Source organism: Actinomadura sp. DC4 (assembly GCF_030406325.1).
Taxonomy (GTDB): domain Bacteria; phylum Actinomycetota; class Actinomycetes; order Streptosporangiales; family Streptosporangiaceae; genus Actinoallomurus.
Genome location: NZ_JAUEQY010000033.1, coordinates 1 through 114939 on the forward strand (window position 1 = coordinate 1; position 114939 = coordinate 114939).

The window sequence follows — 114939 nt, forward strand, 5'->3', positions numbered from 1 at the left end:
TGAGGGCGGCGCGGTGTTGGTGGTGGGCGCGTGCGGTGGCGAGTGTGTAGGCGACGTCGGCGGGTTCGGCGTCGTGCCGGGCGAGGTGGTCGCGGAGCCGCCGCGCCTGGTCCCGCAGCGCCTGCGGTGTGTGGCCCGACAGGAGGAACGGCAACGCCGGGCCGGCGGCGGACACCTCGGCCGGCTGGGGCTCCGGGGCCTCGATGACGGCGTGGGCGTTGGTGCCGGAGATGCCGAAGGAGGAGACGGCGGCGCGCCGTGGGCGGCCGTTCCCGGGCCAGGGGACCTCTTCGGTGAGCAGGGAGACGGCGCCCGAGGCCCAGTCGACGTGCGGCGAGGGCTCGTCGGCGTGCAGGGTGCGTGGCAGTGTCTGGTGTCGCATGGCCTGGACGATTTTGATGATCCCGGCGATGCCGGCGGCGGCTTGGGTGTGGCCGATGTTGGATTTGATCGAGCCGAGGCGTAGGGGCCGGTCGGTGGGTCGGTCCTGCCCGTACGTGGCGAGTAGTGCCTGGGCTTCGATGGGGTCGCCGAGGGTGGTTCCGGTGCCGTGGGCCTCGACGGCGTCGATGTCGGCGGTGGTCAGTCCGGCGTTGGCGAGGGCCTGGCGGATGACGCGCTGCTGGGAGGGTCCGTTGGGCGCGGTCAGGCCGTTCGAGGCGCCGTCCTGGTTGATCGCCGACCCGCGGATCAGCGCCAGGACCGGGTGCCCGTTCCGGCGGGCGTCGGACAGCCGCTCGACGAGGACCAGCCCGGCGCCCTCGCTCCAGCCGGTGCCGTCGGCCGCCGCGGCGAAGGGTTTGCAGCGGCCGTCGGCGGCCAGGCCACGCTGCCGGCTGAACTCCACGAACATGCCGGGCCCGGCCATGACCGTCACGCCGCCGGCGAGCGCGAGGTCGCACTCGCCGGCGCGCAGGGCCTGGCAGGCCTGGTGCAGCGCCACGAGGGAGGATGAGCAGGCGGTGTCGACCGTGACCGCCGGGCCCTCCAACCCGAACGTGTAGGCGATGCGGCCGGAGGCGACGCTTCCGGTCGTCCCGGTCAGCAGGTGACCTTGGTGCCGGTCGCCCTGATGGAGCCGGGGCCCGTACTCCTGCGCCACCGCCCCGACGAACACGCCGGTGGGGGTGCCGCGCAGGGTGGTCGGGTCGATGCCGGCGTGTTCGAGGGTCTCCCAGGCGATTTCCAGCAGGAGCCGTTGCTGGGGGTCGGTGGCGAGGGCTTCGCGCGGGCTCATGCCGAAGAACTGCGGGTCGAACTCGGCGGCGTCGTGCAGGAAGCCGCCCTGGCGCGTGTAGCTGGTCCCGGTACGCGAGGGGTCGGGGTCGTAGAGCGTGTCCAGGTCCCAGCCGCGGTCGGCCGGGAAGCCGGAGATCGCGTCCGTACCGGACTCCACCAGCCGCCACAGGTCCTCCGGGGTCCGTACGCCTCCCGGGTAGCGGCAGCCCATCGCCACGATCGCGATCGGCTCACCGTCCGCCGCGCGCCGGGCGGGCATGACGGGCCGGCCGAGCGCGCGGCCCGTCAGCCGGTCGCACAGATGCGCGGCCAGCGACTCGACCGTCGGATGGTCGTACAGCGTCACCGGCGACAGCGGGAGGCCCGTCGTCTCGGCCAGCCGGGCGCACAGGTCCACGGCGGCCAGCGACTCCAACCCCAGGTCCCGGAACGGCCGTGCCGTGTCGACGGAGTCCGGCACGGCGTGTCCCAGGATCGCCGCCGCGTGCGCGCGGACCAGCTCGACCAGCGACCGGCTTCGTTCGGCCTCCGGGAGGCCGGCCCACTCCTGGGCCGCCGTCGGCTCCGCGACGGTCTCCTCCGCCGCGGTGTGCGCGTCGTCCAGCCAGTGACGCTCCCGCTGGAAGGCGTACGTCGGCAGGGGGACGCGGCGCCCGCCGGAGGCGATGAACAGCGCCGGCCGGTCGTCTCCGGCGCCGCCGGCGTACACCTGGGCGAACGCCGCCATGACCGCGGTGGACTCCGGCCGGTCGGTGCGCAGCGCCGGCACGACCGTCGCGGGCCCGTCCCGGCCGGTGAGTTCGCCCAGGCACTCCTGCGCCGCCGCGGCCAGCGTCCCGCCCGGCCCCAGCTCGACGAAGTCGGTTATGCCGTTCTCCCGCAGGCGGTGCACGCCGTCACGGAACCGTACGGTGCCGCGTAACTGCCCGGCCCAGTGGTCCGGTGAGCGCAGCCGCTCTGCGTCGGCCAGTTCTCCGGTCAGGGTGGAGACGATCGGGATCCGCGGAGAGCCGTACGACAGTTGTGCCGCGACCTCGCGGAAGTCCTGGAGGATGTCGTCCAGGTGCGGGGAGTGGAAGGCGTGGCTGACCCGCAGCCGCTTGGTCCTGCGCCCCCGGTCCCGCCAGTCGGCCGCGATCTGCATGACCGGGTCCTCATCGCCGGAGATCACGGTGCTCCGGGGCCCGTTCACCGCGGCGACCGCGACCTGGCCTTCCCGGCCCGCCAGCGTCGGCCGTACCTCGTCCTCGGTGGCCTCCAGCGCCACCATCGCGCCGGCGGCGGTCACCGACTGCATGAGTCGGCCGCGCGCCGCCACCAGCACCGACGCGTCGTCCAGGGAGAGCACGCCCGACACGTGGGCGGCCGTCAGCTCGCCGATGGAGTGGCCGGCCAGCAGGTCCGGCCGAAACCCCCAGTGTTCGGCCAGCCGGAACAGCGCCACTTCGACGGCGAAGAGCGCCGCCTGCGTGTAGACGGTCTGGTCCAGTAACGCCGCCTGGCGCGAGCCGGGATCGGAGAAGACCAGGTCGCGCATCGGCCGGTCGAGGTAGGGGTCGAGGCAGGCGCAGACGGCGTCCATCGCGTCGGCGAACACCGAGAACCGTCCGTACAGCTCCCGTCCCATCCCGGGACGCTGCGCGCCCTGGCCGGAGAACAGGTACGCGAGCCGGCGCCCGTCGCGGGCCGATCCGCGTACGATGTTCGGCGCGGATCGGCCGTCGGCGAGCGCGGCGAGGCCGGAGAGGAAGCCGTCCCGGTCGTCGGCGATCACCACCGCCCGCTCGCCGAGCGCCTCACGGGTCGTCGTCAGCGAGAACCCGATGTCGGCCGGGTCGAGCTCGTCATGTTCGGCGACGTACGCGGCCAGCCGGGCGGCCTGTGCCCGCAGCGCCTTGGGCCCATGGCCCGAGACCGGCCACGCCACGAGCGCGAGAGGCCGTGCCGGGGTCGCCGGGACCTCCGGCGGCGGCGGCGGGTCCGCCTCCGCGAGCACGACGTGGCAGTTGGTCCCGCCCATGCCGAACGAGCTCACGCCGGCCGTCAGGGCGTGGTCCGGCCGGGGCCAGGGGCCGTGGGCCGTACGAACGGTCAGGTTCAGTTCGCCGAGCGGGATGTCCGGGCCGGGCGTGGCGAAGTTGAGGCTCGCCGGGATCTCCCGGTGCCGGATGCACAGGGCGGTCTTCAGCAGCCCGACGATGCCGGCCCCGCCCTCCAGGTGGCCGACGTTCGTCTTGGCCGAACCCACCACCAGTGGATCGTTCCGATCCGCGGCCGTGCCGAGCGCGGCCCCCAGAGCGGCAGCCTCGACCGGGTCGCCGCGCCGCGTGCCGGTGCCGTGCAGCTCGACGTACTGGACGTCGGTGGCGCTCACGCCGGCGTCGGCGCAGGCGGCGCGGATCACCGCCTCCTGAGCACGCGGGTTGGGCACGGTCAGGCCCTCGCCGTCGCCGTCATTGTTGACGGCGCTGCCGCGGATCACGCAGTAGATCGAGTCGCCGTCGGCGAGGGCCGCCGGCAGCGGCTTCAGCACCGCGACGGCGCCGCCCTCACCGCGCACGTAGCCGTTGGCCCGCGCGTCGAAGGTGAAGCACCGGCCGTCCGGGGACAGGCCGCCGAACCGGGCCGCCGTGACCGTGCTGTCCGGGGCGACCATCAGGTTGACGCCCGCGACCAGCGCCGCCGTCGACTCCCCGCGGCGCAGGCTCTCGCAGGCCAGATGCACGGCGACCAGAGACGAGGACTGGCCCGTGTCGACGGTCAGGCTCGGCCCGTGCAGGCCGAGGCGGTACGAGACGCGGTTCGCCAGGATGCTCCGGTGCAGGCCCGTGGAGGTGTGCCGGGTCACGTCGTCGCCGCCCCGGCGGTGCAGCAGCGTGGCGTAGTCGTCCCCGATGGCGCCCACGAACACGCCCGTACGGCTGCCGCGCAGCGTGGCGGGCACGATCGCCGCGTCCTCCAACGCCGTCCAGCTCAGCTCCAGCACCAGCCGCTGCTGCGGGTCCATCATCGCGGCCTCGCGCGGCGAGATGCCGAAGAAGCCGGCGTCGAACTCGTCGACCCGGTCGAGGAAGCCGCCGCGGCGGAACCCCTCTTCGGGCGGGCCGGGTGAGTCCCAGCGGCCGGGCGGGACCGGCCCGATCGCGTCCTCGCCTGCGGCGAGCAGCCGCCAGAAGGCGCCGGGGCCGTCGGCGCGGGGCAGCCGGCAGGACAGGCCGACGACGGCGATCGGCACATCGCCGAGGGCCTGGCCGGTTCCGCTGGTCATCGCGGGGTGCGTCGCCCCCGCCGGGACGGCGGAACCCGCTCCCCGACGGTCACCCGCGGCCTCGACGCTCATTCGCGTTATTCCCCGGATCTTTATCTGCCGCAGAGAACGAATTTTTCGTCGACGGGGACCTGGGGATCGGTGATGCTGATGAGCCGCCAGGTCCAGGTGCCGGACAGCCCGGCGTATCGGCCGCTGGTGCCTTTCACCGGTTCGCTGACCCATTTCTGGGCGATGACATCCTGGCGGCTCATGGAGCCGGAACCGGCGATGGACCCGTCGGACAGATGGATCTGCTCGTCGACATTCTGGATCGTGGCGCCGTCGGAGGCCCGGGTGTACATCAGGTCGTTCGTGCCCGCGGAGTGCCCGAGCAGTGCGTTGCTGTCGGCGTCGTACATGTCGCCGAAGTAGATCGCCATGAACCCGGGAGGTGCCTGGCCGGGAGGCACCTGCTCATTGCCGTACCACGAGGTGGTGTGCTCGATGAGGTGCAGCCGGACGCAGCGCCGATGCTCCTGCGCCTGCGCTGACGGTGTGACCGCGAGCGCGCCGCCGGCGCCGATCGTGGCGAGGGCGACGGCGATGGTGGACGTGCGGCGTCCCTTCCCGAGGCGCATGGCCTGCTCCTTCCGTCGGACGATCTGCTCGCAGGTGGGGCGGAATGCCCTACTTCGATCTCCGGTCCGACGGGAGCAGACTGGTCCGCCGTTCTAAAGCGTGGCTTTTCCGGCGCTTCTCTCCTTTTCCACGGAGGCCGCCGGGTCCTTGGCGGAACGGGGCAGGAAAAGTGCGGGAACAATGGCAACGAGAGTGAATCCGAGCACCCAGTGGAAGGTGTGCCCGAATGCCGAGGACAGCCGTGCCGGATCGGGACGCCCGGCCGTCTGGTCGAGCACCTGACGCTGCAGGACCACGGTGAGCACCGCGCTGCCGAACGCCCCGCCGAGTTGCTGGAAGATCCGTACCGCACTGGTCGCCCGCGGGATCTCCGTTTCGGTCAGCCCCCGGTAGGCGCTGGCCATCACCGGGACGATCGCCGCGCCCAGGCCCATCCCGCTGACGAACAGCGAGCCGGCGAGCAGGAGCTGGTCCGTGTGCGCGCCCAGACGGGTGTAGACGATCGTGCTGGCCGTCCCGAGGAGCAGGCCGGTCAGCGCGATCGACCGCGCGCCGACCCGGTCCGTGAGCCGCCCGGCGGCGACGAGCGCGACGGCCATGCCCAGGCCGAGCGGGGAGAGCAGCAGGCCGGCGTGCAGCGTGCTCGCCCCTCGTACCTGCTGGTAGTACAGGGGAAAGAGGATGATCGCGCCGAAGAGCGTGCAGCCGGACAGGAACATCATGATCGAGGCGGTGCTGAAGGCGCGGCTGCGGAACAGCCGCAGATCGATGATCGGCTCGGCGCCCGTGAGCAGCCCGCGGATGACGAAGCACACGAGGAGCGCGGCGCCGGCGACCAGCGTGATCACCACGCGCCGATCGCCGAAACCACCCCGGCTGCCGGCCGTCGCCAGCCCGTACACGATCAGCGCGCACGCGGGCGGCAGCAGCAGGAGGCCGATCAGGTCCAGCCGCCGCGAGCGGTCGCGTTCGGACGAGCTCATCACGCGCTGGGCGGCGACGAAGGCGAACAGGCAGATCGGTGCGTTGACGAAGAAGATCCAGCGCCAGCCGAGGTCATCGACGATCAGCCCGCCGAGCACGGGCCCGAGCACCGGTCCCAGCATGGCCGGGACACCGACGGCGGCCATCGCGCGGCCGATCCGGTCCGGGCCGGCGGCCCGCGCGAGGATCATCTGCGCGAGCGCGGGCAGCATGCCGCCGCCGACGCCCTGCAGGACGCGGAAAAAGATCAGGCTGTTGATGGACCACGCCGAGCCGCACAGCAGCGAGCCGGCGAAGAACAGCACCAGGCTGAGGAGCCACATCGGCTTGGCGCCGTACCGGTCGACGAGCCAGCCGGTCAGCGGGATCACCATGGAGACCGACAGCAGGTAGGCGGTGCTGATCCACTGGACCGTCGACAGCGGCGCGTCGAACTCGCGCAGCAGGGTCTGGAACGCGACGTTGGTCATCGTGGCGTCCAGCAGCACGACGAACGCGCCGAGAACGACCACGCCGATGAGCTTGAGCAGGTCCGGCGTGACCTTCTCCGGGGGCGCCGACGACGTCTCTGCCATGTGTCCTCCTGGGGGCTGTCGGTGATCGGGGTTTTCGGCCGTGGCCGCCACGACGCGGTGCGGCGGAGACCCCGCCGCCCGATAAGGAGCCCGCGCGGTGCGTCGTGAGGGTCATCCGGAGGACTCCTCGGCGACGATGGTCAGGACCTGTCTCATGAGGTCGCCCATTGACGGCCGGGCGTCCTCCTCGGCCCAGCGCACCAGGGCGGCGCTCACCGCGCTGAGGCAGACGCCGGCGCTGACCCACACGCGGAACCGGTGCTCGGGGTCGTCGGAGGCGCCGCACAGCGCTTCGGTGATGGCCTGCTGCGTCGTGTACTGGGAGTCCCACAGACGCGCTCGCAGCGCGGGGGTGCTCAGGCACAGCCGCACGCGTCGCAGCAGCACCTCCTGTTCCTGGGCGGTGAGCTGCTCGTACGCCGTGATGAGGCCGTTGCCGAGGCGGAGCAGCAGTGGCTCGTCGGAGGGCCGCTCGGTGATCCGCTCCAGGATCAGGGGGTCGTACTCGTCGGCGAGGACGAGGTCCTCTTTGGTGGGGAAATAGCGGAAGACCGTCATCGAGGACACCTCGGCGGCCTCGGCCACCTCGCTGACCGTGGTGGCGTCGTACCCACGTTCGAGGAAGAGCCGCATCGCGTGCTCCCGGATCGTCTGGAGAGTACGTGCCCGCCGGCGCTCGCGGAGTCCGGGAGCTCGATCCACCATGTGTTAGAGACTAACAATTGTTAGCGACCAACGCGAGGGTGACTCGGGCCGGGCCCGCCGAGCGGCGGGCCCGGGAGTTCGTCAGCCGGTTTTACGGAGGACCACGTCGACCGTGGTGGTCCTCCCGACGTTGCCGGCGGAGTCGATGGCGCGGTACTCGATCGTGTGGCGGCCGTAGCCGGGAGGCACGTTCTCCCAGGCGACGGCCCGCGCCGGCTTGCCGAGTTTGCCGTAGAACAGGTCGTCGATGTTCGTGCCCAGCGGGGTGAACAGGAACGGTGCGGTGGAGTCGGTCGGCCAGCCGAAGTAGCGGTACCAGCCGTCCCCGTCGACCTGGAACTCCGCCAGCGTGGCCCCGGAGGAGTCGTCGGTGGGACTCAGCTTCATGGTGAAGTGATCGTCGAAGACCTTGGTCCGGCCGTTCGTGGCGGCCGGCCGGGAGAACACCGCGGAGACCGCCGGGCGCTGCGCGTCGACGGTCCAGGTGAGCGGCGGTGACGCGGCGCCGGTGGCGGGGTTCACCGCTCGTGCGGTGACCTTGTGCGTTCCGGCGGTGAGGTGGAAGCGCCCCAGGGCGAGGTCACGGTCGTTGTCCGTGGAGCTCACCCGCCGGCCGTCGAGGGTCCACCGGACGGCCGGGACCGAGGTCGCGGGGTGCGTCGTCTCGGCGTAGACGACGTCGTCCGCGCCCACGGCGTTGCCGGTCGGGGTGGAGTCGGTGAAGCCCGGCGCGGCGGCCGCCGAGGGTGTCTTGACGCGGGTGTCCACCGTCCAGGTAAGGGTCTGGGTGAGAGCCGCCGAGGCGCGGATCGCCGGGTCGCGTACGAAGCCGGTGGGGTCCTGGACCGTCACGGTCAGAGTGTGCGTACCCGGCCTGAGGTGCTGCCGGGCCAGGTCGACGTTGTGCCGGTCGGTACTGCCGGGGACCGTCCTGCCGTCGAGGGTCCAGGTGGCGCGCAGCGTGTGGCTCACCGGGTGCAGGGTCTCGATCCAGGCGACGCGGTCGGCGCCGATGGGCGCCCCGGTCGGCGTGCCGTCCTGGATGAGGTGGAGCTTGCCGGAGATGGCCTGCGTCATCCGTTCGCGTTCGACCTGGTCGTAGGCGTACCCGAGGGACTTCATCATCGAGTGCGCGCTGGGCCGCCAGACGCCGGTGGTGTCGTACATCCCGCCCTCGTAGCGGCCGATGACGCCGCCCGCGGTGCTCTTGTCGCCGAGCCAGCGCCACCACTTGGCGTGCTGCTGCCGCATCTGCTCCTCGGTGAGGAGGGTGTGGTGGATCGAGTCGGGCTCGCCGCCGGTGTAGGCGCCGCCGGGCACGCCCCGCTGGTAGTAGTTGTACTCGTCCTGCAGACCGCCGAGTGAGTGACCGATCTCGTGCGGCATGATCAGCGAGGACAGCGCGTTGCCGCCGGACGCCGTCGCGTACGTTCCGCCCGCGCCGCCGTACGTCGTGCTGTTGGCCAGCGCGACGATCTGCCGGTTGGCGGCGGTGGTGCCGGTGACCATGTTCGCGTACCCGTTGGCCGCGTCATTGTCCATGACCAGCAGCCGCTGGATGCCGTCGGCCCGGCATCCGCTCCAGAACCGCATGCTCAGCGGCGTGGTGCGCTCGGGCGAGGTCAGGGAGGGGTCGCAGCTCACGCCCGACTCACCCGAGGTGATCTCGACCCGGTAGACGTTGATGTAGCTGCGGTAGGACTTCCACGGCTCGAAGGCGAAGAGCGTACTGATCTCCTTGTCGACGTTCTCGCGGAACTTCGGCATGTCGGTCTCGGCGTAGCCGTCCCCGAGGATCACTACGTTGAATCGCTTCGCCGGATCGCCGGTGACCTGCACCGGCACGACCGTGGCGCCGCCGGCGACATCCGCGTGTGCGACGGCGGCGGGCGCCACGAGGACCGGCGACGCGCCGATCGCCATCGTCGCGACCACCGCGGCAACCATGCGTCTCAGCATGAAAAGCCTCCTACTAAATACCCATTTGTCGCTGTTGATCATCGTCTGTCCGGGCCATGGAACGGGATGGAACGCCTCCATTGATGAGGCGATCGATGGATCCGGGGACGCCACGCGAGCCGGTACCCGCGACGCGTACTGCCGATGGAGGGGGATGCTGTGCTGGAACCGCGGAAAGACGGCCGCCCGGTCACCGAGACCGGCGGCGAGGTCCGGCGATGAGCTCCCGGGCGACGGGGACCGTTTCCCTCGAAGTGGACGACCCCGAACTGGCGTTCTTCGTGGAGGTCCGGAACATCTCGGCGCTGACCACCCGGACTCTGGACACGAAGCCGGTGAGCAAGATCCTTCCCCAGATCAATCTCCGCTACGACGAAGACATCTTCGTGGACGCGGTGGGCGGAGCCCGGCGCACTCTCGAGTTCCGTGTGCTCGACAAGGTCGGCCGCGTGGTGAAGAAGATCGTCATGCGGGACGTCGACGGCACGGTACTCGACCTCGGCACCATCCAAATCCCGAAGGCGGACGCCTCGGGCTGGCTGGTGACGAAAGGGACGGGCGCGGCTTCACCACCGGTGACCAGGAACAACGCGGTCAAGCTGCTGATCGACAACGTCGAGGCGTGGGGAAAGATCATCGATCTGGTCGAACACGCGGAGTCCTCGATCGACCTGATGCAGCTCCGCTACGAGATCGCCGACGAGTTCAGCGAGGACCCGAACGCGGAGAGCCCGAACCTCGTCCTGCAGTTCGGCACACCTCTCTCGGCCACGCAGCTGCGCAAGGTGAACGACAAGGACCTCCGCGCGGAACGGCTGCTGGCGGGCGCGGCGACCAAGAACCCCGACATGCCGGTCCGGGTGCTCATCTGGGATCCGAAGCTCGACATCCACGTGATCGGCGCGTCGCTGATCCTGCCGGGCCTGGGGCTGATCGCGGCCCTCATCGCCATCAAGTACGCGGCCACGCTCGACGACGTACAGCACTACTTCGGGGAAGTGGACGCGGCGAACATCCACGTGCTGGGCGCGGCGTCCTCGTTCTTCGGCCCCGTGCACGCGAAACAACTGATCGTCGACGGCAGGACCGTGGTGAACATGGCCTCGCCGTTCGAGAGCGCCTACTTCGGCGACAACCAGCACCTCATCGACGACCCGCGCCGGGGCAACACCGACCATTTGGCCGTCCACGACGTGAGCATCGCCGTGACCGGTCCCGCGGTCGCCGACGCGCACGACACCTTCCGCCGGCACTGGAACGCGGGGGCGAAGCCCGCCGACCAGGTCCAGCCGATCGAGCGGCCGCCGGAGCAGACGGACCCGGGCGGCCTCGACGGGCTCTCCTCCCTGCAGGTCGTACGGACGATCAACTCGGGCATGTTCTCCGACCTTCCGGACGGGGAGCAGGGCGTCCTCGAGGCCTACCTCCGGGCGATCGGAAACGCCCAGAAGTTCATCTACCTGGAGAACCAGTACCTGACCAACGAGGCCATCGGCAACGCTCTGGCGCACGCGCTGACCGACCTCACGCGGCCGAACCTCAACGTCATCCTCCTGCTGAACATCGAACCGGACCTTCCGCTCTACCCGCGATGGCAGCGGAAGCTGGTCGCGCGCATCAGGGACGCGATGAAGAAGCTCGGCCAGGACCCGGACCGGCGGTTCGGCGTCTTCACCCGCTGGACCCATGAACCCGCGGCCCCACCGGGCCAGGTCAACCCGCGCATCGCGCCGAACTACCTGCACACGAAGGTCGGCATCGTCGATGACACGTGGGCGGCCGTGGGTTCGGCCAACCTCGACGGCGCGTCGCTGGACTTCTTCCAGATCCTGCACGGCCTGCAGTTCGGCGACGTTCGCGAGACCGAGATGGACTTCGTGCTGCTGGGCGACGTCGAAGGACAGCCGCACTCACCGGTGATCAGCCTGTTGCGGCGCCGCCTGTTCGCGGAACACCTGGGCATCGAGGTGGGCGACGTACCCAGTACCAACGATCCCAACAAGGGATGGACGGACATCTGGAACGACCAATGGATCAAGGAACGTAACGACCTCACTCACGATCCGATCGGCACGCAGAGCTCTCACGTTCTGCGGTGGCCGGACGCCGACCGGACGCTGAACAAACCCCGCGAGCACCTGGCCGAGGTCCTCAAGAAAGACCAGGCCGACCTGCGCCTCGACCCGGTCAAGGCCAGCCGGCGATTCAAGTTCAAGGAGGGCACCTGGCGGGACGACGGTCCCGAGCTGGACCCGGCGATCGTTGAGGAGTTCCCCAATGCCTAACAGTGTCGATCGGGCGGTCGCGCAGGTCGCCACCATCCTCGCGGAGGCGGACCGGCATCTCGGGGCCCCGCGGCAGCTACTGCGGTTCCTGGGCTGGGAGACCCCGCCGGGCGTCTCCGACCTCGGCCTGGCCGCGATCGATCTCTCCGGCCTGCACGGCAAGATCGACGCGCTGACGAAGGCGCGGGACTCGGGCACCACGGCCGAGGTCGCGGCCGCTTACGCGGACCTGGCGATCGGGGTCGCGGACGCGCTCGACCAGCTTCGCCGGGTCGCCGGGGGCTTCAGCGCCACCCCCGACTACCTGGCCAGGACGCACATCGCCGCCGAGTTCTTCCGCCGGCTGCTCGACTTCGTCGTGATGCAGGCCATCGCCCGGTTCGCGCCCCCGATCTTCGCCCTCGGCCAGCTCGCCGGCATCTTCCTCGGCGAGCCGCACCCCGCCGACCCCGTGAACTTCCAGGCCGCCCATCTGCGGCACGTCGTACGGTGGGACCGGCTCGGCACGCTGCTGCAGGATCCGGCGGCGCTGTTCCGGGACGTCTACGGATGGGGCACGCCGGCCTTCGAGCCCACCGCATTGATCGCCAACATCGGCGGCGTGCTCCAGCACGCCAGCGTCAGCACGGGAATGCGGCGCCTGCCGGCCCGCGCCGAGAGCCAGGTCACCGGCCTGCCGGTGCCCGACGACGCCCAGCCCGCGCTGCAGCTGCTCATCAGCCTCGTCAAGGGGCTGGGCTTCGACGAGCTGGACGTGGGCGTCTCGCTGTTCGGCCTGCGGCCCACCGCACCCGGCGCCGCGGACGGCGGGATCGGCATCACGCCCTACGCGCAGGGAACCTCCGACGTCCGCTTCCCGCTGGCCGACCGGGTCGCGTTCGTCGTCGACTCGACCATCGACATCGAGGGCGGTGTCGCGCTGGTCCTGCGCCCTGGAGAGTCGCCCGACTTCAGGACCGGCCTGGACACCGTGGCCCCGTCCGGCACGGCGCCCGGGAGCATCGTCCTCGCCGTGCGCGCCGAGGCGGCGCCGGACGAGTTCATCACATTGCTCGACCTGCCGAACGCGGCCCGCGTCGAGGCCGAGGCACTGTCGATCGGCGGCGGCGTCAAGAACGGGCACCCGACCGTACGCCTCACGCTGGAGGGCGGGCACATCGTCCTCGACGCCTCGGGCGGCGACGGCTTCCTGACCAGTGTGCTCGGTTCGGCGCGCGTCGAGTCCTCCTTCGACCTTGAAGCGTCGTACTCACCCGGGACCGGGCTGCAGCTGGGCGGCAGTGGCGGCCTGGAGCTGCAGATCCCGGTCCACGTGGAGCTCGGGCCGGTCGAGATCGAGACCCTGTACGCCGCGATCGGCCTGAACGACGGCGTGCAGCTCGAACTGTCCGCCGGCTTCTCGGCGAGCCTGGGCCCGATCCAGGCGGTCGTGGACCGCATGGGCGTACGCGCCGAGCTGACCTTCCCCGACGGCGGCGGCGACCTCGGCCCGGCGGACCTGTCGTTCGGCTTCAAACCGCCCACCGGGGTCGGCCTCACCCTGAACGCCGGCATCGTGGCGGGCGGCGGGTTCCTGTACGCGGACCCGGACCGCGGCGAGTACGCGGGCGCGCTGGAGCTGGAGTTCGCCGGCTTCGTCGCCGTGAAGGCGATCGGGCTGATCAGCACCCGCAACCCGGACTTCGGCGGATACTCGCTGCTGGTCGTGATGACCGCCGAGTTCGGCGGGACCGGCATCCAGCTCGGGTACGGCTTCACGCTGCTCGCCGTCGGCGGCCTGCTGGGGCTGAACCGTGGCATGAACCTCAAGGCCCTGGTCGAGGGCGTGCGCAGCGGCGCGGTCGAGTCGGTGATGTTCCCCAAGGACGTGGTCGCCAACGCGCCGCGGATCCTGTCGGACCTGCGCGCGTTCTTCCCGCCCGAGGAGGGGACGTTCCTGGTCGGCCCGATGGCCAAGATCGGCTGGGGCACGCCGACGCTCATCAGCATCGAGCTCGGCGTCATCGTGGAGATCCCGGGCGACCTGGCGGTCCTCGGCGTGCTGCGGGCGCTCCTGCCCAACCCGGACCTGGCGCTCCTGGCGCTGCAGGTCGACTTCGTCGGCGCGATGGAGTTCGACAAGGACCGGGTGTGGTTCTTCGCCCGGCTGTTCGACTCGCGGATCCTGAGCGTGCCGCTCTCCGGTGAGATGGGCCTGCTGTTCGCCTGGGGCGACAACCCCGACCTGGTGATCACCGTCGGCGGGTTCCACCCGTCGTACAAGCCGCCGCCGCTGCCGTTCCCGGTACCGAAGCGGCTGTCGGTGGACCTGCTCAACCGGCCGAACCAGCTCATCCGGGTGTCCGGCTACTTCGCGATCACCAGCAACACCGTGCAGTTCGGCGCGCTGGCGGAGCTGCGGCTGGGGTTCTCCCACTTCGGCGTCGAGGGGCATCTCGGCTTCGACGCGCTGTTCCAGTTCTCGCCGTTCCAGTTCGCGATCAGCATCTCCGCGGGCGTGTCGCTGAAGGCGTTCGGCGTCGGCCTGTTCGGCATCCACCTGCGGTTCCAGCTGGAGGGACCGGCTCCGTGGCGGGCGCACGGCCGCGGCTCGATCGGGTTCCTGTTCTTCGAGATCTCCGCGAACTTCGACATCACCTGGGGCGAGGCCCACGACACCACGCTGCCGCCGGTCGACGTGCTCCCGCTGCTCGCGGCCGAGATCGCCAAGGTCGAGGGCTGGCAGACCCGGCTGCCGGCCGGCCGCGCCACGCTGGTCAACCTGCGCACCCTGCCCGCGGGCGGCGGCCTCGTGCTGCACCCGCTCGGCACGCTCTTCGTCCGCCAGCGCGCGCTCCCGCTGGACGTGCGCCTGGACCGGATCGGCGGCCGCCCGGCCCGCGACGGCCGGCGGTTCGGCGTCGCGCCGGTGCCGGACAGCGGCCTGGACACGGTGTCGGTGACCGCGGACAAGTTCGCGATGGCCCAGTACCAGGACATGGACGACGCGGAGAAGCTGTCCCGCCCCGCGTACGAGAACCAGGACGCGGGGCTGGAGCTGGCCGGCGCCGGCGGGCTGCTGGCCTCGGCCCGCGTGGTCCGCCGCAGCGCCCGGTACGAGCAGGTCGTCATCGACAGCCGCGCCCGCGCGGACGCCGCCGGCGGCCTGGCCGTCCGGGCGGCGGCGAACGGAACGGCGACGGCGACCGCGCCGCGCAGGCTGACCAGCGTCAGCCCGGCCGTGTTCGGCAGGCTCCTGGCCGGCAGCAGCACCAGCCGGTCCGTCCTCTCACAGAAGGACGCCGACCGGCGGCGGCCGTTCACGGGCGCCGACACCGTACGCCTGCCCGGGCAGCGGTTCGTGGTCGCGTACGTGCGCAACAACGTCCAGGCGTTCCCGCCCAGCGCCGACCTGGCGACCGGGGTCGCGGCCTCGTTCCGCAGCCAGGCGGCGGCCGCCGACGCCCTCGCCGACTGGGTGCGGGCGGTGCCGAGCCTGGCCGGCACGCTGCACGTCATCCCGGCCGCGGACGCGTCGGCCCCGCTCGCGGTGCCCGGCACATGGACGGCCGGCGGCGCCATGCCCGCCGCCACGTTCTGGGCCACGCCCGCGGACCCGGCGGTACGGCTGGCGAGCGGGCGGCTCCTCGTCGCCGGCGGCACGGACGGCGACGGCCACCCGGTCGCCTCGGCCGCGCTGTTCGACCCGGTCACGAACGCCTGGTCGGCCGGACCGCCGCTGGCCACCGGACGGCAGCGGCACACGACCACCCTGCTCGCGGACGGCCGCGTCCTCGTCGCCGGCGGTGCGGCCGATGCCGCGCTGGCGTCGGCGGAGATCTACGACCCGCTGACCGGCACCTGGTCGGCGGCGGCCGCGATGGGCACGGCACGGTCCGGGCACACCGCGACACTGCTCGACGACGAGACGGTGCTGGTCGCGGGCGGCCAGGGGACGGACGGCCGGGCGCTGACGTCCGCCGAGCGGTTCGACCCGGGCACGGGCACCTGGACGGCTCTCGCGCCGATGACCGACGCGCGCTCGGCCCACCAGGCCGTACTCCTGGACGGGGGCCGGCTCCTCGTCGTCGGCGGCGTACTGGCGACCGGCGGCGGGACGGCGGCGATGGCGTACTGCGAGCTGTACGACCCGGCGACCAGGGTCTGGGCGCCGACGGGGGAGCTGAGCACCCCGCGGGCCGGCCACCAGGCGACCCTGCTGCCCGGCGGCGCCGTCCTGGTGACCGGCGGGGACACCGCCGGAGTCCAGGACGACGGCACGTACCGGCCGGACAGCCTCGACACCGCCGAGCGGTACCACCCGGACACCGGCGTCTGGACGCCGGCCGCGCGGATGCCCGGCCGGCGGACCCGGCACCGGAGCGTCCTGCTGCGGACCGGCCGGGTGCTCGTCGCCGGCGGCACCGGCGGGCCGGCGTTCGCCGCCGGCTTCCGGAACGCGGACCTCTACGACCCCAAGTCCGACACCTGGACCACCACCGGCGCTCTGGCCCTGGGCCGCTGGGCGCAGCTGACCGCCGAGCTGACGGACGGCCGGATCGTGGCCGCCGGCGGCATCGCCCGCGCGGGCGCCGCGGCCCCCGGCACCGGGCCCGCCCTCAGCGCCGCCACCGAGATCTTCACCCCTTGAGCAGGAGGCTCTTGACAATGACGAGCACACTTTCGACCGCGATCGGCAGCTGGACGACCACTGATGACCAGGAGACCGCGGTCGCCTGGGACGGGCAGCACGACGGAGCCGTGCTGCTCACCGACGGCACGGTCCTCGTGGCCGGCGGGGCCGACGCGTCCTCCGCCGCCGTCGCCCGTACGGCACGCTTCGACCCTGCCGCCGGTGACCACGGGGAGTGGACCGAGGGGCCGGCGACCATGCACACCGCACGGCGCCTGCACAGCGCCACCCGGCTCGCGGACGGGAAGGTGCTGGTGGCCGGCGGTACCGGGGTCGGGAACCAGTTCCCGGCGCCGGGACTGGCCGCCGCCGAGATCTACGACCCGGTCGCCAGGACCTGGGCCACGACCGGTGCGCTGCACACGGCCCGGTGGGGGCACAGCGCCGCGCTGCTGGCCGACGGGTCGGTGCTGGTCGCCGGCGGCACGGCCGTACGGTCCGGGCAGTCGGTGACCGCGCTGCGCTCGGCGGAGCGCTGGGACCCCAAGAACGGCACGTGGACCGAGGTCGCGCCGATGACCGACGCCCGTACGGGCCACCCGGCGATCGTCCTGGCCAACGGCCGGGTGCTGGTCGCCGGTGGCAGTGTCCCGGTGGGCCGCGACGACGAGGCCGCGCTCGCGTACTGCGAGGTGTACGACCCCAAGGGCAACGCGTGGACGCCGACCGGGAACCTGCTCGTGCCGCGCACCCGCCACCAGGCGGTGGCGGTCTCGGACACGACCATCCTGGTCACCGGCGGCAGCCCGCCCGGCCCCGCCGGGGACGGCACGTTCGACCCCTTCAGCCGGTCGACCGCGGAGCTGTTCACCGTCTCCACCGGCGTCTGGGCCTCCGCCAAGCCCATGCCCGCCGGGCGCGGCCACCACCGGGCCGTCGCGCTCGGCTCGGGGAAGGTGCTCGTGATGGGCGGCACCGACCGGGTGCGCGACGACGCCGGCTACTCCAGCACGCTCGTCTACGACGCGGCCTCCGGCGAGTGGACCGCGGCGCCCGGCCTCGCCGTCGGCCGCTGGGCCTTCGCCGCCACCGCGCTGGCCGACCACCGCGTGCTCGTCACCGGCGGCATCGTCCGCACCGGACTGGCCGCCGCGAGCGCCACGGCGGACGAGCTGACCCCGAGCACCGAGATCTTCGCCCTGACGGACGACCTGTCATGACCGCCAACGCGTACTCCTTTCTGCCCTGGCTGCGTACGGGGCTGGCGACCGAGATCGACGGTAGGACCGCGGCGGCGAACCGGGCGACGATCCCGGTGCAGCTCCGGCTCACCGCAGAGGCGTCCGACGGCACGGTGACCACCAAGGACGTCGTGAAGGACGTGCAGCTCTACGGGCCGGGCGACGTCGTCGGCGTGGACCCGCGGGCGATCTCGCGGACCGAGCCGCGCGCGTGGGTCACCAACGCCGAGGCCGGCTTCCTGGCCCACATCGAGTTCTACGACGAGGACTTCCCCTGGAGGTACAGCCCGGCGGGCCCGGACGCCGCCACCGCCCGGCTCGCGCCATGGCTGGCGCTGGTCGTGCTCGCCGGGGGCCGGGACCCCGGCGACGAGGCGGAGTTCGTGGAGGGCACCGGCACGGACCGGCCGCTGCCGTTCGTCACCGTCGCCGACCCGGCCGCCACGCTGCCGCCACCGGACCAGCTCGGCGCGTGGGCGCACGTCCACGTCAACGGCGGCCTGGCCGACCAGATCACCTCCAACGACATGTCCGTCGCCCTGCCCGCGCTGGAGGCGGTGCTCGCGGGCGACGCCGACGACGCGTGCGCGCGGCTGCTGTGCCCGCGCCACCTGGCCCCCGACACCGCCTATCACGCGTTCCTGGTGCCGGCGTTCGAGACCGGGCGGCTGGCCGGCCTCGGGCTCGACCCGGCCGGCGCGCCGTCGGCGCTGCACCCGAGCTGGAGCGTGCCGTACGCGAACCAGCCCGTGCCGGGCACCCTGCCGTACTACCACCGCTGGTTCTTCTCCACCGGATCGGCGGGTGACTTCGAGTCGCTCGTACGCCTGCTGGAGCCGCGCCTGCCCGACGCCAGGGTGGGCCGGCGCGACGTCGACGTGCACCGCTCGCCCGGCCTCGGCCTGCCGGGCATCACGACGCCCGCCGGGATCGACGGGGTACTACGGCTCGGCGGCGCGCTACGGGTGCCCGACCGGCCGGAGGACGTGTTCGACGACTGGGACGACCAGCCGGACCGCCCGTACCCGCACCCGTTCCAGGAGGCGCTGGCCGGGCTGATCAACCTGGCCGACGAGTACCTGGTCAACGCCCCGGCCGCCGCCAACGCCGCCCTCGCCGGGGCGCGGGCCGGCGGCGTGCCCGTGACCGACGTGGGGCAGGCCGACCCGGTGATCACACCGCCGCTGTACGGACGCTGGCACGCCCTCACCTCCCGGCTGCTGCACGAGCGGGACGGCACGCCGGTCGACGCGGACCGCAACTGGGTGCACAAGCTGAACCTCGACCCGCGGTTCCGCGTCGCGGCGAGCTTCGGCACCCGCATCGTCCAGGACCGGCAGGAGGAGTTCATGGCCGCGGCCTGGGCGCAGGTCGGCGACGTGCTGGCGGCCAACGCCCGGATCCGCGCCGCGCAGCTGGCCCGCGAGGTCGGCCACGTGCTCCAGGCACGGCACCTGGACCCGTCCACGCCCGCCGGCCTGGCCGGCGCGCCCCCGTCCGGCCGGGCGCTCAGGCTGACCGCGCCGGCCCACCCGCGGCTGACCGCGACCTTCGCCGACGAGTCGGTGGCCGTGGCGGACGCGGAGACCGTCGCGGTCGGGTTCCGGGTGGCCGAGAGCCGGGTCGGGACCGCACCGGTCTCGCCCGCCATGCGGCGGATCATCCGGCCGGGCTCACGGCTGATGCGCGCGCTGCCGTTCGGCGACGGGCAGCCGGTGCCGGACGACCTGCTGCCGCGGATGGACGCCGAGGCCGTGACCGCCGCCGCTCCCAAGGCGACCCCCGGCGCCGTCGTCACCGCGGAGCGGCTCGACGCGGCGCTGCACCCGGGCGGCCACGCGCCGGGCGACCCGGTCGACCAGCTCCCCACCAGCGCCGGCTTCGTGCTGACCCTGCCCGGCGACCCGCGCGTCCCGGCGCCCGGCGGCCCGGACAGCGCCGACGCCCGACGGTTCAAGGACGCCCTGCGCGACCTCTTCCGCGCCCGCGCCGACGCCGAGCTCGGCGGGCAGGTCGACGCGCGGAAGGCCCTGGACGTGACGGGCGCGACCGGCGCGGTGCTGGACGGCCTGCGCGCCGACCAGACCGTGCCGAAGACCCTGCTGGACTCGGTCAGCCTGCCCGAACGGCTGCAGCCGTTCGCCGAGAGGTTCATCGAGGCGATGGCCTACCCGGTCATCGACCTGCCGATGTACCAGTCGCTGCTGGACCTGTCGGTGGAGGTCTTCACGCCCAACCTGCCCCTGCTGCCGCCCAACACGATCACCCTGCTGGAGACCGACCGGCAGTTCATGGAGTCCTTCCTGGTCGGGCTGAACCACGAGATGGCCCGCGAGCTGCTGTGGCGGGAGTACCCGACCGACCAGCGCGGCACGCCGTTCCGGCAGTTCTGGGACCCGCGTACGGTGCTGCCGCACCCGGGGGAGACGCCCGCGCAGCTGCGGGAGCGGCTGTACGACATCCGCCCGATCCACGACTGGCCCACCACCGGGAACCTCGGAGACAACGACAACGACGCCGAGGCCGACCTGGTGCTCGTCATCCGCGGCGAGCTGCTGAAGAAGTACCCCACCGCGGCGATCTACGCGCACCGCGCCCGCTGGCAGCCCGACAACGCCCATCCGGACCCGCACCAGGAGCGCGTCCCGGTCGACCTCCTCGACGAGGAGCACCCGTCGGCCGAGGAGATCCGCATGCCGGTGTTCGAGGCGAAGGTCGATCCGGACATCTACCTGCTCGGCTTCGCCCTGACCGCCGAGAAGGCGAAGGGCACCCCCGGCGGCGACCCCGGCTGGTTCTTCGTCATCAAGGAACGGCCCGGCGACCCCCGGTTCGGCGCCGACGAGGGTCCGGGCACCGCGGTCGAGGTGTGGAACGACCTGTCCTGGCCGGACGTCGACCCGCTCGGCCACGGCTTCATCCGGCTCGACGGGGCGACCGCGACCGTGCCGCTGCAGGAGTTCGACGACCCGGCGGAGGACGAGGAGAAGAACGACCAGCACCTGGAGGATCTGTCGCTGCCGCTGTGGCACGCCGGGCTCAGCTCGGCCGACATCGCCTACATCCTCTTCCAGGCGCCCGTCCTGATGGCCGTGCACGCACAGGAGATGCTCTCATGATCAGCGACGATTTCCCGGTCCTGCTCGGCCCGGTCCGCCTCGAGACCCGCTTCACCGCCACCGAGCTCCTGGTGCGGATCTTCCCCGACGACTGGTCCGTGGACGCGTTCGAGTCCAAGCCGGCGAGCGCCGAGATCAGCGCGCTGGACGCGTACTGGACCGCGCTCTGGCGGGCCGGCGGCGAGAACGCGGCCGAGCAGGCCGCCTGGCAGGAGCTCGCCCGCCGGGTGCCCGCCGGGCGGGCGACCTGGCTGCTGCAGACCCGCAAGCCGTCGAACCCGGCCGACCGGCCGGCCGGCGTTCCGGCCACCACGACCGTGCTGGTCGTGGTCACCGCGCAGGCCGTCGCCACGAACGACCGGACGCCCACGACCACGTACTGGACGGCCGTCTGGCGCGCGCACGGCGACGCGGCCAAGACCCGCGCCGCGGACGTCGCGCTGAACACCGCCGTCGGCACGACCCGCGCCGCCACGATCCGGTCGCGGCGTCCCGCGGGCATTGACGCCGCCACGGTCGAGCGCGGCGACGCGGTCCAGGTCGCCTTCCTGGTGCTGCCCGCCCCGACCGGCCTCGCCGCCCAGTCGTGGACCGTGGGGGCACGGGCCCGGCTGCTGCCGGACGCGTTCACCGTCCTCGGCTACGTCGGCGAGGAGCAGGTGATCTCGGTGACCGGGGCCGCCGTGCCGGACACCCTCGCGGTCAGTCCCGACCCGAGCGCCGCCGACCAGCCGTCGATCGACGAGACGACGGGGGCGCTGCACGTCCCCGACGACCTGCGCTGGCTGACCGACTTCACCCGGGCCGTGCAGGTGGGCATGGGCGTACGGATCCCGCTGAACGACACGATCCGGAACGGCGTGGACCGGCTGGTGGTGTACGGGCTGCGGCAGAAGTCCGCCCCGGCCCAGGCCGGCACCGACCTGGCCGACCTCGTCAGCCGGCAGCTGCGCAGCCAGGCCGGGTTCGCGCTGCTGCCGCAGGGCACGCCGACCAACAACAGCGACCAGGCGCCGGCCGGCCAGGACGCGACGCAGCAGGCCGCGGCGGCGCTGCGCACCGCGGCCGGCCTGACGGCCGCGGCCCCGGCCGACTGGACCACCAAGACCGACGGCCAGTGGCTCGCCGAACTCCTCGGCATCGACCCCGCGGTCCTGACCGGCGCGCCGAACGCGGACGGCACGGACCAGCGGGACGCGCGCGCGGCCAACACCGCGCTGTGGCCGGCGACCTGGGGTTCGTACCTGCGGACCACGATGAACCCGCTGTTCGGCGCGGACACGGTCGAGCGCACCCGGCAGTTCTTCACGCGGTACGTCTCGGGCCGCGGCCCGGTGCCCGCGGTGCGGATCGGGCGGCAGCCGTACGGGATCCTGCCCGTCACCGCGTTCTCCCGCCTGACCTGGCCGGACACCGGACCGATTCCGGCCGCCCACCGGCGCGGGCTGCAGCAGGTCGTCCGCGCCGCGCTCACCGACTGGCGTACGGCCGCAGGGCAGGTCACCCGGCTCGGCACCGACGGCGACCCGCACCAGATGCTGCTGGACATCCTCGCGCTGCACCCGACCTCGGCCGAGTTCTACCAGCGGTACGCGCTGAGCGTGGAGGACGCCTACAACCGGGAGAACCTCGGCGGGCACGGCCCGGACGTGCTCCCGGCGCTGGACCGGCTGGACATGCCGCGGCCCATCCGTGAGCTGCTCGCGCGGCTCGGCCACACCGGACCGCCCGACCCCGACTTGGTCCGGCGGCTGTTCGCCGGCACGCAGTACCCGATGCTCGGCCCGCTCGTCGACGACCGGCCGCTGTCGGAGACCGACCCGATCCGGGAGTACACCACCGACCACCGCGGCTACCTGCGCTGGCTCGCCGACAACGCCGGCGCGAACCTGGAGAAGATCCGGCTGGAACGGGACTTCGCCGGCGACCGGCCGCCCGCGGCGCTGCTGTACCTGCTGCTGCGGCACGCGGTCCTGCTCGGCTGGGAGGACGCCGCCCGGCGGCTGGCGGTGGCCGCCGGCAGCCCGCAGGTGCCGGGCCCGGCCGACCCGCTGTTCGTGCACGTCGGCGACCCGGCGACGCCCAGCGAGAGCCGGTACCGGCAGCTCTACTCGCCCGACCCCACGGTCACCGGGAACGCGGACACGCTGCTGGTCGACTTCATCCCCACCGTCCTGAACGGCCGGGAGGCCACCGCGCCGCTGGCCGCGCAGGCGCAGGCTCTCTCGCTGCTCGCCGACCTGCCGACCGCCCGGCTGGAGCGGGTGCTCGCCGAGCACCTGGACTGCGCGACGTACCGGCTGGACGCCTGGCAGCTCGGGCTGGCCAACGAGCGGCTGGCCGAGCTGCGGTTCGGCGCCGACGGCTCCCTCCCGGCCAAGCGCGGCGTCCACCTCGGCGCGTACGGGTGGCTGGAGGACGTGCATCCGCACACCGGCGACCTGACACCGGTCACGCTGAGCGGGGACCTCGCGAAGATCTTCACGCCGCCGGGCTCCTCGCCGCTGCTGCACGACCCGAAGAACGGCGGCTACGTGCACGCGCCGTCGCCGGGCCAGGCGACCACGGCCGCGGTGCTGCGGGCCGGCTACCTGGCCAACTCCACCCCGGAGGACCCCGGCACGTTCGCGGTCAATCTGTCATCGGGCCGCGTACGGGTGGCGCTCACGATCCTCGACGGGCTGCGCCAGGGCCGGTCGCTGGGCGCGCTGCTCGGGTACCGGTTCGAGCGCGGCCTGCACGACCGGTTCGCCGAGGCCGAGCTGGACTCGCTGATCATCGCGCTGCGCGGGGCGTTCCCGCTGCGGGCCGGCCGGATCCCCGGCACCGAGGCCGCCGCCGGCACGTCCGCCGAGCTGGTCGAGGCGCGCAACGTGATCGACGGGCTGGAGCTGGTCCGGCGGGTGACCCGCGTCCCGGGCGCCGACACCTACCCCTTCGGGGCGGAGGGGCTGCCCGAGGCCGATCCCGCCCAGCTCGAGGCCATCGGCGCGGAGGTCCAGCGCCTCCTGGAGATCCACGACGCGGTCGCCGACCTGGCCGTCGCCGAGGGCGCCCACCAGGCGCTGGCCGGCAACGCCGAGCGGGCGTCGGCCACCCTCGACGCGTACTCCAAGGAGGGCTTCGTTCCCGAGCCCGCCGTGATCGCCACCCCGCGCAGCGGCGTGACGCTCACCCACCGGCTCGGCCTGCAGTTCACGCCGGGGCTGAACCCGCCGGTGCTGCAGGCCACCCCGCGCTCCCAGGCCGAGCCTGCGGTCAACGCCTGGCTGCCGGGCGTGCTGCCGGACCGCGCCGACGTGGCCGCCACGGTCACCTGGACCGACCCGGTCAACGGCCAGGCGCACTCACACGTGGTCACCCAGCAGGACGCCGGCCTGCAGCCGATCGACCTGCTGTGGGCGGTACGCCCGGCGAGCGAGGAGTCGATGACCGACCTCGACGACCGCATCCTCGGCGTCGTCATCGACCGCGACAAGCCCCGCCCCGACGCCGTCCTGACCATCCGCCACACCCAGCACATCAACGGCAAGACGACGTTCTTCGAGCTGTCCTCGCTGGTCGCCGCGCTGCGTACGCTGCTGACCACGTCACGCACCCTGCGCCCCAGCGACCTCGTGCCGGCCGCGGGCGCGGCCGACGTGGACCGGACCGCCGACGACGCCGTCTCGATCGCCCCCAAGCGGACCGCCGCCGTCCGCGACGCCATCGACGATCTCGGCGACGACGTGGCCGACTTCGTCCACGACCTGTCGGTGGCGCTGCCCACGGCCCAGCTCGTCGCGAACATCGACACGTTCCTGGGGCGGTACGCCGATCTCGCCGGCACCGCGAGCGGCTTCGGCATGGTCCGCAGCGGCTGGGGCGAGGTGCTCGCCTGGCGGCGCGGCGTCTTCGCCGACGTCCTGGCCGCGGTCGCGGAGACGGCGACGCGGATGAGCGGCTCGCTGACCGCCGCCGACGTGCTCCTCGCCCAGTACGACGCGCTGCCGGGATCCACGGCGAACGACGACCGGTTCCGCCTGCTGGAGCGGGCCGAACGGCTGCTCACCACCAAACCGGTCGCGCGGCCGGCCAAGCCCATGGACCTGCGGTCGACCATCCGGAACACGATACGAAAGAAGTTCAACGACCGTCTGCAGGCGCTGCAGCAGGAGGCCAAGACCGGCCGGAACACCCTGAGCGGCCTGTTCGCCGAGGTGGGAGCGCTGCTTCCCCTGACGGACTTCGACCGGACCGGCCTCGACCTGACCCCGTTCCGCGACCGGGTCACCGCCTTCGCCCGCGACCTGCTGAGCCGGGCGCAGGCGCTGCAGGCCGAGATCGCCCGGCGGCTGACCGCCGCCGTCCAGGCGCTGACCGAGCGGGACCAGGCGGTGACCGGCCCGGACAAGGTCGAGGCCGCCCTCCGCGCGTTCCGTACGCTGCTCGGCGAGGACGCCCTGGTGGTGCCGGAGTTCACCGCCGCCGACCAGCTCGCCGCCGACCTGCGCCAGGCCCGCAACGCCAGCGGCGATCTGCTCAAGCACCTGGTCAGCGCGGGCCGGGACTTCCCGGTCGACGACTGGCTGCACGGCGTCGCCCGGGTACGGGAGATGCCGCGGCTGTGGGAGCGGGTCGTGCTGCTCAGCGACGCCCTCACCGACGACGAGCCGGAACTCGTGCCCGCCCAGCTGCCGTTCGTGAAGAACGACCACTGGCTCGGCATGGAGTTCGCCGCCGGTGCCGTGATCGACCAGGACCGGCTGCTCTACACCGCGCACTACGCCGACAATCCGCCGCCGACCCAGAACCAGCGGTGCGGCCTGCTGCTCGACGAGTGGACCGAGGTCGTCCCGGCCGAGCGCGAGACCACCGCGCTCGCGGCCGACCTCCACCGCCCGGACTCCGAGCCTCCGCAGGCCATGCTGCTGGCCGTCCCGCCGAAACGTACCGGCGCCTGGAACACCGACGACCTCGTCGCCGCCATCACCGAGACCTTCGAGCTGGCCCGGCTGCGGGCGGTTGAACCCCACCATCTCGACGACACCGCGTACGCCCAGCTGCTGCCGGCGACCGTTATCTCCGCGACCCGGCAGCCCATCACCATCAGCACCGACCTCGCGGTCGCCAACCTGCGCTGGAAGTCCCGATGACCGAAGCACCGCGTATCGAAAACCTCCCACAGGCGCTCGCGACCCGCGCCTTCCCCACCGTCGGCGTGTGGAACCGGCTGGAGGGCCGCCCGCGTACGACCGACTTCGACCGCGCGCTGCGCGCCGAGGTGCGGGACCCGCTCTGGATGCTGACCCGGCAGTGGCAGCTCGGCGAGTTCCGCGGCCAGGACGCCGGCTCCCCGGCGACCGTCACGTACTCGGTGCGGACGTCGGCGCCGAGCCGCTTCCGGCCCACCGGGGGCGCCGCCGAGGACCTGCCCGCCGACCGGCCGGTGGAGACCGTCGCCGAGCGCCGCGCCGTGCCCTTCATGTTCGGCGCCGACCCGATCTCCTACGACCTGCGGCTGGTGATCGGCCGGCACTGGCTCAAACTGATCAACGCCGCGCCGCTGCTCCGGCCGCTGCGGCAGGCGTACGTGAACCGGTATCCGATCGCGGCGCCCGACCCCGCCGCGGACCGCGACACCCCCCTGGCCTCGCACGCCGAGGTGTGGTCGCAGCTGCGGGCGGTGGCGGGCCGGCGGATGGACGGCTACCTGCTGTACCGGCACATCGCCGACGGGGGGAAGGCCTCTGACGGCATCACCACGCTGTTCAAGGCCCAGCTGGACCAGCTCGGCAAGCGGCTGGTCGCGTGGTTCGACGGCCTGATCGACCAGCCGTCCTCGGACGCCACCTGGGACCCGCGCCGGTTGGAGCACCGGTTCTCCGTCGCCGCGGCCGAGCCGGGCGGCGGCGAGACGGTCCTCACCGCGCCGGAGTACCCGGGCGGGGAGCTCGACTGGCACGCCTTCTCCATCGATCCGGGCGGCCCGGTCGGCGGCACCCACCCCGGCCCCGCGACCGTGAACCGGACGGTGTTCCCGGTTCCGGTCCGCTTCTCCGGGATGCCGCTGCCGCGCTGGTGGGCGGTCGAGGACGGGGGGACGAACTTCGCCGCGGTCCGCCCCGACAGCACCGACCTGACCCGCCTGATCTTCCTCGAGTTCGCCCTGGTGTTCAGCAACTCCTGGTTCCAGGTGCCGTGCGACCTGCCGGCCGGCGCGGTCGCGACGGCGCAGGGGCTGGCGGTGACGGACGTGTTCGGGCAGCGCCAGTGGATCACGCCCGCCGGGGATCGGAACTGGTCGATGTTCGCCGTCGACTCGCTCGGCGCCCCGCCCGGCGACGCCCGGATGTTCGTGCCCGCGACGGTCCCGCACGTCGCCGTCGGGCCCGCCCTGGAGGAGGTGTCGCTGGTCCGGGACGAGAACGCGAACCTCGTCTGGGGCATCGAGCGCACCGTACGCCTGCCCACCGGCGAGGGCCGGCGCGGCAGCGAGGTCGCCGCCGAGATCCTCGCCCATCGGCGGCAGCTGTTCCCCGAACCGCCCGCGGACGCCCCGCACGCGGCCGTGGCGTACGAGGCGATGAACACGATCCCGGAGAACTGGATCCCGTTCATCCCGGTCCACGTCCCCGACGACACCCGCCAGGTCCAGCTCCAGCGCGCCGCCCTGCCCAGCGCGGTCGACGGCACGCCGGTCCGCCCGCGCACCGCCCTGCTGCGCGAGGGCATCGACGCGTCGGATCCCTATTTCGTCAACGAGGAGGAGGTGCCGCAGACGGGCACCACGCTGAGCGTCGCGTACAACCGCGCGCGATGGCGCGACGGCCGCGTCGCGCTCTGGCTGAGCACCAGCCGGGGCACGGGCCGCGGCGAGGGCTCCAGCGGCCTGGCCTTCGACCAGCTCGTGGCCACGGACGGCGCGTAGCCGCACGCGCGCTCGCCGGCCGCCGGCCCTCGTGGCAGGCGGCCGGCGAGCGCTCAGTCCCGGGCGACCGCGCCCGGATTGCGGACCATCGGGCAGACCGAGCAGACGCCCCGCCCCACCTGGGCGAACCAGCGGCAGTTCGCGCGGATCGAGCAGAGCGGCAGCGGCCGGTCCGCCTCCGCCTCCGCCGGGTTCGCCTCCAGGAACCGGCCGATCAGCCCGTTGCCCGGTCCTTTCGCTCAGCTCGCCGAGCCGGTGGAGGAGCAGGTCGTCGCCGGCTCTACCCGCTCGCCGAGCACGGCGTGGAGCCAGGGCAGCACGTCGACCGGCGCGGGCTCGCCCGATGCCGGCCGGACGTCCTGGACGAGCGACTCCCACGCGTCGACGGTGCGGCCGTAGTCCTCCAGGGCGGCCGAGACCCGGTGGCCGGCCGCGCCGATCTCCGCCGCGCGCTCCGGGCGTTCGACCACCGACCGCAGCGCCGTCGCCAGCGAGGCATGGTCCTTCGGGTCCTCCACGATCACGACGTCGCGGCCGTCCTCCAGCCGATCCCGGTAGACCTGCTTGTCGTAGATCTCGCGGGAGAGCACCAGGCAGGTGCCGTACGCCAGCACCTCACGAGGGATCACCGGCCCGTGGATCGCGATGGGGAAGTCGCGCTCCAGGAAACAGACGGCGGTGCACGCGCGGATGAATCGTGGCACCTTCCAGTGGGGGACGAACGGAAGCACCCAGGTGCGTTCCTCGATCCCGGCCTCGGCGACGGCATTTCTTATTTTCGCGCGGGCAGTCGCGGATCGAACACTCTCGGCGGTTCCCGTATTTCCAGCGGGGCGGCGGAGAAATTGAACAACGAGGACGGAACGGCGAATGGGGCGCCGGTACGTAATGCCTCTCCCCGTACGCCCATGCCCTCGAACCACCGGTACAGGGCCGGCCGGGTGATCACACGGTCCGCCGCGCGCAGGACCTCCTTGTACGTCGCGGCCGGCTCCGGTATCCGCATGAGGCGGTCCAGGTCGCTGCCGGCGTGCTGGACGAGCAACGGGACGCCGGTCCAGCTCCCGGCGAGATGGCCGGCGACGGCGTACGGCTCGAAGTAGTAGGCGACCAGGACCTGGCAGCCGAACTCGCGTACGACCTGGCTCGCAATGCCGGCGAGCTTGCTCACGAAGGGGTTCGCCCACGGGATGTGACTCATCCGCGGACCGGACCGCTCCGGGCGGAAGACTCTGACGAACCCGCCACTCTCCGGGAGGGCGGGCTCGTAGAAGCCTCGTGGATTAGCAAGAGAGGCCGGATGGCACGATCCGACCACCGGAGGATCCAGATCTGCGGGGCAGGGGATTCGCTGGGAAGACCGCGTTTTCGGTGCCGAGAACCGCGCCATCCGGTGTTTCGCCTATGGGCTACCAGCCCAGTTCTCCGTCGTCCTCCTGGAATGTGCCGGTGGGACCGTCGGGGCCGATGGTCGCCATGCGGACGATGTTCCCGGCGCTGATCTCGACCGGGCGGCCGAGGGGGTTCTCCTGGCCGCCGAACTCCGTCGCGGTGTAGCCCGGCTCGACGGCGTTGAACCTGACCTCGGGCACCGCCCTGGCGTACTGGACCGTGAGCATGGAGACGGCCGCCTTGCTCGCGCCGTAGACGATCGCGGAGACCTGCGACGCGGGGCGGGAGGGGTCGTGGTTGGCCGCGAAGGAGCCGAGCGCGCTGGAGACGTTGACGACGACCGGGTTCGCGGACTTCCTCAGCAGCGGCAGCGCCGCCTCCGTGACGCGGACGACCGAGACGGCGTTCGTGTCGAACACCTTCAGGGCGTCGGGACCGTTGAGGGCGAGCAGGCCGATGCCGGCGTTGTTGACGAGAACGTCGAACCCGCCGTCCGTCTCGACCTGGGCGAACGCCGCGGCGACGGAGGCGTCGTCGGTGACGTCGAGCCGTACGAAACGAGCGCCGAGCTCGTCGGCGACCGCACGGCCGGAGTCCTCGTCGCGGGCGCCGACGTACACGGTGTGCCCGGCGGCGGTGAGCTGGCGGGCGGTCTCCTTGCCGAGGCCGCGGTTCGCCCCGGTGATCAGTGTGGTGGTCATGGTCCGAGCCTGGGAGGATCCTCGCTGGTGGAGGCAGCCGTCCCGTTTTCCTAGGAGTGCCGGGACCAGGACAGACGCGACGCCTTGCCGCAGACTGGGGGCGTGGAGTCGTGGGACTTCGGTCCGATGGTGCGCCGGTGGCGTGACCGTGTCGCGCCCGAGACCGTCGGCGTGCCCGTGGGCGGGCGCCGCCGGGCCAGCGGGCTCCGCCGCGAGGAGCTCGCCGGGCTCGCCGGGATCTCGGCCGACTATCTGACCCGGCTCGAACAGGGACGCGCGACCACGCCCTCGGCCCAGGTCGTGGAGTCGCTCGCGCGGGCCCTGCGCCTGCCCGACGCGGAACGCGACCTGCTCTACCGGCTGGCCGGCCACGCCGCCCCGGGGGCCGACGTCGTCCCGTCACGCGTCACATCGAGCGTGCAGCGTCTGCTCGACCGGCTGACCGGCACCCCGGTCGTGGTCTACGACGCCACCTGGACGCTCGTCCTCGCCAACGCGCCGTACGACGCGCTCATGGGCGAGACGTCCGCCTGGCGCGGGATCGAACGCAACGCCGTCTGGCGCAACCTCCTCGGCCCCGGAACGCGTACGGTCCACACCGCGGAGGAACACGCCGACCACGAGGCGCGGCTGGTCGCGGACCTGCGCCTCACCGCCGGCCGGTACCCCGCCGACCGTACGCTGAGGCGGCTCGTGGCCGAACTCACCGCCGAGAGCCCGAGGTTCGCCGAACTCTGGGAGGCCGACGCCCCCGAGCCGCTCCCGGACCCGTCCCGGCACAAGGTCATCGACCATCCCGCGGTCGGCCACATCACCCTCGACTGCGACACGCTCATCGTCGCCGCGGACGACCTGCGCATCACGGTCTACACGGCCGAGCCCGGCACCGATGACGCCGACCGCCTCGAGCTCGCCATCGTCCTCGGCACCCAGACCATCGTCGAGTAGGGCCCGTCTCGGTGCTCTCGCCGCGGGAGCGTCAGGTCGTCCGCGTGCCGGTGAGGGTTCCGGAGGCCAGGACGTGTCCCGCAAGGGCCGGCGGCAGGTGTTCGGCGTCGGCGACCTTCGTGAAGTCGACGTCGGTGTCGAGGGCGTAGAGGTGAAAGCGGTAGCGATGCGCGCCGTGGCCGGGAAGTGGCCTCGGTCCGACGTACTTGGCGCGGCCGCGGTGGTTCGGGAGAAACCGGAAGCCCGGGTTGTCCGGTGTCAGGGCGCCCTCCGGCAGGCCGCCTTCGGCCGGCGCGAAGGCGGCGATCGTGTGGATGCCGGGTACGGCGCCCGGGTTGTCGAGGTCCTCGATCACCAGGACCAGGTCCGTCGTTCCCGCGGGAAGGGAGTCCCACGCGAGGGCGGGCGAGATCTCGGCGCCGATGAACGGCCCGCAGTGCTTCGCGGGGATGACCTGCCCGTCGCCGAAGCTGGGGGAGGTCAGCGCGATGCGGTTCCCGGTCGCGAGCTCAGGAGCGTTGGCGATGCTCGCGGCCTCGTCGGGGCGCCGGTTGCGCAGTGCCCGGCCGACGGGAAGGAGGAGGACTTCTACGGGGTGCATGGTGCTCCTTGTTCAAGAGTCGGCGATGCGGAGGAGGAGCGCGGCGACCCGGGCGACGTCGTCGCGTTCGGCGGCGGTCAGTTCGGCGAGGCGGCCGTTCAGCCAGTCCCGGCGGTGGCGGCGCGATGCCGTGACCGCCGCCCTGCCCTCGTCGGTCAGGGTGAACAGGACCTTGCGCCGGTCCTCCGTCCCGCGGGACTTCGACACGTAGGCGAGTTGCTCCAGCCGCCGGACCGTCTGACTCATCGAACCGAGCGTGACCTTCGCGGCCTCGGCGAGGTCGCTCAGGCTCATCCGGTCCTGCTTGTCGAGAACGATGAGCACGAGCAGCGCCGCGTCCGGGACCTCTCCCTCCACGCGCTCGGAACGGAACCGGCTGTAGAGGCGCGAGGGCGACGGTCACCCCGGTCTCCGCACTGCCGGGGATCGGGCCGGTCAGCGCCAGCCGAGGCCCGGGGCCACGTGGGTGAGGATGCTCTGCAGCACGTGGGCGTTGTAGTCGACGCCGAGCTGGCTCGGGATGGTCAGCAGCAGGGTGTCGGCGGCCTGGACGGCCTCGTCCTCGGCGAGCTGCTTGATCAGCACGTCCGGTTCGGCGGCGTACGACCGGCCGAAGATCGCTCGTGTCGTCTCGTCGATCATGCCGATCTGGTCCTTGGAGTCACGGTCGTGCCCGAAGTAGGCGCGGTCCAGGTCGGTCGTGAGGGCGAAGATGCTGCGGCTGACCGACACCCGTGGCTCCCGCTCGTGGCCGGCCTCCTTCCACGCCTCGTGGTACGCCTCGATCTGCTTGCGCTGCTGGACGTGCAGCGGCTCGCCGGTCTCGTCGTCCTTGAGGGTGGAGCTCTGGAGGTTCATGCCGAGCTTGGCGGCCCACGCGCCGGTCGCGTTCGAGCTGGAGCCCCACCAGATGCGGTCGCGCAGGCCCTCGGAGTGCGGTTCGAGCCGCAGCAGCCCCGGCGGGTTGGGGAACATCGGCCGTGGGTTCGGCCGCGCGAAGCCCTCGCCCTCGATCACCGCGAGGAACGCCTCCGCGTGCCGGCGGGCCATGTCGGCGTCGGTCTCCTCCTCGGCGGGGGCGTAGCCGAAGTAGCGCCATCCCTCGATCACCTGCTCGGGCGAGCCGCGGCTGATGCCGAGCTGGAGCCTGCCGTCGGAGATGAGGTCGGCCGCGCCGGCGTCCTCTGCCATGTACATCGGGTTCTCGTACCGCATGTCGATCACGCCGGTACCGATCTCGATCTTCGAGGTACGCGCGCCGATCGCGGCGAGGAGCGGGAACGGGCTGGCGGCCTGGCGGGCGAAGTGGTGGACGCGGAAGTACGCGCCGTCCACGCCGAGTTCTTCGGCCGCGACCGCCAGGTCGATGGACTGGTGCAGGAAGTCACGGGCGGTCCGGGTCCGCGACTGCGGGCTCGGCGTCCAGTGCCCGAAGGACAGAAAGCCAATCTTCTTCACTGCAGCTCCCAGCGCGCCACCGGCATGTTTGATTCCCGCCCATCGGACCGGCCCCGGCGCGGGGAATCGCGACGCGGGGATGGAAACAGCGTACGGGTCAGGGGTGCCGGCCGAGTGCCGGGCCGAGCCTGGTCGCGATATCGGTGAGGATCTGGACGTAGTCCTCGTGGTCGAAGGTGAAGGGCAGCGCGAACGCGACCTCGTCGACCTCACGGAACGCGGCGTGGGAGTAGAGCCGTTCGGCGATCTCCGCGGAGGTGCCGACGAGGTCGGGTGCGAACAGCAGGCGCGCCGGTCCCTGCGGGGTGGCGGTACGCGGCGTCCGCTTCCGCGCGAACTCCTCGTACTTGGCGCGCTGTTCCGGCGAGGCGCCGTCGGTGGGGATGACGACGAGCCCCTGGGAGACACGGGCGCGGTCGCCGTCGGGATGGTGGGCGCGGAAAGTACGGATGTGGGAGAGCTGGATCTCGGCGAAGTCCTCTGACTCCTCCGCCTTCACGACGCTGCTGGTCAGGAAGTTCATGCCGTGCTCGCCGGCCCACTGCGCCGACCGCAGGCTCGCGCCGCCGTACCAGAGGCGGCCGCCCAGGCCCGGGGAGTGGGGCTGGACGCGGTCGGAGAACACCTCGAAGCCCTCGGTACCGCTGAAGTCGCTGGCCGGTTCGCCGCGTACGAGGTCGAGCAGGCGTCGTACGCGGCCGTAGCCGAAGTCCTCGGCGTCGGCGGTGCCGGGGTACAGCGCGTCCTTGATCCGGTCGTAGTGCATCGGCGGGCCGACGCTGACACCGGGGTTGAGGCGCCCGCCGGACAGGATGTCGACCGTCGCGAGGTCCTCGGCCAGTCGCAGCGGGTTCTCCCAGCCCAGCGGGATGACCGCCGTGCCCAGCTCGATGCGGCTCGTGCGCTGGGAGGCCGCCGCCAGGACGGCGACCGGCGAGGAGATGCCGTACTGCAGATGACGATGCCGTACCCAGGCGCTGTCGAACCCCAGCCGCTCGCCCAGCTCGATGATCTCAAGCGTCGACTCGTGGCCGAGGAGCGGATCGGCAGCGTCGAACAGCCCGATGGTCAGAAAGCCCAGCTTCCGCAACGGCTCAGAGTTCAGCGGCACAGGGGTCCTCCATCGTCCGCCACGTTGTGGCAGGTGAGCGTCGTGAGGCTTGACAAGCGGCATTACATCGTATTTCTACGAGTTAGCTCGGAAACCCCAGGAGGGCCTCAGATGCGGAGAACACGGCTTCTCGCCGTCACGGCCGGCGCTGCCGGTGTCCTGCTGTCCGCCACCGCGGCCGGTGCCGCCCCCGCGCCGGGCGCGCCCGGCATCGGCGACCCCTACTATCCGGACTACGGGAACGGCGGGTACGACGTCTCGCACTACGACCTCACCCTGAAGTACCAGCCCGCGACCGACACACTGCAGGGCACCACCAGGATCACGGCGCGCGCCACCCAGGACCTCACCCGCTTCGACCTGGACTTCCTGCTGGACACCCGGGCGGTCACGGTCAACGGCCGCAGGGCCTCGTTCACCACGTCCGGAGCGCACGAGCTGGTCATCACCCCCGCCCGTACCCTGCGGAAGGGCGCGCCGATCGACGTCACCGTGACCTACTCCGGCGTGCCGTCGACGAAGAAGTACAACGGCTACGTCGGCTGGGCCAGGACCCCCGACGGCGCGGTCGCCGCGCAGGAGCCCGAGAGCGCCTGGTGGTGGTATCCCAGCAACGACCATCCGCTCGACAAGGCCACCTACGACATCACGGTCACCGTGCCCGAGGGTCTACAGACGATCAGCAACGGCGTGTCCCGCGGCACCCGTACGACGGGCGGCTGGACCACGGACGAGTGGCACGAGGCCAAGCCGCAGGCGACCTACCTGACCACTCTCGCGATGGGCCGGTTCGAGGTCCACCAGGGCCGTACGAAGAGCGGTCTGCCCGTGATCACCGCGTACAGCCCCGACGTCGCCCCGGCCCTGCTCACGGCGGCCAAGGCCAGCGTCGAGACCACCCCCGAGGTCATCGACTGGGAGAGCAAGGTCTTCGGCCCGTACCCCTTCACCTCGATCGGCGGCTACGTCCCGAACGTCACGTCGCACTTCTCGCTGGAGGAGCAGACCCGGGTCTTCTACAGCCCCGCCGCCTTCTCCACCGGCGTCCGGCCGTACCTCATCGTCCACGAGAACGCCCACCAGTGGTTCGGCGACAGCGTCTCGCTCAGCACCTGGCGCGACATCTGGCTGAACGAGGGCTTCGCCACGTACGCGGAGTGGCTGTGGTCGGAGAAGACCGGCCAGGGCACCGCCGCCGAGGTCGCGGCCGCCACCTATGACGGCTATCCGGCCGGTGACCCGTTCTGGCAGGTCAAGGCCGGCGACCCGGGTCCCGGCGCGAACCAGTTCGACGACGCCGTCTACGACCGCGGCGCGCTGACCCTCCAGGCCCTGCGCGCGACGGTCGGCGACGCGAAGTTCTTCGCCACCCTCCGCGCCTGGGCGGCCCTCCACCGCTACGGCAACGCCACCACCGCCCGGTTCGAGGCCCTGGCCGAGAAGATCTCCGGCAGGAACCTGGGGAGCCTCTTCCAGACCTGGCTCTACACCGCCGGCCGCCCGGCCGCCCCGCCCCAGCCGGTCGCGGCCACCTCCACGCCCAAGAGCTGGAAGGAGATCCGCCAGACGCGCACCCTGGAGGCCCGCTGACCCGTCAGCGCGGCGGCGTCACCAGGCCGAGCTCGTACGCGATGATCACCAGGCGTACACGGTCGCGGGCGCCGAGCTTGCTGAACAGCCGGGCCACGTGGGCCTTGGCGGTCGCCACGCTGATGAACAGCTCGGCGGCGATCTCGCCGTTGGACCTGCCGCGCCCGACGAGGGTCAGCACCTCGCGCTCCCGCTCGGTGATGCCGCCGACGTCGCGCGGCGGCGGCTCCGGCGGGGACTGCCCGGCGAAGCGCGCGATGAGGCGGCGGGTCACGCTCGGCGCGATCAGGGCGTCGCCGGCGGCGACGACGCGGATCGCGGCGAGGATGTCCTCCAGCGCCATGTCCTTGACGAGGAACCCGCTCGCGCCGGCGCGCAGCGCGCCGTACACATAGTCGTCATCGTCGAAGGTGGTGAGCACGAGCACGTGCGGCGGCTCCGGGCCGGCCGTGACCAGGCGGGTCGCCTCGATCCCGTCCGTGCCGGGCATCCGGATGTCCATCACCACCACGTCCGGCCGTACGGCGGCGGCGAGCTCGACCGCCTCGGCGCCGGTCCCGGCCTCCCCGACCACGACGATGTCGGGGGCGTCCGCGATGAGGACGCGCAGCCCGCTGCGGATCAGCGGCTGGTCGTCGGCCAGGACGACGCGGACCGTCATCGGACGCCCGCGGGCACCGGGATGCGGGCGGTCACCCGGAATCCGCCCTCGGACCACGGGCCCGCGGCGAAGTCGCCGTGCAGCAGGCTGACGCGCTCGCGCATGCCGGGAATGCCGTACCCCTCACCCGGGACACCGCCCCGCCCGCCGTCGGTGACCTCGATGGACAGCTCGCCGTCCCGGTGGTCCAGGACCACCCGGCACTCCTTCGCGCCCGAATGACGGATCACGTTGGTGACGGCCTCCTGGACGATGCGGTACGCGGACAGGTCGATGTCGGCGGGCAGCGTGAGCTCGGGCCCGGACCGGTGTACGTCGACGCGGACCCCCGCGCCCAGCGACCGCTCGGCCAGCCGGTTCAGGTCGGCCAGGCCCGGGGCGACGTCGGTCGGCGCCGCCGAGGGTTCGGCCCGGCGCAACGTGCCGAGCATCCGCCGCAGCCCGGCCAGCGTCTCGCGGCTCGTGTCCTCGATGACGGTCAGCGCGTTGCGCGCCTCGACGGGCTGCGTCTCGATGACCCGGCTGCCCACCCCGGCCTGGATGGCGATGACGCCGATGCTGTGGGCGATCATGTCGTGCAGCTCGCGGGCGATACGGAGGCGTTCGGCCTGGACCGCCTGGACCGCGGCCTGCGCGCGCCGGGCCTCCGCGTACTCGCGCCGCTGCCGGATCGCGTTGCCGACCTGCCAGACGACGGCGAGCGCCAGGGTCAAGAACGCGGTGGCCGTGGCGATCGGCGTGCCGTGGCTGTACGGGCGCCCCCAGGACTCCCAGAACGTGGCGCAGCCGAGCTGGACGAACAGGGCCATGCCGGCGGCGATGAGCGACGTACGGCGTGCGTGGTTCGCCGCGACGTAGGCCACGGCGAGGTCGACCGCCAGGACCTGGACGTTCCGGATGATGTAGAGGGTTCCGGTGTCGTACAGCGGGCGGAAGGCGACCGCGACGACGAGCATCGGGAGGAGCATCATCGCCAGCGCGGTCAGCGGCCGGCGCCGCAGCAGCCCGGCGGGCAGGACCATCACGAGGACGTGGACGAGGTAGGGCGCGAACGGACCGGGACCGGGGGCGGGGCCGTACAGGAACATCGCGCACAGGGCGAGAGGGAAGAGGCCGACGCCCCACCACCTCAGCCTCGTCCGCGTTCGCGCCGGCACGCGGCCGAGCAGCGGGGGACGCGGAGCGGTGGACATGCGGCGATCGTAACCAGCGGCCCGCGGCCGGATCATCGGCCCGCGGATGTACGCCTGCGGTCTACCCCGGCCGCGGCGAATACGGTCCACGAGCCGATGCCTCACCCGATGGACGCGCGACACCGTTGTCCGGCCGCGTGATCGAAGACGGCACCTCGGGTTCGCGGTCACGGCCTTCGCGACGACGACGGTGCCGGCCGCCCCCGCGCGCGCTGTTCCACGGCTTCGCGACCTGAAGGACGTCCATGAGCGCCACTCTTGTCATCACCAACGACTTCCCGCCCCGGCAGGGCGGTATCGAGACCTTCGTGCACGCCATGGCCACGCGCCTGTCGGGCGGGGTCGTCGTCTACACCTCGCGGGAGGAGGGCGACGCCGCCTTCGACGCGACCCTCCCGTTCCCCGTCATCCGCGACCGGGCCCACATGCTGCTGCCCACCCGCCGGGTCGCCCGGCGAGCGGCCGGGATCGCCGAGGCCCACGGCTGTGACCGGGTGTGGTTCGGCGCGGCGGCCCCGCTCGCGCTGATGGCACCGGCTCTGCGCCGCGGCGGCGTACGGCGGATCGTGGCGACCACCCACGGCCACGAGATCTGGTGGGCCGCCGTCCCCGGGCCGCGGCAGGCCCTGCGCCGGATCGGCGACCAGGTGGACACGGTCACCTACCTGACCGGCCACACCCGTTCCCGGATCGCCCGCGCGCTCGGCCCTCACGCCCGTACGACCCGGCTCGTCCCCGGCGTGGACGCCTCGGTGTTCCGCCCGGACGCCGGCGGCGCCGCGATCCGCGAACGCTACGGCCTGGGCGACCGGCCGGTGATCCTCAGCGTGTCCCGGCTCGTCCCCCGGAAGGGGCAGGACCGGCTCATCCGCGCCCTGCCCGAGGTACGCCGCGCGGTCCCCGGAGCGACACTGCTGATCGTCGGCGCGGGCGGTCACGAGAAGAGGCTGCGCCGCCTCGCGGGTGAGGGGGTGGTGTTCGCCGGCGGGCATCCGCACGACGAACTGCCGCCGTTCTACGCCGCCGCCGACGTCTTCGCGATGCCCTGCCGGACCCGCCTGCTGGGCCTGGAGGCCGAGGGGCTCGGCATCGTGTTCCTGGAGGCCGCGGCCGCGGGGCTGCCCGTGCTCGCCGGCGACTCCGGCGGCGCCCCGGAGGCCGTACGCGACGGCGAGACCGGCCACGTCGTGAACGGCCGGTCGGTACCCGCCATCGCCGGCCGCCTGACCGACCTCCTCACCGCCCCGGGCACGATGGGCGAGAAGGGCCGCGCGTGGGCCGGGGCCGAGTGGACCTGGGACCGCTCCGCAGAACGCCTGGCCGAACTGCTCGGCCGGTAGGAGCCGGTCGGCTGGATAAAGTGGCAATCATGTCCAGTACCAGCGGGGTGGCGGCGTGGGCCGCGCTCCTGCGCCTGCACGCTGAGATCGTCCCGATCCTCGACCGTGAGCTCCAGGCCACCTGCGACATGCCGCTCACCTGGTACGACCTTCTCCTGAAGCTCTACCGGGCACCGGAGCATCGCCTGAGCATGAACCAGCTCGGTGACGCTTCGGTGCTCAGCCGGTCGAGGGTGAGCCGCCTCGTCGACGAACTCACCGCCGCCGGCATGGTGACCCGTGAACCCAACCCCGACGACCGGCGCTCGGCGTTCGCGACCCTCACGGACAAAGGACGCGAGCGCTTTCGCGCCGCGGCACCGGTCCACCTCGACAGCATCGAGCGGCATTTCTCCACCCACCTGAGCGAGCATGACGCCGATGTCCTGGCTTCGGCCCTGGGAAGAGTGCTGGAAGCCGAGACGGGCACGAGCCTGACACAGGCATGAGCCCGCGCGATGGCGCCGTCAGACGAACGCGGCGCCGGCGGCGCGGGCTCGGTCGTGGGCCAGACGGCGGGCCTCGGCGGCGTCGGCCCGGACCAGGTCCGGGCGCAGGCTGATCTCGGTGATGTCGTCGATGCCGATCCAGCGCAGCCAGTCCTCCAGGTAGGGAGCCTGAAAGTCGGCGCCGAAGGCCGGACCCCGTTCGGGCCCGTACACGCCGCTGGTGTAGATCACTACGGCGCGCTTGCCGGTGAGGAGCCCGCGGTAGCCGGTGACGGGGTCGAACGCGAAGACCATCCCCGGCTGGCTGACGACGTCGATGAACTGCTTGAGGATGTACGGAATGCCGGCGTTCCACATGGGCACGCTGAACACCAGCAGGTCCGCGGTGTCGAACCACGCGAAGGTGTCGTGCACCCGCCGCCAGGCCAGACCCTCCGGGCCGTCCGGCTCGGCGCCGGAGAAGACCGCCATCTTGGCGGCTGCGGCGTCCGGTCCGAACGAGGGCAGTGTGCCGTCCCACAAGTCGTAGTGGTCCACCTCGACCGACGGGTCGGCGACGCCGACCGCGTCCAGGAACGTGCGCGCCAGCGCGAGAGACTCGGACCGCTCGCCGCGCGGTGACGCTGATATGTGCAAGAGCTTCATCGAAGCTGCCTTCCTTCGCCGCCATGAACTATGACGTCGTCATCTTATGTGCATGCGCACGCATCTACAAATGACGGAACGGAGGCTCGCGTAGGTGTCGGTGCACGTCACGAGCGGCCGGTACTTCTCCGGCGCAGGGGGGCCGTCCGCGCGGGGTTGGGGGAGGTCGCTTCCCAGCTCAGCAGCAACCGCAGCTTCTCGTCGGAGGGCGAGCCGGCGTCCGCGGTGTAGGTGGACAGGAACTGGCCGTCCGAGCCCGGGACGCTCAGTGTCTCGTAGTTCAGCGTCATCAGCCCGACGGCCTCGTGGAACATCTGCTTCGTACCGTGCTCGTGCTGGAACAGACGGTAGTCGGCCCAGTAGCGGGCGAACTCCGCCGACGCCGCCGACAATTCCTCCACCAGGCGTTCGAGGGCCTCGTCAGGGGCGCGGGGATCGCGGTTGGCGCGCAACGCGGCGACCGTGGGCGCGGCGACCTGCTCCCACTGCGGATAGCGCGTACGCGTCTGGGGGTCGAGGAACAGCCAGCGCGCGATGTTGCGGTCCGCGATCGGCCGCGCGTCGAAGTCGGTCAGCAGGATCCGGGCCGCCCGGTTGCTGGCCAACACGTCCAGACGTGGTCCCTGAAGGATGACGGGGATCGGATCCATCCGGTCGATCAGCGCGCGGAGCGCGGCTCGCACCGGCGTTTTCGCGGGCCGGCCGCGGCGGGTCCGGGAGGTGCACGGGTCGACCAGGGCCCGCAGGTGCTCACGTTCGAGGTCGTCGAGCCGGAGGGCGTTCTCGACGGCGTTGAGGACCTGGTCGGACACGTTGCCGATCCGGCCCTGTTCGAGGCGTGCGTAGTAGGCCACGCTCACCCCGGCGAGCGCGGCGACCTCCTCGCGGCGAAGACCACGTCCGCGGCGCTGGGTCGGCGACGGAGGCAGGCCGACCGAGGTCGGATCGATCGCCGCGCGGCGTGACATCAGAAACTCACGTAGCTCGGGGTCTGAGGTCATAGGCCCAGTATCTGCCTGATCGCGTGCTCGCCCTGCTCACCCCCGGTGAAACGGCGTTAACGCGTACTGGGAGTACCACCTGGGCCCGTGCCTGCTAACTCCTTCCGCCCTGCCGGCGCGCGTGTTGCGCTGGATGAGGACGGTTCCGTGACGAGAGGAACGATGCATGACTGCGGAAAGCCTGAAGGACACGGTCGCGCTGGTCAGCGGTGCCTCCAGTGGCATCGGCAGGGCGGCCGCCCGGCGTCTGGCCGCCGAGGGCGCCACGGTCGCGCTGGTCGCACGCCGTACCGACCGGCTCGAAGAGGTCGCGGACGGGATCCGCGAGGGCGGCGGCACGGCCTTGGTACTGCGGACCGACCTGACCGTTGCGCAGGCCGCCGCGGCCGCCGTCGAAGCGGCCGTCGCCGAGTTCGGGCGCCTGGACACCCTGGTCAACGCCGCCGGGGTGATGCTCAACGGGCCTTCGGACCAATCCCCGCTGCGGGACTGGGATCGGATGGTCGACATCAACCTGCGCGGCCTCATGTACGTGACCAAGGCGGCCCTGCCGCACCTGCTCACCGCCGTCCGCACCGGCCGGCGTACGGTCGCCGACGTCGTCAACGTCTCCTCTGTCGCCGGACGGTTCGCCGCCCCCACCGTCGCCCTCTACAACGCCACCAAGTTCGCCGTCACCGGCGCCACGGAGGCATGGCGGCAGGAGTACACGGCCCGTGACCTGCGTTTCTCGGTCATCGAACCAGGACGTACGCAGAGCGAGCTGTTCGACCAGAAGGACAACTCCGCCGGCGACTTCGCCGCGGCGTTCGGCGAGGTCGAACCGTTGCACGCCGAGGACGTCGCCGATGCGATCGCCTACATCGTCACCAGCCCCCGCCGCGTCGCCGTCAACGAGATCGTGATCCGGCCCACCGACCAGCCATGAGCATCGGAGAACGGCGGGCTCTGCGGCATCTCGCCCACATGGTCGCGAGTGGATCTTCACCGTCGGTGATCTTCGAAGCGGTCGCGGGCACGCTCGGCCGCCTGATCGAGGCGGATCACGTGACGATCAATCGCTGTGAGATCGACCAGACGATGTCGATCGTCACGGTCTGGAGCGCGCCGGGGGTTCCCGGCATCGGTCTCCCGTTCGGCGGACGCTGGATCGCCGGAACGGACACCCCCTCGGCGGCCGTGCTGCGGACTCACCGTCCGGCCCGGCAGACGACCGAGACGATGGAAGTCGAGGTTCGCGGCTGGCACGAGGAGCACCGGATCGGTCATGCCGTCGCCTGCCCCGTCGTCGTCAACGACCGTCCGTGGGGGACGATGGGCGCCTTGTACCGCGACCCCGAGCCGCCGCCGGATGACGTCGAGGACCGCATGGGGGAGTTCGCGGATTTCCTGAACTGCGTCATGACCCAGGCCGAGACCCATGCGGAGCTCATCGCCCTGCGCTCCCGGCTCATCACCACCGCGGACGCCACGCGGCGCCGTTTCGAGCGCGATCTTCACGATGGCGTACAGCAGCATCTGGTCACTCTCGCGCTCCAACTGGGCGATGCCGAGGCGCGCGTGCCTCCGGAACACCAGGAACTCAAGCGGCGGCTGTCCGGCACCGTCCAGGGCCTCTCGGACGTCCTCATCGAGCTCCAGGAGATCTCGAGAGGACTGCGGCCACCCATCTTGGCGCGACGCGGCCTGGAGGCCGCCCTCGCGGAACTCGTGTCCCGTTCGCCCGTACGCGTCGAGCTGGACATGGCCGTGGACCGGCGTCTTTCCGAAGAACTCGAGGTGACCCTTTACCGCGTCGCCTCAGAGGCGCTGACGAACGTGCTCAAACACGCACACGCCTCACTGACGCGGGTCCGTCTTCATCGGGACGGGTCAAGGATCCACCTGGCGATATGCGACGACGGCGTCGGGGGAGCCGACACCACCCGTGGCTCCGGCCTCACCGGTCTGAAGGATCGCGTGAACGCGCTCGGCGGCACCGTCCAGATCACCAGCCCCGCCGGAAACGGCACATCCGTGCTCATGACGATCCCGTGTATGTGAATGCCCGGCGCAGGACACTGAGGCCTGGCTCGAAATGGTCCCTTGTACGAGGAGTCCTTCGTGAGCGTTGACACGGCCGCCGGTGTGGGCCTGGCCGCGCTGTTGCTCGTGTGCGCCGTCGTGGTCGTGCACGTCCGGGTCCGGCGGGGTGTGCCGCTGGGGCTCGGCGTGGGCGGGGGAGCCGTACGCGAGCTCGGCGCCGGCCTGGCGATCGGCTCGGCCGCGATGACCGCGCTGGCCGCGACGCTGCTGGTCACCGGTTTGGCGGACGGCGGCCGGGTGGGCTTCGACCCGGGGCGGCTGGGGCTCGGCCTGGTGGTTCTGGGCGGGGCCGCCGTCGTGGAGGAGGTGGTCTACCGGTCGGTGCTGCTGACCGGCCTGAGCGTGCTCACCCGCCGGCCCGTTCTGGCGCTGGTCGCCTCGGCGGCGGTGTTCGGCGCGGTCCATCTGGCCGGCAGCCCGGACGCGACCCTCGTCTCGGGGCTGAGCAACGCCATGGGCGGCCTGATGTACGGCGTGGCGTTCCTGCGTACGGGCCGGATCTGGATGCCGGTCGGCATCCACTTCACGTGGAACTTCGTCCAGGGCACGATCTTCGGTTTCACGGTGAGCGGGGAGACCGCCTACTCAGGCGCCTTCCTGCATCCCACCGTGAGCGGCGCCGGCTGGCTCACCGGCGGCGCGTACGGGCCCGAGGGCAGTGTCCTGTCCCTGGTCGCCCGCGCCGCGATCATCATCATGGTCCTCCTCGCCACCCGTCGAGGTCGGCGGCTCGGAAAAGGACGCGAAGGCCCCCGGCCGGCGATGACGCCGGCCAGGGGCCCTCTTCGCGCGATCGTCAGTCGTCGGCCCCCGTCGGCGGGATGAAGCCGCCCGGCACCTGGTCCGGCGTGTAGACCTTGGTCTCACCCGGGTAGGGCGTGGACCACCCTTCCGTCTGATACCACGTGTAGTGGTTCATCTGCGCGGGGTTGGCGTAGTCGGCCGTGGCGTTCGGCCCGGTCAGCCGCTGGTGGGACTTCCACTCCTCCCACTGCGCCGCCATCGACCGCTCGCTCGCCGGCACCTTCGTGGACGGCTGGGCGGCGGCGAACTGCGGCGGTACGGGGTCCGCGCCGCAGGCCGGCACGGGCGACACGCCGAGGGTCAGCGAGGTGCGGTTCGGCACGGCGCTGAACGGCGTGTAGTCGGCCTTCTTGGCGAACGCCGCGGCCATCGGGGTGGCGGCGCTGTCCTTCTGGTTCATCGGGTGGATCCCGAGGATCTGCTCGATGGTCCGGATCATCGTGATCTGGGAGTAGTAGTGGCTGTCGACGGTGCCGTGCCGGGCCCAGGGGCTGATGATCTGGATCGGGGCGCGGTGGCCGTCGACGTGGTCGAGGCCGGCCTGGGAGTCGTCCTCGACGACGAAGATCGCCGAGTCCTTCCAGTACTTGCTGTGCGAGATGGTGTCGACCATCTTGCCGACCGCGAGGTCGTTGTCGGCGACCTGGGCGGCCGCGTTCGGCGGGCCGCCCGTGTGGTCGCTGGACAGCCAGAACATGTTGAGGTCGGCCGGCCCGTTCGCCTCGAAGTCACGCTTCCAGATCTCGTACCGGTAGATGTCCGGGACGCTGGTGTCGAACTTGGGGAAACCGTGCACCGACACGTCGTTGAGCGACGGGATCGGCGAGGACGAGTTCAGCGGGTAGGCGGTGTCCTGCCCGGTCGAGGCCATGTTCCTGGTGTCGCAGTAGAGGTTCTGCCAGGTCGCGCCGGCCGGCTTGGCCAGGAACTGATGGAACTCACCGAAGTCCCGTACGGTCCGGTGCGCCGCCTGCGCCCCGGTCCAGATGAAACCGGTCCGCTGGTGGCCGAGGGCGTCGTCCTCGGTGTCGTAGCTGCGCAGGTACTCCCCGGCCGAGGACTCGGTGTACTCCGGGTCGTCGGCCTGCATCAGCCAGTTGTGACCCTCGGCGGAGTTCGTGCCGATGTCGTACGTGTTGTCGTACAGCCCGAACTGGTCGGCCAGCGCGTGCTGGTTCGGCGTCACGTTCTCGCCGAACTGGGCCAGCGCCGGGTCGCCGTCGCCCTTGGCGATGTCGCCGTAGAGCTGGTCGTAGGTCCGGTTCTCCTTGACGAGCAGGAACACGTGCTTGATCACCGAGGGGTCGCCGAGCCGCTGCGGGACCGGCACGGGCCTCGGGTGCCCCCGGCCCCTGGCCCACTGGACCGAGCCCGCGGTCCAGCCGTTCTGCTGGAAGACCCTGGCGGTGTAGGACCTGATGACCCGGTCGTTCGGCAGCGTGAACCGCTGCAGGCTCGACGTCGTGTCGTGCGTGCCGTGAGGGGAGCCGTCGGCGAGGCGGCGGGCGTCGACGCCGCGGGTGTTGGAGACCAGCACGTCCTTGCCGACCGTGGTGATCTCCGCGGGGAAGTAGTCCGTCGGGAGCAGGCCGACGTAGCCGACCGGCTCCAGGGGCCTGCTGTACCGGTAGACGGCGACCGCGTTGGCGCGGCCGAGCGTCACCAGCAGGTGGCCGTCGTCGGTGAGCGTCACCGCGTCGGGCTCGTAGCCCACCGACGCCTCCGGCCACGGCTGGGTGGCGATGGTCTGGACGACCTTGCCGCGGGCGGTGTCGATCACCGACACGTTGTTGGTGGCGGTGTTGGTGACGAACAGCGCGCCGTTCTTGGCGTACAGGGCGGTCGGGTGCAGCCCGACGGCGATGCTCGCCGGGGCGGCGGTCGGGTTCGCCAGGTCGATGACGCTGACCGTGCCGGTGGTGGTGGCGCCGGTCTTCGGGTCGGCCGGCACCTGGGTGTTGTAGGAGTTGATCGTGGTGTCGCCGGGCCTGGCCGGCCGCCCGCCCTCGTTGCTGACGTAGAGCTTCGTCCCGACCATGGCCAGGTCACGCGGGGCGTTGCCCACCGCCCAGCTCTGCTGGATCGCCCCGGTCGCCGCGTCCATGGCGACCACACGGTTCTGCCCGTTGACGGCGGCGTACGCCGTCTTGCCGTCGGCGGAGAACACCGGCGCGGCCACCAGCGCGTGCTTGGGGCCGTCCGCCGGGATCTTGATGGACGTCGGGGCGGCGAGCGTGCCGTCCGCGTTGACGGTGAACCTCGTGTAGCCGTCGGTCTGGCCGAGCCACAGCTGCGAACCGTCGGGCGAGTAGGTGGGGCCCTCCTGACCGACGTCGTTGCCGCTGATGCGCAGGTCCGCCGACGCGGAGTTGCCGACGAGCTGCTGCACCTTCCAGCTCTTCAGGTCAACGATGGCGAGCGCGAACCCGCCGTCGGTGATCGAGGCCGCGAGGTGGGTGCCGTCCGGGCTGGCCGAGGACGACATGATCTTGCCGCTGTTGATGACCAGGCGCTCGCCGATCGGCTTGAGGTACTGGTCGCTGGAGGCGACCTGGCCCTTGGCGGTGGTCTGGCCGACCTGGTCGAAGCCGAACTCCCGCGTCGAGGCGTACGCGATGCCGGAGCAGACGGCGAGGACGGCGACGGTGGTGGTGCCGGCGGTTACGAAGCGCATCCGGTGGCGGCCGCGTCTGCCGAAGAGCCCGGAACGGGCCTTCACGACGCGCCGGCGGGTGACCTGCATGGGGATCAGTCCTTCGCGGTGCTCGTGAGCAGGTCGACGTTTCCGTCGAACTGCCACAGGGGGTTGGGTGCGTCCCCGGTGGCGGTGCGCACCGGGAAGTAGCCGTTCACCTCCTTCGGGCCGTCGCCGTCCGCGACGTACCGCCCGTCGGTGGTGACGTCGAGCTGATAGATGGCGTTGCCGACGGCGCTAGTACCGGGGAGGTGCCAGTACACGACGCACCGCCAGTCGTTGCCGGGGCCGTGGTCGGCGACGCGGGAGCCGCCCTTGTCGCAGGACGCGGTGGCCTTCAGCCGTGGCTCGGTGACGTCGGGGCGATGGAGCTCCCGCGTCTGCAGCCGGTAGAAGTGGGCGTACGCCGTGGCGAGCGAGTCCTGCAGCTTGGACCGCTCGATCCCCGAGCCCTTGACCGGGGTCGCGGCGGTGAGGACGACGACGGTGACGGCGACCAGGCCGGCCAGGGGCAGCACCCCCGACAGGAGGGCGCGCCGGCCCGACCCGTCGTAGGCCAGGTCGGTGAAGTCGCGGCGCAGGAACAGGCGGTAGGCGAAGGCGGTGGCGACGACCGCCCACGCCAGGCTCACCACGATGCCGACGACGAGAGGGCCGGTCTGGGCCGGGCTGGTGAAGAGCCCGCGCCAGGCGAGGAAGGCGTGGCTCGGCAGGGCCAGCTGTACGGCGACCGGCAGCGGAAGCAACTGCGTGAGCTGCAGCGCGAAGGCGAGGAGCGCGGGCAGCAGCAGCCCCATGGTGGAACGACCGAGGGCCACCGAGCCGAGGAGGCCGACCGCGGCGAACGCCAGCGTCGGCGCCAGCACGCAGAGCCAGGAGAGCAGGACCGTACCGGCCGCGTCCCCCGGGCCGAGGAGGTGACCGTCCAGGCCGGCGAGCGGGCGGTCGCCGACCGCGGCCAGGCCGCCGGCGATGCCCGAGGCGGCCAGCCCGGCGACCAGCAGCAGGAGCACCGTGAGGGTGGCGAGGCCCTTCGCCACGAAGATCCTCCTCGGCGAGCGGACCGCGACGAGGAGGTGGCGCCAGGTGCCGAGCCGGTCCTCGGTCGCGAAGACGTCGCCGGCGACCAGCGCCGTCAGCAGCGGGAGCGCCCAGGCGCGCGAGAAGTCCAGCACGACCAGCGCCCCGGCCCAGCCGGTCGTGTGCATCCAGCGGCCGAAGACCGTGTCGGCGGGCAGCGCGCTCTGCTGGCTCACCACGGCCACGAAGACCGCGGGCGCGATCCAGCAGGCGAGCAGCAGCACGCGGATCCGCCACTGGGAGACCAGCTTGACCAGCTCGAACCGGTAGCCGCGCAGCACCGGCGCCGGCCGGGCGCCGGCCGCGGGCGGGGCGGTGGTCGCCGTCATCAGAGGTCCTCCTCGTCGGTCTGCCCGGCCCCGGTCAGGGTCAGGAACGCGGCCTCGAGCGGCGACACCACGGGCGCCAGCCCGCGTACCGCCACGCCCGCGTGCACGAGCCGCACCACCAGCTCGTCGAGGACCGGTACCGGCCCGCGGACCACGAGCACGTCGGCGTCCGCCCGGCCGTCGCGGGCCGGCGCGACGTGGAGTCCCGGGGTGTCCAGCGCCACCGCGCGGGCGGCCTCCGGGTCGGAGGTCAGCAGCCGGTAGTCGAGCTCGCCGCTCTCGGCGGCGAGTTTGCTCACCGGCCCGGCGAAGACGACCCGCCCGGTGGAGAGAAGGGTGACCTCGGAGCACAGCGCGGCGAGGTCGTCCATCCGGTGGCTGGACAGGACCACCGCGGTGCCGTTCTCCGCGAGCTCGGTGATGACGCGGTGCACATGGCGCGTGCCGGCCGGGTCCAGGCCGTTGGCCGGCTCGTCGAGCACGAGCAGCCGCGGCGTGGTGAGCAGCGCGGCGGCCAGCCCGAGCCGCTGGCGCATGCCGAGTGAGAACCCGCGGATGCGGTCGTCGGCGACGTCGGTGAGCCCGACCCGCTCCAGCGCGTCGTCCACGCCGGCGGCGTACCCGCGCAGCGAGGCCAGGGCGGAGAGGTTCTGCCGTGCGGTGAGGGACGGGTAGAGCCCGGGTCCGTCGACGAAGCCGGCGACGCCGCCTGGAACGGCGAGCGTCCGCCCGACCGGCGTACCCAGGATCTCCAGGTCTCCGCCGTCCGCGACCGCCAGGCCCAGCAGCAGGCCGAGGAGCGTCGTCTTGCCCGCGCCGTTCGGGCCGACCAGCCCGTGGACCTGCCCGCTCGCCACATCGAGGTCGACACCGTCGAGTGCCACCACCTCACCGAAGCACTTCCTGATCCCGCGAGCCCGGACCGCGGGGCTCCTTTGCATGTCCGTCTCCCTTGGCTTGATCTTCCGCACGGCACCCTAAGGATCGTGAATTGCCATGGGGGGGACGTCCAGTCGAACTTTGGGCGAACCTTGTTGAACCCGTCGTACGGCGCTCTCAGGCACCCGCCTGAGCCTGCGGCCCGGTCACGCGTCAGGATCGCGGTATGAGGGTGAGTGCCGCCGCCACGTTGCTGCCGGTCACGCCGGTTCTGGGCGTGGTGATGGCGGTGCTGGTCGTCGCCGCCGCGGCGGTCGCCGCGGTCGGCCACCTGGGGTACGGGCCGGCCGTGCTGGGCTCCGGCGTACGCGCCGGGCTGCAGCTCACGGCGGTTTCCCTGGTGATCGCCTCGATCACCCGGTCGATCCCGCTGACCGGGGCCTTCGTCGCGCTCATGTACCTCGTGGCGGCACGGACCGCCGGGCGGCGCATCACGACCGGCCGCGCGGCGTGGTGGGCGGCGGTGCCGATCGGCGCCGCGACCGCGCCCGTCGTCGCGTTGCTGCTGGCCACCGGGCTGGTCCCGCTGCGCGGCATCACGATCATCCCCATCACCGGCATCCTCATCGGGGGCGCGTTGACCGCCACGTCCCTGTCCGGCCGCCGTGCCGTCGAGGAGCTGACGCAGCGGCGCGGGGAGGTCGAGGCCGCCCTGTCCGTCGGCCTGCCGGACCGCGACGCCGCACTGGAGATCTGCCGGCAGCACGCGGCCACCGCGCTCATCCCGGCGTTGGACCAGACCCGTACGGTCGGGCTGGTCACGCTGCCGGGCGCGTTCGTCGGAATGCTGCTGGGCGGCGCGTCACCGGTCGCGGCGGGCGCGGTCCAGCTGTTCGTCCTGATCGCCCTGCTGGCGGTGGAGTCCGTCGCCATCGTGATCAGCATCGAACTCGCCGCACGCGGACGGTTCGGCCGCCCGGACGCACGACGGCCGGTACGGGCACGGTGGCGAGCCGGCATCGCCAACCGCCGCCGTCAGGTGCCGGGAGATCCACGCGACTCGTGAACCGCGGATCTCGAGAGGCGCTGGAGACGGCCGTCTAGACCGACGGTGCCCCGAGCACCGCCGGCGGCGCGTACGCCGAAAGGATCGCCGCCAGGTCGGCGAGATCGTCACGGCGCGGGACGCGCTGGGAGAAGACCCGGCCGGCGTCGTCGGACAGCGTGAGCGTGCCAGGCCCGGACGACAGCCGTACCGACGCCACGTCGGCCCACGCCACCGCGCGCCGCCGCGGCCACCGGCCCAGCACGACGCGGCCCGGTCCGACCTCCGGCGTCGGGGACCATCGCCGGATCCAGACGCACAGCAGGAGGACCAGGCCCGTCACGGCCAGATACGGGGTGTCCCAGACGATCGCTCGTACGAAGTCGAAGCCCGCGCCCAGGACGGCCACACCCGCGATCAGCAGCCAGGTGCGCGCCATCCGCGGTCCGGGGGTGTACGGCCGGCGCGTTCGGGCCAGCGCCTCGGTCAGCCGTACGCGGAGCACGGGGACGCCAGGCGCCCAGACGGCGAACGCCTCGGCGACGGCCTGCTCGTCCCGGACCGGCAGTTCGACCACCGCCGAGCGCGGCCCGCCGGCGGCGTCCCTGAGCCCGACCACCAGGACGACCGAGCCGTACCGGGAGGTCAGCAGGATCTCCGCGACGTAGGGCCAGGCGGCCTTCCGCCCCCTCGGGCCGCGCTGCGACATTGGGCGCTCGCCGTCGACGAGCACCCGCTCGCGGTACCGGAGCCCGCGCGCGCCGACCTCCAGGACCCGTACGGGCCACAGCGCGGCCACCGCGAGCACGGCCGGGAGGACCATGAACACCCAGTCCGAGGCTCCCCAGCCATGCCGGTAGGTGTCCTCAAGATGCGCGAGGACGGCGAACACCGCCGCGACGGCGAAGAAGACGCCCCACTCGTCGGTGAGCAGCCGCGGCGACCGAATCCGGAAGCCGTCCGAGCGGTCCATGGGTCCCCCTCCTACACGATCGGATCATCGGTGGGACGCCTGCCGGCCCCATCCGGTTTCACCGCGGGCCGTACGCGCGCAGGAGGCCTGCTCATACGCGTGTCCCCTGCCAGGTGAGGGTGATCGGGCTGTCCTCGGTTCCCTCCTTCTTCGTGACGACGATCCTTCTCACGGCCCCGGCTTCGACGAGTGTGGGCCTTATCCGCACTTCAGGTCCGCTGTAGGAGCCATCGGTCAGGCGTTTCAGCTTCAGGTCATCGTATTTCGGGACGTTGGCGCCATGCGCTGCGACGGATGTGTCCCAGTGCAGGATGACACCGCAGGGCGGAGCGGCGCACGGGTCGGGCCTGATCTCGGCCGACCGCCGGGTCTTGCGTTCCTCCTCATAGATCCACGACCAGTTGGTGTCCGGGACCTTCCCCCTGAGCGTGCCGTCGCTGAGCGCGTACGTGCCCACGAGGTCGCCCGAAGGCTGAGGGGTGACGGTCGGGCCGGCCGGCGTCGGGGTCGGGGTCGGCACGTGGACGGGGTCGAGGCCGGGGGAGCTCGGCACGGCGATCTGCTTGAGGACGGAGTTCAGCCGGGCTGGTGAGGCGACGAACTCCGGTCCAGGAGCCCCGACGGCGGCGGCGATCTGTTCGAGGGGCTGTCTTTGCGGCCGCGGGACCTTGTAGCCGATGATCCGGAAGTCCAGCCGGACCCCGGTGCTTTCGGCCCTGTCCCGGACCTTCTTCCGGAAGGCGGCCTTGCCGGCGGAACAGGCGTCGGTGCCGTGCGAGGTCACCACGATGATCCTGTTCCCTTTGCTGCCGTGGAAAGGGTAATGGCCAGAGAAATCGTCGGTGGCGGCGAGGACGCCGCTTTCGAGCGTGGCGTTACCCGATGGGGTGAGCCTGTGCACCGCAGTGCTGATCTTTTGGGCGTGTCCGGTGCCCGCGCCCACGACGGCAAGGGTGTTGTCCTCGTCGCCGCAGGCGCCGCCGAACCGGCGTAAGGACATCGAGTCGCCGTCGGCGGAATTCTCCGCGGCCGCACCTAGGGCATCCGCGACAGCGGTGTAGTCCTTGCCCTCCGCGGGCACCGAGGTGTCGACGAGGAACGCGGTCCGGTAGTCCGGGATGGAGCGGAGCACCAAGAAGACGGCCGCGCCGATGAACAGCAGTGCGACTACGGACACGATCAGCAGGACGCGCGGCCATCGCCCGCGCCGCAGAGCCCCGGTCCCGTTCACGCCTTTTCCTCTCGCGCAGCAGGATGAGCCGGGCCGCCGCGTGACCCGCGCCATGTCCGACATCATCAATGATGTGGAAGATCACTGTCGGTGTTCGGGAAATTACGCCGCCGCAGTGTGGAACCCCCGGATCCGCCGCAGGAGATCCCCTCGGCGTGGCCCGCAGGTCGCCGTGGGACGGCACCGGCCCGGCGCCGCGGATCGTGCCGGGACCCTGCGGGAGACGACTGCCCAGGCCCGGCGGGATTTCTTCCAGATTGCGGTCCGCTGACCGGACCGCAATCTGTTCAGCGCCCCTTTCCTATGGCGGAATCCAAGCGACACACCGACCCCGATCGGAGGTGAATGACATGGAGGAGATCGCGAAGCTCGTTCTGGCCGGCTCGGCCGAGGGTGGCGCTCTCGGTGAGTACGCACGCGAATACGCGGGCGTATCGCCGAACCACGACAAGAAGGACAACTAACGGTCCGGAAAGTCGCCGGCGACGGTGGGGGCGTGGCCTTTGCCCCACCCCCACCGTCGCGGCCGATGGATGAGGGTGAATGCGAGACACAGAAACGCCCATGTTGATGCGCATGAACTCCTATTCCTGCGCGCTTTCCCGCCGGACCCTGGACTTCCAGCAGCGGATGTTCGAGTTCGGTGTGCGCCCGGTCGCCGCCGACGCGCCCGCCGTTCCCTGCGTCATGGTCCTGAGCCGCGCCGCCGACCGCGAGATGGACGCGCTGTCGCTCGAACTGGCCTCCAGGGGCGTACGGCTGGTGCGGATCGACAGCGACCGCAACGCCGACGTGTCCCTGTGCGTCACCGACGACGGACGGGTCGAGGTGAACGGGGAGCCGTTCGCTCCCCGGGTGCTGTGGCTGCGGCACTTCGACCTCGCCGCCATCCCCCGTACGGAGGCCGAGCATGGTGACTACCTCGCCCGCGAGTGGGACGCCTTCCTCTCCTGGGCCGTCGCGAATCCGGCCTGGCGGCTCGTCAACCGCCCGGTGCGCGAACTCGACCGGATGACGCAGCTCGCCGGTGCGAAGGCGGCGGGCCTCACGATCCCCCGTACGGTGCTGACCACCGACCCGCGGCGCGGCCTCGCCACGCTGGGTCGGGCACCCGGCGGCTACGTGATCAAACCGCTCGGCGACCACTGGCTGGAGCCCGAGCCCGGCTCGCTCGACAGCCTGTTCCCCAAACGCGTCTCCCGCGTGGAGCTCGAAGCGGCGGGCCCGGAGCCGGCCCCGCTGCTCGTCCAGGAGTTCGTCGAGGCCGGCCACGAGCTGCGGATCTTCGTCGTCGGGGACGAGATCGTGGCGTTCCGCGTGGACAAGCGGTCCGCCGAGGACCTGTGGACCGACCCCGACAGCGTCGAGGTCACCCCCATCGACCCGCCCGGCGCGCTCGTGGACACGCTCAGAGGGCTCTGCGACGCCTGGCGGCTGAACGTCGCCGCCTTCGACCTGCTCGTCACCCACGACGACCTCGTCTTCCTCGAGGTGAACGTGACGGGCGACTGGCTCTGGTTCGAGGACCGCGCCGGGTCCGCCCAGGTCTCCAAGGCCGTCCTCCGGTACGTCGAGGACGCGGGAGGACCGCGATGAGGCTGAAGGTCTCGGAGAACGCCGCCATGTTCTGGGACGGCGGCCGGCTGGTGTGGGACGACTATGTACGCCGTCGCCAGTTCGAGCTGACCGAGCGCGCCGAATGGCTGTGCCGGTGGTTCCGCGACTGGCGCGACGCCGAGAGCGTGACGAGCCTGGGCGCGGACGAGGCGGCCGCCGAGGGGCTGCGCTCCTCGGTCGCCGAGCTCGTACGGGCGGGCGTGCTGATCACCGAGGACTCCGCGGAGCGCGAGACCGAGCGGCTGAACGCCTGGCAGGACTGGGGCACCGCCGCGCGCTACTACCACTACGCCACCCGGATGCACGGCGACACCGTCGCCGCGGACGGCGAGGACGACGCGCGCAGGATCCGCGAGAAGGCGCAGGTCACACCGCCTCCGGCGCCCTACCGCGCGTTCCCCGGGCACCCGTTCACGCCCGCTCCCGTCTCCCAGGAGGCCCAGGCGTTCGGCCGCTCGCTCGAAGACGTGCTCACGTCCCGCCGGACCACACGGCGCTTCGACCCCGGCCCGATCGGCCTCACCGAGCTGAGCACGCTGCTCGAAGCCGCGGCCGGCCCGTCCCCGACGCGCCCGCGGTCCGCCGACGACGAGACGTTCGGCAACGTCTTCAAGACGAGCCCTTCCGGCGGGGCACGGCATCCGATCGAGCTGTACGTGCACGCCCAGCGGGTCACCGGCCTCCGGCCCGGCTTCTACCACTTCGACCCGGTCCGCCGGGGGTTCGAGGATCTCGGCGTCGCGTGGTCGAGGGACCAGGTCGTACGGTCCGCCGCCGACCAGGCGTGGATCGGCGAGGCCGCGGCGGTCGTCTACTACACCGCGGTGCTCGCGCGCAGCCGGTGGAAGTACGGCATCGGCCGGACGTACCGGATCGTCCTGATGGACCTCGGTCACCTCAGCCAGACCGTGTACCTGCTGGCCACCGCGCTCGGCCTCGGGGCCGGCTTCTCCGCCGCCATCCGTGACGAGGAGATCGAGAAGGCGCTCGGCTGCGACCCCGACCACGAGATCCCGCTGGGGGTGACCGCCCTCGGCCGGCCGACCGGACTGGACCAGGTCGCGGCGGCGCTCTCCCGTCCGCCCGCCTGAGATCGGAGCACCTGGTGAACGAGAACCCGAGCATGCTCGCCGCGCTCGTGGACGACCTCGACGCGTTCGCTACCCGGCTGCCGACGGAGCCGATCCTGTCCAAACGGCCGGCCGAGCCGCTCCGCGCGCTGATCGACTTCGACGCCGTCGACCGGCTGCTGAGCGACCACGCCCTCCGGTACCCGTTCGTCGAGATGATCAAGGACGGCGCGCGGCTGCCGAAGGAGCGGTTCCTGACCGGCCCGGTCGGGCTGCCGAACGGCATCAGCGAGCTGGCCAACGCGACGCTGGTCGCCGGCGAGCTGGAGAACGGCGCGAGCCTCGTGCTCAACGACCTGCACTTCACCTGGCAGCCGATCGCCGGCGCCTGCCGCCACCTCTCCCACGAGGTCGGCATGCCCGCCCACGCGAACGCGTACCTGACCCCCCACGGCTCGCAGGGCTTCGACCATCACCACGACACCCACTCGGTGTTCATCGTCCAGACCGAGGGCAGCAAGACCTGGCAGCTCTACCGGCCGTTCCTGCCGCTCCCGCTGGAGCGGCACGCGTGGCCGCGTCAGGTCCTGCCGCCCGAGGAGTGGCACCGGCTGCGGGAGCTGCCCCCGGACCACGAGTTCGTCCTGGAACCCGGGAACGTCCTGTTCATTCCGCGCGGCTGGATTCACAACGTGTTCGCCACGGACGAGCCGTCGCTGCACCTGACGGTCGGCCTCGCCGAGACCAGCCGCCACTCCATCGTGCCGACGCTGGTCGAGGCCCTGGCCGACGACCTCGACCTCCGCCGCGACCTGCCGCTGCGGTTCGCCCAGGACCATGACTCCGCCGAGGAGGCTGTACGCTCCGTGCTCGCGGACCTGGCGCGATGGGCGGGACAGGCCGACGTGGCCGGGCTCGCCGCACGGGTCGTGGCCGCCCAGCGGGCCAGGCTGCTCCCCGCGCCGAACCGCCCGCTGTCCTCCGTACGGCCGGACGGGCACGACCTTCCCGCGGCCGTCGCCGTACGCCACGAGACGATCGCCGGAGTGGACCGGCCCGGCGACCGGACCGAGCTGCACCTGGGGGACCGGGTCCTGCGCTTCACCGGCAGGGCCGCGGCAGTGCTCGACCTGCTGCTGAGGGCCCCGTCGGTCACGCGGCTCGACACGCTGGCCGAGGACTGGCCGCCGGAGACGGTCGAGGCGACCGTACGGACGCTGCTCACCGAGGGAGTCCTCGTGGCGGCCGGTGAGCGCGTGGATGGCTGAGCCGGCGACGGGGACGCGGCCGGACGGCGTCTGGCACGGGCGCGGCGACTTCGCCCGGCTGTGGGTGGGGCAGGTCCTGTCCTCGGTCGGCAGCCGCGCGTCGGGTACCGCGTTCGTCCTCCTCGTCCTCGCCGAGACGCACTCGCCCGTCATGGCCGGCGTCGCGGGCGCCTTCGCGACGGGCGGTTTCCTCCTCGCGCACGTGTTCGGCGGCTCGCTCGCCGACCGGCACTCCCGGCGTACCGTCATGATCACGTGCGACCTCGTCTCCACCGGCACGCTGGTCGTGTTCGCCGCGACCCTGCTCACCGGCGGGCTGGTGTTCCCCGTGGCCCTGGGGATGTGCCTCGTGGACGGCCTGGTGTACGGGGTGTTCACGGTGACCGAGGCCGCGGCGGTCTCGGTGATCGCGGAGGGGGACCGGCTGCCCCGCGCGCTGATGCTCAACCAGGCGCGCTCCTACACCGCAGGCCTGTCCGGACCGCCGCTCGGCGGGTTCCTCCTCGGCCTCGGGCGCGTGGTGCCGTTCGCCGCCGACGCCGTGTCCCACGTGGTCTCGCTCGCACTGATCCGGCGGATCCGCTCGCCGCTCGGCCGGCCCGACCGAACCGGCGGCCTCGACCGGCGGGCGCTGACGCAGGGCTGGCGCAACGTGCTGAGCAACCCGTTCATCCGGCTGACCGGCGGCTTCGTGGCGACGACCGACTTTCTCATCAACGCCCTGCGCCTGGTCGTCATCGTCTTGGCGCAGCGGGCCGGGGCGTCGCCGGTCGAGGTCGGGCTGCTCTTCGCCTGCGGGAGCACCGGGGGCATGCTCGGCGCGTTCGCCGCCGCGCGGACGCGCACGAGACCGTCCGCGCTGCGGGTCTTCGTCATCGCGGTGCCGCTCGGGACGGCGGTCCTGTTCGGCCTGCTGTCGGTGAGCCGGGGGGTCGCGATCGGCGTGGTGTACGCGCTGGTGTTCGCCGCGTGGCCGCTGTGGCAGGGCCTGGTGACGGCGCGATGGATGACGCTGGTCCCCGACGGCGAGCGCGCCCGTACCTTCGCCGCCGTACGGCTGATGACCTCGACGCCGTCCCTGTTCGCCGAGATCACCGGGGGATGGCTCGTCGTCCAGGCCGGTCCGCAGCGGGCCTGTCTCATCCTCGGAGTCGCGATGGCGCTGGTCGGGTTGGCCGCGGCGCTGCCGGCCTCACGCCGCGTGCTGTCCGCCTACGCCGGCTGACCCCGCGTCTCATCGGGCGGCGAGCCCGGCGCTGATCGACCGGCCGGCGTGAAGAGTGGTGTCGGCGAGCCGGGAGAGCCGGTGCGACGGAGTGACCACGGCGCACAGTGCGGCGATCGTACGGCCGGAGCGGTCGCGCAGCGGAACGGCGACGCAGCAGATCCCGTCCATCACCGTCTCGCGGTCGAAGGCGACACCACGGGTCCGGATCTCGACGCTCTCCCGCTGCCACGAGCCGGGGAACGGGCCGACCGGCAGGTCCGGGCCCGCCTCGGCCACCAGCACCTTGCCGGCCGCCGTCGACCAGGGGTAGGTGGTGCCGGGATTCATCGGGACGAGCGGCTCGACCTCGCCGCCCACACCGCCGACGACCATCGCGCGTCCCTCGTGCAGCACGCAGACGCCCACGGACGCGCCGGTGATCTGCGCGAGCCGTCGCGCCGGCCGGTACGCGGCGGTGCGGAGCCGGGGGTGCGGCTGCCAGTCGTGGCCGAGGCGGAAGATGCGCGGGCCGATGCGGTAACGGCCGCCGTGCCGTTCGACCGCGCCGAGCCCGACGAGCTGTTCGAGCAGCCGGTGGGTGGTCGCCTTCGGTAACCCGCTCTCGGCGGCCAGCGCGGTCAGGCCCGCCTCCTGCACCCGCCGGACCGCCTCCAGTAAGCCGAACGCCCCCTCCAGCACTCCTCGGCCACCGGTGGATCCGGCCGCCCGGTCGACGTGAAGTCCGGAAAAGGGCGGTTCGACGTTCACGCTCGTGCTCCTGAGGTCGCTATTCGCCGTCAGAGGCTCATATTCTTTGAGGAAAGTATTCGACCGCTTTCAAAACGTTTGTTCGTGTCGCAAACAGCCATTCCGGGTCCAGCTCATGGTGAGCGCGGAGCCGATCATTGACAACAGCCCTCACGGCAAAGGCCGATTTCGGCCAACCGTTGTTTTCCGAAACTCAATGCGAACCGTTCGGCGGCCAGAACCGCAGGAAAGCGTTCGAGGTCCTCAAGGCCTTTCGAGTCGCGATCCGGCGGCGGGCGGCGGTGCCGCGGCGTCACATCGCCCGGTCCGGCACACGGTGAATCGGCACGTGCGCGAAGCGGCTCATCTGGTGCCCGCGTACAGCTCGACCCGTAGGTCGTCGCCGTCCTTCACGACGTAGGTCGCGCCCGTCGTGCCGGTCCACCCCGTCGGCAGCAGGTAGTACCGGTCTCCGCGGGCGATCAGGAGCCGCAGACCGGTGTAGCGGTGGTGGTACCTGCCGCCCTTCGGGAGCTCCCCACTGAGGACGCCGGGCCCGGTCAGCGCCAGCCGATCGGCGCTGTAGACCACGGCGGCGGTACTGCCCTGCAGGTCGCGTGCGCTGTTCCGGCCCGCCTGGACGCCCTGCGCGCTCGCGTACAGGCCCGCCGCCCACAGACCGCAGAGCGCCGCCGTCACCACGGCGATGGCGTACGCGTTCCGTCCCCCCGGTACCTGGCCGCGCCGCGCCCCCACCGCGAGGAGCGGGCCGGCGCCGAGCAGCGCCAGCAGGACGTAGGTGGGCACGGCGACGGCGCCCGAGAACACGTAGCCGAAGACGCCGGCCAGCCCGATCCCCAGGCCGAGTGCCCGCGTGAGCAGGCGGCGATTCGCGCGGATCCGGCCGGCGACGGCCAGGAGAGAGGGCGGGGCGCCCGCCGGACCGTCGGGCGGGACGGACCGCAGCAGGGTGATCACCAGTACGGCCACGACGCCGATGACGACGATCTGCGGGGAGAACAGGCTCAGGCCGCGCAGGGCGTACTCGGTGACACCGATGTCGAGGTTCAGGGGATTGACATGAAAGTGTCCCAGCCACGCGCTGGTGTAGGCCCAGCCCATGTAGACGAGCACGGTGCCGGCGAGCCCGACGTTGGCGGTGAGGAATCCCAGCATCGAAAGGAGGTCGGGGGTCCCGTTCCCCGTTCCCCCGGCTCCTGCGGCCGGGCGGGCGGTCACCCGTTCACCGGGCCGGGGACGCTCGCGTTCACGGACTCGACGCGGGTACCGGTGACGGTTCGGACGACGACGGCGGAGCCGTGCTGTTGCTCGGCGCGGGCGGCCGGGTGACCTTCATCGGCACCTTCGGGCGGCCCGCGGCGGGCGGGCAGTACGGCCGCACCGGATCACCGCCCTGGTTCTGGGACTGACAGTCCAGGCCCCCGGACTCGGCACCACGGCTCGACGACGACGCGGGCGCGGTGGTTCCCGGGGCACCGCCTCCCGGGCCGCCACCGCCTGGAGCGCCGCTCCCGGAGCCGCGGCAGCCCGCCAGCGCCACCATCAGGGCGGCGGCGGCGAGCAGCACGGCCGTAGCAAGCCGGCGGCCTAAACCATGGGCGTACGGCTCGGATGATCTTGATCTCCGCGTTGAGGGAGAGGACAAGGGGATCACGCTCCTTCGTCCGGCGTTCACACGTCCTCGCTTGAATGGTCACCTTTGATCTTCCGCACCGCCTGAGTAGGCCCTACTCAAATGCGCTCGGCCGCTGGGCGGGGCGCGAATCTGCCGGGTAGTTCCGCCCGCGCTTCTGCCTGGTCCGGGGTGGCTCCGCTTGCTTGCATTGGGGCACGGCAGCGGTCGCTCACCGAATACCGCGACCATGGATGAGGAGAGTCCGGGACTCATGAAAAGCCCCACGATGGAACGCGAATCCGGCCAGGCCGTCATCCCGATGTCCGACGACGACCGGCGCGCGCTGGTCAACACGCTGTACGAGGAGCACGGCCGGAGACTGCACGCGTACGCCGTCCGCCTGCTCGGCGACTCCCACCACGCCGAGGACGTCGTGCAGGAGGCCATGCTCCGCGCCTGGCGCAAGGCCGACAGCCTCGCCCCCGGACGCGGCTCGGTCCAGGGCTGGCTGATGCGTGTCGCGCACAACGTCGCGGTGGACCGGATCCGTGCCCGCCGGGCCCGGCCCGACGAGGTGGAGGAGACCACCGGCGAATACGCGTCCGCCGAGGACCACGCCGCCGCGGTGGTGGAGTCGGTCTTCGTCGAAGCGGCCCTCTCACGTCTGTCACCCGCACACCGGCAGGTTCTGCGGGTCGTGTACTTCGGCGACCACACGGCCGCCCAGGCCGCGGAGCTGCTCGGACTGCCCGTCGGCACGGTGAAGTCCCGCGTCTATCACGCGCTGCGCCAATTGCGGATCCACGTCGAGGAACTGCAGGCCGACTCCGGCGACATGCCCCCGCGCCGGTAAGTCTCCGTCTCCTTTTCCCGGACGTGGCCGAGGCCGCGTCCGGGATCTTCGTGTTTCCGCCCTGATTTCTTTCCGCACAGGCAGAACTACAGGCAGAATTAACGGCGGAACTGAAGACGAGGAAGGGGCGGCTCATGGCGGACGCAGGAGCCTTCGGCGAACTCCTGCGGCGTCACCGCCACGCGGCCGCGCTCACGATCGAGGATCTCTCCGCCGCCTCCGGGGTCAGCGTCCGCGCGATCGGCGACATGGAGCGCGGGCGCAGCCGCGGCCCCCAGCGCCGTACGGTCGCGGCGCTCGCCGACGCGCTGGGGCTGCCGTCCCCCGACCGCGAGGCGATCGAGGTCGCCGCGCGGGCCGGCCGGCCGCGTACGGGCACCGCTCCGTCCGGCGGTGGTTGTGAGCTGCCGAGACGTGTGGGCGACTTCACCGGCCGCCGGGCCGAGCTGGACTGGCTCGAACGCCTCGCCGCCAAGGCCGGAGACGACGGGCCGGCCACGATCGCCACGATCTCCGGGGGCCCGGGTATGGGCAAGTCGGCCCTCGTGGTCCACGCGGCCGTGCAGCTCGCCCCGTACTTCCCCGACGGGAGTCTCTTCGTCGACCTGCGCGGCATGGACGCCGCCCCGGTCGCCGCCGGGGCGGCCCTGTCGCGGCTGCTGAAGGCGTTCGGCGTGGCCGAGGGCCGGATCCCGCACGACGAGGAAGAACGCGCGGGGCTCTACCGCTCTCTGCTGGCCGACCGGCGGAGCCTCATCGTGCTCGACAACGCCGCCGACGAGGCCCAGGTGCGCTCGCTGCTTCCCGGAGGCGGCGGCAGTCTCGTCCTCGTCACGAGCCGCCGCTCCCTGGCCGGTCTGGAGGGGGTGCACCAGCTGCCCCTGGCCGGGATGCCGCCGGGGGACGCCGTCCAGATGCTGCGCGGCATCGTCGGTGAGGGCCGCCAGGGCGACGGTGACCTCGACGTCGTCGCCGAACTCTGCGGCAACCTGCCGCTGGCCATGCGCATCGCGGGCAACCGGCTGCTCAGCCGCCCCGGCTGGACGGCCGGGCACCTCGCGGGACGGCTCGCCGACGAGGAGCGCCGGCTCGACCTGCTCTCCGCGGGGGATCTGCACGTGGGCGCCGCGTTCGCCCTGTCGTACCGGCATCTGTCGGCGCGCGCGGCCGAGCTCTTCCGCCGGCTGGGGCTCGTGCCCGGGCCCGACTTCGGGGCGGCGATGGGGACGCTGCTCACCGGCGGGAGCCTGGACGACGCCGAGGACGCGCTGGAGGAGCTCGTGGACCTGGGGCTCCTGCAGGCGCCCTACCTCGGCCGTTACCGGTTGCACGACCTGGTGCGCCTGTACGCCCGCGCGCGGCTCGCCGACGAGGAGCCCGAGACCCGCGAGGCCGTACGCCGGCGCATGAACGACTGGCTGCTCGACGTCACGGTCGTGGCCGGCCGCTGGTTCGAGCCGGCGTACGGTGAGCCACCGGCCGACTACGACGGGCTGGTGCCGCTCGACACGCGTGACGAGGCGCACGTCTGGCTGGAGGGGGAGAGCGCCAACTGGCTGGCCGCGCTGCGGTCGGCCGCCGCGGAGGGCCGGCACGCCCGTGTCGTCGAGGTGGCCGGCGCGATGCACTGGTTCTCCGACCGGCTGGTCCACTGGGGCGTCTGGCGCGAGGTGTTCGAGCTGTCGAGCGGCGCCGCGAACGCGGTGGGCGACCGCCGCGCGGAGGCCGTGCACCTCAACTACCTGGCGTGGGCGCTGTCCTACTGCGAGGGACGTCACCAAGAGGGCGTCGACTGCGCGCTGCGGGCCTACGAGCTGGCCCGTGAGCTGGGCGACCTCTCCGAGCAGGCATGGGCGCTGCAGTACGCCGGGCTGGCCCTGCGGGGCATCCCGGGCTCGAACGAGCGCGTCGCCGCGTACGCCCGCGACGCCGTGGCACTGTTCAGCACCGCGGGCGACTGGGACGGCTACTACCAGGGCATGGGCGCGGTCGGCGACTCGCTGCGTCGCCTGGGCCGTACCGACGAGGCACTCCGGCACCTCAACGCACTGGTCGGCGAACTGCGCGACCCGGAGGGGAAGGGCACCGCGTACCTCCGCGAGGCCACGATGGGCCGCACGCTGGCCCGCATCGCCGCCTGCCACGTCGCGGACGGCGACTGGTTAGCGGCGGCCACCACCCTGCGGACCTGCCTGCCGCTGGTCCGTGAGCACGGCAGCGTGGTCGAGGTCGCGGACCGCTGCTACGAACTGGGTCAGGCGCTGCACGAGCTGGGCGACATCCCCGCGACGAGAGCGGCACTGGAGGAAGCACTGGCCGGCTACCGCTCCTTGGGCGACGAACGCGCCGAGACGGTGACCAAGGAGCTCGCGAGCCTCGACGGCTGAGAGCTCCGGCAGGTCACCGGGTTTCTCGGGGCGTGACCAGGGCGACGACGGTCATCGCGGACAGCAGCGCCCAGGCGGGGGTGAAGCCGTGGGTCAGGTCCGTGAGCAGGCCGAGGGCGGGCGGGCTCGCGATGACGGCGATCTGGGTGACGGCCATCGCCAGGCCGAGGGCGAACCCCGTCGTTCCGGGTGGCGCCGACTCGGCCACATACGCGACCCATGGGCCGTACCAGCCGATCCCGAAGAAGCCGAGCCAGACGAACACCAGGCAGGCCGCCACGGGTGAGCGCCCTGCCGGTGTCATGAGTGCCGTCATCGCCGGCGTCACGGCGGCCAGGCAGGTCGCGACGGCGCCGTAGCGGCCGGACCTGCGGCGGTCGCTCCAGGCGGCCGCGGCGAGCGCGCCGCCCAGTGGCAGGCCCGCCTGGCGGATGCCCATCGCCAGTCCTCGCTGGGACGGGCCGAACCAGGACGCCACCGACTTGCTGCCGCCCGGCTGAACCGTGCTGTATCCCGCGCCGACGACCAGCAGGGACACGTATCCCGGAGCCAGGCTTCCCACGCCCAGGCTCACGGCGACGACGCAGGCGCCCGTGCCGACGACCCAGCGTTCGTCGTAGCGGTCCAGGAGTTCCCCGGCGATCAGCAACCCGGCCAGCGGGGCGAGCTGGGCGGCCGATAGCAGGAGGCCGAGCTGAGCCGTGCTCAGGCTCAGGTCGCCTCGCAGGCCGACGCTCATCGCCCCGATGCCCTGTACGAAGAACCCGGAGGTGGCCTGGAGGAAGGTGGCGATGGCGAGGACGGTCCACCGGTGGCCGGCCGTCACGGACGCCGGTAGAGAGCGGGGTCCGGGTGGTCGACGAAGCCGAGTTCCCGGTAGAGCGGTGCGCCTTCGGGCGAGGCGTACAGGTCGACGCGGGCGGCGTCGCGTTCGCGGAACCAGCCGAGCAGGGCGTTCATGATCGCCCGGCTGTGGCCGCGCCGCCGGTACGCCGGGTCGGTGACCACGCCGATGACGTGCCCGACGCGGCCGTTGCGCGAGTGAGGGCCGGGGAACCACTGCTCGATGGTGCCGATGCCGCAGGCGGTGAGCCCGTCGTCGCCGTCCACGACCAGGATCCGCGCGTCGTCGGCCGTCAGCTTCTCCTTGAAGACGGTGGCCAGCAGGTCCCGCCAGTCGTCGCCCGCCGAGTGGAAGTAGTCATCGCCCATGGTCTCGAACAACGACGCCCGCAGCCGTACGAGCTCCGCGACGTCGTTCTCCACCGCCTGCCGTACACCGGTCTTGTCTGACATGTCACCCAGCCTGATGTAATGCCCTTATGCACCTCAACCCTTACGGGGAGGACGCCGTGAACCTGGCCGCCTCTCTGGCCAACCGCCGCCCGGCCGGTGCCGAAGAGCTGGCGGACCGCTGCCGCGCCGCCGGGCTGGTGCTGGAACACCCTGTCACGACGCAGGACCTGCGCCGCGTCCTGGCCGCACTGGACGAGTGGGAGAAGGTCGTCGACACCGCGGACGAGCACGTACGCGCCGAGCTGGTCAACGAGATGATCGCGGCGTCGGCGGCGTATCCGCGCCTGACCGACCACGCCGAGAACGGCTGGCACCTGCACTACCGCGACGACCGCCGGCCGCTCGGCTCGGTGCTGTTCGCCCTCATCTCGGTCGGCACCGCCCTGCACCTGGTGGGCCGGGGCATGCACCGCCTCCGCCGCTGCGCCGTGACCGAATGCACGATGATCTTCGCCGACACCACCCGGACCGGCCGGCAGCGCTACTGCTCCCAGCGCTGCGCCAACCGCGACGCCGTCCGCCGCCACCGCGCACGAACCGCGGGGCTACGCGAGTAGTGCCCGGGTCTCCGCGAGGAGGTCGCACTGGTGGCGCCAGTCGCCTCCGGAAATGCCCATGACGAGGTGACGTGCGCCGGCGTCGTGGTACGCGGCGACGCGCTCGGCCGCCTGGCCCGGGTCGCCGGTGATCGGGATCGGCAGGACCTGCTCCAACGGCCTGCCGTACGCCTGGGCGATCCCGGAGGCGATCTCCTCGCGCGCAGGTACGCCCGGTCCCAGGGCTCCCGCCGCGCCGATGGCGATCACGGGGACGGGCCGTCGCGCCGCGAGCCCGGCGAGCCTGCCGGCCCCGGCGGCGACCTCCTGCGGGGAGACCAGCGAGGGGAACCAGCCGTCGCCCAGCCGCGCGGCTCGCCGCAGGGCGACCGCCGAGGCGTTGCCGACCCAGATCGGTGGTGGCGTGACGGCGGGGGTCGGCTCGATCTCGGGCTGCCCCGGCTCGCCGGTGAGCCGTACGCGATCACCGGCGAGCAGCTTGGGCAGCAGCTCCAGAGCGGCGTCGGTGCGCCTGCCGCGTTCGGCGTACGCCACGCCCGCGGCCGCCCACTGAGCGGGCCCGCCGCCCGAGCCGACGCCGAGGATCAGCCGGCCGCCGGAGACGTATTGCAGGCTCGCGACCTGCTTGACCGCCCAGGCGAGCGGCCGGATCGCCGGGACGAGAACGCTTGCGCCGATCGTGATCCGCCCGGTCGCGGCGGCCGCGACGGCGAGTGCGATGGGACCGTCCAGGGTCGGCATGCCGACGGCGAGGTGGTCACCGTGCCAGACGCCGTCGAGGCCGGCCTGCTCGGCGTGCCGGGCGGCGGCCGCCAGATCGAGGTTCTGCGTCCGTTGCACCTCGACGGAGGGCAGAATGACGCCGATCTTCATCACCGTATCGGGATTCATCGCACCGATCGTGGCCGCGGGCCGTACGTCCGGACAATCGGTCTTCCGGCCTACGACCACGCTCGTCAGGGCGGAGAGAACGAGCCATGCCGACCTTCTCGATCTTCGATCGTGGTCTCTGCGTCGAACGACGGAGCCCCGATCACGCACTGGACGACGTGGCCGCCCGTCGCGACACGGTCCTCCAGGCGCTCGAGATCCTCCGTCCCGTCGTCCGGCCGCTCGCCATCGAGATCACGATGGGCTCCCTCGACCCAGAGACCTTCGCGTCGGACTTCGAGCTGATCCGCCGAGTCGCCTCCCGCACCATTCCGGCCGGAGTCGCCCATCAATCGGCGTTCGCGGAGTCTCCCGAGGCTGAACTGGTCGATTCGCTCACGCCCGACGTCGTGCTGGAGGCACTCACGCCCGCCGAAAGCGACTGGGACATCCATTCGGTACGCGCCCTCGTGACCGCGGCCCGGACCGAAGTGGCGAACCCGCGCATCGACCGAATGCCCTCACTCGAGGTCCCCACACTGGAGATGGACGGCGAGCGGTGGCTGGTGGGCCCGGTCGACGAACCGGGTTACCGCCTCCAGCCCCCGATCAGCCTCCGATGGCAGCAGGAGCGGGGCGAACTGCGGCTGTCGGTCGAAGCCTTCTGGAGCCTGTGGTGGCAGCTCGGATCGGCGGAGCACACCGCGCTCCGTGAGGCGGAACGAGCCCTGGACGAATCGGGTTTCCAGGTGGACTGATCAGTGCCGCCGCTCTGAGGTGTTCGTTCAAGAAGTTCGACGACACGGTGACGTTCCGCACCGTCCGGACCAGCACACAGATCCGCTGGAGCACGTACCGGATCAGCCTCCAGCCGGTCGTCGGCGGCACCGCCAGCACAAGCGACGTCGACCCCGACAGCTTCTGCACGGACTGACCCGCCGGCTATGGAAGTGCCGGGTCTCGCGGGTGCGGGATCTCGTAGCCGCCGACCACCTCGGCCGCCAGCCGCGCGAACCTCACCGCCACCCGGTCCCGCAGGTGCGCGAAAAGACGACGGGAGCGACATCGCGTTCATGTCCGCTGAGAGCCGCCCGGTTCCGTACGGTAGACGGCGGCCGCGTCGGGCACCGCCGGCACGCCCAGTTCCTCCGCCACGCTCGCCAGCGCCTCGGTCGCGACGGACGGATCGTGGCGGCCGTCGGCGGTGAAGTACGGCGCGACGTAGCGTTCGTAGTGCCGGCGGGCCTCGGCCTCGCTGAGGTTCGGGATCAGGGCGTTGACATACCGGACGGCGAGGTCCGGCTCGTCGTGGATGGCGCGCAGCGCCCGGCGGTTGGCCCGTACGAGGGCCAGCACCGCCGGATCGTCCGGCGCGATGTGAGTGGGATCCACGGCGACGCCCACCGTGGGGATCCGGAAGTCGTCCCCGACGAAGGCCAGCAGCCGCAGGCCGTTGTCCCGGGCCGCGACCTCGGGGGCCAGGGTGCTGCCGACGAACGCCGCGTCCAGCGATCCCTCGGCGAGCCGCCGGAGGTGGTGGCTGTAGTCGCCCGGTGTCATGACGACCGCCTGGACGTCACGGTCCGGATCGAGTCCGTGCCTCCTGAGCACGATGCGGGAGAAGCACCCAGGCGCGGTCCTCGGCGGGTGGATCCCGATCCGGCGGCCCCGCAGCTCCTCGACCGACGCGTAGGCGTCGCGGGCGAGCAGCCAGAACAGCGGCCGGTCGGTGTTGACGCACAGAGCCGTCCACGGGACGCCGCCGGTCACGCGCGACAGCACCGCCCGGCCCAGCCCGATCGTGGCGGTCCGCCGGACCCGCTCGTCGTCCCAGGCACAGCCGTCGCGCAGGGCGACGTGGACTCCCTCCCGCTCGTAGTAGTCCTGCTGGTCGGCGACGTACGCGACCAGTTCCTCGTGGATTCCCAGCCCGACGTAGGTCAGGTCGATGGTGTGCACTGCGAGGACTCCTTTCCGGGGATGCGTCAGTCCATGACCAGTCCGCCGTTGACCGGAGCCGTGGTGCCCGTGATGAATCCGCTGTCCTCGCCCGCGTAGAAGGCGACGGCACGGGCCACGTCGCCGGGGGAGGCGATGCGGCCCATCGCCGTCTGGGCGGCCTGGCGCCGCTGGTGCTCCTCGTCGAGGGCGGCGCCGAGGATGGTGGTCTCGCCCACCGGCCCCGGGGCCACCACGTTGACGGTGATCCCGAGATGGCCCACCTCCTGCGCGACATAGCGGGCGAACTGGCTCAGTGCCGCCTTCGAGGTCCCGAGCGCGATCATGCCCTCGCGCGGCTGCCGGCTCAGTACGGTGCCGAGGTAGACGATGCGCCCGTAGCCGCGCGCGGTCATGCCGGGGACGACCGCCTTCGTCACCAGGAAGGCCGCGCGCATCTCCTCTTCGAGCTTACCGCCGAGCTCGTCCCAGGAGATCTCGTCGAACGACTTGATGGCGTACGGGATCAGCGCGCTGTGGACCAGGACCTCCACCTCGCCCATGGCGTCCCGGACCCGCTCGACCATGGCGAGCACGGCGGCCCCGTCGCGTACGTCGCCCTGTACGGCCATCGCCCCGCCGCCGGCGGAGCCGATCGACGCGACCACGCCGTCGGCCTCGTCGCGGCTGCTGCGGTAGTTGACGGCCACCCGCATGCCCCGGGTCGCCAGTAACCGGGCCACGGCCGCGCCGATCCCCCGGCTCCCGCCCGTGACGAGGGCGACCCTGCCGCCCTGTTCGACGTTCGGCATGTCGGCCTCCCCGGCTGTCACGGACGTCTCCTGGGGCCTGTCTCGAAGTCCCGCTGTCCTGCTGCGCGGCGCCCAGGCGGCGCCTCGCCGCGTCGTCCTCAGTCGACAGCCGAACCAGGCTGCCTCCCTCGTCCGCCTTGCGAGGCACCACCTGGACACCGCTCGCTACGAACGGGGACTTCGAGACAGGCCCTACCCGGTCATGCCCGGTGGCCGGCGTTGTCACCCACGAGCGGCTGCCGGTGGGGCACCAGGACGAAGTCCTGGTTGACGGGTGCGGCCGTGTTGAGCAGCAGGCGCGTGGCGGCCGGCTGCAGGCCGGGGGCGCCGGCGAGGACGACGGCGTGACCTTCGTGGAAGCCGGTGGCCGCGTACTCGCCGTTCCGGTCCGTACGGGTGTGGAGGAGCTGACGGCCGTCCGGGTCGGTGACCGTGATCGTGGCGCCCGGGATCGGCTGTCCGGCGGGCCCGCTGACCCTCCCGGTGAGGATCGGGGGCTGCTCGCCGAAATGGTGCCGATGCGGGGGAAGGGCGATCGGCCGGGGGAGTTGCACGGTGGGGTCCTCCGCCGGCGGCGAGGGGATGTACACCGTGTTGTCGGCCCGCGCCTCGCGCAGGAGTTGCCGCAGCTGCTTGAGGTATCCGAACACGATGAGAGCCGCGCCGAGCACGATCCAGGCGCAGAGCACCGCGGTGGGCCGACCCAGGTGCTCGTCGTCGAAGTAACCGACGTCGCGCAGGGCGTCGGCCGCGTTGCCCATCGGCAGGATCGGGTGGAGGAACCGGAAGAAGCCCGGAAGCAGGGCGACGGGGACGGTGAGGCCGCTGGAGGGCACGCTGAGCATGATGAACAGCGTGACCGAGGCCCCCGGGAAGAACGCGCCGAGGAAGGGCACGAGCCCGTACGAGGTCAGTGACACGGCCTGCGTCAGCAGGAACAGGTACAGCAGGTCGAGCGGATGCCGCGGGATCGCGTCCATCCCGTAGGCGGCCGTCAGGTAACAGGCGAGCGCGGCGACGACTCCGGCTCCGACCATCGTGGCCACGTGGGCCCGGCGGCTGAAGCCCACCGCGCGCTGCATGGTGACCACCACGAAGTAGGCGGGGAGGGTGCAGGCCATCAGCAGGTAGAACGGGCTGGACCCCGAGGGGTCGCCCTTGCTGGTCGGGGCGAGTTCGTGGAACTCGAGGGTGCCACCGGTGCTCTGGGCCGCGGCGGTGAGGACCGAGCGGACGGTCGTCTCCATGGCGGCACCGTCCGCCTTGGCGCCGTACATCTGCGGATGACGTGGAGCCGGCACGTACGCCGCCACCACGTCGTTGTCCCGGACCGCGGCGCGTGCCTCGTCGGCGGAGCCGACCGGCTGCAGGGTGAACCCGCCCGGGAGAACCGCGTCGAGCCGGCTCTGAAGCTGCGCCGTCGTGGCGGGTGAGGCGGACACCGCGACCTTGATGTGGTGCGGGGTCGGGTGGTGAAGGGCCGACAGGAAGGAGAAGAGCAGTCCGACCAGGAAGATCGCGGGGAGCCAGAGCCCCATCGCGAGCGTGAACACGATCTCGCCGGGGCGTTTCGTCCTCGCATGCGCAGCTGCCATGCGGTGCAGCCTACGCTAATATTGCACGCGTGCAATTCTGCACCTGTGCAATAGCCTGTCGTGAGTACGCTGACCCTCGCCGGTCACGAGAGGACTTGATCACCATGCAGGGCGCGGCTCCAGGGCTACGTGAACGTAAGAAGGCCGAGACTCGCGAGGCCCTGCGCGCCGCCGCGATCCGGCTCTTCTTGGAGCACGACCCCGCGGCGGTCACCGTGAACGACATCTGCGACGCCGCCCGAGTCTCCCGGCGGACCTTCTTCAACTACTTCGAGAGCAAGGAGGCGGCGCTCTTCGCCTGGGATCAGGACCTCACCGAGGAGTTCGCCGTCAAGCTCGCCGCGCGGCCGCCGGACGAGCCGCCGCTCACGGCCCTGCGCCGGGCGATGGACCAGACCATGCCCGGCTTCGCCGCCCAGACCGGCTGGAACGCGCGTAAGGAGCTCTTCGGCGCGTACCCCGAGCTGCGGACGAAGATCCTGTCCGCGATCTTCCGCCTCGAGACCCGGCTCACCGACGTGCTGAACGACCGCGTCGGATGCCCGGAGGGCGGCCTCTATCCGCGGCTGCTCGCCGCGGCGACCGGATCGGCGTTCCGCGTGGCCTTCACCACCTGGACCCCGGAGACGGGGATCGAGGGCCTGCGCGTGCTGATCGACCAGGCGTTCGACCGCCTGGCGGGCGGCCTGGCTCCCTGACGGCGCGTGCCCGTGCGAGGGCGCGCTCTTGCGCCCTCGCACGGGTGCGGTCTAGGAGATCAGGACGCTCAGTCCTTCTTTGATCTCGGCCCTGCCGGGCGGTACGGCGCCGGCCGGGAGCCCCGCGCATCCCGGCGCATCGAAGACATAGGCGAACTGGTCGGTCTGGTTGTCGATGAAGAGCGGGTGGGATCCGCCCTCGTAGCAGCCGCTGGGGTGGGGGTAGGCCGTGCCGTTGACGGTCAGGACTCCGTCGGCCGCGTTCGCGGAGCCGGTGAGGGCAAACGTGCACAGGCCGGCGGTGGCCAGGCCGGCGATGGTCAAAGCGGTACGCCGCATACAGTTCCTCCGGTTCGGGCGCGGGGGGACATGCCCGCACATTCATGAGTACGCAGCGTAGTCAAGCATAAGCGGAGAGTGGTCACTGCTTACCGTTTGGATAGTGCTGCCTTTCCCTGGTCCTGGGGTCCGCAGCCGGCGCTGCCGGGCGGCCGGTGTCCCGGCCGGATGACGCTGGGGGAGAATGGGCGGAAGCCGGGCCGTCCAGGCGCGATCCAGGTCCGACGCGCTACCTTCGACCTGAGATCAACCGAGGAGACCCCAAATGACATCGTTCTACGAAGACGCCGGTGATGGTGTGGTCGATCCGGGTCTGCTCCCGCCGGAGGAAAGCCTCGACGACGACGAGATCGGCGAGCTCGACGAGGGCTACTCCCCGCCCAACCGGCCGCTGGGGGGCACGGCCTGGGGCGTCACCGAGCGCGAGCAGGGCACGCGTGAGGATCTCACGCACCGCCTCGCCCGCGAGGAGGCCGACCAGACCGACATCGAGTCCGACGGCATCGGCGACACCTCCGACACCGACGGCGAGCCGATCGACGACGAGGTCGGCGGCGCACGCGCCGGCCGGCTGACCGCGTGGGAGACCGACGACTTCGACCCGCCAGCGGACTACCAGGCACGCGACGTCGGCATCGACGGGGGCGCCGCGTCGGCCGAGGAGGCCGCCGTGCACGTCGTCCCGGACGAAGAGGACCGCTGAACCCACGCGGCACCAGGGGCGGTTACAGAACTGGTCGGAGTGAGTGAACGAAGTATTGACCGGCCGGTGACTTCGGCGTACGTTCCACGCAGAATCCGAAGAACGTTCACGTTTGCCACGGTCCCCGACTCACGGCGTCGTACCGGCCCGCCCGGCGACGGTCGTGGAAATCTCGGTCAGTCGTAACTCCATTACCGGTCCCACGCCCCCTGGGAGCGACCCCGATGCGCCTCCGTGTCCTTCGCGCGCCCGTCCTCGCCGCCCTGCTCGCCGTGCTGTCGACGGTGTACGTCGCGGTCCCCCCGGCACACTCCGCCACGGCGCCCGCCGCGTATTACGCCTCCGACGACTACTGCCTCGGGCAGTGCGACGACGTGCTCCCGCCCGGCCAGAACGGCAACGCCACACTGGTGGACGTGCTGGCCAACCAGACGCTGGGCACGTTCCCCGCGCACAGTGACGACCAGCTCGCCCCGTACGCCGATCTCGTCCACAACTACAGCGGGCTGACGGACGACCAGGTCGACCGGTTCTTCAACGACAGCTCGTTCGGCGTGCCGGCGGGACAGGTGGAGGGCACCGAGTCACCGCGGTCGGACGTGACGATCGTGCGGGACAAGGCGACCGGGGTCCCCCACGTCACGGGTACGACGCGGACCGGCACGATGTTCGGCGCCGGGTACGCCGGGGCCGAGGACCGGTTGTTCGTCATGGACCTCATGCGCCACGTGGGCCGGGGCGACCTGACCTCCTTCGCCGGCGGCGCGCCGGGCAACCGGGCGCTGGAGCAGAGCGTCTGGCGCAACTCCCCGTACACCGACGCCGACCTGCAGGCCCAGGTGCAGCGGCTCAAGAACGAGGGCACCCGGGGCGCGCAGGTCTACAACGACGTCCAGGACTACGTCGCCGGAATCAACGCCTACATCGACCACTGCATGGCGGGCCGCAACTGCCCCGGAGAGTACGTCCTGACCGGCCACCTCGACGCGATCACCAACGCGGGCGGGCCCGTGGACTTCACGATGACCGACCTGATCGCGATCACCGGGGTCGTCGGCGGGCTGTTCGGCGGTGGCGGCGGGTCGGAGGTGCTGTCGGCGCTCGTACGGATCGCGGCGCGCGCCAAGTACGGTACGGCCGCGGGCGACCAGGCCTGGGCGGCGTTCCGGGAGCAGAACGACCCGGAGACCACGCTCACGTTGCACAACGGGCAGAGCTTTCCGTGGGGGAACCCGCCGGGCGGGGTGACCGGGCAGACGTACCCCGACGCGGGCAGCGCGCAGCCCGTCGACATCACCACCGACGAGACCGGGTCGGCCACCTCCTCGGCCAAGGGCTCCGCGTCCGCGGTCACGAGCCCGCTGAACGGGCTGACCGTGAACAACACCAAACCGGGCATGTCCAACGCGGTGGTGGTGTCGGCCGCCGAGTCGGCCACGCACCACCCCGTCGCGGTCTTCGGCCCGCAGACCGGCTACTTCGCACCGCAGCTGCTCATGCTGGAGGAGCTGAACGGGCCGGGCATCCGGGCGCGCGGGGCCGCCTTCCCCGGTCTCAGCATGTACGTGCTGCTCGGCCGCGGCACCGACTACGCCTGGAGCGCCACCTCGGCGCTGGAGGACCTCACCGACGCGTACACGGTGAAGCTCTGCGATCCGAACGGCGGCACCCCCACCACGTCGTCGAACTCCTACCTCTACCAGGGCCAGTGCGTCGCGATGGAGAGCCTGGAGAAGGCCGACTCGTGGAAGCCGACGACGGCCGACAGCACGCCGGCCGGCTCGTACAAGCTCGTGATCAAACGGACGAAGTACGGTCTCGTGAGCTGGCGGGGCACGGTCGGCGGTGCCCCGGTCGCCTTCACCCAGCTGAGGTCGACGTACCAGCATGAGACGGACTCGGCCATCGGCTTCCAGATGTTCAACGACCCCGCCGAGATGGGGTCGGCGGACGCCTTCCAGAACTCCGCGTCGCACATCGGGATGGCCTTCAACTGGTTCTACGTCAACTCCAGTGACGCGGCGTACTTCATGTCGGGCGACGTTCCGGTGCGCTCCTCGGTCGCGGACCCGAACCTGCCGATGACCGCGGACGCGGCCCACGAGTGGCAGGGCTTCGACCCGGCCACGAACAGCGCCGCCCATCTCCCGGCCTCGGCGCATCCGCAGGGGGTCAACCAGGACTACTACGTCAGCTGGAACAACAAGCAGGCCAAGGACTTCGGCGCGTCCGACGGCAACTTCAGCTTCGGCGCCGTACATCGCAGCGACCTCCTGGACAAGCCGGTCAAGGCGGCGCTGGCGGGCGGCGGCACCCTGGACCGCGCCGGGACGGTCAAGATCGTTGAGGACGCCGCCACCACGGACCTGCGCGGCAAGGAGGTGCTCCCGTACCTCCTTCGCGTCATCAACAGCGGCACCGTCACGGACGCGAACCAGGCCGCGGCCGTGGCCGAGCTGAACACCTGGCTGTCGGACGGCGCCAGGCGCACGGAGACCGCCGCGGGCAGCAAGGCCTACGCCGACGCGGACGCCATCCGGATCCTCGACGCGTGGTGGCCGAAGCTCGTACGGGCGGAGTTCAAGCCCGGCCTCGGCGACGGCCTCTACCAGGCGCTGGTGGACGCCCTGCAGATCAACGAGTCGCCGTCCGGCCATCAGCAGGGGGACGTCTCCACGATCCCCACCTCGGCGAACGAGTCGCAGGCGCACAAGGGCTCGTCGTTCCAGTACGGCTGGTGGGGCTATGTCGCCAAGGACCTCCGCGGGGTCCTCGGTGACGGCGTCTCCGGGCCGCTGCCCAGGAAGTACTGCGGCGACGGTACGGTCGCGGGCTGCCGCTCGGTGCTGCTGTCCAGCCTGACCGAGGCGCTGAACGAACCGGCCACGACCACCTACCCCGCCGACGACGTGTGCTCGGCCGGCGACCAGTGGTGCGCGGACTCGATCGAGCAGTCGCCGCTGGGGGGCGTCAAGCACTCACTGATCACCTGGCAGAACCGGCCGACCTACCAGCAGGTCGTCTCCTTCCCCGCGCATCGCGGCGACGACATCACCGACCTCGCCCGGTCCGGGACCGCCACCGCGTCGAGCGCGCAGAGCGGCTACCCGGCGAGCAACGCGGTCGACGGCGACCCCACCACCCGGTGGTCCAGCAACTGGACCGACGCCCAGTCGATCACCGTGGACCTCGGCTCCGCCAAGACCGTCGCCCGCGCCATCCTCCGCTGGGAGTCCGCGTACGGCTCCTCGTACCGGATCGAGCTCTCCGCCAACGGCAGTACCTGGACCACCGCGAAGAGCGTCACCTCCGGCAACGGTGGCGTCGACAACGTCGCGTTCCCGGCGGCCACGGCCCGCTACGTCCGGATGACCGGCGTGAAGCGGGGCACCGGCTACGGCTACTCTCTGTACACGTTCGAGGTCTATCCACGTTGATGGCGTACGTTCCGTGGTCAGACGGGAATGCACGCGGTGTTCGTCGGCTTGAAGCCGATACGTGAACACTGTGACGACGGCCGACCGGTCGACGACCACCTCCCGGCCGGGCCGCCCGGCGTCTCGCCGGGCGGCCCCCGCCATCGTGGCGCTCGCGCTCGGGAGCTTCGCGATCGGCACGAACGAGTTCGTGTCCATGGGCCTGCTGCCCGAGATCACCCGTGGCGTCGGCGTGGACATCCCGACCGGCGGGCACCTCATCTCCGCCTACGCCCTGGGCGTGGTGATCGGCGCGCCGGTCATCGCCGCGCTGGGCACCCGGCTGCCGCGGCGCCGGCTCGCGCTCGGGCTCATGGTCGCGTTCCTGCTCGGGAACGCGCTGACCGCGCTGGCGCCGAACTACGGCACGCTGCTGCTGGCCCGGCTGGTCGTCGGGCTGCCGCACGGTGCCTACTTCGGGGTGGCCTCGCTCATCGCCGCCTCCCTGGTCCCGCCCGCGGTGCGCGGGCGCGCCGTGAGCTCGGTGATGCTCGGCCTGGCCGTCGCGAACGTCGCCGGGGTGCCCGCCGCGACCTGGCTCGGCCAGCATCTGGGCTGGCGCGCGGGCTACTGGTCGGTGGTGGTGATCGCCGCGCTCACCGTACTCTCCGTCCTGCTCCTCGTGCCGCCGACGCCGGCGTCATCGGGCGCCGGGGTCCGTACGGAGCTGGCGGCGCTGCGCCGGCCCCAGGTCCTGCTGACCCTGCTCGTCGGTGTGGTGGGCTTCGGTGGAATGTTCGCCATGTACAGCTACATCGCGCCGACCGTCACCGAGGTGGCGGGCGCGGGTTCGGGCTTCGTGCCGGTCGTGCTGCTGGTCTTCGGACTCGGCGGCGTCGGGGGGACCGCGCTCGGCGGCCGGCTGGCCGACCGGGCCCTGTTCCCCTCGCTGGCCGGCGCCGGAGCCGCGATGGGCGCGGCGCTGGCGCTGATGCTGGTCGCCGCCCACTCCGCGGCGTCCCTCGTCCTGGCCGTCTTCGCCGTCGCCACGGCGGGGTCGGTGCTGGTCGTGTGCCTGCAGATGCGGCTCATGGAGGTGGCCGGCGACGCCCAGATGCTGGGCGCCGCGCTCAACCACTCGTCGCTCAACCTGGCCAACGCGCTGGGCGCCTGGCTCGGCGGCCTGGTCATCGCGGCGGGGGAGGGCTACACCGCGCCGAGCCTGGTCGGCGCCGGCCTGTCCGTACTGGGCCTCGCCGCCCTGGGCGTGAGCGCGACGCTCCGCCGGCGGGAGCGGCGTACGGCCGCCGCCTGAACCGGCGGCGGCCGCCTCACCACCGGACGGGAAGCTCCTGGATCACGTTGCCGATCTTGTGCGCCTCGAACCTGATGGCCTCCGGGGGTACCGCCAGGCGCAGGTCCGGGCGCCGGTCCAGCAGCGTGGTGAGCGCGACCCTGAGGATCTCCTTGGCGAGGCCGGCGCCGGGGCAGATATGGCGTCCGCCACCGAAGCCGATCATGCGTACGCTCGGCCGGTCGAAGCGCAGGCGGGTGGGATCGGGGTACACCTCCGGGTCGTGCAGCCCGGCGATCCAGGCCAGGAGCACCGCCTGGCCCGCGGCCACCGTGCCGGAGGGCAGTTCGACCTTCCCCGTCGCGACGCGCAGCGCCGCCACATTGCCCTCGTACGCCAGCCGCAGCAGCTCGTCCACGGCCGCCGGCACGGACTCCGGACGCTCTCGCAGCTGCGTCCACCCGGCCCGGCGGTCGAGCAGCAGCTGGAGGACCATCCGGGCCAGGGCCGTCGACACGGCCTCGACGCCCGCCGAGACCAGCAACTTCACGACGCTGACCAGCTCCGCGTCGGTCAGGCCCGCGGCCGGGGAGGCCAGCTCGTCGAGCACGCTGTCCCCCGGATCGTCCCTCACGCGGGTGACGAGCGCGGCGACATAGCCGGTGAAGTCCTCCACCTCCCGGTCGCGCTCCTCGGAGGTCAGCGAGATCACCTGCGCGTACGCCGCCGCCCAGGCGTGGATCCGGGCGGCATCGCGGTCGGGGATGCGCAGCAGCCGGCAGACGACGAGCAGCGGCAGCGGAGACGTGTACGCGGCGACCAGGTCGGCCGGTCCGGCGGTGTCCGGGGCGGAGTCCAGCAGGGCGCCCGCGATCGAGCCGACGAACTCCGAGGTCGACGCGACCCGGGACGGGCCCAGCGCCCTCGTCACCGTACGGTGCACCTTGGCGTGCGTGTCCGTGCCCTGGTTGATCAGGAGATCCGGCGCGTACAGGAAGTCCGGTGAGTTCCCGCGTGGAACCTGCGGCCGGGCGTGGTTGCGGGACATCAGCGGGCTGGCGGTCGCGGCGGCGATGTCCCGGTGGCGGACCAGCAGGATCGCCTCACCGCCGGTGCGCATGGCCACCTTGCCGAACGGGCACCCGGACCGGCGCTCGGCGTACTCCGGCGGCGGTTCCATCACCGGGCCGGGCGGGAACGGGAAAAGGGGCAGGTCGTCCACGGTCGGTCTCCCGTCAGTGCGGTGAACGGAACGCCTCGGCGACACGGCGCAGGTCGCCGAGGCCGGCGATCGTCTCGGCCGGGGCCACGCCGAAGTCGATCAGGCAGGCCACCTCGTCGACGCCGCACGCGGCGACCCGGTCGAGGAACGCGGTGCACGTGCCGACCGACCCGAACAGCCCGCGTTCGCGGTAGTAGCGCTCGGCCGCGCGGCCGACGAGGAAGTCCACTTCGTCAGGGTCGGGCTCGGCCGTCCCCAGCTCGTGGTCGGGACCGAGGGTGGCGGTCATCAGCGAGAGCGACTGCCGCAGGTAGGCGGACAGCGGGCCGAGGACAGTGTCGCGTACGTCCGCGTCGTCCGTGCCGGCGAAGGTGTGCAGCATCAGCGTCACCGTGCCGCCGTCGCCTCGCGCCGTACGGTAGGCGGTGATCTTGGCGGTCAGCTCGTCGAGGTCCTGGTTGAACAGGTGCGTGAGGACGTTCGCCCGCATCCGCCCGGCCATCTCGAAGGTGGTCACGTCACCGGCGCTGGTGATCCAGATCGGCGGCTCCGCCTGTACGGGACGTGGGTAGACCTCCAGTTTCACCGGGTTCCCGAGGCCGTCCAGGCGTTCGATCGCGCCGCCTCGCCACAGGGTGCGTACCTGCTCCAGCCGCTCGGTGAGCTCGGCCCGGCGGTTCTCGTAGCCGCCGGGGGCCAGCGCGAAGTCCACGGCATGCCACCCGGAGGCGAACGCGAGGCCCACCCTGCCGCCGGACAGGTTGTCCACCACCGCCCATTCCTCCGCCACGCGGATCGGGTCCTGCAACGGCAGCACGACGCTGCCCGCGCGGATCGCGACGTTCCGGGTGATCGTGGCGATCGCGGCGCCGGTCACGGCCGGATTGGGATACGGCCCCCCGAAGGGGTGGAAGTGGCGCTCCGGCGTCCACACGGCGCTGAAACCGTTGCGGTCCGCGAACTTCGCGCCCTCGACCAGCAGCTCGTACGCGTCCGCGGTGCTCCCGGCGTCGGCCGCGAAGTAGAACAGGCTCATCTCCATGACGGGGTTCCCTCCTCGGCGCCCGTGCCGGTGAGCAGGCCGGTGAGCTCCCGCCCGAACTCCCGTACGGTCGTCTCGCCGACGCGTTCCGGCGCGAACCGCAGCGCGACGACGGGTACGTCGCCGTCCACGACGTGCAGGTGCAGCAGGTTGTGCGCCCAGCCGTTGAACATCGACAGGTCGGCGTCCAGGCCGCTCGGCCGCGCCCTGCGGTAGCTGACGGACACCGGCGCCGACGCGCCGGCCGGGCGGACGCCGCCGGCCACGGCGCCGAGCGGCACCGAGCGGACCTGGTAGAGCTCCCGCAGCGCGGCCCGCACGGCGCGCACGTGCTCGCTCGCCCGCCGGTTCGCCGCGGTGATCATCGGCAGCTCGTTGACGTGCATGCCCACGCGGTCGGCGTCCGCGGGCGACCGGGTCGACAGGGCGACCGCGACCGGCACCTCCTCGTTGCCGTGCCGCGTGAGCAGAAGTGTCAGCATCGCGAACAGCAGCTCGAACCGCGTGACGCCTTGGCTCCGCGCGTGTTCGTCCCATCGCCGCGACTCCGCCGGCGAGAGCCGCAGGACCACCTGCGCTCCGGGCGCCGTCGCCCGCGCGTCAGAGGTCACGGGCCCCAGCCGTACGCGGCCGGAACGCCACGGACGCGTCGCCCAGTACGCCCGCGCCCGCTCGTACGGAGGCTCCGGCGGCCGCGGGGGCGGCAGGACGGGCGGGTTCTCGCCGGCGTAGAGAAGCCGCAGGTCACGAGCCAGGACATCCTTGGACATGCCGTCGAAGACCAGGTGGTGGGCGACCACCAGCAGCCTGACGCGCTCGCCGGTGACGAGGGTCGTCATCCGGCACAGCGGTCCGGCCTCGACGTCGAACGGCCGCCGTACCTCCTGGGAGATCCGCTCGGGCAGCGCCGTCTCGTCGAGGAGTTCGGTCGCCGTCTCGGCCTCCGCCGGTACGAACCGCAGCGCGTCGCCACGGAGCACGCACGCGCCGGCGAGCACGGGATGCCGGCCGAACAGGGCGCGGCACGCCGCGCTCAGCCGGTCCAGGTCGCACGCCCGTGGGAGGTCGACCGTCATCGGCAGGTGGTACGACGCGCCGGCCCCGCCGAGCTGCTCGTTCAGCCAGATGCCCGTGTGCCACGGCCCGGCCCTCATCCGGTGCGCCCGGCCTGGTCGTCGACCCAGCGGACCTGGTCGGCGAACAACGGCCGCTCGAAGATCACCGAGACCGGCATCCGCACGCCGAAGGCCTCGGTGGTCAGCCGGCTGAGGTGCAGCGCGCGCAGCGAGTCACCGCCCAGGTCGAGGAACCCGTCGTCCGGACGGGCGCCGCGGATCCCGAGCACCGTCTGCCAGAGCCCCGCGAGGACGACCTCGGTCCGTGCGGCCGGCGGTGCGCGTCCCTCGTCGGGGAACAGCGGCAGCAGGTCGCCCTTGACCATCTTGCCGGAGTCGTTGCGCGGCAGCCGGTCCAGCCGGGCCCAGCGGGTCGGGATCTCGTGGGCGCCGAGACGCGCGGCGAGGGCCGCGCGCAGGTCGGCCGGCATCGTCGCCGAGCGGGTCACGACGGCGGCGGCGACCGCCCGCCCCAGGTCCGGATGCGGCACACCGAGCACCGCCGCCTCGATCACGTCCGGGTGTTCGTGGAGCGCGGCCTCGACCTCCAGGGTCGAGACGGTGAGACCGCCGCTCTCGATCAGGTCCGGCTCGCGGTCGACCAGGTACAGCAGCCCGTCGTCGAGGAGGCCCAGGTCGCCCATCCGGACCCAGCCGTCCTCGAAGACCCCCGCCGCCGGCCGGTCGACGTAGGAGCGGGGGACCGGCGACCGCAACCAGACCCGTCCCACGGCACCGGACGGAAGGGGCGTACCGGCCTCGTCGGTGATCCTCACCGGCGTCCCCGCCACAGCGCGCCCCACCGCCGCGGGACGAGCCGGATCGAAGACCATGCTCGTACGGGCCGGCGCCGACTCCGTGGACGAGTAGGTGTTGACGATGACCGCGCCGGGCAGCGCCTCGGCGAGCTCCAGCGCGACGGCGGGGGGCAGGGCGGCGCCCGTCGACCCGAACATCTGGACCGAGGACAGGTCATGCCGGTCGGGAATCCGCTCGGCCAGCAACGCGATGGCCATCGCCGGGACGGCGAACACCGTGCCGACGCGATACGCCGAGATCAGCGCACCGAACCCCTCGGGGTCGAACCGCCCGGCCACGAGGCCGACCGCGTCGGTGGCCAGTGTCGCCGCCAGCGTCGTCTGACCGGCGTTTCCGCAGATCGGGAAGGCGTGCAGGAAGTGCCGCGAATGCGCCAGGCTGCGCCGGCCGTCGGCCAGGTACGCCGCGGGCTCGTACGCGAGGTTCGCGTGGGTGGCGCCGACTCCCCGGGAGCGGCCCGTCGTGCCCGAGGTGTAGAGGATCTGGGCGAGGTCCTCCGGCCGCGCCAAATTCGGTGCGCCCCGGCCGGCGGCCAGCTCGCCGAGGCCCACGGCCGGCCGTCCCCGGTCCTCGCCTCCGATGACGAGGCTCACCGAGGCGCCCGCCATGACGTCGCGGAGCTGCCCGGACGCCCACCGGGGTGACAGCGGTACCGCGACCGCGCCGGCCCGGAGCACCCCGAAGAACGCCACCGCGTAGTCCAGCCAGTCGTGGTCTCCGAACAGCAGGCCGACGCGGTCGCCGCGACCGGTGCCGCGGTCGCGCAGACCGCCCGCGACCGCGGCGGCGCGACCCTGCCACGCGCCGTAGGTGAGGACCGTGCCGTCCGGCCGGGCGAGGGCGGCCCGCTCCGGCTCCGCCGCCCGCAACTCCAGCAGGTCCGGGAGGGTCGGCCGGGGAGCGGTGCTCATACGCGGCGGTCCAGCTCTGCCGCGATCTTCGCGATGGTGCCCTCGTCCAGGACGGATTTGAGCTCCAGCCGGTGCCCGAGCGTCGTACGGACACGGGCCACGAACTGTGCCACCAGGAGCGAATGTCCGCCCAGATCGAGAATGTGATCATGGATGCCGACGCGTCGTACGCCGAGCAGCTCCGCGACGATGGCCGCGAGCGCGTGTTCGGTGGGAGTGCGGGTCTCGTCCGCCGTTCCGGCGGCCGACTGGGCCAGCCGGCCGCGGTCCACCTTGCCGTTGGCGGTCAGCGGCAGCTCCTCGACCAGCACCACGGTGTCCGGCACCCAGTCCTCGGCCATCGTCCTCGCCGCCGCGGTCAGGATCGCCGTACCGGTCAGGCCGTCCGTCTCGGGCACGACGTAGGCCACCAGGACACGGTCATCGGTCTTCGGTGAGATGACCGCGGCCTCGCGAACGCCCGGAACCTCCCGGAGCGCCCGCTCGACGCCGACCGGCTGGAGCCGTACACCGCGTACCTTGACCTCGTCGTCCAGCCGGCCGAGGAACTCCACCTCACCGTCGGACCCGATCCGGCCGCGGTCGCCGGTGCGGAACAGGACTCCGCCGGCGGTCTCCGGATCGGGCACGAACCGCTCGGCGGTCCGCACCGGGTCACCGAGATATCCGCGGGCCGTCCCGGCCCCGCCGATCTGGATCTCGTCGCCGTCGCCGATGACCACGCGGACCCCGGTCACCGGCCGCCCGATCGCGACGGCCGGCCGGGCCGAGGTGACCAGGTGCAACGTGCTGCAGACGGTGGCCTCGGTCGGCCCGTACCCGTTGAAGAACCGGTGCGCCGGAGCCCAGCGCGCCGCCGTCTCCGGCAGGCAGACGTCGCCGGCGCTCACCAGGACGTCGAGATCGGGCAGAGCGCCTTCCGGCAGCGTACGGACGACCGCCGCGGGCAGGACCGCGTGGGTGATCCGCTGCCTTCTCATCAGGTCCGCGAGCGCCTCACCGGCGGTGGCGTCGCGATCGACGATGTCCAGCCGCGCCCCGTGCGCGAGGGCGAGGACCAGCTCGAAGACGATCCCGTCGAAGGTGGGGCGGGAGTACTGCAGGACCCGTGAGCCGTCCGGGAGCGCGCCCCAGGCCTCGCGCTGGACGGCGGCGAGGTTGTCGACGCCGCGGTGCTCGACCATCACCAGCCGGGGCTCACCGGTCGACCCGGACGTGGCCGCGACGTAGGCGAGGTCCGCGGGAGCGGGCGTGAGCAGCGGTTCGCCGCTCTCGTCGTCGCCCTCGGCGAGGTCGAGCCGCACCGTGTCCGGGAGCGTGTCCAGCGGCGATCCGGACAGGCATACGGTCACCCCCGCTCGCCGGGCCAGCCGCCGCGACCAGGCCGGCGGATCGCCCGGGTCGAGGGGCAGGAACGCGGCGCCGGCCTTCCAGACCCCGAGCACCGCCGCGACGAAGGCGACGCCACGGCCGGCGAGGATCGCGACCGGGCCGGCGGGAGCCTGCCGCCTGAGGCGCCGGGCGATGGAGTCGGAGCGCCGGTCGAGCTCGCCGTACGTCACCGGCCGTCCTGCCGCGAAGACGGCCGGCCGGTCCGGGTCCCGCGCGCCATAGGCACGAACCGCCTGAACCAGCGGCGGTCCGCAGTCGTCACCGACCATGATTCCCCCCGATGAGAGGTCTCGCGCTCTTTTCTCACACCTTCGGGACGGACCCGTGGGAGACACGACGGGGGTTCATTGTTCTAGGCCGCCTCGCCGCGTTCTAGAAGATCGGCGCCGGATGCTTGAAAGGCGGGGTCACCGATCGCCGGCATGGCCGGGGCCGGAAGGCGGAAAGGCGATCAGCCGCTTCGGCCCGGCGGGCTCGCGTCCGGCCTGTCCTCTTCGGAGGCGCCGTACGGGTGGGCGGCCTCGGCGGTGCCGTAGATGCTGCGCAGCCAGATCGTCGCCAGGGCTTCGGCCCGGTGCCGGTCACCGGCGGTGTCATCCGGGCTGAGGTCCTCGAGCACACGGTCGCTGAGCTGAAGGAGGACCGTGGCCAGGGTGCGGCCGGGGGGACCGGCGGGGGCGCGTCCGGCGGCGCGCTCGGTGTCGATGTGCTGGGCCACCGGCGCGACGAAGGACTCCACGGACTGTTCCCACATCTCGCGGATGGCGCCGCTGTGCCGGCGGGCCTCCAGCGACGCGCGGTAGAGGTAATGGTGCTCGCGCATCGTCGCGATGAGGTCGGCGACCATTCGCTCGATCCGGCCCGACGGGGGCAGCGACTCGTCCGCGAGGTGGCCGGCCGCGGCGATGCCCGCCAGGTAGATGTCGACGCCGAGCGCCGCCACGCAGGCGGCCTTGTTCTGGAAGTAGAAGTAGAACGCCGACCGGGTGACGCCGGCCCGGGCCGAGATGTCCGCGATCGTGATGGACTCCAGGTCGGTCTCGCGCAGCAGCTCGTCCAGGGCTCCCAGCAAGGCCTCCCGGCGCTGGTCACCCTGGCCGGCCGGCCGCCGGTCCACGATCCCCGTGCGCTCGCCCTCGGTCCTGGAGGTGCGGCGGGGAGAGGGCTCCGACCCTCCGATCACGATGTGCGGTGCGTCCATGAGGCCTTCATCGTCTCACGGGAATCCGCGTCGACGACCGGCGTGCGGACCGCCCCACCGAATCCGAATCCGGGCCTGGACAGCCGATGCCGCAGGCTCTATAAAGACATTTGACACGTGTCAACGATATTCGACACGCGTCAAAACTGGGTCATGGGAAACGGAGCCGAACGTGACCGACCTGCAGATCCGGAAGATCGACTTTGGTTTCGACGAGACGATCCCGTTCCAGTGGCTGCCGAGTCACCCCAAATTCGGGCTCATCGCGAACGCCATCAGCATCATGGCGATCGGGTTCGAGAAGTTCATCGTCATCAACACCCGGGCCGCGATCCCGCTGATCGAGGACCCGGCCGTGGTCGACGAGGCGGAGGCGTTCCTGCGGCAGGAGGCACAGCACGCCAAGAACCACCGCAAGCACGTGGCGGCGCTGATCGGGCGGTATCCGGGGCTGAAGGAGACCCTCGACGAGGCGATCGGCGCGTTCGACCATCTGGTGGAGACCCGGTCGCTGGAGTTCCGGCTGGCCTACACGGCCGACCTCGAATCCACGTTCACCCCCGTCTTCAAGGTGATGCTCGACCACGAGGACGTGCTCTTCCGCCCCGGTGACGAACGGGTGGCCTCGCTGTTCCTCTGGCACTTCGTCGAGGAGGTCGAGCACCGCAGTTCGGCGCTCGTCGTCTGCGACGCCGTCGTGAAGAACCGGTACTACCGCACCCGCGTCGCCCGTACGGTCTTCCGCCACATCATGCGGGTCTACCGGAACATCCTCGCCGGGTTCGAGAAGCACGTTCCAGAGGCCGACCGCCGGGCGCGGTATCGCGACGTCTCTCCCGACGGCGTGCGCCGCGAGGAGGTGCTGGCCCGGCTGCCCCTGCGGTCCTCCTGGCGGACCCGGCTCGGCATGTTCCCGCCGTCCCCGTTCGCCCCGGCCTCCAACCGGGAGATGCTCGTCATGGCCTACCGCCTGATGCTCTCCCAGACCCCGCACCATCGACCGGAACGCGAGCCGCTGCCGCGCTTCGCCGACGGCTGGTTCGCGCGGTACGACGCCGGATACGACGTCACGCGCTTCTACACGGGGCTCCCGGTGCCGCGATGAGCCCGTGCACGCCGGACTTCACGCGGGTCGCCCACACCCTCGGCGGGATCGACTGCGCGCACGCGCCGGCCTTCGTCCACCTGCGGTGGCCCACCTCGCTGACGAACGGCACGATGCCGGTGATCGAGTCGGTCACGGTGATCGGCGCGGTCGTCGCGCTGGTGCACGCGGTGCTGTGGTGGCGCCGCCGGCGGGACCCGGTGAACCTCGGGCTGTGGTGCGCCACCGTCGTCTATGTCCTGCTTCTCGAACCACCGCTGTACTTCCCCGAGAAGTTCGGCCTGCAGGACCGGGTCGGCCTGATCTTCGTGCACAACGAGTTCTCGGTGCAGTTCCTGTACGACCGGTTGCCGCTGTACATCGCCGCCTTCTACCCGGCGCTGACCTACCCCGCCTACGTGCTCGTGCAGCGCACCGGACTGCTGGACCGGCGTTCGCCCGTGGCGGGCGCGGCCTGTGTGGCCGTCGTGTTCCAGTGCTTCTACGAGGTCTTCGACCAGCTCGGCCCGCAGCTGCGGTGGTGGGCGTGGGATCCGCGCGCACCGTCGAACTCGCCGTCTCTGGCGTCGGTCCCGCTCAGCAGCGTGGTGATCTTCGCGGCCGCGTCCCCGTTCGGGATGGCGCTGCTGACCCGGCTGCTCCTCGCGCGCCGTGCCGCGCGCGGGCCGATCCCGCCGCTGTCGGCGGTGCTGCGGGTGATCGGCGTCGGCGCGCTCACGCCGGTCGCGATGGTCGTGTGCGCGCTGCCGTTCAGCGTGCTGTCGCAGTGGCCCGGCCGGTTCGCGACGGGGCGCGCCGTGTCGCTGTGGGCGGTGCTCGCGGTGTTCGTCCTCGTGGCCGTCCTGACCGTACGCCGGGACCTCCTGGACCGTACGCCACGAGCGCCGGAACCGGCCGGCGGCTTCCTCGGCCACTACGCCGCCGTCGCCGTGGGGGTGTTCCTGCTGGTGATGGTCGTTCTCTGGTCGGTGGCACTGCCCGACTTCCTGGCCGCCGCGGACGGGCGGACCTCGTCCGGCGCACCGACCGGCAGCCTTCCCTACACGGTGGCGTGCGCGCTCGCCGGCGCGGGCGTTCTCGTCCTGACCTGGCGCCACCGGCGTACGGGCGCGGTCGCCCGGCTCACCGAAGCGGGAAGGTGATCGTCGTGCCTCCTGCGCCCGAGGTGTCCTACAGCCCGTACGACTACGCGATGCACGAGGACCCCTATCCCACCTACCGGCTGCTGCGCGAGCACGCGCCGCTGTACCGCAACGACGAACTGGACTTCTGGGCCGTCTCGCGGCACGCCGACGTGGCCGGCGCGTTCCGCGACCAGGAGCGGTTCTCCAGCGGCAACGGGGTCTCGCTCGACCCGAGCGCGTGGGGTCCGACGGCGTACCGGGTGATGTCGTTCCTCGCCCTGGACCCGCCGGCGCACACCCGGATGCGGACCCTGGTCGCGAAGGGGTTCACCCCGCGGAGGGTGCGCGAGCTGGAGGACGGCATCCTCCGGCTGACCAGGCGCCATCTCGACCCGGCGCTGGCCGGGGGAGAGTTCGACGTGATCTCCGACTTCGCCGGGAAGCTTCCGATGGACGTCATCTCCGAGATGATGGGCGTGCCCGAGGCCGACCGCGACGAGGTCCGTCGGCTCGCCGACCTCGTCGTGCACCGCGAGGAAGGACTCAACGACGTCCCGCCCGTCGGCATGGAGGCCTCGCTCACCCTGGTCGGCTACTACCGCGACCTGGTCGCCGAACGGCGCCGCCGAGCGGGCGACGACCTCACCTCCGCGTTGCTGGCCGTGCGGGAGGGCGACCACCGGCTCACCGAACAAGAGATCATCGCCTTCCTCTTCCTCATGATGGTGGCCGGCAACGAGACCACGACCAAACTGCTGGCCAACGCGCTCTACTGGGGACGGCGCAACCCCGCACAGCTGGCCAAGCCGTTCGCCGACCCCGGCCGGGTGACCCCGTGGATCGAGGAGACGCTGAGGTATGACACCTCCAGCCAGACGCTCGCCCGTACGGTCACCAGGGACACCTCGCTCCACGGCCGGACGATCCGCGCGGGGGAACGCGTCCTGCTGCTGGTCGGCTCGGCCAACCGCGACCCCCGGACCTTCCCCGACCCGGACGTCTACGACCTGGACCGGGACACCACGTCGCTGATCAGTTTCGGCGCCGGCCGGCACTACTGCCTGGGCGCCAACCTGGCCCGGCTGGAGGCCCGCCTGGCCCTCACCGAGTTCGTGACACGGGTCCGCTCGTACGACGTCGACGAGGACAACGCCGTCCGCGTCCACTCGGTCAACGTCCGGGGCTTCGCCGCCCTGCCCATCTCCGTCTCCCTTCGAGGAGGAGCCTCATGACCGGATCCGTGACGTACGGCTTCGTCGGCCTGGGCCAGATGGGCGGGCTGATGGCCGCGCACCTGGCCGGCGGTGACCTCGTGGTCTACGACACCCGGCCGGAGGCGATGGCGCCGCTGCTCGCCAAGGGAGCCCGCCCGGCCGCCGGCCTGGCCGAGATCGCCGCCACCGAACTGATCTCCGTCATGGTCCGCGACGACGACCAGGTGAACGAGGTCGCCGAGGCGCTGCTCCCGCGAGCGAGGCCCGGCACCGTGCTGGCGATCCACTCGACGATCCGCGAGGAGACCGCGGTGGCCCTGGCCGCCCGGGCGGAGCGGTACGGCGTCGAAGTGGTGGACGCCCCGGTGAGCGGCAGTTTCATCGGCGCCGAGGCCGGTACCCTGGCGGTCATGGTCGGCGGCACCGCCGAGGCCTTCGCCCGGGTGCGGGAGCCGTTCGGCGCCTGGGCCGGGCTCGTGCTGCACATGGGCCCGGTCGGGACCGGCACCAGGACCAAGCTGGCCCGCAACCTGCTGCACTTCGTCGCCTTCACCGCCGCCGCCGAGGCCCAGCGGCTGGCCGAGGCGGGCGGCGTCTCGCTGAGCAAGCTGGCCCGCGTCGTCCGGCACTCCGACGCCATCACCGGCGGCCCCGGCTCCATCATGATCCGCCGCACCACGGCGCCGCTCGCGGCCGGCGACCCGTTGCGGGAGATCATGCGCCACGTACGGGAGCTCGGTGAGAAGGACCTGAACCTCGCGCTGGAACTGGCCGGCCGCCTGAACGTCGACACCCCGCTGGCACGCCGGGCGCTGGAGGACCTCCCCGCGAGCCTCGGCCTCACCGAGGAGGGCACCCGATGACGGAAGAACGCCGGCGACGCGGCCTGGAGATGATGCGCCAGGTGTACGGCTGGGAGGTGGCCGACGCCGAGGGCGACTTCTTCGGCATCACCGTCGACCACCTCTTCGGCGACATCTGGACCCGCCCCGGACTGTCGATACGCGACCGCCGGCTGCTGCTCCTCGGCGTCCTCGCCGGCCAGGGCCTGAACGACGTCCTCGACATCCAGCTCCCGGCCGCACTGGCCAACGAGGAGCTCTCCCCGGACGAGCTCCGCGAGATCGCCGTCTTCCTCACCCACTACATCGGCTGGCCGCTCGGATCCAAGCTCAGCGTCCAGGTCGAGGGCCTGATCGCCAAGCACACCCGCGCCTGACATCGTCAGCGGGTCAGTTCGGCGAACCACCGTGACGCCTCGGTCCAGGTGTCCCGCACGCGCAGTCCGGCCGCGCGGGCGCAGATGTCGATCGCGTCCGGGCCGACCGAGGACCAGCGGAACCACTCGCTCACCCGTCCGCCGTCGCGCAGGCGTAGCCACTCGGTGCGCGTCGTGTCGCCGAGCTCGACGATCGCCCGGCCGTCCGCGTCCAGGAGGTCGCCGACGCGCGTCAGGAGGGCCTCCGGGTCGCCGCCGATGCCGATGTTCCCGTCGGCGAGCAGTACGGTCTGCCAGCGGCCGGTGCCCGGTACGCGGTCGAACACGTCGCGCAGGAGCGCCAGGCCGCCGGCCGCGCGCGTCATCTCGACCGCGTACGGGGTGACGTCGATGCCCAGCGCGGGCAGGCCCCGCTCGGCCAGGGCGACGGTGAGCCGGCCCGGTCCCGAGCCGATGTCGAGCGTCGGGCCGGCGCAGCGGTCCAGCAGCGCGTCGTCGCCGGGCCGTCCGGTGCACCAGCCGTCCACCGGCAGACGTTCGGTCCGCCCGTCCTCGTGTTCGATCTCGGCCTGACACCGGCCCGCGAGCGCACCCTCGTACAGGCGGCCGATCACGCCGCGCCCATCGCCGCCGCGAACCGTGTACCGGGCGCCTGGGCCGCCACCCGTACGGCGTCGGCGGCCGTGTCGACGTCGACCAGGGTCTCCAGCGTCGCGACGCGGAGCCCGTCGAGGCGGCGTAGCTGGCACGCGCCGGTGTCCGGCCGTGACATCGGCACGCCGAGCAGCAGGCTCGGGTCCGGCGCGCGCAGGCCGAGCAGCCAGAAGCCGCCGTCCGCCGCCGGCCCGAAGACCGCGTCGCAGTCCTCCAGCCGCCGGGCGGCGTCCGTGAGCATCGCGGGGGTGACCTGGGGCGTGTCCATGCCGATGAGCACGGCGGGCCCGCCGGCGGCGGCGAACGCGTTCGCGAGCCGTTCGTCGAGCCCGTCCCCTTGCTGCGGCACCACCTCGAAGCCGGGCGGCAGCCACGGGCCGGGGTTCCCGGCGAGGGCGAGGATCCGGCGTCGTGCGGGTGTGCGGGCGACGGTGTCGAGCGTGTCGGCCAGCGCCGACGCGGCGATCTCGGCGGCACGCGCCGGCGTGTACGGCGGGGTGAGCCGGGTCTTGACCCGGCCGGGGACCGGCTCCTTGGCGATGACGAGCAGGGTGGGGTTCACCGGCCGGCCTCCAGCACCCGGTGCATGTCGCGCATGGCCTGGAGCGTCCCGCGGACCGTACCGGTGACCTTCGACCGGCCCGTACGCGGGTGGTACGCGACGTCGGTCTCGGCGAGCCGCCAGCCGTGGCGTACGGCGCGGAGCACCATCTCGAGCGGGTATCCCGAGCGCCGGTCGGTCAGGCCGAGGTCGAGCAGCGGCTCACGGCGCGCGGCGCGCATCGGCCCGATGTCGCGGAGCCCGAACCGCCGCGCCACGAGCGCGTTACCGACGCGGGCGTGCGGCGGCCAGGCGCCGCGCGTCACCGGGCGGCGGCGGCCGAGCGCGAGATCCGCGTCGCCGAGCAGGGCGAGCACTCTGGGCAGCTCGGCCGGGTCGAGCGACGCGTCGGCGTCCATGAAGCAGACGACGTCACTCGTGGCGGCGAGCAGCCCGGCGTGGCAGGCCGCGCCGAACCCGCGCCGCGGCTCGTGCACGACCTGGGCCCCGTGCGCGGCGGCGACGTCGGCCGACCCGTCGGCGGAGCCGTTGTCGACCACGATCGCGCGGTGGCCGTCCGGCATCCGGTCCAGGACCCAGGGCAGGGCGGCGGCCTCGTCGAGGCAGGGCAGTACGACATCGATCATGCGGCGGACGCTATGTCCCAACGGCGTCCGCCGACCCTTACAGAGTGATGACGGCGGCTCACGCCGGGTGATCGCGAGGGTGGCGAGGGTGACGCCCGGCAGGTCGCCTCCCGGACTCTTACGGATCGGTGACGGAGGAGGCCGGGCGGCCCGCCGACAGGTGTTGACCAGGCATAGGGTCGAGAGATGGAAACCGGCCGCATCCTCGTCGTGGACGACGATCCGACCGTCGCCGAGGTCGTCGCCCGCTACCTCATGCGTGACGGGTACGACGTCGACTGCGTCGCCGACGGACTCACCGCCCTGCGGATGGCCGCCGCCGTCGAGCCCGATCTCGTGGTCCTCGACCTCATGCTCCCCGGCATCGACGGGCTGGAGGTCTGCCGTCGCCTTCGTGAGCGCCGGCCCGTGCCGATCGTCATGCTGACCGCGCTGGGTGAGGAGACCGACCGTCTCGTGGGTCTGGAGATGGGGGCCGATGACTACGTCACCAAGCCGTTCAGCCCTCGTGAGCTGGCCCTTCGCGTACGGTCCGTGCTCCGCAGGGCCCGGGGCGCGCTGGCCCCCGCCGGTGAGACGATCACCGATGGCGAGCTGACCGTCGACACGGCCGCGCACGAGGTGCGGCTCGCCGGTTCCGGGATCAGCCTCACGGTGCGTGAGTTCGACCTGCTGGCCTACCTCATGCAGCATCCGCGGCAGGCCTTCACCCGTAACGACCTGCTGGAGAAGGTCTGGGGATGGGAGTTCGGCGACTCCTCGACCGTCACCGTGCACGTACGGCGGTTGCGCGAAAAGATCGAATCAGACCCCACCGTCCCCCGGCGGATCCTCACCGTGTGGGGCGTCGGCTACCGATATGAGCCCATCACATGATCCCTATGCACGCGTTCGTCGAGGTGGCCGCGTACGCCGCGGGGGCGGCCCTGCTGGCCGGCGCCGTGGGTGTCACGTTGCTGTACGCGCTGCGCGGGCGGTCGATCGCGATCCTGCTGACCGTCGTGTCGGCCGCGACGGTGCTGGCGACGGTCGCCGGCATCATCGCGATCACGCTGCGGATGTTGATCACCGACCACGACCGCTCGGTCACCCTCACCGTCACCGTCATCGCCGGCCTCGTCGGGCTCGGAGCGGCCCTGCTGCTCGGGCGCCGGCTGAGCGCGGGAACCCGCGCCCTGCTCGAATCGGTACGCCGCGCGGGCGACGGCGGAAGATACGCCCCGCCGGACCGCGCGCTGCCCGCCGAGCTGAGCGAGCTCTCCGACGAACTCGCCGTCGCCTACGACCGTCTCGAGGCGGCCCACGCACGCGAGCGGGCCCTGGAGGCCAGCCGCCGCGAGCTCGTCGCCTGGGTCAGCCACGACCTGCGGACGCCGCTGGCCGGTCTGCGCGCCATGGCCGAGGCCCTCGAGGACGAGGTCGTCACCGACGCCGGGACCGTGCACCGCTACCACTCCCAGATCCGCGCCGAGTCCGACCGGCTGGCCGCGATGGTCGATGACCTGTTCGAGCTCTCCCGCATCCATGCCGGCGCGCTCCGCCTCTCCCGTCAGCGCGTCGGCCTGAGCGAGCTCGTCTCCGAGACCGTCGCCGGCACCGAGCCGCTCGCCCGGGCCAAGGGCGTACGGCTCAGCGGCCTGGCCCACGAGCTGCTGCCCGTGGACGTCGACGCGGCCGAGTTCGGACGGGCCCTGCGCAACCTCGTGGTCAACGCGATCCGCCACACCCCGGCCGACGGCGGCGTCGAGATCGTCGCAGCCCTGGAACAGGGCATGGCCTGCGTGACCGTCTCCGACGCGTGCGGCGGAATCCCCGAACACGACCTGCCGCGCCTGTTCGACGTCGCCTTCCGCGGCGAGGCGGCCCGCACACCGGGCGGCGGCGCGGGCCTCGGCCTGGCCATCGCCCGCGGAATCGTCGAGGCCCACGAGGGCCAGATCGGCGTCTCCAACGCCGCCGGCGGCTGCCGCTTCGTCGTCCGCCTGCCCCTCAACGTCTGACCGAGGTGTGCCGTCCCGTGAGGTCGGGGGTGCGGCCGGCGGGTGGCCTGCCTTTCAGCGCGGTGTGTCCGCGGTGGTGGCTGTAGGCCTGGAGCCAGGCGGGGAAGGCTTGGCGGGCGCGGGTCCAGAACGCGGCGGCGGTCTCCTCCTCGTCGGTGAGGAATCGCTGTAAGCCAGGCGCTTGGGCGCCGCGCAGCAGGACAGCGGGACTTCGAGACGGGCGCTAAGGACGGGGGGCGGCGAACTCCCTCATGCCTTCCTCGAAGGAGATCGCCGCGCGGAAGCCCAGGCCGGCGGCGGCGCGGTCCGGCGCGGCGACGATGTGCCGGACGTCTCCGAGCCGGTAGCCGCCGGTCACGACCGGGTCGGGGCCGCCGTACGCCTTGGCCAGCGCGACCGCCATCTCCTCGATCGTGTGCGGCTCGCCGCTCGCGACGTTGTACGGCCGCAGCCCATCGGCCGCCTCCGACTCCAGCGCGAGCACGTTCGCGCGGGCGACGTCGCGCACGTGCACGAAGTCGCGCCGCTGCCCGCCGTCCTCGAAGACCCGGGGCGCCTCTCCGCGTTCGAGGGACGACCGGAAGATCGCGGCCACGCCCGCGTACGGCGTGTCGCGCGGCATCCTCGGCCCGTACACGTTGTGGTAGCGCAGGGCGACCACCGAACCGCCCACCGCCCGCGCCCACGACGCCGCGAGATGCTCCTGTCCCAGCTTGGTGTCGGCGTAGGCGTTGCGCGGGTCCATGGCCGCGTCCTCGCCGACCGTGCCGGGCGCGAGGGGAGCGGCGCACGCCGGGCAGCGCGGCTCGAAGCGCCCGGCGGCCAGGTCGGCCTCGGACCGCGGCCCCGGCCGTACGCGGCCGTGCTCGCGGCAGTCGTACGCGCCCTCGCCGTAGACCACCATCGAGGAGGCCAGGACGAGCCGGCCGACACCGGCGCGGGCCATCGCGGCGAGCAGGACGGCGGTGCCCAGCACGTTCGACGACGCGTACTCGGGCAGGTCCGAGACGTCCACCCCCAGCCCGACCTTGGCGGCCTGGTGGCAGACGGCGTCCACGCCCGTCAGGCACCGCGCGAGGGCGGCCTCGTCGCGCACGTCCCCCCCGGACCGTAGGTCGAACTCGCTTACGTGGTGGCCGCGCCCGCGCAGGGCCTCGACGACGTGGGAGCCGATGAAGCCGGCGGAGCCGGTGACGAGTACGCGCATGCTCTGGAGCAAAGCCGATGTCCCGCGCGCTTTCGGCCTCCGGCCGCCACCCGTAGCACTTTCGTAAGGGCCGATGACGGAGCCCTTACGGATCTCCTTCCGGGACCGTCGGTGAGCGCGGGGAAACCTACGGTGAGTCGCATGAGATATGGCTACCCGGCGAAGCTGTGGCGCGCCCTGGAACGGCGCCGTCCACCCGGCCTCGATCGGCTCCCCGCGTGGCGGAGCCCGCTGCGGGGCCCGTGGCTGACCTCGGTGTTCGGCCTGGTCCTCCTGGTGGCCCTGCCCGTGATGATCGTCACCGGGCTGCTGTCGTACGCCGCGTACGCGCCGCGGTTCGGCCAGGCGTTCCCCGCCCACGTCGGCCTGCTGCGGTTGCCGTTCTTCGACTGGCCGACCCGGCCCGTGTGGCTGTACCGGCTGAACCAGGGCGTGCACGTCATGCTGGGGCTGGTCCTGGTGCCGGTGGTGCTGGCGAAGCTGTGGTCGGTGGTGCCCAAGCTGTTCGCCTGGCCACCGGCCCGGTCGATCGCCGAGGTCGTCGAGCGGCTGTCGCTGCTGCTGCTGGTCGGCGGCGTCCTGTTCGAGATCGTCACCGGTGTTCTCAACATCCAGTACGACTACCTGTTCGGGTTCAGCTTCTACACCGCGCACTTCTACGGCGCGTGGGTGTTCCTCGGCGCGTTCGCCGTGCACGCCACGATCAAGTTCCCGCACCTGGTCCGCGCGCTGCGCTCCCGGTCGTTCCGCGAGGAGCTGCGGACCTCCCGCGCCGGCACGCGGCCCGAACCCCTCGACGACGGAGGACTGGTCGCCGTCGACCCCGCCCCGGCGACGCTCAGCCGCCGGGGCGCCCTGACCCTCGTGGGCGGCGGGAGCGTCCTCGTCGCCGTCCTCACCGTGGGAGAGACCCTCGGCGGGGTCGCTCGCCGGGCGGCGCTGCTGGCGCCCCGGGGCGGTTACCGCGACACGGCGGCGAACTTCCCGGTCAACCGCACCGCGGTCTCGGCGTCGATCAGGCCCGCCGACGTCGGCGAGGGCTGGCGCCTGGTGCTGGTCGCCGGGGGGCGCACGGTCCAGCTCGACCGGGCGCGGCTGCTGGCCATGCCGCAGCACACCGCCCGGCTGCCGATCGCCTGCGTCGAGGGCTGGTCGACCGTGCAGACCTGGAGCGGCGTACGGCTGCGCGACCTCGCGGCGCTCGCCGGCGTGCCGCACCCGTCGTCGGCGCACGTGCGCTCGCTGGAGCGCGGCGGAGCGTTCAGCCAGGCCGTGCTCCAGGCCAACCAGGTCGCCGACCCCGACGCGCTCCTGGCCCTGCGGGTGAACGGCGCCGACCTGCCGGCCGACCACGGCTACCCCGCGCGCGTCATCGTGCCCGCGCTGCCGGGCGTGCACAACACCAAATGGGTGCGGTCCATCGAGTTCGGGAGCGCCTGAGATGCGCGGCACGCTCAGGAGCGTCAGGGACTTCTACGGCGCCGGCCCGCTGCACCTGCTGGCCCTGATCGGCTGCTTCGCGCTGGCCGGCTACGCGGCGCTGCGGACCCTCGCGAACCCGTCCTGGCCGGTGATGCTCGCCTGGTTCGGCGGCGCCGTCATCGGTCACGACCTGGTCGCCTTCCCGCTGTACGCGCTGGCCGACCGTTCGCTCACCCGGGCGCTGCGGGCGCTGTGGCCCCGGCGTACGGCGACGCCGCCGGCCGGACAGGTCACGGTGCCGGTGGTGAACCACATCCGCGTGCCCGCTCTGGGGGCCGGGCTGCTGTTCCTGCTCTTCTTCCCCGGCATCGTCCGGCAGGGCGCGGCGACCTACACGTACGCCACCGGGCGCACCCAGCAGCCCTACCTCGGCCGCTGGCTGATCCTGGTCGCCGCGATGTTCGCCGTCAGCGCCGTCGTCTACGCCGTACGGACCGGCCATGCCCGTCACCACGCCTCGAAGACCGCACGGGGGGAGTGGGCGGCGGTCGCGGCGTGGGCGCTGCTGATCGCCGGGGTCTTCGCCTGGGGGTACGTGCTGCGGCGGGCCGGGCGTTCGCCGGAAGACGCGCTGCCGCCGCTGCACGCGACGGCCCGGCTGCTGACCTGGCAGCTCCTGCCGGCGATCGGCACGGCCGCGCTGCTCGTCGTTCTCCTCCCCGTCCTCGCCCGCGGGCTGCGGTGGAGGCCGCTGGCGGCGGCAGGATGGGTGGCCGCAGCCGGATGGGCGGTGGCACTGGCCGTCTCCGAAGGCGCGGCGGGTCTCACCGGGCCGATCACGACCCCCGGTGAGTACTACGGCGGCCTGAGCGCGATGGGCGGCCATCCGCTGCGGTGGCTCGCCACCTTCACCGAGCAGGCGCAGCGGTATCCGATCCACGTGAAGGGACACCCGCCCGGCCCGATGCTGATCCTCTGGGCGCTGGACGCGTCCGGCCTCCACGGGCCGGGCTGGGCCGCCGCGGTGATCATCGCGGTCGGCGGCTCGGCCTCGGTGGCCGTCGCGATCACCGTACGGGCCCTGGCCGGCGAGGAGCTCGCCCGCCGGGCGCTGCCGTTCCTCGTCCTCACGCCGATGGCCGTGTGGATCGCGACCAGCATGGACGCCCTGTTCATGGGAGCCGGAGCCTGGGCGACCGCGCTGCTCACCCTGGCCGCCACCGCGCCGGACCCGCGGCGGGGGAGATGCCTGGCCGGCGCCGTCGCGGCCGGGCTGCTGTTCGGGTCGCTGCCCTACCTCAGCTACGGCCTGCTCCCGCTGTTCGCGGTGCCGCTGGCCGTGCTCATCGTGGCCCGGCCGGGGGCGCGGGTGGTGGCCGCGACGCTCGCCGCGATGACCGTCGTGCCGTTGGCGTTCACCCTCGCGGGTTTCTGGTGGCCCGACGGCGTGGCCGCCACGCACCTGGCCTACCTGACCACGGGCGGATCGAGCCGCCGGCCGTACCTGTTCTTCCTCATCGGCGACTTCGCGGTGCTCGGCCTGCTCACCGGCCCGGCGGTGGCCGCCGGCGTCCCGGCGCTGGCCCGCGCCCTGCGCCGCGGCGTCGGCCGCTCCCTCCCCGAGACCGAGCGCGTCCGCGCCGTCGTCGCCCTGCTCGCCGCCGCCGCGCTGCTCGGCACGATCGTCCTCGACCTGGCCGGCCTCACCCGGGGCGAGGTGGAACGGATCTGGGTGCCGTACGCGGCCTGGCTGACCGCCGCCACGGCACTGCGGCCCGCGCCCGGACGGCGATGGCTCGCCGCCCAGGCCGTGACCGCGATCGTCGTACAGGCCCTCGTCCACTCACCGTGGTGACGGATCCACGCGCGGACGTGCTATCCGAGGCCGGCGGCCAGGAACGCGTCTCGTGTCGCAGGGTCCTCCAGCGCGTCCACCTCGTGGAACGCGCGGATCGTCGCGCGGGCCGCCGGGGCGATGTCGAAGATCGGGGAACGCCGGTCGTAGGAGCGCCGCACGACGGTCTCCGCCTCGGCCGCCGTGAACCCCGACGCGGTGAGGGCCGAACGCACCGCCGCCAGGTCGGGGTGGAGGAAGACCTCCACGAGCTCCGGCACGCGCGGGCCGATCAGCCGGCGCTGCGCCGCGGTGAGGCGGGGCCACAGATACCGGAGGAAGGCGCGGAAGTAGGAGTGGTGGCGTCCCTCGTCGGCGGCGTGGTCGGCGACCAGGGCGCGTACCGGTTCGGGCAGGCGGCGGTCGAACGGGAGGTCGGCCAGCAGCGAGGACACCAGTGTCTCGCTGACGACGGCGAACACCAGGTCGACCAGGGGCCGGTCGGCCGGGTCGAAGCCGTCCCTGAGCCGGGCGAGAAGGTGCGCGAACCGTGGCTCCACCACCGCGTCCGCCGCGACGCCGGTCACCGCCACGACCCGCTCGGTGAAGTCGTGGGAGCTCTGTGCGTGCCACGCCTCGTCCGTGGTGATCTTGAACGCGTCGGCGCGCATCGCGGCGGGCAGTCCCGGGACTCCCGAGCGGTCCAGGGAGATGTTCGCGGTCACCGGCAGCACGGCGACCTGTTCGAGCACCGTGGTGAAGTGCAGATACTGGTAGAGCGCGTGCACGAGGAGGCGGTGCGCGACGGCCGGTCCGCGTTCGGCGACCAGCGGGTCGGACACCGCCGGGACCGCCTCCGGCGGGAAGAACACCGTCGCCGGCGACGCCTCCGCCAGGATCCTCGGCGGCTTGTTCCGTACGCTCGCGCGGTTCTCCCAGTTGCCGAACCTGCTGGAGTAGATCCACGGGTCCATGGCTAGCCCGACATCTCCAGGATGTCGCTCCGCGCCAGCGCGTCGAGGAGCTCCGCGACGTCCCCGACCGCCGCGTCGACCGGGATCGCGTACTTCTCGGCGAGCAGGACGCCGATCTCCCGGACGCTGCGTCGTCCGTTGATCCCCCGGTAGATGAACGCGGCCGAGTCAGAAAGCTCGAACATCTCCTCGTTGATCGACACGAGCAGCTGACCACGGAACTTACGAGCCCGTACGTTCGTGCGCCTCTTCGGGACCGACTCCGGCGTCACGGGATCTCCACCTCCATGGCGATGTCCTTGCACAGCGTGACGACCTGCTCCACCCACTGCGCCGGGTCGGCCGGGTCGTAGCCGCGCATCGTCTCGATCTCCCAGTACTCCTCGAAGGTCAGCAGGTCCGGCTTCGCGGCCTGGAAGCGCCGGGCCCGCCACTTGGTGAGCGCGCCGTACTCGCCGTGCCCGACGAGCAGCGCGTCGATGGCGCAGCCGAAGGCGTCCCGCGCCGAGAGCACCGCGCTGGGCAGGTCGCCGGCGGCCAGCTGGCCCATCGCGGTCTCGGCCTTCGTGTCGGCCGCGGTGAGCATGTCGGTCAGCACGTACGCCTGGTAGGCGGACTCCTCGACCTGCCGCCGCCGGCGGAGCACCCAGGGAAGGCCGGACAGCGGATGGCAGGTCGGCAGCCGCCCGAGGAGGAGCTCCTCGGTGGGGACGAGCCGGGCGCCCGCCGTACGGTCCTGGTCGAAGGAGTCGCGGGAGACCTTGTCCAGCACCTGGTCCACCTGGTCGTCCAGCCAGTACTTGACCTCCCAGCGCCGGCCGTCCCGCATGAAGCCGATGGCGTCGACCTCTCCCGGGCTCAACGGCACGGTCACCCGTACGAGCCTGTCGTCCCGGAAGCGCTCGGAGCACACCACGACCAGGTCGAGGTCGCTGGCGCCGTGGTCCCAGCCCCGGACCGTCGAGCCGACGACGAACGCGGCCAGGGCGGTGCCGGGCAGCAGCCCGAGCTCCCGGAGGGCGGGAAGGCAGTGGGCGAACCTGTCCTCGGTCATCGGCCGGCTCCCTGGGTCACGGCGACGCCGGCGTCCAGGGCGTCCCACAGCTCGGTGGCCACCGACTCGTACGCGACACCCGCCGAGGCGAGCACGTCCTTGACGCTGCGCCGCCCGTCGACCGCGCGCAGGAACGCGCACCACTCCGGGTCGGTCGCGACGTACTCGAACCGCCCGCCGACGGCGAGGTAGAGCGTGTCCGGGTCGGCCGGCTCGGCGACCAGCAGGACGTCCGGGGCGAGGGCGACCACGTCGTGTTCGCGGGGTTCGGGGCAGCGGCGCATCGCGGTGGTCAGGCCGGCGACGTCCCGGTCCCAGTCCGTGACCGGCGCCGCGGACAGGATCGCCGCCCGGGGCGCGTCGATCGGCGGCACCGGGGGCCGCCGGGCCATCTGGTCGAGATGCCCGAGGTTGACCAGCCGCAGCAGGAACTCGACGTCGAAGGGCTCCATCTCACCTTCCAGACGGCGCAGCATCGCGTGCAGCGCGGCCGGCCGCAGGTGGTCCTGGGCGCCGGGACTCGCCAGAGCCTCCTCCAGCAGCGCGTCCCCGTCCTGGCCCAGCATCCGCACCATGGCCCGGTGGGTGAAACCGGTGCCCTCGCCGTAGAAGAACGGCACCTTCGGCCGGTCCGCGACGGACGCGGGCAGCAGGTCGCGCACCGCGTCGCGCAGGATCCGCTTGTCCCACAGCAGGCCCGCGCGGCGGCCGGCCGGGATGGTGGCCAGCAGCTCGACGATGCGGTGGTCGAGGAAGGGCACGCGCGCCTCGACGCCGTTGCCCGCGGCGGTCCGGTCCTCGTGCCAGCAGTTGTACTGCTGGACGTGCCGGTGCTTCCAGGCCACGAAGGCGGCGTACGGGTCGGCCGGCAGCCGCCCGGCGCCGTCCCGCAGCAGGCCCTCGGCGAGCAGCTCGCCGTGCTCCCACCAGGGCGCCAGGGCCGGGGCGCCGTGCAGCGCCGACGCGCGGGCCATGTCCCGTACGCCCGCCTCGAAGCCCGCCCACCCGTCGCCCCGGGTGATCGTGGTGGAGTAGCCGCCGTTGTACTCGTCGCTGGCCTGGCCCAGCAGCATCCCCCGCAGCTCGGGGCGTACGTGCTTGGCATAGCGGTAGAGCTCGTACTTGTAGTACTGCTCCGCGTTGCACAGCGGGGTCTCGAGCAGCCAGAGCAGGCGCTTCCACTCCTCGACGCCGGGCGTACGGCCGGGCTCGAACACCAGCTGGTGGTTGGGCATGCCGAGCGCCCGCGCCACCCGGTGACCGTGCTCGGCGTCGCCGTTGGCCAGCGTGCTGGCGGACAGGACGCTGAAGGTGTGGATCGTGCCGCCCTGACCCGCGGCGAGCGCCGCCACGGAGGCGGAGTCGACGCCCCCGCTGAGGAACAGCCCCACCTCGGTGTCGGCGGCGGCGCAGTCGGCCACCGAGGCGGCGAGCAGCTCCCGGTACGCGCGGATGAGCTCGTCGTCGGAGGCGTCGCCGTCACCGTCGAGGCCGGGCAGCTCCCAGTACGTGCGGTGCTCGGTGCGCCCGGTCGTCAGGTCGATGGTGACGATGCCGCCCGCCGGCACCGTCTCGATGCCGTGGAACCAGGTGTTGACCGGCTCGTGGCTGAGGTAGGGCGCGATGTTCATGGACTGGTCGGCCAGCGCACCCTCCCAGTCCAGCTCACGCCGGCAGTCAGGGTGCTGGAACAGCGCCTTGATCTCCGAGGCGAACAGCACGGTGTCGCCCGTACGGGTGTAGTACAGCGGCTTGATGCCGAACCGGTCGCGCGCGAACACCAGCCTGCCGGCGGCGCGATCCCACAGGGCGATGGCGTACATGCCGGCGACATCGTCGAGGAAACGCTCGCCGCGCAGGGCGTACAGGTGGGGGAGTACCTCACAGTCGGACCTGGTGCGCATCGGGACGCCGGCCAGCGGCCCCTTCTCCAGCTCACGGTGGTTGTAGACCTCGCCGTTCGCGATCAGCACCGTGCGCCGGTCCCGGCTGTAGAGCGGCTGGTCGCCGTTGTCCGGTCCGACCAGGGCGAGGCGGCGGAAGCCCATCGCCACCGGCCCGGAGCGGAACACCTGCTCGCCGTCGGGACCACGGTGTCCCACGGCGTGCGTCATCCGGTCGAGCAGCGCCTCGTCGCGCGCGGACAGGTCACCGCCGCCGAGGCGCGCCATCCCCGTCAGGCCACACATCTCTCGTCACTCCTCTGGATCCCCGGCGCGGTCACGCCGGCTGAGACTCGTATGCCGGTACCTCCGGCAGATCCCTGCGCCCGCGTACGGCGGAGAACAGGATGGGCAGCGGCGTCAGCAGGAGCAGCCCGCACACGACCCACAGGGCGGCCCGGTTGCCCGCCAGCTCGCCCAGGGTCCCCCCGAGCAGCGCGCCGAGAGGCAGCACGCCCCACGAGATGAACCTGATACTGGCGGTCACCCGCGACAGCAGCGCGCGGGACACGGTGGCCTGGCGGTAACTGCGCGCCAGCAGGCTGAAGATCGTGATGCACACCTCGCGGCCGACCAGCCCGGTGGCGAACACCACCAGGCCCGCGCCGGCGGTGGACAGCGGCACCAGCAGGGAGATCAGCGGGCAGGCGCAGGCGGTGAGCACCATGGTCCGCGCGCCGCCGAGCCGGGCGGCGACGCGTGGGCCGAGCGCGCCGCCGAGCACTCCGCCGACACCGCCCAGCGCGAGCAGCACGCCGATCAGCGCGGGGTCGACCTCCACGGAGCGCAGCAGGAACGGCACCAGCAACGTGTCGTACGCGGCGCCCAGCATGTTCAGGCCCGCGGCGACCAGCATGAGCGGCCGGATCACCGGGTCGGCGAGCACGTACCCCAGTCCCTCGCGGATCCGCGGCAGCATCCTCCCCCGGTGCGCCACCGCGGCGGGTTCGTCCCGCGTACGGATCGTGGACAGGCACAGCGCGGAGAACAGATAGCTCGCGACGTCGACGAGCAGGGTCAGCGGTGCGCCGATCAGCTGGGCCAGCGCCCCGCCGGCCGCGGGACCGCCGGTCTGCGCGGCGGACTGGCCGGCCTGCAGCCGGCTGTTGCCCGTCAGCAGACCGTCCGCCTCGACGACCAGGGGGAGGTACGTCTGGCCGGCGATGTCGAAGAACACCGAGCCGACGCCGATGACCAGGGCCACGAGGACGAGCTGGGGGACGCTCACGACCCCGGCCGCGACCGCGACGGGCACCGAGACGAGCGCGGCCGCGCGTACGAGGTCACAGACGACCATCAGGGGCCGGCGCGCCAGGCGGTCGACCCAGACGCCGGCGGACAGGCCGAGGACCAGCCACGACACCAGGCCTGCCGCCCCGATCAGGCCGACCTGGAAGGTCGAGGCGTGCAGTGTCACGAGCGCGACGAGGGACAGCGCCACGGTCGTCAGCGTGGTGCCGAAGTAGCTGACGGTGGTCGCCGCCCACAGGCGTACGAAGTCGCGACCGCCGAAACGTCCGGCCCACCGGCTCACGGCCGATACCCCCTCGTCTGCTGAATTCGTCTGCTGAATTCGACAAGGGAGCCGAACTCACCTCGTCACGGAGCCCGGCTCCCGAATCGAGCGGGCTCAGACGCTGCCTCGGAGCACCGCGTTACTGTCCACCTTCTTCACGGTCGGCTTGCTGTATTTGGTCATATCGTCACCTCCTTCACTTTGAGCAGTCTGCTACGTCAACGGCCATTCCCGCCCAGGGGTCACACCGATTCCATCGGTGAAGAACCGCGGGTCGGGCACGTCCACCCAGGCACCTCCCGCTGCCGCCGAGCCCTCGGACGCGATTCCGGGAAGCATGGTGTCGAGGGCGGCATAGACGCCGAGGGGCGGAGGCGATCCGGACAGGATTCCCTCGACGAAGTCGAGGGTCGGGCCGTAAGGCGTCTTCCAGAGGCTTTCGTCGGCGGCGAGTTCCCGGTAACGCCCGGGGAGGAACGTCTCGGCATAGGCCTCCAGGGGCTCCCATTCGCGCTCCGCACTCCGCCCCCGGATATGGACCCTGGGCCGGTCGAAGGGGCCGCGGCCGGACTCGAAGGCTCCGTTGGACCCCTGAACCGCCAGGTAGGCGGCCTCACGAGGCCGGTACGAGATCAGGTCCTGGCGCATCGTGACCAGCGCGTGGCCGGCCGTCCGGCCCAGCAGCACCATCGTGCTGTCGACCGCGAAACCGGGCTCGCGTCCCGCTCCGGCGGCGGCGACCGCGACCAGGCGGGTGTCCATCCACCGCAGGAGGGGCCCGAGGGTGTGCGTGGGATAGGTGACCGCGTTGCGCCCGGCGTGCCACTCGCCCTGCCAGGTGGGCCGCCCGTCGGGACCGCGCAGCTTGTGCCTGGCCTCGTAGAGGTATTCACCTTCGGCGTAGTAAAGATCGCCGAACAGGCCGTCGCGCACCATGGCCTCGACGGCCAGGTGGTGCGGGAAGTAGCAGTGGTTCTCCGCCATCATGTAGTACGCGTCGCTCTGACGGCAGGCGGCCACCAGGTCGTGCGCCTGCTCGATGCCGGCGACCGGGGGTATCTCACTCAGCACGTGGACGCCGCGCCGGAGGGCGGCGGCCGCCTGCGGGACGTGGTGCTGCTGCGGTGAGGCCAGGTAGACCGCGTCGACGCCGGAGTCGAGCAGCTCGGCGAAGTCACCGGCGATCCGCACGCGCGGATGGGCGTCGCGGAGCGACGCCCCGGCCTCGGGAGAGGGATCGAACGCGGCGACGAGCTCCGCACGGGGGACGCGGGCGAGGGCGCTCACGAAGCTCGCGCCCCGGCGGAGCCCGGCGATGCCGAAACGAACGATGTCGGCCATGCGAAACCACCTTCCCGGCGATGGTCGAGGGCCCGGGCCGGGCTCAGTGCAGGAGTTCGCGCGCCGACCGTACGACGGCGCCGGTGGTGAGGCCGTACGCCTCCAGGAGCTCGACGGCGGGCGCGGACTCGGCGTAGGTCTCCAGCCCCACGAACCGCATGGGCACCGGGCACCGGGTGGCCAGCGTCTGCGCCACGATGCCGGCCAGGCCGCCCTGCTTCAGGTGCTCCTCGACCACGACGATCCGGCCGGTCTCCCGCGCGGCGGTCTCCAGCGCCCGCGCGTCGACGGGCTGGAGCGTCGAGACGTTGATCACCCGGCACGCGACGCCGTCGCCGGCGAGGACCTCCGACGCCTCCAGGGCGACCTCCACCATGGTGCCGGTGGCGACGATGGTGAGGTCGTGGCCCGGTTTGAGGACGTTCGCCGTGCCGGTCGCGAAGGGTTCGGAGCCGGAGACGTCCGCCGCCGACTTGTACCGGCTGCAGCGGAGGTAGGAGGGACCGTCACCCTCCAGCGCGCCGCGGAGCGCGGCGGCGGTCTGCGGCGCGTCGGCGGGCACGACCACGCGGACGCCGGGGAGCGAGCACATCAGGGCGAGGTCCTCGACCGCCTGCGCGGAGATGCCGTCCTCGCCGACCGTGATGCCGCCGTGCGTGCCGACCAGTGTGACGTTCAGCCGCGGCTGGGCGACGAGGAGGCGCATCTGGTCGAACGCGCGGCTCGTCAGGAAGGCGGCGAACGAAACGGCGACCGCCGGGACGCCCGAGGCGGCGAACCCGGCCGCGATCGAGACGAGGCTCTGCTCGGCGATGCCGCAGTTGAAGTACCGGCCGGGGAACCGCTGCGCGAACGCCTGAGTACGGGTGGGTTCGGACACGCCGGCGTCGAGCACGACGAAGTCCGGCCTTTCCAGGCCCAATTCGACCAGGGCCTTGCCGAAGGCGTCGCGCGTGGAGGTCCGCATGTGCCGGCTATGTCCTTTCGAGGTAGCGCTCACCGGCCGGGTTCAGCTCGGCTATCGCCTCGTCCAGCAATTCCGAGGGCAATGGGTTCATGTGGTACTCGGGATTGTCGGCCACCTGCCGGCTTCCCTTTCCCCGCACCGTGCGGGCGATGAGCGCCTTCGGCCGGCCGTTCCTGGAGTCGCGTGCGTCGGTGAGCTCACGGAGGAGAGCCGGCAGATCGTGGCCGTCGACCTCACGCGTGTCCCAGCCGAACGCCTCCCATTTCTTCGCCATCGGCTCCATGGGGCCGTACGGCAGGGAGCCGGCCGCCTCACGCTGGTGGTCGTTCCGGTCGACGATCACGGTGAGCGTGTCGAGGTCCCAGGTCGCCGCGTTGATCGCGGCCTCCCAGATCTGCCCCTCGTTGCACTCGCCGTCGCCCACCATGACGAACGTGTGGTGATCCCGGTCGGTGACACGGGCGGCCAGGGCGACGCCGATCCCGAAGGAGAGTCCCTGTCCGAGAGAGCCGGAGGACGCCTCGACGCCGGGCGTACGGGTCATGTCGGGGAAGCCCGGCAGCCGGCTCCCGAGACGCCGCAGGGTGCGCAGCTCGGCGGCGGGGAAGTAGCCGGAAAGGGTGAGAGCGGCGTAAAGCGCGGGGGCGGCATGTCCCTTGCTGAGAATGAAACGGTCGCGTTCCGGCCAGCCGGGAGCCTCCGGGCGGTGCCGCATGAGGTGGAAGTACAGCACGGAGATGACGTCCGCCGCGGAGAGCGACGGGCCGGGGTGACCGCTGCCGGCGAGTGTCGTCATTTCCAGGACCAGAGTGCGAAGCCGCACCGCCTTTTCGGCGATTGCCTGAATGTCGTCCGTACTCGCTGGTTCGGTCATCTGCCTTCACTGTCCTCGGGTAAACGACAAGATACACGAACCCCTATATATGCCTGACCGAATCCAGCTCTCGGCTACGTAGGGAGAGCGACAGCCACTCTGTGTTGAAAACGATGCCGTCCCGCGTGCCGAGTGGCATCCCCGCCTTTTCCGCGGCGTCGTGCAAACGCGCCGGATCGAATCCGGACGCGAACAGCGCGCTCTCCGCCTCGGCGAATGCGGTCAGCGGCGGTTCCGGTGAATCGACTTCCCGCCGAAGGAGCGGGTACACGGGCCGGAAGCGCGACCTGAACTCGGCGAGGAGCTCGACGGGCCGTTCGGGGGAGCGGCTCGCGACCCAGGCGGCCTCGGCGTCGACGAGGCGCTCCGCCTCCGCGAGATCGGCCGCGGGCCGCGCCGCCCGCAGCCGTTCGAGCAGGTTCCGGCGGAACGCCACGGCCACGTGCGTCAGTGAGGCGCCCGCCGGCAGGCCGGTCGCCGGCGTCAGGGACAACGCGTCCTCGCGGCCACGGCCCGAGGGCACGGCTCCTGCGCGCTTCCACAGGGTGAACAGATCCTGCTCCGGCAGCATGACCGCGGCCTCCCGCAGGAGTTCCGGCGGGCCGTCCGGCATGTGCACGAAGTTGTTGAACGTGTTGGCCGCGCCGAGACGGTGGCGGAGATGGTGCGGAGCGGTCCGGTCCGGGTCGGCCTTGCCCTTCAGCTCGCACAGCCGGGTCGCCACCGGAACGCCGTCCCGCACCGGGCCGACGACGGCCAGCAGCAGAGAGGGACCGCAGGTCAGCAGCTGCGACACGATGCGGATCCGGTCCGCGTCGTGGTCGGCGATCTGGTACTTCCAGATGCGGTGGATGCGGTCGTCGGTGAGTCGCACCGCGTGCGCGTACTCCACGCTGAAGCCGTGCTCGTCGAGCCAGTCCAGGGCCACCGGGGTCCGGCGGGTGGCGAGGGAGAGCGGCGGGAGGAGGAGCACCGCCGTCGAGGCGAGGACCTCCTCGGCGGCCGTCCCGGTGGCGGCGCGCATGACCCGGACGCCCGCGGTGAAGTCGAGGTCGTCCTCGTACCGCGTGAAGGCGTCGTCCGCGTGAGACATCCTGGCTTTCTCCCTCGGGGGTGGGTGTCCTCAGCCGCTGGCCGAGGCGTCCGGCAGCAGGCTCGAGACGCCGGGCAGGTACGGATCCAGCAGGTACGTCGCGAGCACGATCCGCTGCCAGCGGCTCACCGCGATGCCGCAGTCGTCGGCCAGGCCGAGCAGCGAGCGCCAGTCCCGTGATCGCCCGGACCGTATCCGGGACAGTAGTGATCTCATCGCCGCCGCGGAGGACCGGGGGCCGCCGGCGGGCGCGCGGGCCAAATCGGCCAGCGTACGGTCCAGGTCCAGGTCGGCCGGGGGTGCCGCGGCCTCGAGCCGGGCGGCGAGAGCGTGGGCGCTCGCGGTGGCGTCCCGCCCGGCCAGGGCGTCGCGGTAGAGGGCCATCCGGGTGTCGTGGTCGCAGAGAACGGCCAGTTCGCGTACGAGGTCGGCGGGCTCGTCCGCCGCGTGCACGAGGTTCAGCTGGTAGTTGAAGCCGCCCAGGTCGTGGCGGAGCTGTCCCTGGCGGCAGTCGGCGGGATCCGCCGGGCCCTTGACCCGGTTGAAGGTCACCGTGGCGGCCTCGCCGGGGCTGTGTCGCGCCAGGACCACCAGCAGGCAGTCGGTGGCCGTCATGTAGAGGTCGGCCGCGTCCCTGCGGTCGCGGCTGGCGGCGCCCAGTCCGTAGTGCCACAGCGCGCGGACGCTGTGCCGGTCCATCGTCACGATGGTGGCCCCGGTGATGGAGAAGCCGTTGGCCAGGACCCACCGCAGCGCCGGAGCCAGCCGCCGGGTGACCACGGCGTCCGGCTTGAGCAGGAGCAGCGCGTGGGCGTGGCAGAGCTCCCAGGCCGAGTCCCCCGCCGCAGTCGTGAGGTCCTCGAAGCCGTCGAGGAAGTAGGCGTCCGTCTCGTAGAGCGCGAGCTTGTCCGGCAGGCTCGACAGGAACGCCGGGACCGGACCGGTCACCGCGACTCAGCCGCCGATGGCGGCGGCCCGCCGGCCGACGTCCTCAGGGTCGAGGATCTCACCGTCGAGCGCGACGGCGGCGAACGCGCTCAGGGGGATCCGCTCGAAGACCGGGGCGCCGAGGCGGGAGAAGACGCTCTCGGGGACGAGCTTCAGCGAGGTGGTGACCACCAGCATCGGAACCCGGGCGGCGAGCTCGGCCGTGCCCTTGATGTTCAGCACCTCGGTCGCGCCGATCGCGTCGGCCCCGGCCAGCCCGATCGCGGCGTCGTCGTCGGTCCCGTGCCCGAGCCGGGCCAGCACCTGGCTCACGACCGAGCTGCTGGGCGCGACCGTGACCGCGCCGCCGTGGCCGGCCACCCACTGAGCGGCCGCGGCCACGCTCTTGTCGACGTCCTCGTCCAGCTCTCGCCGGATGCGCCGCAGCGCGGCGGCCGGTTCGTCGCCGTGGACGGCGTTGCCGATGTGCCAGATGGGCGCGTAACCGGGAAGCCGGGCGCTCAGGATCGCCGCCGCCTGTTCGAGGGCGCCACGGTCGCCGGTGAGTTCGAGCAGGCCGGCGATGGCGAGACGCGCGACGCCGGTCGCGCCGGCCGTCTTGGTCGTGAGGGCTTCCTGGAGGGCCGTGGGCAGTGCGGCATCGTCCACCTGTGCACCCTTTTCCTGCTCTGTCGAGAACGCCTGTTCCTGATGATCTTAGTGAGAACCACCAGGAAACCGACCCAAGGGGCGTTAGAGCAGTGAAGCGCACATTTCAGCAGCCGGGAGCGGAGTGGAAGGTGCGGTAGTGGTCCAGGCTGTACCAGGTCTGGGTGGTGTCGCCGTCGCGGACCAGCCGCTCGGCGTCGCGGTGGGTCTGGGGCGCGGGGCGGGGGTTGACGTCGTACTCGTGGTACGCCCCCGAGGAGGGCAGGTGGCCCTCGCGGTCGCCGAAGGTGTTGCCACCGCGCAGGTAGCCGCCGGGGACCTGGTAGGTCATCGGCCGCTCGGTGGCCGGCCAGCCCAGCCCCCGCCACAGCTCGCACGCCCTGGTGACCTGCGGGGGAGGCGCCACCCGGTGCCCGCGCGCCGGGCCGGTCGCGGCGGTGGCCGCGGCCACCGCGATCGCGGCCGCCGCGGCGATCGAGGCGGTCGCGCCCAGCAGGGCGGTGATACGGGTCACGGCGTCGTCTCCTCGGTTCGGCGGGTGGCAGGAGTCTGACCGACCGGGCCCCGGCCCGCCGGCGGCGACATCGGCTCTTTGCGCGCCTGCGGCGGAGAAGTGACCCCGGCCTTGATTCTCGCTCACCGTCTGCCCTCGGGTGATGTAATGCACCTCGTCCTCATACGGAGGGAAGGGAGCCGGAGGGTGCGGGTCCGAGCACTGCTGTCCGTCGCGGTCCTGGCCTGGTCGGCCGCCGCGTGCACGGGTGGCTCCGAGCCCGCCGGGACGGCTTCACCCGCGCGGACGAGCGCGGGGCCTTCGACGTCGCCGCTGCGGTTCGGCGCGACGCCGCTGTGGAGCGAGCGTACGAAGGGCGTCCCCCGGTACGCCGACCACTTCGCGCTGCACGGGGACAGCGTGGTCGTGGTGAGCGGCCCGAGGCGCAGCGAGTCGGACCGGCTGTCCGTCCTCGACGCCGCGACCGGCGAGGTCCGCTGGTCGATCCGGATCTGGCGACCGCTCCGCGGCGGGCACGGCGACCGGTGGAACGGACTGGACCCGTCCGGGACGACCCCGCCCGTCGTGGACCGGGGCGGCGACTGGGGCGTACTGGTCGAGACCTCGCAGAACCACGCCTCGACGCAGGAGCCGTACGGCCTGGCACTGCTGTCGGGCGAGGACGGCCGGGTGCTGTGGCGCCGTACGGTCGTCGCGGAGAAGAAATCCGGCGACCGGAATAAGCGTGTTTATCCGGATCTGGTGCTCGGCGACACGAGCATCGCGCTCATGCACCTGCGCACCTCGCTGAACCCGATGGTGACCGACACCCGGCTGGTCGCGGTCGACCCGCGTACCGGCAGGCGGCTGTGGTCCCGGTCCGGCGTCGCCCCGGCGGCGGTGGTCTCCGGAACCGTCGTCGCGGCCGAATGGCCGGACCCCGCGCGGACGCCGTACGGCTCGGCCGCGAACGGAACCGTCGCGGTGCTGGATCCCGCGACCGGCCAGGACCGCTGGAGCCTGCGCGACCGGATGCCGGCCGCCCGCGTGATGGCCGCCATCAACGGCCTGGTCGTGGTGAGCGACCCGCGGCGGGCCCCGGTCCTGCTGGACCTGGCCACGGGCGTCCAGGTCGGCTCCCTGCCGGGCCAGGCGGGCAACTGCTCCGACGACCGCGCGAACCTGATCGCTTGTGAGTCCCTGTCCTCGACGTCCGGCCTGCTCACGATCGCCGCCGGCGAACGCACGGCCCGGCCCGCCGCCCACCGCCCGCCGGAGGGCATCATCACCCTCGTGCGGGACGGGCGGATCTACTTCAGCGGAGTGAACTCACCCGGCGCGGAGATCGACCGCTCCGGCACCCCGCTGACCGGCCCCCTTCCGGCCGGTTTCCTCGGCGCCCTCTCCGACCGGTACGCCGTCTTCCGGATCCCGGTGACCCAGCAGTACAGCGTCTACGGCGCCGGCTGAACCCTCAGGTGCGCGGCCAGGGGTCTCCGGCCGTGTCCAGGCCGGCCAGGAGCAGGTCGAGGCCGATGACGAACTGGTCGCGGTCGTCGTGGTCGCGCAGGTCCGAGGCGGCGCGCGTCAGGAAGGGGTAGCCGGCGGGGTCGAGCCCCTCCCAGTGCTCGGCGGCCTGGGCGAGGTAGGCGTCGCGGCCGGTGGCCGCGTCGACGGTCAGGCCCGGGGCGATGATCTGGGCGCTGACCCCGGTGACGTAGTAGAAGATCGCGGTGGCGAGCGCGAAGTGCCGCCCGGCGGGCGCCCCGGTCCGGGCGACGAGCGTGCCGATGCGGTCCAGCAGGCGCAGCGTGTTGGGCAGCGTGGCGGGCGCGGTGACGTGGGAGGCCGCCCACGGGTGCCGGTCGAGGGTGTCGAAGACCGCTGTCGCGAGCGCGCGCAGCCCGCCGGGTCCGGGGCCGGCGGCGAGGGCCTGGCCGAGCACGTGGTCGGCGGCCAGGGCGATGAGTTCGTCCTTGTTCGCCACGTGCCAGTAGAGGGCTCCCGGGCCGGTGTCGAGGCGTTCGGCCAGCAGCCGGAAGGTGAGTCCTCGTTCGCCGTGCTCGTCCAGCAGCGCGACGGCCGCGCCGACGACGACCTCCTGCGAGAGGGCGCCGGCGCGCCCTCCTGAGGGCGCTCTTCCTCGTGTCCGTGGCATGCCCGCAAGTTTGACACATTATGGAACGTTGCTCCATATTATCTCTGGAACGTCGTTCCAATAAAGCTGTGTCCGGCCGTACCACGGGAGTCACCATGAACACATCGGTCACGATCATCGGCGCCGGGCTGGGCGGGTTGACGCTCGCCCGCGTCCTGCACGTCAACGGAGTCCCGGCGACCGTCTATGAGGCGGAGGCCTCGCCGGCGGCGCGCTCGCAGGGCGGGATGCTCGACATCCACGAGGACAACGGCCAGCCGGCGCTGCGGGCGGCGGGCCTGTTCGAGGAGTTCCGCGGCCTCATCCTGGAGGGCCGCCAGGCGATACGGGTCCTCGACCGGGACGGGACCGTCCTGCTCGACCAGCCCGATGACGGCACGGCCGGGCGCCCGGAGGTCCAGCGCGGCGCGCTGCGGCAAATGCTGCTCGACTCGCTCCCGGCCGGCACCGTCCGGTGGGGCCACAAGGTGACCGGCGTCCGTACGCTCGGCGGCGGCCGCCACGAGGTGACCTTCGCCGACGGCGCCACCGTCACCACGGCCCTGCTGGTCGGCGCGGACGGCGCGTGGTCACGGGTACGGCCGCTGCTGTCCGGCGCCGCACCCGAGTACATCGGCAGGTCGTTCGTCGAGACCTACCTCTACGACGCCGACACCCGGCACCCCGCCGGCGCGAAGGTGGTCGGCGGCGGATCGCTGTTCGCGCTCGCGCCGGGCAAGGGCATCCAGGCCCACCGGGAGAGCGGTGGGACGCTGCACACCTACGTGGCGCTGTCCGAGTCCCAGGACTGGTTCGCCGCCATCGACTTCACCGACCCGGCCACGGCCGCCGTCCGCATCGCCCGCGAGTTCGACGGCTGGGCGCCGGAGCTCACCGCGCTGATCACCGACAGCGACACCGCGCCGGTCCTGCGGCCTCTCCACTCCCTGCCCGTCGACCACCGGTGGGAGCGGGTGCCGGGCGTGACCCTGCTCGGCGACGCCGCCCACCTCTCGGCCCCGAACGGCGAAGGCGCCAACCTGGCCATGCTGGACGGCGCCTCACTCGGTGAGGCCCTCGCCGCTCGTCCCGACGATGCCGAGGCGGCGCTCACCGCCTACGAGCGGGCCATGTTCTCCCGCAGCGCCGAGGCCGCCATCGACGGCACCGAACTCCACGAACTCCTCTTCGGCGAGAACGCGCCCTACGGCATGGCCGACGCCCTCGCCGGCGCCGAGCGGCTCTAACGTCCGTCCTCGAGCGCCGGCATGAGGTCGTCGGCGACACGGCGCAGGTAGCGCCAGGCGACGTCCGGGGCGAGGCCGCCGCACAACGGCTGGATCGGCAGGGCGCCGAACGTGCGCGTGAGCCGCACGGCCTCCGGAATGGTCACCACGCGGTGGGATCCGTTCTCGGCGCGCAGTGCCTCGATGGTGCGTCCCTGGGACAGGCTCGCGATGGTGTCGCGCGCCCCCATCGGCGCGTTCCAGTCCGCGTAGGTGGTCGCGTCGGACAACAGCGCGGCTCCGACCTCCCGCCAGCCCTCCTCGACGTCGGGGTTCACGAACACCGAGGTGGGGATGTCGGAGGGCGTCAGCATGCACGGGCCGGGCTCGTGGCCGTTCTCCCGCGCCGCCGCCTCGTACGCGGCCTGGAGCTCGGGCGCGTCGGTGTTGGCGAAGAACCCCAGGCCGTTGCGGCCGGCGCGGCGTGCGGCCGCCAGCGAGCCGCCGCCCCAGAACAGGCTCGGGCCGCCCGGTGTGACGGGCGCCGGTGTGGCGCGGGGCATGGCCTCCGCCGCCGAGGCCGTACGGAGGCGGTCCAGCAGCGTCGCCAGTTTCTCGTCCGCGATCGCGCCGCGCCGGTGGAAGTCGACGCCGAACTGCTCGTACTCGACGGGCCGGTAGCCGATCCCCAGTGTGTGCGTCACGCGGCCACGGCTGAGGTGGTCGAGAACGATCATGTCCTCGGCCAGGCGCACCGGGTCGTACAGCGGCAGGATCGCCGCGGCGACGATGATCGGCGTCGTGGTCGTCACGGCGGCGATCGACGCGGCCAGCATCATGGGGGAGGGGAGATAGCCGTTCTCCGAGCTGTGGTGTTCGGAGACGACGATCGAGGCGCACCCCTTGCCCTCGGCCCAGGCCGCCATCTCCACCGCTGCATGGTAGAGATCGGCGACCTCGCCGGCCGTCCTGCCCGGCGCCTGCATGTCGAACCGCATGACGAACATCACGAACCGCCTTCAGGTGTCGGCTACCGGTCCATGATCGCTTTTGTGCGGTCCCGTGGGGAGGGGGCCGCGGTCGCTATCCGTGCGCGGCCAGACCGTACATCGCCGTGGAGAGCAGGCGTTCCAGGAGGTCGGACGGCCCGCCCGGCTGCTGCGCCGCCCAGACCAGGCCGATGGCGATCGCGATCACCTCGTAGACGGTGACGTCGGCCCGTACCTGCCCGGCCTCCTGCGCGCGTTCGAGCAGCCGCTCGCCTGCGGCGCGCATGGCGGCGCAGGAGGCGTGGAGCCCGGAGCTCTCGTCGGCCAGCGCCGTCATGATCGAGTGCGGCAGGCCCTCGTAGGTGTGGGCACCCGCGGCCAGTTCGTTCAGCCAGGTCAGCAGGGCGCCGTGGGGCGTGTGGGCCGACGAGTCGTGGAGCAGGTCGGCGCGCTCGCGCAACGTCTCGAAGTCGCCGTCGAGGATTGCCTCGAGAAGGGCCTCGCGCGTGGGGAAGTGCCGGTAGAGCGTGCCGATGCCGACGCCCGCCCGGCGGGCGATGTCGCGCAGGGACGCGTCGGTCCCGTCGGTGGCGAACGCGTCGCGGGCCGAGGCCAGCAGCCGTTCTCGGTTGCGCTGTACGTCGGCGCGGGACGTGCCGGCCACGTGTCTCTCCTCGGGTTTGACCGACGGAGCAGTGCTCCGTAGTCTTCGACAACGACGGCGGAGCGGTGCTCCGTACGTGCTGACCAGCGTATCCAAAGAGGGAGTCACATGCGCGCCATTATCACCGCTCGTTCCGAGACAGACGATGAGGTGGAACTCACCGCCCTGCCCGATCCGCGGCCCGCGGCGGGGCAGATCCGCATCAGAATGGCCGGGGCCGCCGTCAATGCGGCCGATCTCCACATCATCGACAACGCGCGCGGCGAGGCGGGGGCGGGCGGTCCCGCGCCACGCCTCGGCCTGGGGCTGGACGTGGCGGGCGTCGTCGACGCCGTGGGCCCCGGTGTCCGCGGCCTCACGGTCGGCACGCCGGTCGCGGCGCTCACCTTCCCGCACGCTCCGTACTCCGCCGCCGGAGCGGCCGCCGAGTACGTGATCGTCCCGGCCGCCGACGCGGCGCCGGTCCCGGACGGGGTCGACCTGCTGGACGCGGCCACGGTCCCGCTCAACTCGCTGACCGCCGCGCAACTGCTCGCCCTGCTCGGCCCCGCCCAGGGCAGGCGACTGCTGGTGACCGGCGCCGCGGGCGGGGTCGGCGGTCACGCGGTGGCGCTCGCCGCACGCGCCGGCTGGCAGGTCACCGGACTCGCCCGCGCGACGGACCACACCTTCCTGACCAGGGCCGGAGCCGAGAAGACGTGCACCACCCTGGACGGGGAGAGCGGCTTCGACGCGGTGCTGGACACCGCCCTGCTGAACGAGGCGGCACTGCGGGCGGTCCGCGACAACGGAGCGTACGCGGGGGTCTTCCCCGGTCTCGAACCCGCCTCCGAACGCGGCATCTCCGTCTCCTCGGCGGTGGTGGTCCCCGACGGCATCCTCCTGCGGGAGATGCTCGCGCTGACCGCGCAGGGGGTTCTGGAACCGCGCCGGGCCGGCACCGTGCCCCTGGACAAGGCCGCGCACGCCTACCGCGCCTTCCGCGCCGGCGGTCACCGTGGCCGTTGGGTGCTCACGAACTGACACAGGGAGAACGTCATGCAGTACACGACTTTCGGCCGTACCACGGGCCTTCGGGTCTCCGAGGTGGCACTCGGTACGGCCACCTTCGGCACCCGCGCCGCCGCGGGCACCGAGCCGGCCGAGGCCCGCCGCATCCTCGACCGCTTCGCCGACGCCGGCGGCACCTTCATCGACACCGCCGAGAGCTACCAGGCCGGCCAGTCCGAGGAGATTCTCGGCGAGCTGCTGACCGGGCGGCGGTCACGATTCACGCTGGCCACGAAGTTCGCCTACGGGGTCGGCGGCGAGGCGGGTGTCATGGGCACCGGC

Annotated in this window: 95 protein-coding genes (1 of these 95 only partly in view); 40 read left to right on the forward strand and 55 right to left on the reverse strand. The window is 72.4% G+C overall.

Annotated features, from left to right (window positions below):
* The 5 genes from QWU11_RS38550 to QWU11_RS38570 form a co-directional block, all read right to left on the reverse strand.
* Nucleotides 1–4507, reverse strand: a 4507-nt coding sequence (locus QWU11_RS38550; RefSeq protein ID WP_290119490.1) for a type I polyketide synthase, incomplete at its 3' end; no start/stop codon positions are given.
* Nucleotides 4508–4599: 92 nt separating this feature from the next.
* Nucleotides 4600–5127, reverse strand: a complete 528-nt coding sequence (locus QWU11_RS38555; protein WP_290119491.1) for a hypothetical protein — start codon at nucleotides 5125–5127, stop codon at nucleotides 4600–4602.
* A 93-nt stretch (nucleotides 5128–5220) separates the two neighbouring features.
* Nucleotides 5221–6687: an MDR family MFS transporter gene (locus QWU11_RS38560; protein ID WP_290119492.1), complete on the reverse strand. Its 1467-nt coding sequence runs from the start codon at nucleotides 6685–6687 to the stop codon at nucleotides 5221–5223.
* Nucleotides 6688–6798: 111 nt separating this feature from the next.
* A complete protein-coding gene (locus tag QWU11_RS38565) occupies nucleotides 6799–7392 on the reverse strand; it encodes a TetR/AcrR family transcriptional regulator (RefSeq protein WP_290119493.1) in 594 nt (197 codons plus the stop codon).
* An 81-nt stretch (nucleotides 7393–7473) separates the two neighbouring features.
* Nucleotides 7474–9351, reverse strand: coding sequence for a M64 family metallopeptidase (locus QWU11_RS38570; protein ID WP_290119494.1), 1878 nt, complete (start codon nucleotides 9349–9351; stop codon nucleotides 7474–7476).
* A 218-nt stretch (nucleotides 9352–9569) separates the two neighbouring features.
* On the opposite strand from QWU11_RS38570, the gene QWU11_RS38575 reads away from it, so the two are divergent.
* From QWU11_RS38575 to QWU11_RS38600, 6 genes are read left to right on the forward strand one after another with little or no spacing between them, the layout of a single operon-like run.
* Nucleotides 9570–11636, forward strand: a complete 2067-nt coding sequence (locus QWU11_RS38575; protein WP_290119495.1) for a phospholipase D-like domain-containing protein — start codon at nucleotides 9570–9572, stop codon at nucleotides 11634–11636.
* Entirely contained in the window at nucleotides 11629–16266 is a 4638-nt protein-coding gene (locus tag QWU11_RS38580; RefSeq protein ID WP_290119496.1) for a kelch repeat-containing protein, read from the forward strand. Before QWU11_RS38575 ends, QWU11_RS38580 begins: the two co-directional genes overlap by 8 nt.
* A 17-nt stretch (nucleotides 16267–16283) precedes the next feature.
* Complete coding sequence (locus tag QWU11_RS38585) at nucleotides 16284–17468, forward strand: kelch repeat-containing protein (RefSeq protein ID WP_290119497.1); 1185 nt, start codon at nucleotides 16284–16286, stop codon at nucleotides 17466–17468.
* A complete protein-coding gene (locus QWU11_RS38590; RefSeq protein ID WP_290119498.1) occupies nucleotides 17465–20608 on the forward strand; it encodes a hypothetical protein in 3144 nt (1047 codons plus the stop codon). Before QWU11_RS38585 ends, QWU11_RS38590 begins: the two co-directional genes overlap by 4 nt.
* Nucleotides 20605–25743, forward strand: coding sequence for a hypothetical protein (locus QWU11_RS38595; RefSeq protein ID WP_290119499.1), 5139 nt, complete (start codon nucleotides 20605–20607; stop codon nucleotides 25741–25743). Before QWU11_RS38590 ends, QWU11_RS38595 begins: the two co-directional genes overlap by 4 nt.
* Entirely contained in the window at nucleotides 25740–27518 is a 1779-nt protein-coding gene (locus QWU11_RS38600; protein ID WP_290119500.1) for a hypothetical protein, read from the forward strand. Before QWU11_RS38595 ends, QWU11_RS38600 begins: the two co-directional genes overlap by 4 nt.
* 239 nt (nucleotides 27519–27757) lie before the next feature.
* Here the strand turns inward: QWU11_RS38600 and QWU11_RS38605 are convergent, their stop codons facing one another.
* From QWU11_RS38605 to QWU11_RS38615, 3 genes are all read right to left on the reverse strand, one after another.
* The gene (locus tag QWU11_RS38605; protein WP_290119501.1) at nucleotides 27758–28249 is read right to left on the reverse strand and encodes a glycosyltransferase; all 492 of its coding nucleotides are present in this window, start codon (nucleotides 28247–28249) and stop codon (nucleotides 27758–27760) included.
* A gap of 41 nt (nucleotides 28250–28290) precedes the next feature.
* Nucleotides 28291–28719 carry a hypothetical protein gene (locus tag QWU11_RS38610; protein WP_290119502.1) on the reverse strand — a complete coding sequence of 143 codons (429 nt, stop codon included), beginning with the start codon at nucleotides 28717–28719 and terminating at the stop codon, nucleotides 28291–28293.
* Nucleotides 28720–28927: 208 nt separating this feature from the next.
* On the reverse strand, nucleotides 28928–29611 hold the full coding sequence (locus QWU11_RS38615; RefSeq protein ID WP_290119503.1) for an SDR family NAD(P)-dependent oxidoreductase: 684 nt from the start codon (nucleotides 29609–29611) through the stop codon (nucleotides 28928–28930).
* Between the two features lie 102 nt (nucleotides 29612–29713).
* Between QWU11_RS38615 and QWU11_RS38620 the strand changes: the two genes are divergently transcribed.
* Nucleotides 29714–30559 (forward strand): helix-turn-helix transcriptional regulator, encoded by an 846-nt coding sequence (locus QWU11_RS38620; protein WP_290119504.1) that lies wholly within the window; start codon nucleotides 29714–29716, stop codon nucleotides 30557–30559.
* 31 nt (nucleotides 30560–30590) lie between these two features.
* Here QWU11_RS38620 and QWU11_RS38625 read toward each other — a convergent pair whose 3' ends face one another.
* The 4 genes from QWU11_RS38625 to QWU11_RS38640 all read right to left on the reverse strand — a co-directional run bounded on the left by QWU11_RS38625 (nucleotide 30591) and on the right by QWU11_RS38640 (nucleotide 33729).
* Entirely contained in the window at nucleotides 30591–31160 is a 570-nt protein-coding gene (locus QWU11_RS38625) for a YbhB/YbcL family Raf kinase inhibitor-like protein (protein ID WP_290119505.1), read from the reverse strand.
* 12 nt (nucleotides 31161–31172) lie between these two features.
* Complete coding sequence (locus tag QWU11_RS38630) at nucleotides 31173–31517, reverse strand: MarR family transcriptional regulator (protein ID WP_290119506.1); 345 nt, start codon at nucleotides 31515–31517, stop codon at nucleotides 31173–31175.
* Between the two features lie 78 nt (nucleotides 31518–31595).
* On the reverse strand, nucleotides 31596–32618 hold the full coding sequence (locus QWU11_RS38635) for an LLM class flavin-dependent oxidoreductase (protein ID WP_290119507.1): 1023 nt from the start codon (nucleotides 32616–32618) through the stop codon (nucleotides 31596–31598).
* Between the two features lie 97 nt (nucleotides 32619–32715).
* Nucleotides 32716–33729: an LLM class flavin-dependent oxidoreductase gene (locus tag QWU11_RS38640; RefSeq protein ID WP_290119508.1), complete on the reverse strand. Its 1014-nt coding sequence runs from the start codon at nucleotides 33727–33729 to the stop codon at nucleotides 32716–32718.
* A 111-nt stretch (nucleotides 33730–33840) separates the two neighbouring features.
* On the opposite strand from QWU11_RS38640, the gene QWU11_RS38645 reads away from it, so the two are divergent.
* Nucleotides 33841–35319 (forward strand): M1 family metallopeptidase, encoded by a 1479-nt coding sequence (locus QWU11_RS38645; RefSeq protein WP_290119509.1) that lies wholly within the window; start codon nucleotides 33841–33843, stop codon nucleotides 35317–35319.
* A 4-nt stretch (nucleotides 35320–35323) separates the two neighbouring features.
* On the opposite strand, the gene QWU11_RS38650 is transcribed toward QWU11_RS38645, so the two are convergent.
* Nucleotides 35324–35980 (reverse strand): response regulator transcription factor, encoded by a 657-nt coding sequence (locus QWU11_RS38650; protein WP_290119510.1) that lies wholly within the window; start codon nucleotides 35978–35980, stop codon nucleotides 35324–35326.
* Nucleotides 35977–37173, reverse strand: a complete 1197-nt coding sequence (locus QWU11_RS38655) for a histidine kinase (RefSeq protein ID WP_290119511.1) — start codon at nucleotides 37171–37173, stop codon at nucleotides 35977–35979. Before QWU11_RS38655 ends, QWU11_RS38650 begins: the two co-directional genes overlap by 4 nt.
* Before the next feature lie 245 nt (nucleotides 37174–37418).
* On the opposite strand from QWU11_RS38655, the gene QWU11_RS38660 reads away from it, so the two are divergent.
* Both QWU11_RS38660 and QWU11_RS38665 read left to right on the forward strand, forming a co-directional pair.
* The gene (locus QWU11_RS38660; RefSeq protein WP_290119512.1) at nucleotides 37419–38513 is read left to right on the forward strand and encodes a glycosyltransferase family 4 protein; all 1095 of its coding nucleotides are present in this window, start codon (nucleotides 37419–37421) and stop codon (nucleotides 38511–38513) included.
* A 29-nt stretch (nucleotides 38514–38542) separates the two neighbouring features.
* Nucleotides 38543–39001, forward strand: a complete 459-nt coding sequence (locus tag QWU11_RS38665; protein WP_290119513.1) for a MarR family transcriptional regulator — start codon at nucleotides 38543–38545, stop codon at nucleotides 38999–39001.
* Nucleotides 39002–39019: 18 nt separating this feature from the next.
* Here QWU11_RS38665 and QWU11_RS38670 read toward each other — a convergent pair whose 3' ends face one another.
* On the reverse strand, nucleotides 39020–39646 hold the full coding sequence (locus QWU11_RS38670) for an NAD(P)H-dependent oxidoreductase (RefSeq protein WP_290119514.1): 627 nt from the start codon (nucleotides 39644–39646) through the stop codon (nucleotides 39020–39022).
* Nucleotides 39647–39753: 107 nt separating this feature from the next.
* Nucleotides 39754–40647: a helix-turn-helix transcriptional regulator gene (locus QWU11_RS38675; protein ID WP_290119515.1), complete on the reverse strand. Its 894-nt coding sequence runs from the start codon at nucleotides 40645–40647 to the stop codon at nucleotides 39754–39756.
* Nucleotides 40648–40813: 166 nt separating this feature from the next.
* On the opposite strand from QWU11_RS38675, the gene QWU11_RS38680 reads away from it, so the two are divergent.
* The 3 genes from QWU11_RS38680 to QWU11_RS38690 are packed head-to-tail and all read left to right on the forward strand — an operon-like array spanning nucleotide 40814 to nucleotide 43557.
* Entirely contained in the window at nucleotides 40814–41575 is a 762-nt protein-coding gene (locus QWU11_RS38680; protein ID WP_290119516.1) for an SDR family NAD(P)-dependent oxidoreductase, read from the forward strand.
* On the forward strand, nucleotides 41572–42690 hold the full coding sequence (locus tag QWU11_RS38685; RefSeq protein WP_290119517.1) for a GAF domain-containing sensor histidine kinase: 1119 nt from the start codon (nucleotides 41572–41574) through the stop codon (nucleotides 42688–42690). The genes QWU11_RS38680 and QWU11_RS38685 overlap by 4 nt, the downstream gene beginning before the upstream one ends.
* A 60-nt stretch (nucleotides 42691–42750) precedes the next feature.
* Nucleotides 42751–43557 carry a CPBP family intramembrane glutamic endopeptidase gene (locus tag QWU11_RS38690; RefSeq protein WP_290119518.1) on the forward strand — a complete coding sequence of 269 codons (807 nt, stop codon included), beginning with the start codon at nucleotides 42751–42753 and terminating at the stop codon, nucleotides 43555–43557.
* On the opposite strand, the gene QWU11_RS38695 is transcribed toward QWU11_RS38690, so the two are convergent.
* From QWU11_RS38695 to QWU11_RS38705, 3 genes are read right to left on the reverse strand one after another with little or no spacing between them, the layout of a single operon-like run.
* Nucleotides 43529–46279, reverse strand: coding sequence for an alkaline phosphatase family protein (locus tag QWU11_RS38695; RefSeq protein WP_290119519.1), 2751 nt, complete (start codon nucleotides 46277–46279; stop codon nucleotides 43529–43531). The two genes, QWU11_RS38690 and QWU11_RS38695, sit on opposite strands and share 29 nt — an antisense overlap.
* 5 nt (nucleotides 46280–46284) lie before the next feature.
* A complete protein-coding gene (locus QWU11_RS38700) occupies nucleotides 46285–47640 on the reverse strand; it encodes a hypothetical protein (protein ID WP_290119520.1) in 1356 nt (451 codons plus the stop codon).
* Complete coding sequence (locus QWU11_RS38705) at nucleotides 47640–48581, reverse strand: ABC transporter ATP-binding protein (RefSeq protein ID WP_290119521.1); 942 nt, start codon at nucleotides 48579–48581, stop codon at nucleotides 47640–47642. Before QWU11_RS38705 ends, QWU11_RS38700 begins: the two co-directional genes overlap by 1 nt.
* Before the next feature lie 164 nt (nucleotides 48582–48745).
* Here QWU11_RS38705 and QWU11_RS38710 point away from each other — a divergent pair, with 164 nt between their 5' ends.
* Complete coding sequence (locus QWU11_RS38710; protein ID WP_290119522.1) at nucleotides 48746–49585, forward strand: ABC transporter permease; 840 nt, start codon at nucleotides 48746–48748, stop codon at nucleotides 49583–49585.
* Between the two features lie 34 nt (nucleotides 49586–49619).
* Here QWU11_RS38710 and QWU11_RS38715 read toward each other — a convergent pair whose 3' ends face one another.
* Both QWU11_RS38715 and QWU11_RS38720 read right to left on the reverse strand, forming a co-directional pair.
* The gene (locus QWU11_RS38715; RefSeq protein WP_290119523.1) at nucleotides 49620–50537 is read right to left on the reverse strand and encodes a hypothetical protein; all 918 of its coding nucleotides are present in this window, start codon (nucleotides 50535–50537) and stop codon (nucleotides 49620–49622) included.
* A gap of 91 nt (nucleotides 50538–50628) precedes the next feature.
* Entirely contained in the window at nucleotides 50629–51768 is a 1140-nt protein-coding gene (locus QWU11_RS38720) for a hypothetical protein (protein ID WP_290119524.1), read from the reverse strand.
* Nucleotides 51769–52344: 576 nt separating this feature from the next.
* Between QWU11_RS38720 and QWU11_RS38725 the strand changes: the two genes are divergently transcribed.
* From QWU11_RS38725 to QWU11_RS38740, 4 genes are read left to right on the forward strand one after another with little or no spacing between them, the layout of a single operon-like run.
* Nucleotides 52345–53364, forward strand: a complete 1020-nt coding sequence (locus QWU11_RS38725) for a hypothetical protein (RefSeq protein ID WP_290119525.1) — start codon at nucleotides 52345–52347, stop codon at nucleotides 53362–53364.
* Nucleotides 53361–54476, forward strand: coding sequence for a SagB/ThcOx family dehydrogenase (locus QWU11_RS38730; RefSeq protein ID WP_290119526.1), 1116 nt, complete (start codon nucleotides 53361–53363; stop codon nucleotides 54474–54476). The genes QWU11_RS38725 and QWU11_RS38730 overlap by 4 nt, the downstream gene beginning before the upstream one ends.
* 14 nt (nucleotides 54477–54490) lie before the next feature.
* Nucleotides 54491–55723, forward strand: coding sequence for a cupin domain-containing protein (locus tag QWU11_RS38735; protein ID WP_290119527.1), 1233 nt, complete (start codon nucleotides 54491–54493; stop codon nucleotides 55721–55723).
* The gene (locus QWU11_RS38740) at nucleotides 55716–56948 is read left to right on the forward strand and encodes an MFS transporter (protein ID WP_290119528.1); all 1233 of its coding nucleotides are present in this window, start codon (nucleotides 55716–55718) and stop codon (nucleotides 56946–56948) included. The genes QWU11_RS38735 and QWU11_RS38740 overlap by 8 nt, the downstream gene beginning before the upstream one ends.
* Before the next feature lie 9 nt (nucleotides 56949–56957).
* Here QWU11_RS38740 and QWU11_RS38745 read toward each other — a convergent pair whose 3' ends face one another.
* Nucleotides 56958–57698, reverse strand: a complete 741-nt coding sequence (locus tag QWU11_RS38745; RefSeq protein WP_290119529.1) for a helix-turn-helix domain-containing protein — start codon at nucleotides 57696–57698, stop codon at nucleotides 56958–56960.
* A gap of 342 nt (nucleotides 57699–58040) precedes the next feature.
* Complete coding sequence (locus tag QWU11_RS38750; protein WP_290119530.1) at nucleotides 58041–58853, reverse strand: hypothetical protein; 813 nt, start codon at nucleotides 58851–58853, stop codon at nucleotides 58041–58043.
* A gap of 731 nt (nucleotides 58854–59584) precedes the next feature.
* Between QWU11_RS38750 and QWU11_RS38755 the strand changes: the two genes are divergently transcribed.
* On the forward strand, nucleotides 59585–60166 hold the full coding sequence (locus QWU11_RS38755) for a sigma-70 family RNA polymerase sigma factor (RefSeq protein WP_290119531.1): 582 nt from the start codon (nucleotides 59585–59587) through the stop codon (nucleotides 60164–60166).
* Between the two features lie 134 nt (nucleotides 60167–60300).
* Nucleotides 60301–62553, forward strand: a complete 2253-nt coding sequence (locus QWU11_RS38760; RefSeq protein WP_290119532.1) for an XRE family transcriptional regulator — start codon at nucleotides 60301–60303, stop codon at nucleotides 62551–62553.
* Between the two features lie 13 nt (nucleotides 62554–62566).
* On the opposite strand, the gene QWU11_RS38765 is transcribed toward QWU11_RS38760, so the two are convergent.
* Both QWU11_RS38765 and QWU11_RS38770 read right to left on the reverse strand, forming a co-directional pair.
* On the reverse strand, nucleotides 62567–63379 hold the full coding sequence (locus QWU11_RS38765) for an MFS transporter (protein ID WP_290119533.1): 813 nt from the start codon (nucleotides 63377–63379) through the stop codon (nucleotides 62567–62569).
* Nucleotides 63376–63849, reverse strand: a complete 474-nt coding sequence (locus tag QWU11_RS38770) for a GNAT family N-acetyltransferase (RefSeq protein WP_290119534.1) — start codon at nucleotides 63847–63849, stop codon at nucleotides 63376–63378. The genes QWU11_RS38765 and QWU11_RS38770 overlap by 4 nt, the downstream gene beginning before the upstream one ends.
* Nucleotides 63850–63875: 26 nt before the next feature.
* Here QWU11_RS38770 and QWU11_RS38775 point away from each other — a divergent pair, with 26 nt between their 5' ends.
* Nucleotides 63876–64406 carry a CGNR zinc finger domain-containing protein gene (locus QWU11_RS38775; protein WP_290119535.1) on the forward strand — a complete coding sequence of 177 codons (531 nt, stop codon included), beginning with the start codon at nucleotides 63876–63878 and terminating at the stop codon, nucleotides 64404–64406.
* Here QWU11_RS38775 and QWU11_RS38780 read toward each other — a convergent pair.
* A complete protein-coding gene (locus QWU11_RS38780; protein ID WP_290119536.1) occupies nucleotides 64395–65297 on the reverse strand; it encodes an LLM class flavin-dependent oxidoreductase in 903 nt (300 codons plus the stop codon). The two genes, QWU11_RS38775 and QWU11_RS38780, sit on opposite strands and share 12 nt — an antisense overlap.
* 86 nt (nucleotides 65298–65383) lie before the next feature.
* Here QWU11_RS38780 and QWU11_RS38785 point away from each other — a divergent pair, with 86 nt between their 5' ends.
* A complete protein-coding gene (locus QWU11_RS38785) occupies nucleotides 65384–66034 on the forward strand; it encodes a hypothetical protein (RefSeq protein ID WP_290119537.1) in 651 nt (216 codons plus the stop codon).
* A 47-nt stretch (nucleotides 66035–66081) separates the two neighbouring features.
* Nucleotides 66082–66210: a hypothetical protein gene (locus tag QWU11_RS38790; protein ID WP_290119538.1), complete on the forward strand. Its 129-nt coding sequence runs from the start codon at nucleotides 66082–66084 to the stop codon at nucleotides 66208–66210.
* Nucleotides 66211–66347: 137 nt separating this feature from the next.
* On the opposite strand, the gene QWU11_RS38795 is transcribed toward QWU11_RS38790, so the two are convergent.
* The 3 genes from QWU11_RS38795 to QWU11_RS38805 form a co-directional block, all read right to left on the reverse strand.
* Nucleotides 66348–67235: an ABC transporter substrate-binding protein gene (locus tag QWU11_RS38795; RefSeq protein ID WP_290119539.1), complete on the reverse strand. Its 888-nt coding sequence runs from the start codon at nucleotides 67233–67235 to the stop codon at nucleotides 66348–66350.
* Between the two features lie 26 nt (nucleotides 67236–67261).
* Nucleotides 67262–68047, reverse strand: coding sequence for an SDR family oxidoreductase (locus QWU11_RS38800; protein ID WP_290119540.1), 786 nt, complete (start codon nucleotides 68045–68047; stop codon nucleotides 67262–67264).
* A gap of 179 nt (nucleotides 68048–68226) precedes the next feature.
* Nucleotides 68227–69621, reverse strand: coding sequence for a carboxypeptidase regulatory-like domain-containing protein (locus tag QWU11_RS38805; protein WP_290119541.1), 1395 nt, complete (start codon nucleotides 69619–69621; stop codon nucleotides 68227–68229).
* 104 nt (nucleotides 69622–69725) lie between these two features.
* Here QWU11_RS38805 and QWU11_RS38810 point away from each other — a divergent pair, with 104 nt between their 5' ends.
* Entirely contained in the window at nucleotides 69726–70319 is a 594-nt protein-coding gene (locus QWU11_RS38810) for a TetR/AcrR family transcriptional regulator (protein WP_290119590.1), read from the forward strand.
* Between the two features lie 51 nt (nucleotides 70320–70370).
* Here the strand turns inward: QWU11_RS38810 and QWU11_RS38815 are convergent, their stop codons facing one another.
* Entirely contained in the window at nucleotides 70371–70658 is a 288-nt protein-coding gene (locus tag QWU11_RS38815; protein WP_290119542.1) for a hypothetical protein, read from the reverse strand.
* Nucleotides 70659–70923: 265 nt separating this feature from the next.
* Between QWU11_RS38815 and QWU11_RS38820 the strand changes: the two genes are divergently transcribed.
* The 3 genes from QWU11_RS38820 (at nucleotide 70924) to QWU11_RS38830 (ending at nucleotide 76092) form a co-directional block, all read left to right on the forward strand.
* Nucleotides 70924–71361 carry a DUF5709 domain-containing protein gene (locus tag QWU11_RS38820; RefSeq protein ID WP_290119543.1) on the forward strand — a complete coding sequence of 146 codons (438 nt, stop codon included), beginning with the start codon at nucleotides 70924–70926 and terminating at the stop codon, nucleotides 71359–71361.
* Between the two features lie 224 nt (nucleotides 71362–71585).
* Nucleotides 71586–74798: a penicillin acylase family protein gene (locus QWU11_RS38825; RefSeq protein ID WP_290119544.1), complete on the forward strand. Its 3213-nt coding sequence runs from the start codon at nucleotides 71586–71588 to the stop codon at nucleotides 74796–74798.
* A 61-nt stretch (nucleotides 74799–74859) separates the two neighbouring features.
* Nucleotides 74860–76092 (forward strand): MFS transporter, encoded by a 1233-nt coding sequence (locus tag QWU11_RS38830; RefSeq protein WP_290119545.1) that lies wholly within the window; start codon nucleotides 74860–74862, stop codon nucleotides 76090–76092.
* Between the two features lie 16 nt (nucleotides 76093–76108).
* Here QWU11_RS38830 and QWU11_RS38835 read toward each other — a convergent pair whose 3' ends face one another.
* From QWU11_RS38835 to QWU11_RS38860, 6 genes are all read right to left on the reverse strand, one after another.
* Nucleotides 76109–77293, reverse strand: coding sequence for a cytochrome P450 (locus tag QWU11_RS38835; protein WP_290119546.1), 1185 nt, complete (start codon nucleotides 77291–77293; stop codon nucleotides 76109–76111).
* A 13-nt stretch (nucleotides 77294–77306) separates the two neighbouring features.
* On the reverse strand, nucleotides 77307–78335 hold the full coding sequence (locus tag QWU11_RS38840) for a MupA/Atu3671 family FMN-dependent luciferase-like monooxygenase (protein WP_290119547.1): 1029 nt from the start codon (nucleotides 78333–78335) through the stop codon (nucleotides 77307–77309).
* Entirely contained in the window at nucleotides 78326–79489 is a 1164-nt protein-coding gene (locus tag QWU11_RS38845) for a condensation domain-containing protein (protein ID WP_290119548.1), read from the reverse strand. The genes QWU11_RS38840 and QWU11_RS38845 overlap by 10 nt, the downstream gene beginning before the upstream one ends.
* Nucleotides 79486–81180: a non-ribosomal peptide synthetase gene (locus QWU11_RS38850; RefSeq protein ID WP_290119549.1), complete on the reverse strand. Its 1695-nt coding sequence runs from the start codon at nucleotides 81178–81180 to the stop codon at nucleotides 79486–79488. The genes QWU11_RS38845 and QWU11_RS38850 overlap by 4 nt, the downstream gene beginning before the upstream one ends.
* Nucleotides 81177–82841, reverse strand: a complete 1665-nt coding sequence (locus tag QWU11_RS38855) for a non-ribosomal peptide synthetase (protein ID WP_290119550.1) — start codon at nucleotides 82839–82841, stop codon at nucleotides 81177–81179. The genes QWU11_RS38850 and QWU11_RS38855 overlap by 4 nt, the downstream gene beginning before the upstream one ends.
* A gap of 182 nt (nucleotides 82842–83023) precedes the next feature.
* On the reverse strand, nucleotides 83024–83773 hold the full coding sequence (locus QWU11_RS38860; protein WP_290119551.1) for a TetR/AcrR family transcriptional regulator: 750 nt from the start codon (nucleotides 83771–83773) through the stop codon (nucleotides 83024–83026).
* A 172-nt stretch (nucleotides 83774–83945) separates the two neighbouring features.
* Here QWU11_RS38860 and QWU11_RS38865 point away from each other — a divergent pair, with 172 nt between their 5' ends.
* Genes QWU11_RS38865 through QWU11_RS38885 form a run of 5 tightly spaced genes read left to right on the forward strand, consistent with a single transcriptional unit; the run spans nucleotide 83946 to nucleotide 88435 of the window.
* A complete protein-coding gene (locus tag QWU11_RS38865) occupies nucleotides 83946–84878 on the forward strand; it encodes a metal-dependent hydrolase (protein ID WP_290119552.1) in 933 nt (310 codons plus the stop codon).
* Nucleotides 84875–86020, forward strand: coding sequence for a hypothetical protein (locus tag QWU11_RS38870; protein ID WP_290119553.1), 1146 nt, complete (start codon nucleotides 84875–84877; stop codon nucleotides 86018–86020). Before QWU11_RS38865 ends, QWU11_RS38870 begins: the two co-directional genes overlap by 4 nt.
* A gap of 5 nt (nucleotides 86021–86025) precedes the next feature.
* A complete protein-coding gene (locus QWU11_RS38875) occupies nucleotides 86026–87234 on the forward strand; it encodes a cytochrome P450 (protein WP_290119554.1) in 1209 nt (402 codons plus the stop codon).
* The gene (locus QWU11_RS38880) at nucleotides 87231–88079 is read left to right on the forward strand and encodes an NAD(P)-dependent oxidoreductase (protein ID WP_290119555.1); all 849 of its coding nucleotides are present in this window, start codon (nucleotides 87231–87233) and stop codon (nucleotides 88077–88079) included. The genes QWU11_RS38875 and QWU11_RS38880 overlap by 4 nt, the downstream gene beginning before the upstream one ends.
* Entirely contained in the window at nucleotides 88076–88435 is a 360-nt protein-coding gene (locus QWU11_RS38885; protein WP_290119556.1) for a carboxymuconolactone decarboxylase family protein, read from the forward strand. The genes QWU11_RS38880 and QWU11_RS38885 overlap by 4 nt, the downstream gene beginning before the upstream one ends.
* A 5-nt stretch (nucleotides 88436–88440) precedes the next feature.
* Here the strand turns inward: QWU11_RS38885 and QWU11_RS38890 are convergent, their stop codons facing one another.
* Genes QWU11_RS38890 through QWU11_RS38900 form a run of 3 tightly spaced genes read right to left on the reverse strand, consistent with a single transcriptional unit; the run spans nucleotide 88441 to nucleotide 90277 of the window.
* Entirely contained in the window at nucleotides 88441–89049 is a 609-nt protein-coding gene (locus QWU11_RS38890; protein WP_290119557.1) for an SAM-dependent methyltransferase, read from the reverse strand.
* Complete coding sequence (locus tag QWU11_RS38895) at nucleotides 89046–89651, reverse strand: TIGR04282 family arsenosugar biosynthesis glycosyltransferase (RefSeq protein ID WP_290119558.1); 606 nt, start codon at nucleotides 89649–89651, stop codon at nucleotides 89046–89048. The genes QWU11_RS38890 and QWU11_RS38895 overlap by 4 nt, the downstream gene beginning before the upstream one ends.
* Nucleotides 89648–90277 (reverse strand): glycosyltransferase family 2 protein, encoded by a 630-nt coding sequence (locus QWU11_RS38900; RefSeq protein WP_290119559.1) that lies wholly within the window; start codon nucleotides 90275–90277, stop codon nucleotides 89648–89650. Before QWU11_RS38900 ends, QWU11_RS38895 begins: the two co-directional genes overlap by 4 nt.
* A gap of 186 nt (nucleotides 90278–90463) precedes the next feature.
* On the opposite strand from QWU11_RS38900, the gene QWU11_RS38905 reads away from it, so the two are divergent.
* The gene (locus QWU11_RS38905) at nucleotides 90464–91153 is read left to right on the forward strand and encodes a response regulator transcription factor (protein ID WP_290119560.1); all 690 of its coding nucleotides are present in this window, start codon (nucleotides 90464–90466) and stop codon (nucleotides 91151–91153) included.
* Nucleotides 91150–92277, forward strand: coding sequence for a HAMP domain-containing sensor histidine kinase (locus QWU11_RS38910; protein ID WP_290119561.1), 1128 nt, complete (start codon nucleotides 91150–91152; stop codon nucleotides 92275–92277). The genes QWU11_RS38905 and QWU11_RS38910 overlap by 4 nt, the downstream gene beginning before the upstream one ends.
* A 223-nt stretch (nucleotides 92278–92500) precedes the next feature.
* Here the strand turns inward: QWU11_RS38910 and QWU11_RS38915 are convergent, their stop codons facing one another.
* On the reverse strand, nucleotides 92501–93484 hold the full coding sequence (locus tag QWU11_RS38915; RefSeq protein WP_290119562.1) for an NAD-dependent epimerase/dehydratase family protein: 984 nt from the start codon (nucleotides 93482–93484) through the stop codon (nucleotides 92501–92503).
* A 141-nt stretch (nucleotides 93485–93625) separates the two neighbouring features.
* Between QWU11_RS38915 and QWU11_RS38920 the strand changes: the two genes are divergently transcribed.
* Together QWU11_RS38920 and QWU11_RS38925 are read left to right on the forward strand one after the other, a co-directional pair.
* Entirely contained in the window at nucleotides 93626–94924 is a 1299-nt protein-coding gene (locus QWU11_RS38920) for a molybdopterin-dependent oxidoreductase (RefSeq protein WP_290119563.1), read from the forward strand.
* 1 nt (nucleotide 94925) lies between these two features.
* On the forward strand, nucleotides 94926–96761 hold the full coding sequence (locus QWU11_RS38925; RefSeq protein ID WP_290119564.1) for a hypothetical protein: 1836 nt from the start codon (nucleotides 94926–94928) through the stop codon (nucleotides 96759–96761).
* 20 nt (nucleotides 96762–96781) lie between these two features.
* Here the strand turns inward: QWU11_RS38925 and QWU11_RS38930 are convergent, their stop codons facing one another.
* From QWU11_RS38930 to QWU11_RS38985, 12 genes are all read right to left on the reverse strand, one after another.
* Nucleotides 96782–97714 carry a diiron oxygenase gene (locus tag QWU11_RS38930; RefSeq protein WP_290119565.1) on the reverse strand — a complete coding sequence of 311 codons (933 nt, stop codon included), beginning with the start codon at nucleotides 97712–97714 and terminating at the stop codon, nucleotides 96782–96784.
* Nucleotides 97715–97716: 2 nt separating this feature from the next.
* Nucleotides 97717–97986, reverse strand: a complete 270-nt coding sequence (locus tag QWU11_RS38935) for a PqqD family protein (protein ID WP_290119566.1) — start codon at nucleotides 97984–97986, stop codon at nucleotides 97717–97719.
* The gene (locus QWU11_RS38940; RefSeq protein WP_290119567.1) at nucleotides 97983–98768 is read right to left on the reverse strand and encodes a hypothetical protein; all 786 of its coding nucleotides are present in this window, start codon (nucleotides 98766–98768) and stop codon (nucleotides 97983–97985) included. The genes QWU11_RS38935 and QWU11_RS38940 overlap by 4 nt, the downstream gene beginning before the upstream one ends.
* Nucleotides 98765–100957 (reverse strand): asparagine synthase (glutamine-hydrolyzing), encoded by a 2193-nt coding sequence (gene asnB, locus QWU11_RS38945; protein WP_290119568.1) that lies wholly within the window; start codon nucleotides 100955–100957, stop codon nucleotides 98765–98767. Before asnB ends, QWU11_RS38940 begins: the two co-directional genes overlap by 4 nt.
* Before the next feature lie 31 nt (nucleotides 100958–100988).
* On the reverse strand, nucleotides 100989–102245 hold the full coding sequence (locus QWU11_RS38950) for an MFS transporter (RefSeq protein WP_290119569.1): 1257 nt from the start codon (nucleotides 102243–102245) through the stop codon (nucleotides 100989–100991).
* A gap of 195 nt (nucleotides 102246–102440) precedes the next feature.
* On the reverse strand, nucleotides 102441–103568 hold the full coding sequence (locus tag QWU11_RS38955; RefSeq protein ID WP_290119570.1) for a Gfo/Idh/MocA family oxidoreductase: 1128 nt from the start codon (nucleotides 103566–103568) through the stop codon (nucleotides 102441–102443).
* A gap of 43 nt (nucleotides 103569–103611) precedes the next feature.
* Nucleotides 103612–104535: a transketolase C-terminal domain-containing protein gene (locus tag QWU11_RS38960; protein WP_290119571.1), complete on the reverse strand. Its 924-nt coding sequence runs from the start codon at nucleotides 104533–104535 to the stop codon at nucleotides 103612–103614.
* Nucleotides 104536–104542: 7 nt separating this feature from the next.
* The gene (locus QWU11_RS38965) at nucleotides 104543–105409 is read right to left on the reverse strand and encodes a transketolase (protein ID WP_290119572.1); all 867 of its coding nucleotides are present in this window, start codon (nucleotides 105407–105409) and stop codon (nucleotides 104543–104545) included.
* Nucleotides 105410–105452: 43 nt separating this feature from the next.
* The gene (locus QWU11_RS38970) at nucleotides 105453–106502 is read right to left on the reverse strand and encodes a nucleoside-diphosphate kinase (protein WP_290119573.1); all 1050 of its coding nucleotides are present in this window, start codon (nucleotides 106500–106502) and stop codon (nucleotides 105453–105455) included.
* Nucleotides 106503–106532: 30 nt separating this feature from the next.
* Nucleotides 106533–107450: a nucleoside-diphosphate kinase gene (locus tag QWU11_RS38975; protein WP_290119574.1), complete on the reverse strand. Its 918-nt coding sequence runs from the start codon at nucleotides 107448–107450 to the stop codon at nucleotides 106533–106535.
* A 6-nt stretch (nucleotides 107451–107456) separates the two neighbouring features.
* Nucleotides 107457–108098 (reverse strand): hypothetical protein, encoded by a 642-nt coding sequence (locus QWU11_RS38980; RefSeq protein ID WP_290119575.1) that lies wholly within the window; start codon nucleotides 108096–108098, stop codon nucleotides 107457–107459.
* A 106-nt stretch (nucleotides 108099–108204) separates the two neighbouring features.
* Complete coding sequence (locus tag QWU11_RS38985) at nucleotides 108205–108612, reverse strand: ribonuclease domain-containing protein (protein ID WP_290119576.1); 408 nt, start codon at nucleotides 108610–108612, stop codon at nucleotides 108205–108207.
* Between the two features lie 186 nt (nucleotides 108613–108798).
* On the opposite strand from QWU11_RS38985, the gene QWU11_RS38990 reads away from it, so the two are divergent.
* The gene (locus QWU11_RS38990) at nucleotides 108799–110061 is read left to right on the forward strand and encodes a PQQ-binding-like beta-propeller repeat protein (RefSeq protein WP_290119577.1); all 1263 of its coding nucleotides are present in this window, start codon (nucleotides 108799–108801) and stop codon (nucleotides 110059–110061) included.
* A gap of 4 nt (nucleotides 110062–110065) precedes the next feature.
* On the opposite strand, the gene QWU11_RS38995 is transcribed toward QWU11_RS38990, so the two are convergent.
* On the reverse strand, nucleotides 110066–110749 hold the full coding sequence (locus QWU11_RS38995) for a TetR family transcriptional regulator (protein WP_290119578.1): 684 nt from the start codon (nucleotides 110747–110749) through the stop codon (nucleotides 110066–110068).
* A gap of 95 nt (nucleotides 110750–110844) precedes the next feature.
* On the opposite strand from QWU11_RS38995, the gene QWU11_RS39000 reads away from it, so the two are divergent.
* Nucleotides 110845–111975 (forward strand): NAD(P)/FAD-dependent oxidoreductase, encoded by a 1131-nt coding sequence (locus tag QWU11_RS39000; RefSeq protein ID WP_290119579.1) that lies wholly within the window; start codon nucleotides 110845–110847, stop codon nucleotides 111973–111975.
* On the opposite strand, the gene QWU11_RS39005 is transcribed toward QWU11_RS39000, so the two are convergent.
* Complete coding sequence (locus tag QWU11_RS39005) at nucleotides 111972–112961, reverse strand: LLM class flavin-dependent oxidoreductase (protein WP_290119580.1); 990 nt, start codon at nucleotides 112959–112961, stop codon at nucleotides 111972–111974. The two genes, QWU11_RS39000 and QWU11_RS39005, sit on opposite strands and share 4 nt — an antisense overlap.
* A gap of 76 nt (nucleotides 112962–113037) precedes the next feature.
* Nucleotides 113038–113607 (reverse strand): TetR/AcrR family transcriptional regulator, encoded by a 570-nt coding sequence (locus tag QWU11_RS39010; RefSeq protein WP_290119581.1) that lies wholly within the window; start codon nucleotides 113605–113607, stop codon nucleotides 113038–113040.
* Nucleotides 113608–113715: 108 nt separating this feature from the next.
* On the opposite strand from QWU11_RS39010, the gene QWU11_RS39015 reads away from it, so the two are divergent.
* The gene (locus QWU11_RS39015; RefSeq protein ID WP_290119582.1) at nucleotides 113716–114630 is read left to right on the forward strand and encodes a zinc-binding dehydrogenase; all 915 of its coding nucleotides are present in this window, start codon (nucleotides 113716–113718) and stop codon (nucleotides 114628–114630) included.
* A gap of 15 nt (nucleotides 114631–114645) precedes the next feature.
* Nucleotides 114646–114939 carry the 5' end (the start) of an aldo/keto reductase gene (locus QWU11_RS39020; RefSeq protein ID WP_290119583.1) on the forward strand. It continues 762 nt past the right edge of the window, so the window shows 294 of its 1056 coding nt (coding positions 1–294); it begins with the start codon at nucleotides 114646–114648; the stop codon falls past the right edge of the window.

Bases quoted from the DNA above. Each gene is read 5' to 3' on its own strand.
- QWU11_RS38555 (WP_290119491.1), bottom strand. From the start codon at position 5,127: ATGCGCCTCGGGAAGGGACGCCGCACGTCCACCATCGCCGTCGCCCTC.
- QWU11_RS38560 (WP_290119492.1), bottom strand. From the start codon at position 6,687: ATGGCAGAGACGTCGTCGGCGCCCCCGGAGAAGGTCACGCCGGACCTG.
- QWU11_RS38565 (WP_290119493.1), bottom strand. From the start codon at position 7,392: ATGGTGGATCGAGCTCCCGGACTCCGCGAGCGCCGGCGGGCACGTACT.
- QWU11_RS38570 (WP_290119494.1), bottom strand. From the start codon at position 9,351: ATGCTGAGACGCATGGTTGCCGCGGTGGTCGCGACGATGGCGATCGGC.
- QWU11_RS38575 (WP_290119495.1), top strand. From the start codon at position 9,570: ATGAGCTCCCGGGCGACGGGGACCGTTTCCCTCGAAGTGGACGACCCC.
- QWU11_RS38580 (WP_290119496.1), top strand. From the start codon at position 11,629: ATGCCTAACAGTGTCGATCGGGCGGTCGCGCAGGTCGCCACCATCCTC.
- QWU11_RS38585 (WP_290119497.1), top strand. From the start codon at position 16,284: ATGACGAGCACACTTTCGACCGCGATCGGCAGCTGGACGACCACTGAT.
- QWU11_RS38590 (WP_290119498.1), top strand. From the start codon at position 17,465: ATGACCGCCAACGCGTACTCCTTTCTGCCCTGGCTGCGTACGGGGCTG.
- QWU11_RS38595 (WP_290119499.1), top strand. From the start codon at position 20,605: ATGATCAGCGACGATTTCCCGGTCCTGCTCGGCCCGGTCCGCCTCGAG.
- QWU11_RS38600 (WP_290119500.1), top strand. From the start codon at position 25,740: ATGACCGAAGCACCGCGTATCGAAAACCTCCCACAGGCGCTCGCGACC.
- QWU11_RS38610 (WP_290119502.1), bottom strand. From the start codon at position 28,719: ATGAGTCACATCCCGTGGGCGAACCCCTTCGTGAGCAAGCTCGCCGGC.
- QWU11_RS38615 (WP_290119503.1), bottom strand. From the start codon at position 29,611: ATGACCACCACACTGATCACCGGGGCGAACCGCGGCCTCGGCAAGGAG.
- QWU11_RS38625 (WP_290119505.1), bottom strand. From the start codon at position 31,160: ATGCACCCCGTAGAAGTCCTCCTCCTTCCCGTCGGCCGGGCACTGCGC.
- QWU11_RS38645 (WP_290119509.1), top strand. From the start codon at position 33,841: ATGCGGAGAACACGGCTTCTCGCCGTCACGGCCGGCGCTGCCGGTGTC.
- QWU11_RS38650 (WP_290119510.1), bottom strand. From the start codon at position 35,980: ATGACGGTCCGCGTCGTCCTGGCCGACGACCAGCCGCTGATCCGCAGC.
- QWU11_RS38655 (WP_290119511.1), bottom strand. From the start codon at position 37,173: ATGTCCACCGCTCCGCGTCCCCCGCTGCTCGGCCGCGTGCCGGCGCGA.
- QWU11_RS38660 (WP_290119512.1), top strand. From the start codon at position 37,419: ATGAGCGCCACTCTTGTCATCACCAACGACTTCCCGCCCCGGCAGGGC.
- QWU11_RS38665 (WP_290119513.1), top strand. From the start codon at position 38,543: ATGTCCAGTACCAGCGGGGTGGCGGCGTGGGCCGCGCTCCTGCGCCTG.
- QWU11_RS38670 (WP_290119514.1), bottom strand. From the start codon at position 39,646: ATGAAGCTCTTGCACATATCAGCGTCACCGCGCGGCGAGCGGTCCGAG.
- QWU11_RS38675 (WP_290119515.1), bottom strand. From the start codon at position 40,647: ATGACCTCAGACCCCGAGCTACGTGAGTTTCTGATGTCACGCCGCGCG.
- QWU11_RS38680 (WP_290119516.1), top strand. From the start codon at position 40,814: ATGACTGCGGAAAGCCTGAAGGACACGGTCGCGCTGGTCAGCGGTGCC.
- QWU11_RS38685 (WP_290119517.1), top strand. From the start codon at position 41,572: ATGAGCATCGGAGAACGGCGGGCTCTGCGGCATCTCGCCCACATGGTC.
- QWU11_RS38695 (WP_290119519.1), bottom strand. From the start codon at position 46,279: ATGCAGGTCACCCGCCGGCGCGTCGTGAAGGCCCGTTCCGGGCTCTTC.
- QWU11_RS38700 (WP_290119520.1), bottom strand. From the start codon at position 47,640: ATGACGGCGACCACCGCCCCGCCCGCGGCCGGCGCCCGGCCGGCGCCG.
- QWU11_RS38705 (WP_290119521.1), bottom strand. From the start codon at position 48,581: ATGCAAAGGAGCCCCGCGGTCCGGGCTCGCGGGATCAGGAAGTGCTTC.
- QWU11_RS38710 (WP_290119522.1), top strand. From the start codon at position 48,746: ATGAGGGTGAGTGCCGCCGCCACGTTGCTGCCGGTCACGCCGGTTCTG.
- QWU11_RS38715 (WP_290119523.1), bottom strand. From the start codon at position 50,537: ATGGACCGCTCGGACGGCTTCCGGATTCGGTCGCCGCGGCTGCTCACC.
- QWU11_RS38725 (WP_290119525.1), top strand. From the start codon at position 52,345: ATGAACTCCTATTCCTGCGCGCTTTCCCGCCGGACCCTGGACTTCCAG.
- QWU11_RS38730 (WP_290119526.1), top strand. From the start codon at position 53,361: ATGAGGCTGAAGGTCTCGGAGAACGCCGCCATGTTCTGGGACGGCGGC.
- QWU11_RS38740 (WP_290119528.1), top strand. From the start codon at position 55,716: ATGGCTGAGCCGGCGACGGGGACGCGGCCGGACGGCGTCTGGCACGGG.
- QWU11_RS38750 (WP_290119530.1), bottom strand. From the start codon at position 58,853: ATGCTGGGATTCCTCACCGCCAACGTCGGGCTCGCCGGCACCGTGCTC.
- QWU11_RS38755 (WP_290119531.1), top strand. From the start codon at position 59,585: ATGAAAAGCCCCACGATGGAACGCGAATCCGGCCAGGCCGTCATCCCG.
- QWU11_RS38760 (WP_290119532.1), top strand. From the start codon at position 60,301: ATGGCGGACGCAGGAGCCTTCGGCGAACTCCTGCGGCGTCACCGCCAC.
- QWU11_RS38770 (WP_290119534.1), bottom strand. From the start codon at position 63,849: ATGTCAGACAAGACCGGTGTACGGCAGGCGGTGGAGAACGACGTCGCG.
- QWU11_RS38775 (WP_290119535.1), top strand. From the start codon at position 63,876: ATGCACCTCAACCCTTACGGGGAGGACGCCGTGAACCTGGCCGCCTCT.
- QWU11_RS38780 (WP_290119536.1), bottom strand. From the start codon at position 65,297: ATGAATCCCGATACGGTGATGAAGATCGGCGTCATTCTGCCCTCCGTC.
- QWU11_RS38785 (WP_290119537.1), top strand. From the start codon at position 65,384: ATGCCGACCTTCTCGATCTTCGATCGTGGTCTCTGCGTCGAACGACGG.
- QWU11_RS38805 (WP_290119541.1), bottom strand. From the start codon at position 69,621: ATGGCAGCTGCGCATGCGAGGACGAAACGCCCCGGCGAGATCGTGTTC.
- QWU11_RS38810 (WP_290119590.1), top strand. From the start codon at position 69,726: ATGCAGGGCGCGGCTCCAGGGCTACGTGAACGTAAGAAGGCCGAGACT.
- QWU11_RS38815 (WP_290119542.1), bottom strand. From the start codon at position 70,658: ATGCGGCGTACCGCTTTGACCATCGCCGGCCTGGCCACCGCCGGCCTG.
- QWU11_RS38820 (WP_290119543.1), top strand. From the start codon at position 70,924: ATGACATCGTTCTACGAAGACGCCGGTGATGGTGTGGTCGATCCGGGT.
- QWU11_RS38825 (WP_290119544.1), top strand. From the start codon at position 71,586: ATGCGCCTCCGTGTCCTTCGCGCGCCCGTCCTCGCCGCCCTGCTCGCC.
- QWU11_RS38840 (WP_290119547.1), bottom strand. From the start codon at position 78,335: ATGGAGATGAGCCTGTTCTACTTCGCGGCCGACGCCGGGAGCACCGCG.
- QWU11_RS38845 (WP_290119548.1), bottom strand. From the start codon at position 79,489: ATGAGGGCCGGGCCGTGGCACACGGGCATCTGGCTGAACGAGCAGCTC.
- QWU11_RS38850 (WP_290119549.1), bottom strand. From the start codon at position 81,180: ATGAGCACCGCTCCCCGGCCGACCCTCCCGGACCTGCTGGAGTTGCGG.
- QWU11_RS38855 (WP_290119550.1), bottom strand. From the start codon at position 82,841: ATGGTCGGTGACGACTGCGGACCGCCGCTGGTTCAGGCGGTTCGTGCC.
- QWU11_RS38860 (WP_290119551.1), bottom strand. From the start codon at position 83,773: ATGGACGCACCGCACATCGTGATCGGAGGGTCGGAGCCCTCTCCCCGC.
- QWU11_RS38870 (WP_290119553.1), top strand. From the start codon at position 84,875: ATGAGCCCGTGCACGCCGGACTTCACGCGGGTCGCCCACACCCTCGGC.
- QWU11_RS38880 (WP_290119555.1), top strand. From the start codon at position 87,231: ATGACCGGATCCGTGACGTACGGCTTCGTCGGCCTGGGCCAGATGGGC.
- QWU11_RS38885 (WP_290119556.1), top strand. From the start codon at position 88,076: ATGACGGAAGAACGCCGGCGACGCGGCCTGGAGATGATGCGCCAGGTG.
- QWU11_RS38900 (WP_290119559.1), bottom strand. From the start codon at position 90,277: ATGATCGATGTCGTACTGCCCTGCCTCGACGAGGCCGCCGCCCTGCCC.
- QWU11_RS38905 (WP_290119560.1), top strand. From the start codon at position 90,464: ATGGAAACCGGCCGCATCCTCGTCGTGGACGACGATCCGACCGTCGCC.
- QWU11_RS38910 (WP_290119561.1), top strand. From the start codon at position 91,150: ATGATCCCTATGCACGCGTTCGTCGAGGTGGCCGCGTACGCCGCGGGG.
- QWU11_RS38915 (WP_290119562.1), bottom strand. From the start codon at position 93,484: ATGCGCGTACTCGTCACCGGCTCCGCCGGCTTCATCGGCTCCCACGTC.
- QWU11_RS38920 (WP_290119563.1), top strand. From the start codon at position 93,626: ATGAGATATGGCTACCCGGCGAAGCTGTGGCGCGCCCTGGAACGGCGC.
- QWU11_RS38925 (WP_290119564.1), top strand. From the start codon at position 94,926: ATGCGCGGCACGCTCAGGAGCGTCAGGGACTTCTACGGCGCCGGCCCG.
- QWU11_RS38930 (WP_290119565.1), bottom strand. From the start codon at position 97,714: ATGGACCCGTGGATCTACTCCAGCAGGTTCGGCAACTGGGAGAACCGC.
- QWU11_RS38940 (WP_290119567.1), bottom strand. From the start codon at position 98,768: ATGACCGAGGACAGGTTCGCCCACTGCCTTCCCGCCCTCCGGGAGCTC.
- asnB (WP_290119568.1), bottom strand. From the start codon at position 100,957: ATGTGTGGCCTGACGGGGATGGCGCGCCTCGGCGGCGGTGACCTGTCC.
- QWU11_RS38955 (WP_290119570.1), bottom strand. From the start codon at position 103,568: ATGGCCGACATCGTTCGTTTCGGCATCGCCGGGCTCCGCCGGGGCGCG.
- QWU11_RS38960 (WP_290119571.1), bottom strand. From the start codon at position 104,535: ATGCGGACCTCCACGCGCGACGCCTTCGGCAAGGCCCTGGTCGAATTG.
- QWU11_RS38965 (WP_290119572.1), bottom strand. From the start codon at position 105,409: ATGACCGAACCAGCGAGTACGGACGACATTCAGGCAATCGCCGAAAAG.
- QWU11_RS38970 (WP_290119573.1), bottom strand. From the start codon at position 106,502: ATGTCTCACGCGGACGACGCCTTCACGCGGTACGAGGACGACCTCGAC.
- QWU11_RS38995 (WP_290119578.1), bottom strand. From the start codon at position 110,749: ATGCCACGGACACGAGGAAGAGCGCCCTCAGGAGGGCGCGCCGGCGCC.
- QWU11_RS39000 (WP_290119579.1), top strand. From the start codon at position 110,845: ATGAACACATCGGTCACGATCATCGGCGCCGGGCTGGGCGGGTTGACG.
- QWU11_RS39005 (WP_290119580.1), bottom strand. From the start codon at position 112,961: ATGTTCGTCATGCGGTTCGACATGCAGGCGCCGGGCAGGACGGCCGGC.
- QWU11_RS39015 (WP_290119582.1), top strand. From the start codon at position 113,716: ATGCGCGCCATTATCACCGCTCGTTCCGAGACAGACGATGAGGTGGAA.